We start from the raw sequence: 115,343 nt of genomic DNA on the forward strand, positions 1-115,343 counted from the left end.
TTTCCCGATACCGCTGTTGTATCGGGGAAGGCCGACAACGCGGCCTGGCGGCGGCTGAGCGGAGCCGCAGCCGAGCATGGACTTGCAGGACAGGGCCTAGCGCACGAGCCCTACCGTGGACTCGTGTTCGAAATCCTGACCGGCACCGGGCTCGCCGCCTCCTCCGGTCTCAACGCCTACATCCCGCTGCTGACGCTCGGGCTGCTCTCGCGGTTCACCGACACCGTGACGCTGCCGGCCGGCTGGCAGTGGCTCGACGGCGGCTGGGCGCTGGTGATCCTGGCCGTGCTGCTGGCCGTCGAGATGGTCGCCGACAAGGTGCCGATCGTCGACTCGATCAACGACGTCGTGCAGACCGTCGTGCGTCCCACCGCGGGTGGGCTCGCGTTCGGCGCGACCACGACGTCGGACGCGGTGACGGTGAGCGACCCGGGCAGCTTCTTCTCCGGGGGAGCATGGGTGCCGGTCGCCGTCGGTGTGGTGCTGGCGTTGGTCGTGCACGCCGGCAAGGCCACCGCGCGGCCGGCGGTGAACGCCGCGAGCGGCGGGTTCGCGGCCCCGGTCGTCAGCACGCTCGAGGACGCCGCCGCGCTCGGGATGTCCCTGCTCGCGCTCCTCGCGCCGATCCTGGTCGTCGTCGCGCTGGCCGCGATGATCGCGTTCTTCTGGTGGGCTTTCCGGACGGTGCGTGCACGGCGTCGCCGAAAAGCCGAGCGTTTTCACTCTCAGACTTCACTTAGGTAACATTTCGCCCTACCTCATTCCTCCAGGTGTAGCCCGGAGCAGAGGAGTCATGTCACGGTCGAACTTCGGGGTACGACCGTCCTGGGGGGCTTGATGGAGATCGACATCATCAGCGTGCCGTTCAGCGCCACCGGTAGAGCCGGCGGCGCGGCGGCCGGACCGGCGGCTGTGCACGCCCAAGGACTCATCGGACGCATCCGGGAAGCGTTGCCGAGCGGCTGGACGCCGTTCGAGACCTCGCCGGTCACGGGCGGCGAGCGGTCGCTGATCCGCAGTTCCGACACCGGCCTGCTGAACGAGGGCGCGCTGGCCGCGATGATCGACGGGGTCGCCGACGCGGTCTCGGCCAGCCACACCGACGGTCACTTCCCGCTGTTGCTCGGCGGCGACAACCCGATCCTGCTCGGCGGGCTGGTCGCCACCGGCCACCGCCCGGCGGGCCCGGCCGGGCTGCTGGTGCTGTCCGGGCGTGAGTGCGCCTGGCCGCCGGACAAGTCACCGACCGGGCTGGCGTCGGACTGCACGCTCGGGCTGGCGCTGCTCGCGCAGACCAACGCGGTGCTCTCCAACGGTCTCTCCCGACGGTTGCCGCTGGTGCCGCCGGGTGCGGTCGCCGTGCTCGGCACCCGGGACGCCGCCGAGCTCAGCGCGGCCGGCATCCCCTCGCTGTCGGGCAGCATCCTGGTCAAGTCGGACACCGATCTCGACGTCGCCGGCGCGTCCGGGCCGGTGCTCGCGCGTCACGTGGCCGAGGCGGTCGAGCACGTCTCACGCACCACCGACGGCTGGTGGCTGCACGTCGACCTCAGCGTGCTCTCCGACCAGGCGCTGCCCGACCCCGGGCGCCCGCTGGCCGGCGGCCTCTCCTGGGAGCAGCTCACCACGATGACCCGCGCCGCGCTGGGCACGCCCGGCCTGGTCGGATGGAGCGTCACCGGGTACGACGCCGATCACGACCTGGAGCGCACCAGCGCGGCACGCCTCGCCGACCACCTGGTCGGCTCGGTGGGCGCGCTGCCGGTGAAGGCCGCCGCCCTCCCCCGCGGCTCGGCGCTCGACGCGCTCACGACACCGGGCTAGCGTGCAGCTCCTCGATCACGGTCACGATCTCGGCCATGATCTCGTTGAGGCCGTAGTCCTTCGGGGTGAACACCCGGGCGACCCCGGCGGTCTTGAGCATCTCGGCGTCGTCGGGCGGGATGATGCCGCCGACGATCACCGGCACGTCGTCGAGGCCGGCCTCGCGTAGGCCGTCGATCACGGTGGGCACCGCGAGCGCGTGCGCCCCGGAGAGGATCGACAGGCCGACGACGTGCACGTCCTCGGCGACCGCGGCCGCGACGATCTGCGCCGGCGTGAGCCGGATGCCCTGGTAGACGACTTCGAACCCGGCGTCGCGGGCCCGCACGGCGATCTGCTCGGCGCCGTTGGAGTGCCCGTCCAGGCCCGGCTTGCCGACGAGCATCCGCAGCGGTCCGCCCAGGCGCTCACCGGTGGAGCGCACCCGTTCGCGGATCGCGGTGAGCGCGTCGGCGGTCTCCCCGCCCGGGTTCGAGGCGGCCGCGGCGGAGACCCCGGTGGGCGCCCGGTACTCGCCGAACACGTCCCGGAGCACGTTCGCCCACTCGCCGGTCGTGACCCCGGCACGCACGCAGGCGATCGTCGGCTCCATCAGGTTCGTGCCGTTCTTGGCCGCGTCGGCGAGCGCGGCCAGCGTGGCGTCGACGGCGCTCTGGTCGCGCCCGGCCTTCCAGGCGGCCAGTTTCTCGCGCGCGGCCTGTTCGACCCCGGCGTCGACGGTGAAGATGGCCTTCTCGGCGCCGGTCAGTGGGCTCGGCTCGGTCTCGGTGAATTTGTTGACGCCGATGATCGTGTCCTCGCCGGCCTCCACCCGGGCCCGCCGCTCGGCCAGCGAGCGCACCAGCTCGCCCTTCATGTAGCCGGACTCGATCGCCGCGACCGCACCGCCGATCTCCTGCACGCGGGCGATCTCGGCGCGCGCGCCGTCCAGAATCGACGCGACCTTCGCCTCGACGACTCCGGAGCCGTCGAAGATGTCGTCGTACTCGAGCAGGTCGCTCTCGAACGCGAGCACCTGCTGCATGCGCAGCGCCCACTGCTGGTCCCAGGGGCGCGGCAGGCCGAGCGCCTCGTTCCAGGCCGGCAGCTGCACGGCGCGGGCCCGCGCGTTGCGCGAGAGCGTCACCCCGAGCATCTCCAGCACGATCCGCTGGACGTTGTTCTCCGGCTGCGCCTCGGTCAGGCCGAGCGAGTTGACCTGGACGCCGTAGCGGAACCGGCGGTGCTTCGGGTTCTCCACCCCGTAGCGCTCACGCGTGATCTCGTCCCAGAGCTGGGCGAACGCGCGGAGCTTGCACATCTCCTCGACGAACCGCATGCCGGCGTTGACGAAGAACGAGATGCGCGCGACGACGTCGCCCATCCGTTCCTGCGGCACCTGACCGGCGTCGCGCACCGCGTCGAGCACGGCGATCGCGGTGGACATCGCGTACGCGACCTCCTGCACCGGCGTCGCACCGGCTTCCTGCAGGTGGTACGAGCAGATGTTGATCGGGTTCCACTTCGGCAGGTGCACGACCGTGTGGGCGATCATGTCGGTGATCAGCCGCAGGCTGGGCCCCGGCGGGAACACGTACGTGCCCCGGCTCAGGTACTCCTTGATGATGTCGTTCTGGGTGGTGCCGGTGAGGTCTTCGAGCTCGGCCCCCTGTTCCAGGGCGACCGCCTCGTAGAGCGCGAGCAACCACATCGCGGTCGCGTTGATCGTCATCGACGTGTTCATCTTCTCGAGCGGGATGCCGTCGAAAAGTTCGCGGGCGTCGCCGAGGTGCGAGATCGGCACGCCAACCTTGCCCACCTCGCCCCGGGCCAGTTCGTGGTCGGGGTCGTAGCCGGTCTGCGTCGGCAGGTCGAACGCCACCGACAGGCCGGTCTGACCCTTGGCCAGGTTGCGCCGGTACAGCGCGTTGGACGCGGCCGCCGAGGAGTGCCCGGCGTAGGTCCGCATCACCCACGGGCGGTCTCGATCCGGCGAGGACGGGTACGGCATCGGGCACCTCCGGCGTCGGTGCCGCGAATTTTACTGACGAGTAACCGATGGCCCGCCATGGCGCGCGCCACAGATTCGCTGGTGAATCGAATCAGGCCCGGATCGACTCGCGGGTCCCCTCGGCGCGCAGGATGCGGCTGAGACCGAGCGCGCCGAGCAGCCGTGCGACCCGGGGCGGGACGTTCCGCAGGAGCAGCTCCCGGCCCGCGCTCTTCGCCCGGCGCTCGACCCCGAGCACCATGGCCAGCCCGATCGCGTCGACGTTCTGGACGCTCGCCAGGTCGAGGACCAGCGGGCCGGTGCCGGTTCGGATCGCCTCGTCCAGCTGACCACGCAGCCCGCCGACTGTCGCCGCATCGAGCCGCGGTCCGGCGACGACCAGCTGGTTCATCCGGCGTCCCCCTCCGCAAACCGGCTGCACTAACAGCGCATCACGCTGCATTATCCATTAACGGGCAGCAATTACGGCAAGCAGGGCATAGGACATCAGCTCCACCAAACGGTGGAAGCCGGGGAAGTGCCGACGCATTCGGCGTCGTCAGCCTGGACGGCGGGTGGCACACTGGGACCGTGACGGGGTTCGTGGCCGTGCTCTTCGCCTTCGTAGTGGTGGCGTTCCTGGTCCTGATGCTGCGGTGGACGTACGGAACGGGCAAGGTCTCCGGCCCCGCGCCGGACGGGAAGAGCTCTGACTACGGCCTGCTCCACGAAGTGGCGGTCGCCGCCTCGGCCGGTGAGGCCAATGCGTTGCGTGCCGTGCTCTCCGACGCCAACATCCGCTCCACCACCAGCGACGCCGGACGCGGGCGCGTCCGGGTGCTGGTGTTCGCGGCGGACCTGCCGAAGGCACGGGCCCTGGTCGGGCCCGGCGCCTAGAACTCTTCGTCCTCCACCGTGACGCGCTCGATCGTCGCGCCGAGGCCCCGCATCTGGCTCAGGAAGTCGGGGTAGCCCCGGTCGATGTGGAACGCGTCGGCCACCTCGGTGACGCCGTCGGCACGCAGACCCGCGATGACCAGGCCGACACCGGCACGGATGTCGGTGGCCCGCACCGGAGCACCGGACAGCCAGTCCTTCCCGCGGACGACCGCGTGGTGGCCGTCGGTGCGGACGTCGGCCCCGAGGCGGAGCATCTCGTTGATGAACATGAAGCGCGCGTCGAACACGTTCTCGGTGACCATCGACGGACCGTCGGCCACCGCGCCGAGCGTGATCGCCATCGGCAGCATGTCGGTGGCGAAGCCGGGGTAGGGCAGCGTCACGATGTCGACCGCGCGCGGCCGCCGCTCCATCCGGACGCGGAAGCCCTCGGCCGGCTCCATCGGGTCGAGGAAGTCGATCTGGGCGCCGGCCTGGTTGAGCTTGTCGAGCGCGATCTCCAGGTGACGCGGCTCGCCCTGCCGCACCGTGATGTCGCCCTGGGTGATCGCGGCCGCGAACGCCCAGGTGCCGGAGACGATGCGGTCGGGCACCGTGCGGTGGGTGACCGGCCGCAGCTCCTCGACGCCCTCGACCTCGAGCGTCGACGTGCCGGCGCCGTGGATCTCGGCGCCCATCTCGGTGAGCATCGAGCAGATGTCGACGATGTCGGGCTCGCGGGCCGCGTTGTCGATCACCGTCGTGCCCTTGGCCAGCACCGCGGCCATCAGGATGTTCTCGGTGGCGCCGACGCTCGGGAAGTCGAGCCAGATGCGCGCGCCGTGCAGCCGGGACGCCCGGGCCACCACGAAGCCGTGCTCGCTGGTGATCTCCGCGCCCATCCGCTCCAGGCCGGCGATGTGGTAGTCGAGCCCACGCGATCCGATGGCATCGCCGCCGGGGTGCGGCACCCGTACCTCGCCCCGCCGGGCCAGCAGCGGGCCCAGGACGTTGATCGACGCCCGCATCCGGCGGACGAGGTTGTAGTCGGCCTCGGTGAGCGGCTGCGCCGGTACGTCGATCGTCAGCGTCTCGCCTTCGAGCACCGCCTCGCAGCCGAGGCGACGCAGCACCTCGCTCATGATCGTCACGTCGAGGATGCGGGGGACGTTCGTGAGCACCGTGCGGCCCTCGACGAGCAATGACGCCGCCATCAGCTTCAGGACGCTGTTCTTGGCACCACTGACCGTGACCTCGCCAACCAGCGGGGTCCCACCTGTCACACGAAATAGCTCCACCGGGCCATCCTACGGGCCTCCGGGGAGTGCTCTGCGTCATGTCCACAACGGTCTGACCATCCGGTGGATAACCTCGGGGAATGGCCGTGCACCTGACCCGTATCTATACCAAAACCGGTGATTCCGGTACGACTAACCTCGGCGACATGAGTCGCGTCCCCAAGACGCACCCGCGGATCGGAGCGTACGCGGACGTCAACGAGGCGAACGCGGTCATCGGTGTGGCGCTCGCTCTCGGTCAACTCACCGAGGAAGTCGCCGACGTGCTGCGCGCGGCTCAGAACGACCTGTTCGACGTGGGCGCCGATCTCGCGACGCCGGTCGCTCCCGAACCGAAGTACCCGCCGCTGCGGGTCACCGAGGCTCAGGTCGAGCGCCTCGAGGGCTGGTGCGACGAGTTCAACGCTCGACTGCCCAAACTCGACAGTTTCATCCTGCCGGGCGGAACGCCGGGAGCTGCCCTGCTCCACCAGGCGACGACCGTCGTCCGGCGGGCCGAGCGCTCGACCTGGACGCTGCTCGAGGCCGAGCCGGGCACTACGCATCCACTGCCGGCCAAGTACCTGAACCGGTTGAGCGACCTGCTGTTCATCCTGTCGCGCATCGCGAACGAGGGCCAGGACGTCCTCTGGAGGCCGGGCGCTAGCGCGTAGGGAACGAACCGGGGGCGGCGGACTCCAACCAGCTCAGGAAGCCGGTGAGCGCGCTGCCGCTCATCGCCAGCTCGACCGGGCCGCTGCGGTCGGTGCATTCGAGCACCACCGAGCCGGTCATCAACGCGAGCGTCTCCTGCTCGCTCGGGTCGCGCCGTCCGACCACCACCAGCTCCCGGCGGGTCAGGACGCGGCGCGGCCACGGGGACACACTGAACAACCGGTACCAGCGCAGCTGGTCACCGTTGAACCGGGCGAGCCCGAGGGCCCACCCGCGTCCGAGGCGGGCCCGGTACAGACGCACCGACAGCTCCACCGCTCCGCTGCGTGCGATGAGCACCCGGCGGATGAACAACACGGCCAGCAGGCCGAAGCCCAGAACGAACAGGAGCGCGACGCCTTCGAGCACAGTCGTCATTCGCCGTGCTCCCCCGCGCCCCTGGGCCTCAGTACTGCCCGGCGGGAGCACCCTCGGGGGTGCTCACGGTCTCGGCCAGAACCGACACACCGTCCGAGGTGACCGACAGGAAGCCACCGTGCACCGTCCAGCGGTGCTCGCCGTCGCCGGCGCGCACGCGCACCTCGCCCGGGTCGACCAGCTCACCGAGCAGCGGCGTGTGCCCCGGCATGATCGCCAGTTCGCCCTCGGTGGTGCGGGCGATCAGGATCGACGCCTCGCCCGACCAGATCTTCTCTTCGACGGACACGACCTCGACGTGCAGCTCCGCCACGGCAGACTCCTCGTTTGGTTCGGATGCGGGTCCCGGGCCAAACGGCCCGGGACCCGCGGTAAGACTTGGGGACAGCTCACTCCTTGGCGAGCTCGGCCGCCTTCTTCTCCACGTCGTCGATGCCGCCGCACATGAAGAACGCCTGCTCCGGGTACTTGTCCAGGTCACCGGCGGCGATCGCCTTGAACGCCTCGATGGTGTCCTTGATCGGCACCGTCGAGCCGGGGATGCCGGTGAACTGCTCCGCCGCGTAGGTGTTCTGCGACAGGAACCGCTCGATCCGACGGGCGCGACCGACGAGGAGCTTGTCCTCCTCGGAGAGCTCGTCGATACCGAGGATCGCGATGATGTCCTGGAGCTCCTTGTACCGCTGGAGGATCTCCTTGGTACGGGCGGCCACCCGGTAGTGCTCCTCGCCGACGTACCGCGCGTCGAGGATCCGGGAGGTGGAGTCCAGCGGGTCGATCGCCGGGTAGATGCCCTTGTCGGAGATCGCGCGGGACAGCGTGGTGGTCGCGTCGAGGTGCGCGAACACCGTGTGGGGCGCCGGGTCGGTGATGTCGTCGGCGGGGACGTAGATCGCCTGCATCGAGGTGATCGAGTGACCGCGCGTCGACGTGATGCGCTCCTGCAGCTGGCCCATCTCGTCGGCCAGGGTGGGCTGGTAACCCACCGCGGACGGCATGCGGCCGAGCAGCGTCGACACCTCGGAACCGGCCTGCGTGAACCGGAAGATGTTGTCGACGAAGAGCAGCACGTCCTGGTTCTGGACGTCGCGGAAGTACTCCGCCATGGTGAGCGCGGCCAGCGCGACACGAAGACGCGTGCCCGGCGGCTCGTCCATCTGGCCGAAGACCAGCGCGGTCTTCTCCAGCACGCCGCTCTCGTCCATCTCCAGGATCAGGTCGTTGCCCTCGCGGGTGCGCTCACCCACGCCGGCGAAGACCGAGACGCCACCGAAGTTGTTGGCGACACGGATGATCATCTCCTGGATGAGCACCGTCTTGCCCACGCCGGCGCCGCCGAACAGGCCGATCTTTCCACCACGCACGTACGGCGTGAGCAGGTCGATCGCCTTCAGACCGGTCTCGAAGATCTCGGTCTTGCTCTCGAGCTGGTCGAAGGCGGGCGGGTCACGGTGGATCGGCCAGCGCTCGGTGACCTCGAGCGTCTCGCCCTCGGCCAGGTTCAGCACCTCGCCGAGCGCGTTGAACACGCGGCCCTTGGTGATGTCGCCGACCGGAACGCTGATCGGCGCGCCGGTGTCGATGACCTCGGCGCCCCGGACCAGGCCGTCGGTGGGCTGCATCGAGATCGTCCGGACCACGTTGTCACCCAGGTGCTGGGCGACCTCGAGGGTCAGGGTCTTCGCGATGCTCTCCACGTCGACCTTCACGTGCAGGGCGTTGTTGAGGTCGGGGATCGCGTTCTTGGGGAACTCGACGTCGACAACGGGGCCGCGCACGCTTACGACGCGGCCGCTGGCGGCCTCGGACTGCGTCCCGGCCGTGTTCTCAACAGTGGTGGCAGTCATCAGTCGTCACTTCCTGCAGTGGCGAGAGCGTTGGAGCCACCAACGATCTCACTGATCTCCTGGGTGATCTGGGCCTGGCGTGCCGCGTTGGCTTCGCGGCTGAGGCTCTTGACGAGTTCGCCGGCGTTGTCACTCGCCGACTTCATCGCCTGCCGGCGCGACGCCGACTCCGAGGCCGCGGACTCCAGCAGAGCCGCGTAGATGCGGGTGTTCAGGTACTTCGGCAGCAGCGCGGAGAGCAACTGCTCGGGCTCCGGCTCGAACTCGTAGATCGGGCGCGGCCCCTCGGGGTGCGCCTCCTCCGAGACGTCCATCGGCGCGAACCGGTGCGCGACCGGGCGCTGGGTGATCATCGACACCAGGTCGGTCGAGACCAGGTGCAGTTCGTCCACCCCGTGGACGCCGTCCAGGCCGGGCCCGTCCAGCGTGTCGTCGGCGCCGGCCAGGAAGGTCTGCACGAGGAACTCGCCGACCTCCTTGGCGTCGTCGTAGTCCGGCGACTCCGAGAAGCCCGTCCAGGACCGCTCGATGTGCCGGTTGCGGAACCGGAAGTACGCCGCGCCCTTACGGCCGATCACGTACAGGACCGGCTCCTGGCCCTCCGACTGCACCTGAGCGATGAGCTGCTCGGCCCGGCGGATCACGTTGGCGTTGTAACCGCCGGCGAGACCACGGTCGGACGTGATGAGCAGGATCCCCACCCGCTTGACGTGCTCACGAGCATTGAGAAGCGGGTGGTCGATCGACGAGGAGTTCGTCGCGAGCGCGGTGAGCACCCGGGTGATCGCCTCGGCGTAGGGGCGCGACGCCTCGACCCGGGCGCGCGCCTTCGCGATCCGCGAAGTGGCGATCAGCTCCTGCGCCTTGGTGATCTTCTTGGTCTGCTGAACCGACTTGATCCGGCGTCGCAGCACCCGAAGCGAGGCGGGCACGGATCAGCCCTCCTGGTCGGTGTGTCGGGTGACGCTCTCGGCCGAGTCCTCGTCCTTCGCCTCGATGACCTGGTCGCTGCTCGCGCCGACCTCGAACTGCTGCTTGAACTCGGTGATCGCGTCGGTCAGCGACTGCGCGGTGTCGTCCTCGAGCTTGCCCGTGGACTCGATCGTGGAGAAGATGTCCGACTTGTTGCGACGGATGAAGTCGAGGAACTCCGTCTCGAACCGGCGGATGTCGGCGACCGGGATGTCGTCGAGCTGACCGGTGGTACCGGCCCACACCGAGACGACCTGCTCCGGGACCGAGAACGGCGAGTACTGGGGCTGCTTGAGCAGCTCGACCAGACGCGACCCGCGCTCCAGCTGGTTGCGCGACGCCCGGTCCAGGTCGGAACCGAAGGCCGAGAAGGCCTCGAGCTCGCGGTACTGGGCCAGGTCGAGGCGGAGACGACCGGCGACCGAACGCATCGCGCGGACCTGCGCCGAACCACCGACGCGCGACACCGAGGTACCGACGTTGATGGCCGGACGCACACCGGCGTTGAACAGGTCGGTCTCGAGGAAGACCTGGCCGTCGGTGATCGAGATGACGTTCGTCGGGATGAAGGCCGAGATGTCGTTGGCCTTCGTCTCGATGATCGGCAGACCGGTCATCGAGCCGCCGCCGAGCTCGTCGGAGAGCTTCGCGCAACGCTCGAGCAGCCGCGAGTGCAGGTAGAAGACGTCACCCGGGTAGGCCTCACGGCCCGGCGGGCGGCGCAGCAGCAGCGACACGGCGCGGTAGGCCTCGGCCTGCTTGGTCAGGTCGTCGAAGATGATCAGGACGTGCTGGCCCTGGTACATCCAGTGCTGACCGATGGCCGAGCCGGTGTAGGGCGCGATGTACTTGAAGCCGGCCGGGTCGGACGCCGGAGCCGCGACGATCGTCGTGTACTCCATCGCGCCGGCCTCTTCGAGGGCGCCGCGCACCGAAGCGATCGTCGAGCCCTTCTGGCCGACCGCGACGTAGATGCACTTGACCTGCTTCTTCGGGTCGCCGCTCTCCCAGTTGGCCTTCTGGTTGATGATCGTGTCGATCGCCACCGCGGTCTTGCCGGTCTGGCGGTCACCGATGATCAGCTGCCGCTGGCCCCGGCCGATCGCGGTCATCGCGTCGATGGCCTTGATGCCGGTCTGCAGCGGCTCCTTCACGGGCTGGCGCTGGACCACCGTGGGGGCCTGCAGCTCCAGGATCCGGCGGCCTTCGGCCTGGATCTCGCCCTTGCCGTCGATCGGGTTGCCCAGCGGGTCGACGACCCGGCCGAGGAAGCCGTCACCGACCGGCGCGGACAGGATCTGCCCGGTGCGGCGGACCGTCTGGCCCTCCTCGATACCCGCGAAGTCGCCGAGGATGATGACACCGAGCTCGCGGGGCTCGAGGTTGAGCGCCATCCCGAGGGTGCCGTCCTCGAACTGCAGCAGCTCGTTGGTCATCGTCGAGGGGAGGCCCTCGACGTGGGCGATGCCGTCGCCGGTATCGGCGACCACACCGACCTCCTCGCGGGAGACCTCGGGTGAATAGGAAGAGACGTAACGCTCGATCGCGCCGCGGATCTCCTCGGAGGAGATGGTCAGCTCGGCCATCTGATAGTTCCTCGATCTCGTCTTGTGGTCAGCGACTGAGCTGACCGAGCCTGCACGTCTGTTTTGGGCCGTTGGTTACGCGATGTCAGTGCGCGAGCGCGCCGCGCGCCTGTTCCAGCCGGCGAGCGACACTTCCGTCGTACAGGTCGTCGCCGACCCGGACCGTCACTCCACCCAGCAGCGAGGGGTCCACCTCGACCTTCAAGGAGACCGATCGCCCGTAGATCGCGGCCAGACGCGCAACCAGCCGCTCCTCCTGAGCAGGAGTCAACGGTGCGGCTGCTGTCACATACGCTATCTCGCGGTCGCGTCGAGCGGCCGTCAGCTCGACGAGACGCTGCAGCGACGCGTCGAACCCGCGTCCGCCGATGCCGTGGACGGCACTCGCGACCAGCCGGACGGTGACCGGGTTCGCGTGGCCCTCCAGCAGCCCCGTCGCCAGCTCCGTCCGCTGCTCGACCGGCGCCGTGGCGTCGGCGAGCAACTGCCCGAGCCGCGGGGTGCCGTCGACGATGCGCGCGAACCGGAACAGCTGGTCCTCGACGTCGGCCAGCGAGTCGGTGGCCTCCGCCTCGGCCAGCTCGGCGTCGACCGCCAGCAGCTCCACGGCGTCGACCAGGTCGTTGGCCTTCGACCAGCGGGCCGCGACCGCGGCCCGCAGCACGGTGGCCGCACCCGAGCCGACCCGCTGACCCACCAGCGCGTCGAGCAGACCCGTGCGGGCCTCGTCGGGCTTGGTGGAGTCGGCCAGCGCGCGCCGCAGCCCGGGCTCGCGCCCGAGCAGGACGGCGACCGCACGCAGGTCAGCGGCGAGCGCCACCCGGTCGGCGCCGGCCGGTGCCGGAGCACCGGCGGTGCCGGCCGGACGGGAACCCGCCGGGTAGGCACCGCCCGACGGCGTCCCGGCCGCCGGAGCGGCTCCGCCCCGGGTGATCTCGGCCAGCTGCGACCGGATCGCGGCCAGGGACTCCCGGCTAGCGCCCTGCATCAGCGCCGCCCTCCGGTAGTGGTGTCGAGCTCGTCGAGGAAGCGCTCGACCGTGCCGGTGCGCCGGGCCTCGTCGGCCAGCGACTCACCGACGATGCGACCGGCCAGGTCGACCGCGACACGGCCGATGTCGGCGCGGATCTCGGTCACCAGGCGCTGCCGCTCGGCGGCCAGCTGCTCTTCGCCCCGCTCGACGATCCGAGCGGCCTGCTCCTGGGCCTCGGCCCGCATCTCCTCGATGATGCGCGCACCCTCGGCGCGCGCCTCCTCGCGGATGCGGCCGGCCTCGCCCCGTGCGTCGGCCAGCTGCGCCCGGTACTGCTCGAGCGCGGCCTTGGCCTCGGCCTGGGCCTCTTCGGCCCGCTTGATCCCGCCTTCGATCGCTTCCGATCGCTCCGCGTAGGTCTTCTCGAAGAGGGGGTAGACCTTCTTCGCGAGGAACCAGAAGAGCAATGCGAAAGCGACGAGTCCGACGATGAGTTCGGACGTGTGCGGGAGGAGCGGATTTACCTCGCCGTCCTCGGACGCGAGGAGAGTCGTCACGATCTCCGTCGTCGCAGACATGGTCGTCAGAGCGCGAACGCGAGACCGATACCGATGATGGCGAGCGCCTCAGCCAGGGCGAAGCCCAGGATCGCGATGCCCTGGAGCGTGCCACGGGCCTCCGGCTGGCGGGCCACACCGGCGATGTAGGCGGCGAAGATCAGGCCGATACCGACGCCCGGGCCGATGGCGGCCAGGCCGTAGCCGACCATGTTCAGGTTGCCTTCCATGCTGCGTTCCCTTTCTCGATGGGTGAATGGCCGCCGCTGCGGGGTGGGTGCGCGGCGAGCGGGAGATTCAGGTCAGTGCTCGGCTTCCATGGCGCCCGCGATGTACAGCGCCGACAGCAGCGCGAACACGTAGGCCTGCAGGATCTGGATGAAGCCTTCGAAGAAGGTCAGGACGATCCCGCCGAGGAAGCCGACCGGGCTCAGGAACGGCAGCGCCCCGGTGCCCTCGGTGAGCATGTACTCGCCACCGAGGATGCAGAGAAGCAGCACCAGGTGGCCGGCGAACATGTTCATCGAAAGACGGAGGGCGAGCGTGAACGGCCGGATGATGAACGTGGAGAAGAACTCCAGCGGCGCGAGCAGGAAGTAGATCGGCCACGGCACCCCGGGTGGGAAGCACATGTTCTTGAAATAGCCGACGAAGCCCTGCCGACGGATGCCCACGGCGTTGTAGATGATCCAGGAGATCACCGCGAGGAACGCGGGAATCGCGATCTTCGACGAGGCCGGGAACTGCAGCACCGGAATGATGCCGGAGATGTTCAGCACCAGGATGAAGAAGAACACCGTGACGATGTACGGAACGAACTTCTTGCCGTGCTTGGTGCCGATCGAGTCGAGGACGACGCTGTTGCGGATCGCCCCGTAGGCCTGCTCACCGGCGAACTGCAGCTTGCCGGGGACGAGCTTCGGGTTGCGGGCGGCGGCGTAGAAGAACGCGGCGACCGCGATCGTGCCGAGCACGATGATCAACATCGGCTTCGTGAAGAACGTGCCCTCGCCGAAAAGCGGCGGGAACTCGAAGTCACCGGGGCCCGGCGCTTCGAATCCTGGCCCGGCGGCAAGGAGCTGGTTGCTCACGGCTTCTCCTCCTCGGCGGTGGTGTCTGACGACGGCGGCCCTGACGGTCGCTGAGCGCTTTGCTTACTGGGCTGAGCCGAGGCGCGTGGCAGATCAGGCTGGGCAGGGGGCATCGAGATCGATGACCCGGATTGCGGCCTACCGTACCGGATGTATGTCAGCCAGATTCCGAGCACCCCCCCGATGATGAATCCGACTCCGACGAGTGCGGGAATGTCCAGCCAACGCGCCGCCGCCCACCCGATGAGGCCCCATATCGTGACGCCGGAAATGAGGTAGCTCACCACGTGCCACGGGTCGACCGTGGGCACCGCGGAGGCATCCTGCCAGCGCTTACGCTCGCTCTCGGCGGCGTCACTCTCCGGCACGTCAGGGTTGACTTCGGGTGATCGTTTGTCGTGGTCGGCATCGGCCATCATCGGCCACCTCCCACTGTTCGAGTAGCGGACGAATTAGTGACGTCCGAACTCGTCGTTGTTGTTTCTTTAGTGTTCACGTCCGGCGACTCGCCGTCGATTACCTCGGAGGTCGTATTGACGGCGGCGGCGGCGAGATGACGCCGCAGCGCCATCGCATTCCACACCAACGCACCGACGATCACGACGAGACCGAGCGCTCGGGCGTCCAACCAGGGTTGGTCTTTGAGCGCGACCAGAGCCACCAGTAGCAGGACTACCCGGAACAAGTAGTTGATGCCGAGTACGAGATAGGCGATACCCGGCGCGAGTTGCGCGTCGACCAGGAAGGGCAGCCGGCCCGAGGCCAGAAAAGCGGCGACCAGACCCGACCCGACGGCCGCACCGGCCAATGCTTCGGTGCCGCCGAGAACGAATGCCCCGCCGAGCACTACGACGACGCCGGCGAGGGCGAGGAAAAGCGGCGATGTGCGGGACATGAGGCGGCTCCGGTCGGCGCGGCGCTTCGGTGCGCCGAGTTCGTCGGTCGGGGTCGTCAGGCGGCGTTCAGCGGGCCAAATCGCGTATCTGACTAGCTCGTGAAACGTATCACGAACGCTCGTACCGTGTTTTCGCGGGGGGCGTGCGGGCACGCCGAAGGACCACCCTTCCGAGTGGCTCGGGCCACCGTACTCCCCCCGCGCCACCGGAGTGGGGCGACTACCGCCCGGCGAGCCGGTCCGCGAGCACGGTGACCGCGTCGTCGATCTGGTCGGCCACCGCGGTGAAGTACTCGGGCGCGCGCCCCCACGGGTCGGGCACCTCGTCGGAGTACCTGGCACCGTCGCGCCGCCGGTCGGCCGCGGCCACCAACGCCCGGCCGCGCGCCACCAGGTCACCGGTGGGCAGCTCGTCCTCCGGGACGGCCGCGGCCAGGCGGGCGAACTCACCGAGGACGAACGTGTGCGGCGCCGCGGCCGGGTCCAGGTCGGTGACGAACTCGACCTGCTCGATCGTCGCGGTGAGCGCGAGGTCCATCTGCTCGGCGAGCATCGCGGTCGTCAGCATCCGGGCGCTGAACCCCGCCGGGTCTCCCCCGCGGGCCAGCACCTCCTCGGCCGACTGGTGGTGCATCGCCTCACCCTCGTGCCACGCGCCGGTGCCGGCGCCGTGCACGACGACGAGATCGCCGTCGCTCAGCCGCTCGTCGAGGCGCAGCCGCAACAGCCGTTCGGCCATGGGCGAGCGACAGATGTTGCCCATGCAGATCATCAGGACGGAGAAGCTCATGCCTCGGCCGTCACCGGCTCTTCGTGCGGACCACGGCCGTCCTGATCGAGCAGGTCGGGCACGACCTCGCGCAGCGTCGCCAGATCGAGCGCACCCTGACGCAGCACGCGCGGCACCTCGCCGGTGACGTCGACGATCGTCGACGCGACCGGGTCGCCGCACGAACCGGCCTCCAGGTAGACCTCGACCAGCCAGCCCAGCTGATCGCGGGCCTCCTCGGCGGTGGTGGCCGGCGGCTGGCCGGAGACGTTGGCGCTCGACACCGCCATCGGCCCGGTGGCCTCCAGCACCTCGAGCGCGATCGGGTGCAGCGGCATCCGGACCGCGACCGTGCCGTCGGCGTCACCCAGGTCCCAGGCCAGCGACGACGCCTGCTCGACGACGATCGTCAACCCGCCCGGCCAGAACGCGTCGACCAGCTCGTGCACGGTCGGCGGGACCGCCATCACCAGGCCGTCGAGCGTGCGGCGGTTGCCGACCAGCACCGGCACCGGCATGTCGCGCCCGCGCTGTTTCGCGGTGAGCAGCGAGTCCACCGCGGTCGGCGTGAACGCGTCGGCGCCGATGCCGTACACGGTGTCGGTCGGCATCACGATCAGGTCACCGCGGCGCACGGCGTCGATCGCCGCGGCGATCCCGGCCGTGCGGTCGGCCGGGTCGGAGCACTGGTAGGTCCGGGTCACGTGGTCAGCTTACGGCGGCGCGCGGTGGTGAAGCGGGGACGGTCGGCGAGGTCGGAGTTGTCGACGACGTCGGTGAACGCCGGGTGGCGGCGGACCAGCGCCGGGAGCGACTCGCCCTGCACGTCGGCGTGCTCGATGCCCAGCACACCGCCGGGCCGGAGCAGCGCCGCGGCGCGCACCAGCAGCCGGCGGACGACGTCCAGGCCGTCCGGCCCGCCCCAGAGCGCGGCGGCCGGGTCGTGCTCGGCCACCTCGGGGCTCACCGTCGAACCGTCCGGCACGTACGGCGGGTTCGTCACGACGACGTCGACCGTGCCGTCGAGCTCGGCGAGCACGTCGGGCGAGGTGGCGTCGCCGTGGACCAGCGTGACCGGCCGGTCGCCGGCGGCGCGGCGGGTCTCGGCGTTGCGCCGGGCCCATGCCAGCGCCAGTTCCTCGCGTTCGACGCCGTACACCGTGGCGTCCGGGCACTCGTTCGCCACGGCCAGCGCGATCGCCCCCGAGCCGGTGCACAGGTCGACGACGACCGCGCCCGGTGCGTGGTCGACGGCCCAGCCGGCCAGCAGCTCGGTCTCCGGCCGGGGCACGAACACCCCGGGCCCGACCGCGAGCTCCAGGTGGCGGAAACCGGCCAGGCCGGTGAGGTGCTGGAGCGGCACCCGCCGGGCGCGTTCGGCGACGAGCTCGTCGAAGCGGGCCGCGGCGGCGCGGTCGAAGCTCGCCAGCAGCAGCCGACCCCGCGGGACGCCGAGCACGAACGCGGCGAGCTCCTCGGCGTCGAACCGCGGGGACGCCACCCCGGCGTCGGTCAGCCGGCGGACGGCGCCGGCCAGCGCCGGGCCCAGAGCGAGAGTGTCCACCGCAGAACCCTATGCCGTGTCGGCCGCCGCCTCGGCCGGTGCCCACCGGGGCACGGCCGCCGGGAACACCGTCCGCACCGCGTCGACGACGACCACCGACAGGCAGAGCGGAACGGCGAGCACGCTCCACAGCGTGCCGCCGAGCTGGTCGGGTACCGCGCTGAAGCAGAGCGCGGCGCCGAGCACCACCGCCCAGCGGCGTGCCCCGGCCCCGGCGCAGGCCGCGAGCAGGACGCCGCCCCACACCACGTACCAGGCGTGCATCACCGGGCCCGAACTCGCCAGCACAAGCAGCGCGGCGCCGACCAGCGCGCCGGCCTTGCGCCAGTTCGGTTCGGCCCCGGCCCGCCAGAGCAGCGCCGCGATCGTGACCGCACCGGCCGCCGCCACCACGGACCGGGCCAGCGCCAGCGTGTCGGTGTAGCTGGCGACGCCCCCGGTCACCAGGTACACCACCGAGCCGACCAGCGACGCCGGCGCCCAGTAGATGCGGACCCGACCGGGCACGTCCATCGCGCTGAGCCAGCCCCAGCCGTGCGGCACCAGCAGCGAGCAGCCGAGCACCACGACGCCGATCGTCACCGCGGCCGCGATCCGGCGACGCACCGGAACCGGCTGGCGTACGAGGTGGGCGAGCAGGTAGCCGATCAGCAGGATCCCGGGCAGCTTCACCGAGAACGCCAGCGCCGCGGCCAGCGCCGCCACCACGTACCAGCGCCGGCGCACGGCGTAGATCGTCACCGCCGCCAGCAGGCCGAGCAGGGCGTCGAGGTGCGCACCGCCGACCAGATGGACCACGACGAGCGGGTTCGCCGCGACGAGCGTCAGCGCGAGCGCCCGCTCCTCCGGGGGCGCCAGCCGCGTGACGAGCACCGCGACCGCGACGACCGCCAGCAGCACGAGCGCGCGTAACAGCAGCGCGACCAGGGAGGGGTGCCCGACCTCGGCCGCCGCGGTCAGGATGGCCAGCATGAGCGGCCCGTAGGGCGCCGGGGTGTCACGCCAGACCGGCGAGACCGCGTCCAGGACGTCGCCGGGGCCGAGCAGCGACGGACCGTACGCGTACGGGTCGAGACCCTGGCGCACCATCGTGCCTTGGGCGAAGTACGACCAGACGTCGAGGCTGAGCACCGGCGGCGCCACCAGCATCGGCGCGCACCAGCAGGCCGCGATCGTCGCGACCGTCCGCACGTCGACCGCGCGGGCCTCGGCGAGCCGGTACAGCCGGATGAACGCGAGCGCGAGCGCCGCCAGGCCGAACAACGCGCACACCGCCCAGCCCACCGGGCTGTGCGTGTCCGGACGCCAGAGCGAGAGCGGCCCGTCCGGCGGCGTCGCCCCGCCGGCCGTGCCCGCCCGCGTGACCCCGACCGCGATCGCGACGGACGCTGCCGTTCCACCCCACGTCAGCCTGGACAGCGTGTTCACGGGTACACCCAGTCAGACCCGTGAGCGTGCGAGGCGGCGTGCGGGTGGCCGCGCGGTGACGCGCGGGAAAAGAGTTACTCGTCGCCGGCCAGGCGAGCCGCGTTGTCGGCCTCGGTGAGCGCGTCGAGCACCCCGTCCAGGTCCCCGTCGAGCACCTGGTCGAGGTTGTAGGCCTTGTAGTTCACCCGGTGGTCGGAGATGCGGTTCTCCGGGAAGTTGTACGTGCGCACCCGCTCGGAGCGGTCGACCGTGCGCACCTGGGAGCGCCGGGCGTCGCTCGCGGCGGCGTCGGCGTCGGCCCGGGCGGCCGCCAGCAGCCGCGCGCGCAGGATGCGCAGCGCGGACTCCTTGTTCTGCAGCTGCGACTTCTCGTTCTGGCAGGAGACGACGATGCCGGTCGGGAGGTGCGTGATGCGCACCGCCGAGTCGGTCGTGTTCACGCTCTGCCCACCCGGGCCCGAGGACCGGTAGACGTCGATCCGCAGGTCGTTCGGGTCGACCGTGACGTCGACCTCCTCGGCCTCCGGCATCACCAGGACACCCGCGGCCGACGTGTGGATGCGCCCGGCCGACTCGGTGACCGGCACCCGCTGCACGCGGTGGACGCCGCCCTCGTACTTCAGCCGCGACCAGACGCCGCCGTCGGCGCTGGGGCGGCTCTTCACCGCGACCGAGACGTCCTTGTACCCGCCCAGGTCGGAGCCCGTGGCGTCGATGATCTCGGTCTTCCACCCCTCGCGCTCGGCGTAGCGCAGGTACATCCGGAGCAGGTCACCGGCGAACAGCGCGGACTCCTCGCCGCCCTCACCGGCCTTGACCTCCAGGATGACGTCCTTGCTGTCGTCCGGGTCGCGCGGCAGCAGCTGCTCGCGCAGTCTGGCGTCCAGCGCCGGGAGCCGTTCGGCCAGTTCCTCGGCCTCGGCGGCGAACGCCGGGTCGTCGGCGGCCAGTTCGCGGGCGGTCTCCAGGTCACCCTGCACCGCTTCGATCTCTCTGACGGTGGCCACGACCGGCCCCAGCTCGGCGTACCGGCGTCCGAGCTCACGCGCGCGCCCCTGGTCGGCGTGGACCGCCGGGTCGGCGAGTTGCTGCTCGAGCGAGGCGTACTCGTCGAGGATCGAGGTCAACCGGTCGGTGCGGGTGTCGGTCATGTCGGGCTCTTTCCGTGGCGGCGTCGGGGGCAAACACAAAGCGCCCGCCTGCCCTTTTCGGGCAGGCGGGCGCTTTCAGGTCGCTACTTGGCGGCCTGGCGCTTGCCGAAGCGACGCTCGAACCGAGCCACGCGGCCACCGGTGTCGAGGATCTTCTGCTTACCCGTGTAGAACGGGTGGCACTGCGAGCACACGTCGGCGTTGATCGTGCCGCCGGTGGCGGTGCTGCGCGTGGTGAACGTGCTCCCGCACGAGCAGACGACCTGCGTCTCGACATACTGCGGGTGGATATCGGGCTTCATGGTTCCTCTTCTCTCGTGGTCGCCGGGTCGCCGGCCTCCAGGCGGAGCGCAGCGTGAACCGGAACCGATGAGGTCCAGTGTGTCAGACGAATTGCCATCCCGAGAAACGCGCCCGGACCAGGCGGTCATTCCCGATCGGTGCGCCGACTCCGTAACCGGCTCCAGAAGCCTCCCCGACCCCGGTAGCGACGGCAGCCGCACAACGCGCAGTCGCTGCCCCGCCGGTAGTGGCGATGGGCGTCCTCGTTATGACCGCAATCACAGATCCGCTCGCGGTTCTCCACCACTCCCCCCTTCGCTGGAGGGGAGGTTACCCAGTCAGGGCGCGCGTCGCGCGTACGCCACCACCCAGTCGACCTGGAGATTCACGGTGGCCGGCGTGCTGGCGTCCGGGCAGCGCTGCCAGGTGTGACCGCAGTACCAGGCCTGGCTCTGCAGCGCGAGCGCCATCGGCTGGTCGGGCACCCGGTCGTCGTGGATCGTCGCCCAGACCTTCCCGTCCAACGTGTACGCGATCCGCCCCGGCGTCCACTCGACGCCGACGACGTGCCACTGGGTGAAGTCCGCCGCGGTGGAATTCTCGATCTGCGAGCCGCCGATCGCGTGCACGGTGCTGAACAACCGGTCCCGGCCGGCGCCGTTGTCCTCGGCGAAGTCGATCTCCGGCGGCCAACTGTCGTCGACCGGCCAGAGCAGGAACGCGTAGGCGATCCCGCGCCCCCGGTCGGCCCGGAACCGCACCTCGTACTTGCCGTAGGTCTGCTTGAGGCTGCGCCGGGTGGAGATGCCACCGGTGGCCCAGCGCTTGCGCGCCTTCTGGTACGCGCCGCGGATCGTGAGCACGCCGCCGGCGACCGTCACGTTGGCGGGGTCGAACCACCCGGCCGGGTCACCCGAGGGCTGGCCGTCGTAGGCCAGCCAGCGGTCGCTCAGGCGCGTACCGGCGAAGTCGTCGCTGAGCACCCGACGCCAGCCGGCCAGGTCACCCGTCGGCATCGCGCTCTCCCGGGACGGCACCGTGCCCGTTCCGCACGCCGCGAGCAGGGCACAGACCAGCGCCAGAACCACCCACCGCCCCATGACGAGAGCCTACCCATAACGGACAAAAACGCCGCAAGCCGACCCCGGGTGAGGTCGGCTTGCGGCGTTTCGGTGGTGCGTCAGTCGTTCGAGACCGTCGTCTTCTGCACCTGCATCAGGAACTCGATGTTGGTCGAGCTCTTGCGCAGCCGGTCGAGCAGCATCTCGATCGCCTGCTGCGGCTCGAGCGCGTGCAGCACCCGGCGCAGCTTGTGCACGATGACCATCTCCTCCGGCGCCAGCAGGATCTCCTCCTTGCGGGTGCCGGACGCGTCCACGTCGACCGCGGGGAAGACCCGCTTGTCGGCGATCTTGCGGTCGAGCTTGAGCTCGGCGTTACCCGTGCCCTTGAACTCCTCGAAGATGACCGTGTCCATGGTGGAACCGGTCTCCACCAGCGCGGTGGCGAGAATCGTCAGCGAACCGCCGTTCTCGATGTTGCGCGCCGCGCCGAGGAACCGCTTCGGCGGGTAGAGCGCCGTCGAGTCGACACCACCGGACAGGATCCGGCCCGACGCCGGGGCCGCCAGGTTGTAGGCACGGCCCAGACGGGTGATCGAGTCGAGCAGCACGACCACGTCGTGACCCAGCTCCACCAGGCGCTTCGCCCGCTCGATGGAGAGCTCGGCGACCGTGGTGTGGTCGGACGGCGGGCGGTCGAACGTCGAGGCGATGACCTCGCCCTTCACCGACCGCTGCATGTCGGTGACCTCTTCGGGCCGCTCGTCCACGAGCACGACCATCAGGTAGCACTCGGGGTTGTTCTTCGCGATCGCGTTCGCGATGGCCTGCAGCACCGAGGTCTTACCGGCCTTCGGCGGCGAGACGATCAGCGCGCGCTGGCCCTTTCCGATCGGCATGACCAGGTCGATGACCCGGGTGGTCATGATGTTCGGCTCGGTCTCCAGGCGCAGACGCTCCTGCGGGTAGAGCGGCGTCAGCTTGTGGAACTCCGGACGACGCCGCGCCTCCTCCGGCGGGACACCGTTGACGGTGTCGAGCCGCACCAGCGCGTTGTACTTGTCGCGGCGCTCGCCCTCGCGGGGCTGCCGGACGGCACCGGTGACCGCGTCACCGCGGCGCAGGCCGTTCTTGCGCACCTGCGACATCGAGACATAGACGTCGTTCGGGCCGGTCAGGTACCCCGACGTGCGGACGAACGCGTAGTTGTCGAGGATGTCGACGATGCCGGCGACCGGGATCAGGACGTCGTCGTCGGCCACCTGCGGCTGCTGCTCTTCGCTGCCGCCGAAGCGCTCGTTGCGCTCGGTGCGGCCGCTGCCACCGCGACGGTTGCGCTCGCGGAAGCGTCCGCGCCGACGCCGGCCGCCGCCCTCGCCGTCGTCGTCGCCGTCCTGGTCGGCGTTCTGGTTGCGGTCGTTCTGGTTGCGGTCGTTCCGGTCGTTCTGGTTCCGGTCGTTCTGGCCGCGGTCGTTCGAGTTCTGGTTGCGGTCGTTCTGGTTGCGGTCGCGGTTGCGCTGGTTGCGCTCACCGCGGTCGGAACGCTCGCCGCTGTCGTCGCCACCGCGGCCACCCTGGCGGTCGCCGTCGGCGGCCGGACGACGGTCGCCGCGGGAGCGCTCGCGACGCTCTCCGCCCTGGTTCTCGTCGCGGTCCGCGCGCTGGTTGTCGTCACGGTCACCGCGCTGGTTCTCGTCACGGTCGGCCCGCTCGGAACGCTCACCACGGTCGGACCGGTCGCCCCGCTCGGAACGGTCGCCCCGCTCGGAACGGTCGCCGCGGTCGCGGCGGCCGCGCTGGCCGTTGGTGTCCTCGCCGGCCGGCGCCTCGGCGGGGGCCTGACGCTCGGCGGGGGCCTGGCGCTCGACGGGGGCCGGCGGTGCGGTGTCGACCGGGACGGCCGGAGCGGACGCCTGCACCGGGGCGGACGCCTGCGGCTCCGCGGTGACGACCGGGGCGGCCGACGCGGCGGGCGCCTCGTTGGCGGGCGCACCGGCGGCGCGCGTCGCGGCCCGGCGACGGCGGGTGGGAGCGGCGGCGGCCACCGCGGGCTCCGCCTCCACCGGCAGCGCCGGCTGGGATTCGGCGGGCACGTCGGCGGCGGCGGCCCGGGGCGCGGGCACCGTCTTGCGAACCGAAGCGGGCTTCTCGGCCTTGGCCTTGGGGGCGGCGACCTCGGCGGCGGGCGCCCCGGTCTGCCGGGCTTCGATCAGCGCGACGAGCTCGCTCTTACGCATGCGGGCAGTGCCCGGAATGCCGAGTTCAGCAGCCATCCGCTGCAGCTCGGGGAGCAACTTTCCCGACAAACCCCCCGCCCGACGACGAGGCTTGGCCGCCGGGGCGTCGGCAGCGGCTGTCGGCGCCGGGTCCAGGGTGCCCGCCGCCGCAGAAGCGTCCTGCGACTGAGGGGCGATATCTGTGGTGTCGCTCAATGGGGGTCCTTCCCTGCGACGGGCGACGGCTGGATTAGCCGTACGGCCGGGTATGGAGCACCGGTCTCACGACCGGTCTTGAGACCACCCGCCAGCAGACGGATGGTTCCGGGGACAACCGCGCCTGACCACCTCTGAGGGTGCCGTGGTGGAGCGCTCTCTGGCTCGACCTCAGCGCCGGTTGCGGACTGGTGCCGCTCCCGCTGCTTCGGTTGGAGTTGCCGGCGGGAGCTCTGAAGAAGACACTCGGCCCGGCGTGATCGCGCGCCCGAGGGCGGCTGTGCTGCCTAGCAGCGTAGACGTCCAAGTCCACTCGCAGCAACACATCCCGCCACCGGCGTGTTCCCATCGGCGCCTGGGCGGCGTCGGGAAACTTCTGCGGGCTAAGTCACACCCACATCACTACTGGTCACGGCCCTGTCCTCGGATAGCCACCGCGCCGGCCGTCGAAACGTCCACCGCGGTCACCGCAAAGGTACCCGGACCGGCAGTCTTCATCGCAATCGCCTCCACGTCGTTGGTGGAGGGGGTCGGCGCGAACGCCAGCACGGTCGGGCCGGCGCCGCTGACGACGGCCGGGATGCCCTCGGCACGCAACGCGTCGACCAACTCGAGGCTCACCGGCATGGACGGACGGCGGTAGTCCTGGTGCAGCCAGTCGCGGGTGGCCGGCAGCAGCAGCTCCGGAGCCGCGGTCAACGCCCTGACCAGCAGCGCGGCCCGGCCCGCGTTCGCGGCGGCCGCCGCGTGCGGCACCTCGGCCGGGAGCAGGCCACGGCTCGCCGCGGTGTACCCACGCGTCGTCGGGACGCAGATCACCGGGCGCACGCCGGCCGCCGGTTCCATCCGGGTCGCGTGCGCGCGGCCGGTCTCCTCGTCCGTCCACGCGATCGTGACGCCGCCCAGCAGGCAGGGTGCGACGTTGTCGGGATGGCCCTCGATCTCGGCCGCCAGTGCGAGCGCGGCCGCGTCGTCCAGGAGCTCGGTGCCGTTCTCGACCAGACCGCGTGCCGCCACGATGCCGCCGACCACCGCGGCCGACGACGAGCCCATCCCCCGCGCCTGCGGGATCCGGTTCACGCACCGTAGTCGCAGACCCGGCGGCTGGCCGCCGAGCCGGTCGAACGCGGCCCGCGCCGCGCGCACCAGGAGGTGCTGCTCGTCGCGCGGCAGGTCTTCCACGCCCTCGCCGGCCAGCTCGACGGTGAGCCCGCTCCCGACGACCGCCAGCTCGATCTCGTCGTGCCAGCTCAGCGCCGCTCCGAGTGCGTCGTAACCCGGCCCGATGTTCGCCGTCGTAGCCGGCGGCCGAACGACCACCGGCGACGAAACGAACGTCACGCGAGGCCCAGCTCGGCGGCCGCGACGGCGGCGTCGACCGGGACGGTGCGGGGCGCCGGAGCACCCGAGATGGCCCAGTCGGGGTCCTTCAGCCCGTTGCCGGTGACCGTGCAGACGACCCGCTGGCCGCGCTCCAACGTGCCCGCCTCGGACGCGGCGAGCAGGCCGGCCACCGACGCCGCGGACGCGGGCTCGACGAACACCGCCTCGGAGCGCGCGAGCAGCCGGTACGCCGCCAGGATCTGACGGTCGGTGACGGCCTCGATGTTGCCGCCGGACTCGTCCCGTGCCGCGACGGCCTTCGTCCAGGACGCCGGGTTGCCGATCCGGATCGCGGTCGCGATCGTCGACGGCTCGCGCACGACCTCTCCGGACACCAGCGGCGCCGCCCCGGCGGCCTGGAAGCCGCGCATGACCGGCCGCTTCGACGCCCAGCCGTGCGCGTGCGCCTGCACGTACCCGCGCCAGTAGGCGGTGATGTTGCCGGCGTTGCCGACCGGCAGGAAGTGCGCGTCGGGGGCGTCACCGAGCGCGTCGACGATCTCGAACGACGCGGTCTTCTGCCCCTCGAGCCGGAACTCGTTGGTGGAGTTGACCAGGCTGACCGGGTACTCCAGCGCGAGCTTGGACGCCAGCTGCAGGCAGTCGTCGAAGTTGCCGTCGACCTGCAGCAGCTTCGCGCCGTAGACCAGCGCCTGCGCCATCTTGCCGAGCGCGATCTTGCCCTGCGGCACGAGCACCGCGCAGACCAGGCCGGCGCGCGCCGCGTAGGCCGCCGCCGACGCCGACGTGTTGCCGGTGGACGCGCAGATCACCGCTTTGGCGCCCTCTTCGACGGCCTTGGTGATCGCCATCGTCATGCCGCGGTCCTTGAACGAACCGGTCGGGTTCGCGCCCTCGATCTTGAGGAAGACCTCGCACCCGGTGCGGTCGGAGAGGACCGGGGCCGGGAAGAGCGGCGTCCCACCTTCACGCAGCGTGATCACCGGTGTGTCGTCGGAGACCGGCAGGAACTCCCGGTACTCCTCGATGATGCCGCGCCAGGCCGGTCTCGACCCGCTCCTGGTGGTTCCGGCCGGAATCACTTGAACTCTCCCCCTTCGACCCGCATGACGCTGACGACGTTCCGGACGATCGGCAGGTCACGCAGCGCGTCCACGGTGGCCGCGAGCGCGGCGTCGGTGGCGGTGTGCGTCACGATCACGAGCGTCGCGTCGTCGCCACGCCCCTCCTGCCGGACCGTGGAGATGCTCACGTCGTGGCCGGCGAACGCGGCCGCCACCTCGGAGAGCACACCCGCCTTGTCCGCGACGTCGAGCGAGATGTGGTACCGGGTCAGCGCCTCGGCGACCGTGCGGATACGCAGGTCGGCATAGGGCGACTCGGCGGTGGTGCGGGCGCCGGCCAGCCGGTTGCGGGCCACCGCGACCAGGTCGCCCACCACGGCGCTGGCGGTCGGCGCGCCACCGGCACCCCGCCCGTAGAACATGAGCTGACCAGCGGCGTCGGCCTCGACGAACACCGCGTTGAACGCGTCGCCGACCGACGAGAGCGGGTGGGTGCGGGGCAGCATCGCCGGGTGCACCCGGACGCTCACCGACTCCCCGCCGTCCGCGTCGACGTGCCGCTCGGCGATGCAGAGCAGCTTCACCGTCGAGCCCATCGCCTTGGCGCTGGCCACGTCGGCGGCCGTGACCTCGGTGATGCCCTCGCGGTACACGTCGGCCGCGGTGACCCGGGTGTGGAAGGCCAGCGACGCCAGGATCGCGGCCTTCGCCCCGGCGTCGAACCCCTCCACGTCCGCGGTCGGGTCGGCCTCGGCGTAGCCCAGCTCGGTGGCCTCGTCGAGCGCCTCGTTGAAGCCGGCGCCGGTGGCGTCCATCTGGGAGAGGATGTAGTTCGTCGTGCCGTTGACGATGCCGGTCACGCGGGTGATGCGGTCGCCGTGCAGCGACTCGCGCAGCGGGCGGATGATCGGGATCGCGGCGGCGACCGCGGCCTCGTAGTAGAGGTCGGCTCCCCCGACCGCGGCGGCTTCCTGGAGCGTCGCGCCGTCCTCGGCCAGCAGCGCCTTGTTCGCGCTCACCACCGACTTCCCGGCCTTCAACGCGTCGACCAGCCAGCTGCGCGCCGGCTCGATGCCGCCGACGACCTCGACGACCAGGTCGACGTCCTCGCGCACCGCCAGCCCGTGGGCGTCGGTGGTGAACAGCGCGGGGTCGATGCCCAGGTCACCGCGATCGCGGCCACTGCGGCGCACGGCGATGCCGGCGATCTCCAGCGGCGCGCCGATGCGGGCACGCAGATCGTCCGACTGGGTCAGCAGTAGACGGACGACCTCACGGCCGACCGTGCCGCAGCCGAGAATCGCGACCTTCAACGGGCGCTTGGCCGGCTCCTTGCTCATCCGACGTCCAGCCGCATGAGGTCGTCCTCCGTCTCCCGGCGGACCAGGACCGTCGAGGTCCGGTCCGCCACCGCGACCACGGGCGGGCGCGGTGTGTGGTTGTAGTTACTCGCCATGCTCCGGCAGTACGCGCCGGTGGCGGCGACGGCCAGCAGATCACCGGGCACCGTGTCGGAGGGTAGCCAGACGTCCTTCACGACGACGTCGCCGCTCTCGCAGTGCCGCCCGACGACGCGGGCCAGCATCGGCGGCGCGTCGCTGGCGCGCGAGGCCAGCACGCACGTGTACTCGGCGTCGTAGAGCGCCGTGCGCAGGTTGTCGCTCATCCCGCCGTCGACGCTCACGTAGGTGCGGGTGCCGCTGCCGGTCTCGACCGGCTTGACCGTGCCCACCTCGTAGAGCGTGACGCCGGTCGGGCCGACGATCGCGCGGCCGGGCTCCACCGCCAGCCGCGGCACCGGGAGACCGGCGTTCGTGCACTCGGTCTCGACGATGCGACGCAGCTCCTTCGCGACCGCGCCGACGTCGAGCGGGGTGTCGCCGCCCACGTAGGCGATGCCGAGGCCGCCACCGAGGTCCAGCTCGGGCAGCTCGACGCCGTGCTCGTCGCGGATCTGCCGGAGCAGCCCGACGAGCCGGTGCGCGGACACCTCGAAGCCGGACGTGTCGAAGATCTGCGAGCCGATGTGGCTGTGCAGCCCGACCAGCTCCAGGCCGGGCTGACGCAGGACACGCGCCACCGCCTCGGCGGCCTCCCCGCCGGACAGCGAGAACCCGAACTTCTGGTCCTCGTGGGCGGTGGCGATGTACTCGTGCGTGTGGGCCTCGACGCCGACCGTGACGCGGATGAGGACCTTGACCGTCTTCCCCGCCCGCTGGGCCTCGGCGGCGAGCCGGACGATCTCGACGTAGGAGTCGAGCACGACCCGCCCGACGTTCTCGTCGACCGCCCGCTTCAGCTCCGCGCGCGACTTGTTGTTGCCGTGCAGCGCGATCTTCTCCGGCGGGAAACCGGCCTTCAGCGCGACGGTGAGCTCTCCCCCGGTGCAGACGTCCAGGTGGAGGCCCTCCTCGTCGACCCAGCGGGCCACCCCGCGGCTGAGGAACGCCTTGCCGGCGTAGAACACGTCCCCGCCGGCGAACGCCTCCGCGTACCCGCGGGCGCGGGCGCGGAAGTCACCCTCGTCGAGCACGATCGCCGGGGTGCCGTGCTCGGCCGCGAGGTCGCGGACGTCGATGCCACCGAGGTGCAGGACGCCGTTCTCGCGGGTGGCCGAGCGCGGCCAGATCGTCGGGTCGAGCTCGTTGAGGTCGGTGGCCGGGCCGCCCAGGTGCGCGGCGGGCAGCACCTCGGCGTGCCGGGGCCCGGCCGGATGCGCTCTCACATCCGCTCCGGGGCGGTGACACCGAGCAGGCCGAGACCGTTGGCGACGACCGTGCGGGTGGCCACGTTGAGCCAAAGCCGGGTGCGGTTGAGGTCGGTGATCTCCTCGTCTCCCTTCGGGATCACCCGGCACTCGTCGTACCAGCGGTGATAGGTGGCCGCGAGAGACTCCAGGTAGTGCGCGACCCGATGCGGCTCGCGCAGCTCGGCGGCCCCGGCGACGACGCGCGGGAACTCCCCCAGAGCGCCGAGCAACGCGGATTCGCGCTCGTGGGTGAGCAGCTCGGGCTTGAACGCATTGTCGTCGAGCACGATGCCGACGTCTTTCGCATTTCTGACGACCGCGGCCGTCCGGGCGGCGACGTACTGCACGTAGAACACCGGGTTGTCGTTGGTGCGCCGGGCCCAGAGGTTCAGGTCGATGTCGATCGTCTGATTGACGCTGGAGCGCGCCAGGACGTACCGCGACGCGTCGACGCCGATCGCGTCGACCAGCTCGGCCATCGTCACGACCGTGCCCGCGCGCTTGGACATCCGGACCGGCTGCCCGTCCTTGACCAGGTTGACCAGCTGCCCGATCAGCACCTGGATGTTGTGGTCCGGGTCGTCGCCGGCGCAGGCCGCGAGCGCCCGGAGCCGCTGGACGTACCCCGCGTGGTCGGCGCCGAGCATGTAGATGCACACCTCGAAGCCGCGAGCGCGCTTGTCGAGGTAGTACGCGGCGTCGCCGGCGATGTACGCCGCCTCGCCGTTGCTCTTGATGATCGGACGGTCCTTGTCGTCACCGAAGTCGGTGGTACGCAGCCAGACCGCGCCGTCCTTCTCGTAGATGTGACCATGTTCACGCAGCGTGGCCACGGCCCGGTCGACGGCACCGGACTCGAACAGTGAGTTCTCGTGGAAGTACACGTCGAAGTCGACGCCGAAGTCGTGCAGGCTGCGCTTCACCTCGTCGAACATGAGGGCGACGCCGGTCTCCCGGAACACTTCCTGGGGATTCGCGTCGGACAGCGCGTTCGGGTTGATCTGCAGCACCTCGGCCGCGATCTCCGCGATGTAGTCGCCGCCGTACCCGTCCTCGGGCGTCGGCTCGTTGCGGGCGGCCGCGAGGAGCGACCGGGCGAACCGGTCGATCTGCGCGCCGTGGTCGTTGAAGTAGTACTCGCGGGTGACCTCGGCGCCGGACGCCTCGAGCAGCCGGGCCAGCGAGTCACCGACCGCGGCCCAGCGGACCCCGCCGATATGCACCGGTCCGGTGGGGTTCGCCGAGACGAATTCGAGGTTGATGCGTGTCTTCTCGAGCGTGTTCGTGCGGCCGTAGCTCTGGCCGGCGGTCACGATCGTGCGGGCCAGCTCGCCCTGCGCCGCGGCGTCGAGCGTGATGTTGAGGAAACCGGGGCCGGCGACGTCGGTGGACTTGATGCCGTTCGTGCTCTCGAGCGCCTCGGCCAACCACCCCGCCAGGTCGCGCGGTGCGGCGCCGGCACGCTTCGCCACCTGCAGCGCGATGTTCGTGGCGTAGTCGCCGTGCTCCGGGTTTCGCGGTCGCTCCACCGCCACCGTGTCGGGCAGGACCGCGGAATCGAGTCCGCGCTCGGCGAAGACCGCGCGTACCGCGGTGAGGATCGCGGCTGAAAGGGCATCGGGAGTCACTACGTCATGCTATCGAGCGTCGTAGGACAGCCCCGCCCGCTACCGTGGGGGCGAGCGCACGCGTGGCCCGAGGGGTCGAGCGCGCGGAACGAGGCGTGGCCGATGATCGTTGATCGGTCGAGTTTCGGTGAGCATCCTCCCTGAGGCTTCGTTGGTAGAGCGAGCCCGCGCACGGAAGTCATGAAAGGTCCCATGCCGTCCAACAGCACGCAGCGCAGGTCCGGTTCCGGCAAGCGGCCGCAGCGCGGCAACTCCGGTAAGTCGCCCGCACCGAAGACCGAGCCCACGGCCACCGCTGCCGACGACGACGCCATCGACGAGGTGGCCGCTGAATCGTCGACCGATGAAACGAGTGCCTCGACGCCCGCGAAGGCGACGCCCGCCAAGGCGAGTGCTTCGAGCGCCGGGGCTTCGAAGGCGACCGGGGCGGCGCGGACGGCGAAGGCCGGAACCAAAGCCGGGGCCAAGGCCGGGTCCAAGGCCGCGCCGGGGCGGGGTGGGTCCGGCGGCGGTAAGGGGCCGGGCGGCAAGGGCCCTGGCAAGGGTCCGGCCGGCAAGGGCGGCGGCCGCGGCCGGCAGCCGGTGAAGGTCAAGAGCACCGGGCTGCCCTGGGGGAACATCGTCCTGGGCGGCATCGTCGGCATCGTCGCGCTGAGCATCATCGGCTACGGCGTGTGGTACTCGTGGGACGCCAGCAAGCCGTTCGGCGAGCGCCGCTCGCAGCAGATCGAGGGTGTGGAGAACTACCGCGCCAAGGACGTCAAGTGGCTCACCCAGAACCACGTGACCGGCAAGGTGAAGTACCAGACCAGCCCGCCGGTCGGCGGCAACCACAACGGCTCGTGGGAGAACTGCCAGGGCGACGTCTACGCCAAGCAGATCCCGAGCGAGCACGCGGTGCACAGCCTCGAGCACGGCGCGGTGTGGGTGACGTACAACCCCGACCTGCCGCAGGCGCAGATCGACGAGCTGGCCAAGAAGGTCAAGGGCAAGGACTACATGCTGATGAGCCCGTACCCCGGGCTCGACAAGCCGATCTCCCTGCAGGCCTGGGGCTTCCAGCTCAAGGTCGACAACGCGAGCGACAAGCGGATCGACGAGTTCATCACCCAGTACCGGCTGAACGCGAGCGTCGAGTCCGGCGCCGTCTGCTCCAACGGCGTCACCGTGACCGGTGACACGCCGCAGGAGAACGGCGACGCCGACATGAACCAGAACACCGGTAGCTGAATCGGAGCGCTGTGGCTCAGGGGAACCGGTTCGCGAGCGCGCGTCGTCGGCTCGACGAGCTCGAGGCAGACGGCCCGTCGGAGCAGCCCTCCGACGGGGGTCCCGCCTCTGCGGGTGACCTCGCTCCGGGCGAGGAGTTCGCTGGTGCCGCCGACGGGGCGGCGCCGCGGGCCGGGCGGAAGACGCGGATCTTCCGGGCCGTGATGGCCGGCATCCTGGTGCTGGCCGTCGGGTTCGGCATCGGCGTCTGGGTGGGTTCACCGCACCGCCCGGCCGACGACTCCGCCGACGCGGGCTTCACCCGCGACATGCTCACCCACCACGCCCAGGCCGTGACGATGGCCTCGCTGGAGTACCGCGTCACCGACGACGCCAACCTCCGGCAGCTCTCGATCGACATCACGCTCACCCAGCAGGCGCAGATCGGGCTGATGATCGGCTGGCTGCGCAACTGGGACCTGAACCCCACCACCACGCAGCCCCAGATGGCCTGGATGCCGGACGGCGGCCGAGCCCTGATCGTCGACGGGCGGATGCCGGGCATGGCCAGCGACGCCCAGCTCCAGCAGCTGCGCACCCTCACCGGCACGGCCCGCGATCAGCTGTTCATCACGCTGATGATCGCTCACCACCTGGGCGGTATCCACATGGCCGACGCCGCTCTGGAGCAGGCGAAGGACGACCAGGTGCTGTACCTGGCGAACCAGATCAAGCAGTCGCAGCAGTCGGAGATCGACGCGTTGCAGCAGGAGCAGAAGCGTTTGAGCGGCGCGAAATGAGCTGGACCCCACCGGACGGCTCCCAGCCTCCGCCCACCGCTTCGGACCCGACCGCTCCTCGGAGCTCGCCGCCCGCGGGGAGCGAAGCCGCGGTGAGCCCGGTGCCCGCGGGGAGCGACGCTGCTGGTGGCTCGGTGGCGGCCGAGGACGAGTCGTCGGTTGGGAACAGCGGGGCCTCGAGCGGTTCGGGGTCCGCGGACAGTGAGGGTCCCGTCAGTTCGGTACCGGCCAGCAGCGACGGCGCAGAGGGTCGGCCGCCCGCGTCCCGGCAGGCGCCGGGCGTCGCGGGCCAGCACGCGCCGCCTGGATACCCGCCTCCGGCGGGGTACTCGGCGGCCGGGGTGCAGCCGGGGTATCCCGCGCATCCGGCTTCCGGGGCGCAGGCCGGGTATCCCCCGCCGGTTCCTGGGCCGCCGCCGGGGTATCCGCCGGCGGGATATCCCGCGCCAGGTGTTCCCGGAGGCCCGCCCGCGCCGGGCTACCCGAGCTACGGCTATCCGGGCGTCCCCGCACCCCGGCGGACCAACGGCAAGCTGATCGCCGGCATCGTCGTCGGCGTCGTCGTCGTGCTGGTGCTCTGCGGCGGCCTGGCCGTCGGCGGCCTCTTCCTGGCCCGCAACAGCACGAACGACACCGCCACGGCCACCGCCGCGATCGACGGCGTCGTCGACTACCGCGCCAGCAACCCCGGCATGCTCACCCAGCAACACGTCACCGGCGACGTCACCTACCCGGTCTCCCCACCGGTCGGCGGCAACCACGCCTCCCAGTGGCAGAACTGCCAGGGCGACGTCTACCCGGCCCCGGTCGGCAACCCGAACGCCGTCCACAGCCTCGAACACGGCGCGGTCTGGATCACCTACCGCCCCGACCTCCCCGCCGACCAGATCGACACCTTGGCCGCGAAGGTCAAGGGCACCGACTACACGCTGATGAGCCCCTTCCCCGGCCTCGACCAGCCCATCTCCCTGCAGGCCTGGGGCTACCAACTCAAGCTCGACAACGCCGACGACCAGCGAATCGACGACTTCCTCGAGAAGTACCGCATCGAGGCGTCGATCGAGCCCGGAGCCACCTGCGGCAACGGCACCACAGCCACCCGCTGAGCCCGGCCCGATGCACAACCTCGTCGCAACGACTGCTAGGCTTTAGCCGTTCCTGAGCCCCCGTAGCTCAGGGGATAGAGCACCGCCCTCCGGAGGCGGGGGCGCAGGTTCGAATCCTGCCGGGGGCACACACAAGTGGCGGACATCGCCACAACGGCTGGGGGCGGCACGGTCCCGGCGAAGTGGACCACCACTCGGCGTCACGGCCCGCAGGCGGGCGACTGCCCTTGACCGCCTCCGGGCGGAGGGTTGTTCACCGGTGTCCTGGACCGGGCTTCGGGCGGGCTGACCCGCGGTGAACAAAGCCTGCTCCGCGGCGCCGCCGAGGCTGACTGCGCGCTCTGCGGATCTCGCTATCCGGCGTCGCTGCTCCGCGCCGCGCACATCAAACGCCGCGCGGTGTGTTCCGACGACGAGCGACGGGACCTAGCGAACATCGCCATGCTGGCCGGCGTCATGGGCTGCGACGCGCTCTTCGAACTCGGCTACCTCACCGTCGACAGCGCCGGCACGATCCAAGTAGCGGCGAGCGCTACCGGCGCTCTACGCACCCAGCTGGACGCGTTGGCCGGCCGCGCAGTCCCGGCCCACAGACCCTCCAGCGCGGACTACTTCGCCTGGCACCGCGCCACCATCTTCGACCCAGGAAAAGCGCAACAAGATGCTGAGCGCGGCCGTTAAGTGCGTTCGTTCCCGCTGGCTCGTCGGCTTCGTCGATGTCATCGGGGATGGCGGGGTGCACGCCGTACTGCTCGATACGGCGGTCCGTCCCGGGCATCGGCGTCGTGGCGTCGGAGCCCGATTGGTCAGCGAAGCGGCGACCGCAGCCGCTCGGCTGGGCTGCCACTGGCGGCACGTCGACTACGAGCCGCACCTCGCGACGTTCTACGAGCAGGCCTGGGAGATGCGTCCGACTTCGGCGGCCCGGCTGCGTCGGTGACGGCGATAGCGCATCACGAAGCTGACTGCGGCACGAGCGAGTGTTCGCACGCGAACGTTCCCGCCGTCGTGCCGCCGATCGAGCGTGCCCGGCTTTCCCGCGAAGCTAGTGGCACAGCAGGAACACACACACTTTCTTCTTGGAGGCTGGACGACATGAGCGGCTGCTACGACTACAACGAGTGCAACGACTACTCCTACGAGGAGTGCAAGCCGCGCCGTCGCCGCCACCACAAGAAGCGCTACAACGACTGCTGGGACTACAACCCCTGCAGCTGACACCAGCACACCGAGGGCCGGGAAGCGTCATGCTTCCCGGCCCTCGCCGGTGCCGACGACAAGTTCCCGGGCTGACGACGGCCGTATCTCGCGCCGAGGTAAGGCCGGGAAGCCGTCGTAGACCCGAAAACTCGCGGTCCCACCGGGGCTGAACGTCCGCTCATCGGCATGAGCGAGCACCCTGCCCGCTCTCACCCGGTCACGACCTGATCCGGGGTCGGGGTCAGGAGCTGGAACAGCAGGTGCTCCTGCCAGCGTCCTTCGATGTGCAGGTAGGACGGAGCCGTGCCGTACTCAGTGAACCCGACCCGGCGCAACACCCGATGGGAGCGCTCGTTGCGCACGAGCGTCTCGGCCTGCATCCGGTGGAGCCGCAGGTCGCCGAAGGCGACGGCGACCGCGTCACGCAACGCCGCCGTGGCCAGGCCGCGTCCCTGCGCGTTCTCCGCCAGCCAGTAGCCGACGCTGCACGACTGGAACGCGCCCCGGATGATCGACTGCACGGTGATCGCGCCGACGATCACCTCGCGGTCCTGGATGAGCAGGGGCACGCTGGAGCCGGCCGCCTGCTGTTCCAGCGCGTCCGCGACCGCGGCACGTTGGCCCTCCGCGGTGAAGTAGCGGTCCGGACGGTTCGGCCACCACGGGGCGAGGAACCGACGATTCGCCGCCAGCACGGCGGCCAGCTCCGAGGCGTCCTCGATCTGCAGGCGACGCGTTACCGACACTCCGCTCAGCGTGCCAGAACCGCGGCTCAGCGGGCGGGTGTGGTCGCCAGGCGGGCGTCGACGATCGTCAGTAGCCACGGCGGTACCGCGGTCAGGTGTTCGCGGAACGCGTCCAGGTCGTCGGCGCACGGTGTGAGGAGCTCCGCGCAGTACGACGCCGCGTCGTGGCGTTCGTCGTCGCGGGGGTCGTCGGCGTCGGCGTACCAGACCGAGCCGGCGTCCGTGCCGGTCAGCCGGAGGGCCAGGACGCCGCCCTGGACGTAGCCGATCGGCAGGAAGTCGTCGGTGAACCGGTCGGGGAACCAGTGCCGGGCGTAGAGCAGGTCCTGGTGCCGGTCGGTGGTCCCCACGCCGAACAACGGCTGGTCGACGACGAAGCCGTGGCCGGGATGGACGCCGGGGGTGGTGGGCGCGGAGCCGGTGCGGGCGGAGAGGAGGCGGCGCAGCGCGTCCGGTAGCGGGCGTCCGAGCCGCTCGACGACGGCGGCCCAGGCGTCGTCGGCCAGCGGGGCCGGGACGTCGAACGGGACCGGCACCGGATGCTCGACGCGGACTCCGCGGAGCGACCGGTCGATCGGCAGCGTCGAGACGCCACCGATCGAGCGGAACGCACCGTGCGCCGCGGCGGGCACCAGCGCCACCCGGCGCGTGCCGAACAGGTGCGTCCACACCCAGCCCGCCGGCGTCGACGGGGCGTAGACCGACCGGTCGCGGCCGAACTGGAGCTCGTTGGCGGTCAGCACGTCGGCGATGCGCACCTCGTCGACGGTGAGCCCGGGCTCCGGGGGCGGCAGGTCGACGACCGCGCTCGCCAGCAGGTCCCACTGCGGCAGCCCGGCCAGGTCGTAGACCACGCCGCCGCGGTGGCGGATACGCAGGACCGGCGAGTCGAACGGACGGATGCGTGCCGCCCACGCGCTGCCCGGAAGTCGTCGCACCGGAGGCAGATCGGACGACATGACCGGAGAGTAGGACATGGCCACTAGGTTGGTCCCAGCGCCGGTTCTTCGTCGAGCGGCGCGGAGAAGGCCAACGACCGGAAGGACAACGGTGCAGCGGTTCCCCAGCGAGGTCGAGACCGTCCTCCGCGAGGCCGGCTGGAGCGACGGCCGCCAGGTGCACGACGTCGTCGAGGAGACCATCCGTACGGTGACCGAGCGCACCGCCGCGAACGGCGCACGGCACCTCGCGTTCCCGGCCGCCGAACAGGCGCTGCTGGAGTTCGGCGCGCTCTACGTCGACCAGGACGGGCCCGGTGTCGCGCTGCGCCGCCGACCGTTCGCTATCGACCCGGCGATGGTGCCGCCCTGCGCCGCGACCCTGCAGGCCTTCGGCCGGGCACTCGGCGTCGCCCTCTTCCCGCTCGGCATCGAAGGCGACGACGACGCGGTGCTGGCGATCGACGAGCAGGGCCGGGTCTTCTCGCTCGACGACGGCGGCGAATGGTTCCTCGGCGAGGACGTGCCCGCCGCGCTGACCACACTGGTCACCGGAGTGCAGCCGCCGCGCGTCGGTGACGACGGCACCTGGAGCACCGAATCGGACGAGGCGGAACCCCGGTAGCCACTTCGGGCAGCGCTGCCCGGCGGTACGGTGCATCGGGGGAACACAACGGGGAGCATTATGTCCACGCTGGAAGCGCCGCGCGTCCGTGCGGTCGCTCAAGTGGGCGCACGGCGGCCGGCGGAACAGAAGCCGGCCACGTTACGCCGCCGACGTCGGCCGGGTCATCTGGGTCCGGTCCACGTCCTACAGATCGTCGCGCTGGAATCGGCGCTCGTGCTCGCGGTTCTCGGCTGGCGGGCGTCCGGCTGGCCCCGCCCGGTGCTGTACGGGTTCGCGGTCGTCCTGCCGCTGCTGGTCTTCGCCCGCTTCCGCGGCCGATGGCTGCTCGAACAACTCGTGCTGCGGTCCCGCTTCCGCCGACGTCGGGCCACCGCCCATCCGTCCGTACGCGACCGTCGGCTGACCGCCCTGCGTGACCTCGCCCCGGACCTCACGGTCGAGACGGTGGACGCGGTCGGCGGCACCCGGCTCGGGGTGGGGCGCGACGCCGGGGGCTGGTTCGCGGTCGTCGCGCTCACCCCGCCACGCGGGCTGCGCGGGCCGGCCCAGGACCTGCCGCCGTTCGACCTGCTGGCCCGCTCGCTCGCCGACGCCGAACAACCCGGCACCGTCGTCCAGGTGCTCGTGCACACGACGCCGGGCAACTCGGCCGGGGTCAGCGGGCCGTGCGTCGAGTCGTACCAGGAGTTGGTGCGCCCGTTCGGCGGTACCGCCGCCGTGCGTCCGGTGAGCGTCGGTGACCAGTCGTGCTGGGTGGCGGTCCGGATCGAGGCCCGCGCCGTCGCCGAGGTGGCGATCGAGACCCCGGAAGCGATCGGCGAGGTGCCCGCGGTGCTCGGCGCGCTGGTCCGGCGGGTGGGCAACGTGCTGAAGCGCAACGGGTTCGGCTACCGCGCGCTCGACGGCGACGGGCTGCTCGACGCGCTCGTCCACTCGCTCGCCGTCGAGGTGACACCGGCCGGGACCGACCGCCGGACCGCGCAGGAGACGTGGCGCGGCTGGAGCGCCGCCGGGCTGGAGCACCGCAGTTTCTGGATCCGGTCGTGGCCCAAGCTCGACGCCGCCGCGGGGTTCCTCGCCGAGCTGTACCAGTCGCCGGCGGTGATGACCAGCTTGAGCGTCACGATGGTGCCCGGGCCGACCGGGGCGGAGATCCGGTGTCTGGCCCGGGTCGTCGACAGCCCGGAGGCGATCGGCGCGGCCGCCGACGGGCTGCGTTCGGCCGCCCGTGCGGTGCGGGCGCACGTGTTCCCGCTGGACGGAGAGCAGTCACCGGCGGCGTACGCGACCGCCCCGACGGCGGTGGGGCCGGCATGAGTCAACCCGAGTCCGGTGAGCGTAGGTCCCCGGTTCCGCCGGAGAGCCCGGTGACGCCGGCGGCGCCGGTGCCGCCGCATCCGCAGCCGGCCGGGCCGGGCGGTACCCCGACGTGGGGGACGGCTCCGCCCGGTGGGGTCGGCCAGGTGTCCGGGCCTCCCGGGGCGGGTGCGCCTCATCTCGCCTCGCGGCCGGTGTCCGCCCCCGGGTACCCGCCGCCGGGTTACGCACCCCCGTCCGGCGGTGCGGTGCCGCCGGGGAGCGTGCCCCGGCCCGGCCAGATCGCCCCTCCGTCGCAGAGCGGGTATCCGGCGCCGGGCGGCTATCCGGCGCAGAGCGGGTATCCCGCGCAGGCCGGGTACCCGGTGCAGGCGCCGCCGGGACAGCCGGGTTCGGTGCGCCCTCCGGCCGGCTATCCGGGAGCCACGGGGCCCACCGGCTACCCGGCCGCCGCCCAAGCCGCCCCACCCCAAGCCGTGCCGGCCCGCCCGACCACCGCGCCCTCGTACCCCACGGCCCATCCCACCGCAGGTTCGGGCGCGGCCATCGGCGCACCCTCCCCCGGCACCGCCTTTCCCAGCGCGCCGGCGGCCGGCACACCCGCGACCGGCACACCCGCGCCTGGGCTACCAGCGCCCGGCACGCCGGTCCCCACCGTGCCCGGCGCAGCCGCGACACCCCCGGCGGGAGCCACCGCCCCCGGCGGCGTCACCGCACAACCCGGCGTACTGGCCCCCTCCGAAGCGGCGGCCCGCTCGGCCGCGGTCGCCGCCGCCACCGCCGCCGCGGCACCGCAGCGCCTCACCGCCGCCGTCCCCAGCGCCCCACCCGACCCGCCGGACTCCCCCTCCGGCACCGTCTACAGTGCCCCGGTCGCCCCGGCCGGCCGGCGCCGTCGCGGCCGCTGGCTGGGGCTCCTGCCCCGGCTCGCGGTCGGGGCGCACGTGGCCAACGCCCCGGCACTGCGCCTGCTCTCGCCGTCGACCAGCGCGGCCGGGCTCGTCCTCGGTTACGACGCCGACAACACGGTCGCCACCGCGCGCCTGTTCCAGCCCGAGCCGACCCGGATGGTGCTGGTCGGCGGGCTCTGGGCGGCCCGCATCCTGGTGTTCCGCACGCTCGCGCTCGGCGCCACCGTCACGGTGCTCACCGCGCGTCCGGACGCGTGGAACGGCTTCGGGCGGTGGGCGGCCGGCTCCGACGACCGGGTGCGCGTCGCACCGCTCGACACCCCGTTCCACGCGACGTCGTCGTCGTTGGCGCCCGCGCTCGTCGTGCAGGACGGGAACGCGCTCGGGGGCACCGTGCGCGGCACGCTGGGGCCGTGGCAGGCCCAGCTCTCGGTGGTGCCGCAGCTCACCGCGTACGCGTTCCCGGCGATCCGGGAAGCCGGCCTGGTCGCCGTGCAGCGGCTGACCATGGACGAGGTGACCGCGGCCACGCCGTTGCTCCGGCTGAATCGGGAGTCCGCGGCCCTGGTCAGCGCCCTGCAGGACGACATGCTGGCGCTGTTCGACGACGGCGGCTCGCGCTACGTCTGGACGCAGCTCACCCGCATCGAGCGCGAGCAGTTCGGCAGCCCGCACCGCACGGACGCCGCCGCCCCCACGCGGTGACGTTCCCGCCCGCAGCGGCCGCCGATCGGAGCGGCCGCTGCGGGCGCGGTCAGCCGGCTCCGGGCAGCGCGGCCCGCTCCTCCGGCCGGTAGCCCTTCTCGTTCGTGCCGGTGGCCAGCACGCCGCCGCCCGGGGTCTCCGGCGCGAAGACGTCCTCGTCACGCACCGGTTGGACGTCGAGCGGCGTCTCCGCGGTGGGAACCGGCTCGACACCGTGCACGCGTGCGACGAGGTCGGCACGCACCAGCGGCCGCTCGTCCTGGTTCGTCGCACCCGGGTCGCGCGACGCGCCCCGGAGCGCGTCCGGAACCCCGACCGCACTGAACGGGGCTTTCCCGGCCAGCGGCCGATTGAGCACCGGGTTCGACGGCCTGGTCAGCGACGTGAGCCGCAGCGGATCCGACAGACCGCCCGGCAGCCGCCTCGCGCCCCCCGGCGTCCGCGACCCCGGCTGACCCGGCGTTCCCGGACGGCCGGGCTGCGGCCGGTCGAGCACCGGCCGGGTCGCACCCGGCGGCAGGGTGCCCGAGCCGGGACGCCCACCGGGCACTCCCGGTTGCTGGGTGCGCCCGTTGAGCACCGACGGCGTCGCCGGCGCGCGCCGCCCGGCGAACGGTGAGGCCGGCAACCCGGGAGTACCCGGTCGCTGCGCGGACCCGCCCGGCGCGTTCGGGCGCCGCTGCGCGCCGGGCATCGACGGCAGGCCGGGCTGGTTCGTCCGGCGTCCACCGGGTGCTCCCGGCAGCCCCGGCTGGTTGGGCTGACGCCGCTGCCCGCCGGGCATCGACGGCAGGTTCGGCTGATTCGGCCGGGCCCCGCCGAGCACCGGCTGGTTGGGCCGGCGCAGCGCTCCGCGCCCGGGCATCGTCGGCAAGTTGGGCTGGTTGGGGACGCCGGGCTTCAGCACGCCTTTCGCCAGCGCCGGCGGCAGCGCCCCGGGCGGGGCCACCGGCGGTGCGACCGGAGGGGTCGGAAGCTTCGGCGGCAACACCTTCGCCGCCGGTGGGGTCACCACCGGCGGAATCGGCGGTGTGACGGTCGGCGTCAGCGTGGGAGGAACGATCGTGACCGGCGGCGCCGGTGGAGCGGGTGGAGTCACCACCGGCGGCGGCGCCGGTGGCACCGGCCCGATCGGGGTGGTCGGCGGTGGGGGCGGCGCCGGGTTCCCGACGTCCGCCGGTTTCCCCGGACCGACGCCGGGGGTGAACGGCTTGGCCGGTGGCGGCGGCGTGGGCTTGCCCGCGCCCGGCGGCGGGGCGCCCGGTGTACCCGGGGTCATCGGGAGGCTGCCGACCGAGGGCGTGCCCGGCTGGTTGCCGATGTCCTTGAACTTGTACAGCGGCGCCACCACCGCGTTCGTCGGCCCCTCGTAGATGCCGGGCGTGGTGCCGGCCATCGCGTTGTAGGCGTCCCAGTAGGCGTCGCCCATCGCGCGCTCGATGACCTGCGCCTGGTAGGTGTACTTCTCGGTCATCGCCGCGAGTTTCCGGATGTAGTCGGCCTGCTGCGGCTTGCCTTCGAGATCCTCGAGGTTCTCGATCTTGTTCCGCGCCTTCACGGCGTCCTCGAGGCCCTTGGCTTCGGCGTCGAACTCGTTCAGCAGCGCGGTGATGCGTCCCTGTTCACGCTGCATGTCGACGGTCAGCTGGGCCAGGATGTTCGCGGTGAGGAACGCCGCCTGGTACCAGTCGCTCGCCGACTTCATCGCCGCGCCCGGCCCCATGGCCATGAACACCTCGGCGCCCGGCGACTTCCAGAAGCCCTGCGCCTGGGTGCCGCGCCGGTTGACCTCCATCACCACCTCGTGCAGCGACGACGCGATCGTCGACCAGTAGTTGGCCAGGTCGTGAACGGGGCCGGTCTTCTGGCCCATCATCCGGGTGTAGATGGCCTCGACGCTGGATCCGTCGGCGCCGGTGCGACCGAGGTAGTCCTCCTTGTGCTGGTAGTCGTAGGCGGCCTGGCCCCGCTGGGTGGGGTTCCCGGTGGGGTTCCAGGTCTGGTCGTACTCCTGCAGATGGGGCACGACCGACTGCGACGTGTCGTACTCGGTGGGGTTCTCGCCCATCCGCCGGCCCTGCCGGCGGAGCTCGTCGAGACGAGTGTTCTCCGCCGAGTCGTAGCCGAACCACGGTGGTTGGGGCTTGTCAGGCATGTGTCGACTCCGCGGTGGTCAGAACGAGGGCACGCCGTGCTGGTAGCCCTTGGTCCAGTTGACGTCGGACGTCCCGGGGAACGTCTCCACCGCTTCCTGGACCGGGCCTCGCTCCTCCGGTACCGGCGGGGTGTAGGTCGGCTTCTCCACGTGCACCTCGATCTTGGTGGTCGGGGCGTCCTTGCCCTCGCCGACCCTCACCTCCTTCGTGATGGTCTTCGAGCCGTCGTCCGCGGTGACGGTCCTGGTGGTCGTGGTCACGTCGGCCGCGCGCACCGTCTTGCCCCGCTCGTCGACCCTCGTGCCTCCCGCGCGGACCTCGACCACGGTGCTGGGGGCCACCCGGCCGGCCTTGTCGGCCGTGTAGGTCGTGGTCGTGGTGCTCACCAGCGCGCCGGTCGGTGACGTGATCGTGGTGACCGACCGCGGGACCCCGTTGACCGTCTCGGTGCGCACCATCCGGGTGGAGCGGTCCGGGTACATCGTCAGCACGCCGCCACCGACCGAAATGGACTGACCGCCCGGTGCGTCGGCCTCGGCGTCGGTGCCGGTGGCCTGCTCGCCGGTGACCCGCTGGTCGAGCATCGTCGTGTCGCCGACGCCCCCGGGGAGGCCCGGCGGCTGCTTGGCCGTCGGGTCGGCGAACGCGTACCCCATGAGGTTCAGCTTCTCGGCCGACTCCCAGTCCTGCGTCCCGTAGGTGTAGGCGCAGACGTTCGCGGCCTGCCCGATCGCGCTGAGCCCCAACTCCAGGTCGTCGAGCAGCCGGTCGAAGGCCGCCTTCTGCTTCGCGATGCCGGCCATCATGACCTTGCCCTCGGCGAAGAACCCGGCCGAGCTCGCGTCTTCGAGCCCGGCGAACGCGGCGCTCGCGGTCTGATCCATGGGCGCCAGCTGCAGTTTCGCCGGCATGACCGCCGGCGCCGAGTACGTGATCATCTCGAGCGCCCAGTCGCCGAGCTTCTTCGCGCTGACCGATAAATCGTCGCCGGCCATACCGACCTCCCGTCTGTCCCGCTCCGGCCCCGCGATGTGCGCGGCCCCCGTGTGGAGCAACAGATCCACCGTGAGCCTAGATGCTCCGTGTTACGCCCGAGAATCATTCCGCCGGAAGATGGGCCAGCTGCACGAGCTGGTTCCCGCCGCGCCGGGTCACCAGCCAGGCGCGGCCCGGCGGGAGCGGCTGGGGCCGGAGGGTGCCGAAGAGCGCGCCCTCCTCCCGCTGTCCGGACATCATCAGGCCCGGTGACGCCAGCTCCCGGATGCGGCCGACGAACGGGTCGTACATCGCCCGCGACGCGCCGCCGATCCGCCGGGTCAGGACGACGTGCAGCCCGATGTCCCGGCCCTGCGCCAGGTACTCCAGCAGCGGCAGCAGCGGGCTGGTCGCGGCGGAGGCGACCAGGTCGTAGTCGTCGATCAGCAGGTAGAGGTCCGGCCCGGTCCACCAGCTGCGGTTGCGCAGCTGGTCGGGGGTGACGTCCGGCCCGGGCAGCCGGCTCTTCATCACGCTGACGACCTGCTGCACGACGTCGGTGGTGACGGCCGCGGACGTGCCGTACCCGATCAGGTGGTCGCCGCTGATCGCGCCGAGCAGGCTGCGCCGGTAGTCGAGCACGATGATCCGGGCCTCGGCCGGCGTGTACTTCTCGGTCACCGACCGGGCCAGGCAGCGCAGGAACGTGCTCTTGCCCGATTCGACGTCCCCGAAGAGCAGCAGGTGCGGCTCGGCGTCGAAGTCCAGCCGGACCGGCTGCAGGTCCGCCTCGGCGATGCCGATCGCCAGCCCGCGCTCGGGATCGGATCCGGCCGGGGGCAGCGCGTGGTACGGCAGGAGCGGCGGGAGCAACCGGACGGCCGGCGCCGCCGCTCCCGGCCACTCGTTGCGGATCCGCTGGACCAGCTTGGCCACCCCGTCGCTGACGTTCGACGGGTCGGTCGAGGAGTCGATCCGCGGCAGGCCGGTGAGGAAGTGCATCGCGTCCGGCGTGAGACCCCGTCCGGTGGCGTCCTTGGGGACGTTGAGCGCGGCCCGCCGGTTGATCTCGGAGTCCGACGGGTCACCGAGCCGGAGCTCGAGCTTGGCGCCGAACGTGTCGCGCACCGCCGGGCGCAACTCCATCCAGCGGCCGACCGAGGCCACCAGGTGGATGCCGTGACCGAGCCCGCGCTGGGCCAGCTCGGTGACGACCGGCTCCAGGTCCTCGAACTCCGACCGCAGCGTGCTCCACCCGTCCACGACCAGGAACACGTCACCGAACAGATCGTCGGCGAAGCGGCCTTCGCGCTTCAACCGCCGGTAGGTGGCCATGCCGTCGACCCCGTGCGCGGCGAACGTGCGCTCCCGGATGGCCAGCAGCGTGTGCATCTCGGCGATCGTCCGCCGCACCTGGTCGACGTCGCGCCGGGACGCGACCCCGCCGACGTGGGGCAGGTCGCGCAGCCCGGTCAGGCCGCCGCCGCCGAAGTCCAGGCCGTAGAACTGCACCTCACGAGGGGTGTGGGTGAGCGCGAGACCGGCGACGAGCGTCCGGAGCAGGGTGCTCTTGCCCGACTGCGGTGCGCCGGCGACGACGACGTTGCCCGCCGCTCCGCTCAGGTCGACCTCGAGCAGGTCACGGCGCTGCTCGAACGGCCGGTCGATCAGGCCGGCGACACCGCGGAGCGCGCCGCGCCACTCGCCCGCGGCCACGGTGAGCCCGCGAGCGGGGTCGGTGACCAGCGGCGGCAGGAGCTGGTCGAGCGTCGGCGGCTCCTCCAGCGGAGGGAGCCACACCTGGTGAGCCGGTGCGCCGCGGCCGGCGAGCCGGTCGACGAGCACCCGCAGCAGCGTCTCGCCCTGCGGCGTGTCCTCGGTCTCGGTCACCACCTCGGGTTCCGGGTCGAGCTGAGCCGGCCCGGCCTGGTAGCGGCTCGTGTAGGCCTGCACCGGGTCGGTCATCCGGGTGCGCGACGACCGGGTGCGGTCCTCTCCGCGCTGGTACCGGCCGGACACGTAGGCGGCCCGGAACCGGATCAACCCGTCGGTGCCCGCCTTGATGTACCCGTTGCCCGGCGAACGGGGCAGCTCGTACGCGTCCGGGACGCCGAGCACGGCGCGGCTCTCCATCGAGGAGAACGTCCGCAGGCCGATCCGGTAGGAGAGGTGCGAGTCCAGGCCACGCAGGCGGCCTTCCTCCAGCCGCTGCGACGCCAGCAGCAGGTGGACGCCGAGCGACCGCCCGACCCGGCCGATCTGGACGAACATGTCGATGAAGTCGGGCTTCGCGGTGAGCAGCTCGCTGAACTCGTCACAGATGATGAGCAGGCTGGGCAGCGGCGCGAGCGGTACGCCGCTCGCGCGGGCCCGTTCGTAGTCGCGCTGCGAGTCGTACTTGCCGGCCGAGCGCAGCAGCTCCTGCCGCCGGATCAGCTCGCCCGAGATCGCGTCCTGCATGCGGTCGACCAGCGCGAGCTCGTCGGAGAGGTTGGTGATCACCGCGCTGGTGTGCGGCAGCCGGTCGAGCTGGGTGAACGTCGCGCCACCCTTGAAGTCGACGAGGACGAAGTTGAGCGTCTCGGACGAGTGCGTCGCCGCGAGCGCGAGCACCAGCGTCCGCAGCAGTTCGCTCTTGCCCGAGCCGGTCGCGCCCACCAGCAGGCCGTGCGGCCCCATGCCGTCCTGCGCCGACTCCTTGAGGTCCAGCTCGATCGGGCGGCCGTCGGGGTTGAGGCCGATCGGCACCCGCAGCCGGTCCCGGTTCGGGCGGGCCGTCCAGGCCCGCTCGACGTCGAAGTCGAAGGGATCGCCGAGTCCGAGCAGCTCCGCGAGGCCGAGCTCGCCGACGAGCGGCGTCTCCGCCACCGAGGCCGCGGAGAGCCGCAGCGGGGCCAGTTCGCGCACCAGGGCGCCGGTCTCGATCGGGCCGAGTCCGTCGGCCGGGCCGATCGGCGAGGAGCCGTCCATGGTCGTGCTGGAGAGCGTGCCGTCGGCGTCGATGTCCAGCACGATCGTCGACGCGTCGAGGATGCGCGGCGGCGGGTTGCCGATGTCGACGATCGTGACGCCCTCGACGCCGCCCTCGGCCATCAGGTGGTCCGAGCCGGCCGTCTCCCCGCCGTCGAGGACGACGACCAGGTGCGCGCCGTGCGACGCCGCCAGGCTCGGGTTGAACCGGGGCCGGTGCGCGAGGACGTCGTCGAGCATCGCCTCCAGCGCGGTCACCGACGGCGTCACCAGCCGGACCGGCCCGACCGCGTCGGTCCGCTTCGGGTGCAGGGCGTGCGGGAGCCACTTGGCCCACTCCCACTGCTCCCGGCGGTCCTCGGCGACGCACAGCGCGACCAGCGCCTCGTCGGGGGCGTGGAACGTCGCCACCTGCGCGACGAGCGCGCGCACCATGCCGCGCACGCGCTCCTCGTCGCCGCGGACGTAGACGTGGGAGAAGCCGCGCAGCGCCATCGCGACCGGCAGGTCGGGGACGACCGAGTACGTGGTGACGAAACGACGCAGCGCGCTGGCGCAGAGCGGCTCCAGGTCGTCGACCGGCTGGGTCTCCGGCGGAATGAGCGGCGTGGCGATCTCCTGCGCGCCGCGTCCGATCCGGACCACGCCGAAGTCACCGTCGGAGGACCGCCGCTCCCAGAGCCGGGCCGACTGCGCCGTGGACCAGAGCGCGTCCGGATCGGGGTGGCGGTAGAACATCGCCTCCTGCTGTTGCCGGATCGTGATCCGGACCGCCGCCCGTAACTGGCTGAGCCGGCGCAGGTACTGCCGACGCGCGGCGACCATCTCCCGTTTGCTCTGGCCACCGCCCTGGTTGGCCAGCTGCGCGGCGATCATGCCGAGGATCGAGATGCCGTAGAGACCGCCGGCCACGTAGGCCAGCGCCCCACCGCGCCCGCTGCCGACCATCAGGCCCATCGCCGCCGCACCGGCGCCCATCGGCATGATCATCATGACCCGCTGCCAGCCCTGGTTGTTGGGCTGCGGCGCCTCCGGCGGCGGCTCGAGGACCACCTCGCCGACCGGCAGGTCCGGCGCCGGTTGACGCGGGGGACGCTTCACGATCACGGTCGCCACGCGATGTCCTCTCTCGCAGCCGATCGGCTCGGCAGCTTCCGCACAGAGTGCACAATAGCCACCACCGTGATCGGGGCGCGCCGCATGCAACGGCTGCTACGTTGGCCCCGTTCGCCACGCCATCCGTTCTGCGCCGGAGGTACCACAGCGTGACGGTCCCCCTCGGAACCGCGCTGGCTCGGGTCACGATCAGCACCCCGAAACGCCGGATCGACGTCGCGTTACCCGAAGACCTCGCGGTCGCCGAGTTGCTGCCGAGCCTGCTGGCGCACGCCGGCGAGAGCGCGGCCGACGACGGCGAGCGTCACGGTGGCTGGGTGCTGCACACCGCCACCGGCACCCGGTTGGCGAGCGACCGCAACCTGGCCGGTCAGGGCGTCCGTGACGGGGACGTGCTGCACCTGGTGCCGGGCCGCTCGGAGTGGCCGGAACTGGAGTACGACGACGTCGTCGAGGCGATCGCGAGCGGCGCGCGACGGCACGGGCGCTCGTGGGGCGGCCCGGCGACGCGCCGGGCGGCGCTGGCCGTCGGGGCGAGCGCGCTGTCGCTCGGCGTCGTCGGCGTGGCCGCGTCCGGTCCGCCGTGGCAGTTGCCCGGCGGGCTCGCGCTCGGTGTCGCGCTGCTGCTCGCCGTCGTCGGCACGGTGCTGGCCCGGGCCGCGGGCGACGCGCTGGCCGGCGTCGCGGTCGCCGCCCCCGGCCTGTTGTACGCGTTCCTCGGCGGTGCGGTGCTGGCCGCGCCCGGCGGCTCGCAGCTGTCCGATCTCGGCGCTCCCGACCTCCTGCTCGGCTCGGTGACGCTCGCGGCCACCGGCCTGATCGGCTACTTCGGCGTCGGGGCCAGGGGGCGTGCGTTCGTCGCCGGCATCGCCGCCGGGCTGCTCGGCCTGATCGGCGGCCTCCTCGGGGTGCTCACCGGAATGTCGACGGCCGGCGTGGCCGCGATCGTGCTGACGATCGGCATCACGCTGCTGCCCGGCTACCCGCTGCTCTCGATGCGGATCGGCAAGCTGCCGATGCCCGCGCTGCCCCAGCGCACCGAGGAACTGCTGCGCGACGACCCGGTGCCCCGGCGCTCGGAGGTGTTCGCGGCCGTCGCCCGGGCCGACGAGGTGCTCACCGGTCTGCTGCTCGCGGTCGGGGTCGTCACCGTCGTCTGCGTCGGTGTCCTGCTCGGTTCGGCCGACGGCGGTTCGGCGCCGGCCCTGGTCGTGATCGCGTCGCTGGCGCTGCTGCTGCGCGGACGGCTCTTCCCGACGCCGCGCCAGCGCCTGCCGCTGCTGATCGGCGGCTGCGTCGGCCTCGCGCTGCTGTTCGCCGGCTTGGCCCTCTCCGGCGCGATGCTGCTGACGCTGCCGCTCGCCCTGCTGGTCGGCGCCGCCGTGCTCGGCGCGGGCCTGCTCTACAGCCGGCGCACCCCGTCGCCCTACATCGGTCGGTTCGCCGACATCCTCGACGTGCTGCTGCTGGTGTCGCTGCTGCCGGTGGCCTGCACGCTGACCGGGTTCTACGGCTACGTGCAGGGGCTGTTCGCCTCGCTGGGGCGGTGAGCCGGCGTGGCCTCACGCAAGGACCAGCTGCACTCCTACCAGTTCATGCTGCAGCGGGCGATCTCCGCGCTGATCATGCGGGAGACCGACCCGGCGCAGTCCCCGCTGCGCCGCGGCGTCGGGGCGGCGTTCATCGGCGTGATGGTGACGGTCATCGTCGCCGCCGCGTTCGGCATCTACGGGCTGCTGACCAAGACCGGTAGCAACCGGTGGCAGTTCGACAACGCGGTCGTCGTCGAGAAGGAGACCGGCGCGACGTTCGTCTACCTGGGCGGTGGCCTGACGCCGACGGTCAACCTGGCGAGCGCGCTGCTGATCTCCGGGCAGGGCGCGTCGAAGACGTTCACGGTGCCGCGCAACTCGCTCACCGACGTGCCGCGCGGCCGGCCGGTGGGCATCGTCGGGGCGCCCTCGTCACTCCCGGACACCAAGCACCTGCTCACCGGGGCCTGGGCCGCCTGCCGCCTGCCCGCGGAGGACGCCGCCGGGCAGGCGACCGTGGCCACCGCGCTGCTGGTCGGTCGGGTGGCCGCCGGTGGGACACCGGTCGGCGACCGCAGCCTCTACGTGCGTGGCCGCACCGCCGAGGGTGAGCCGGCCGAGTACCTGGTGTGGCACGGTCACCGCTACCGGCTCACCGCCCCGAAAGCGGTGGCGGCGCTGTTCACCAGCGGGACGTCCCCGGTCGACGTCGGCAGCGCCTGGCTGAACACGCTCCCGGAGGGTGACCCGATCGGCCGGATCGCGGTCCCGAAGGCCGGCGACCCGTCCACCAAGGTGCCCCGGCGGACCGTCGGCGACGTCGGCGTCGACCGGCGGGACGGGAGCGAGACGTTCTACCTGGTGGCCGACGACGGGCTGGCCCGGCTCACCCCGCTGCAGATGGACCTGCTCAAGTCCGAGCGTGCGGTGACGCCGGTCGAGATCCCGCCGAGCGAGATCGCCGCGGTGCCGGTGAGCAAACGGCTCGCCTCGACCTCGCCGACCGCGCAGCGCGCCCCCGAGCGCCGGCCCACCCCACTCGAGGTGCCGGCCGAGGGCAGCGTCTGCGCGACGTTCGACGCCGCCGGTGACGTCGCGCCGTCGCTCGCGGTGTCGTCCGGCGAGGGCGCGGACACCGGCGCGATCGTCACCGCGAAACAGACCACCGACGGCGCGATGCTGGCCGACCGGGTGAGCGTGCCGCCGGGCCGGGCCGCGGTCGTGCGTGACCGGGAGAGCGGGACGTACTCCCTGGTGACCGACCAGGGCAAGCGGTTCCCGGTCGAGTCGGGCGACGCGTTGGCGGCCCTCGGTTACACCGACGCGGACGCGGTCTCGATGCCCCGGGCGCTCCTCGGCCGGATCCCGACCGGGCCGGCGCTCACCCGCGCGGACGCCGTCACACCGGTCGGATGAGGGACGAGCGGCGCGAAAGATGATCCACGAGTTGCCGAAGTTGTCTACGTTAAGTACGGCGGCGGCCGATGCGGTGGCGGCCGCCTCCCCAATGGAGCGACATTCGCTCGAACATGGAGAGAGGTGATTTCGCAATGGCTCTGCAAGCTCAATCCAGCTCGATGCAGAACGCTGCGAAGAAGGCGGAGAACGTCGGCGAAGGCATCGCGGCCAACCTGGCGAACCTGCTGATGACGATCGAGACGACCGGTGCCGCCTCGATGCGTGGCGACTCGGGCAAGGCGCTGCAGGCAGCGGCTCCGCAGATCGACGCGAACCTGAAGAAGATCCTCAACGCGCTGAACACGATCGCCTCGCACGTCTCCCAAGGTGCGGTGGAGTACTCGGGGCAGGACGGACAGGCCGCGTCGGAGCTCAACAACCTCACGTCGGCCTTCGACATCAACAGCCCCATCATCAGCGCGTTGAACGGCCGCTGAGCCGACGGAGAGGAGCACACCATGCCGCTCGAAGCAGATGACATCTTCTACGAATTCGAAGGTGTCCAGCTGGTCTCCGAGGCGATCGCCTCGTTCTGCAAGCAGATGGACACGAACCTCGCCGAGGTCGACGCCGCGTTCGCGAGCATGACCTGGGAGAGCCCGGACAGCAAGGCGCTGTTCGAGCAGTGCAAGACCCAGTGGCACCAGGGTGCCGACGGGCTGCGCAACGTGCTGCAGACCCAGCTCGCCCCGAAGGTGGGGCAGGCCGGTATCGACATGCACGAGCTCGACAAGAAGGTCGGCGCCCGCTTCCTGGCGTAACACCTCGACGAGACGGCCCCGGTGCGGTGCACCGGGGCCGTCTCGGGTGCGGAGCGTCAGCGGCGGTCCTCGAACAGCTGGCGCGGCGGCTCCGGCACGTCGTCCTCCGGGTGTTCCTCCGGGCGCGGAGCGATCCCCGGCCGCCAGCGGCGCCGGCGCCCGAGCGGCAGCGCGATCGCGAACGCGAGGCCGAGCACCGCGACCACCCCCACGGCGGCCGCCACCGCGGCCTCGATCGCCGTGCTGCGGTCCCGGGCCGCCCGTGCGGCCGCGTCGGGCGCGACCGTGGCCAGGTCGGACGGGACCGCGACCGGCCTACCGGTCGCCATGATCTCCGAGACCGCCTGCGCCGGGCTCACTACGCCGTGCCCGGCGCTCGCGGACATCGGCGCCGCGGTGGCGAGCAGGCGCTTCACGACCTCGGTCGCGGGCATCGACGGCCACCGGCTCCGGACCAGCGCCGCGGCGCCGGCCACGTACGCGGTGGCGTACGCACTGCCGTCGACCTGCGCGAGCCCGCCGCCGGTCTGGGTGGAGAGCATCGCGTCGCCGGGCGCGACGAGATCGACCACGCCGGTGCCGCCCAGCGTCTCCGTCACCCCGCCGAGCGTTCCGACGACGTCGATCGGGCCGACGCCGAGCACGTCGTCGTACGCCGCCGGGTAGGGGGTGACCGGCCCGTCCGGCGACGGCGGTCCGTCACCGACGGAGGCGACGACCACGATGTCGGCGGCGACGGCCGAGGCCACCGCGGACTTCACCTCGGGGTCGTCGACGTAGGTGACGACCGGCACGACGAGCACGTCGGGCTTCGCCTCGGTGGCGGCCCGGATCGCGTCGGCGAGCGTCCCGGGGGTGCCGGCCGTGCGGTCGTTCTCCCCCTCGGCCGGCGTGATCACCTCGCCGGTGGCGACCCGGTAGGGCACGATCGTCGCCTTCGGCGCCAGGCCGTGGAAGCCGATGTCGGTCACCTGGGCGGCGGCGATCACCCCCGCGACCCGCGTCCCGAAGCCCTGGCAGTCGGTCGAGGGCGACGACGTGTCGCCCGGCAGGAGATCCTCGCCGCCGGACACCCGGCCACGCAGCTGCGGGTGCTCGCCGTCCACCCCGGAGGCGAGCACCGCGACCCGGACCCCGGACCCGGACGCCACCGGCCAGAGCGTCTCCGGTTCGAGGCGCTGCTGCGGCCAGGGCACGCCGGGAAGCGGCTTGCCGGACTCGGCGCACTGGTCCGCGGCGGCCGCCGGCGCGCCCGGTGCCAGCAGCGCGGCCAGCACCGCCACCGCCGCCAGGACGCGCGTCCTCATGCGCCGGTGGCGGCGAGCAGATCGTCGATCGTCAGCGTCTGCAGGTCCTGGCGGGTGGGTACCCGGCCCAGCTTGCGCAGCCGGCCGGACTGCGCCTTGCGCATGCCCTCGAGCAGCTTGCGGGCCTCCCGGGCGTTGCCGAAGTTCGGCCCCCGGTCGATGCCGGCGAAGTACTCGTAGAGCGCGTCCCCGAGCCCCGGCTCCAGCTCGTAGTCGTCGGCGCGGGCGATGCGCTCGCTGATCAGCGTCAACTCGGCCGGGGCGTAGTTGGCGAACTCCATCGTCTTCGCGAACCGGGACGCCAGGCCGGAGTTCGTGTCGAGGAACGCGGTCATCTCGGTGGTGTAACCGGCGACGATCACCGCGAGCCGGTCACGGTGGTCCTCCATCAGCTTCACCAGCATGTCGATGGCTTCCTGGCCGAAGTCGGCGCCGCCGCCGCTGGACCGGGAGAGCGTGTACGCCTCGTCGATGAACAGCACGCCACCCATGGCCTCGTCGACGACGGCCGCCGTCTTCTCGGCGGTGTGGCCGATGTACTGGCCCACCAGGTCGCGGCGGGAGACTTCCTTGAACGTGCCGTCGGGCAGCACACCGAGGCTCTTGAGCAGCTGCCCGTAGAGGCGGGCGACGGTGGTCTTACCGGTACCGGGTGCGCCGGTGAAGATCAGGTGGTGGCTGACCGCGCCGACCGACAGCCCGGCGTCGCGCCGCCACGCGTTCACCTGCATCTCGTCGATGAGCGCGCGCACTTCGGATTTGACCCCGTCGAGGCCGACCATCGCGTCGAGCTTCTCGAGCAGCGTGTCGACCTCGGCCTGGCGGGCCTCCGCCGCGTCGTCGCGAGCACCGGCGCCCGGCTCCCGGTTCGCGCTGATCGTGGGGTTCGCGCCCGGCTCGACCTCGATCTCGGGAGTGGCGGTGGCCTCGAACTCGCAGGCCTCGATCGTGCCGCCGCAGCCGGTGCCGATCAGGATGCCGACGCCGCCGGTGTGATGGATCCGGCAGGAGCGGACCGTCGGCTTGCTGTCGTAGACCGCGGCCAGCCCGACGTCGCCGGTGCGGGCGATCTCGCAGCGGTCCAGCGTGGGACGCCCGGACTGGTAGACGTACACACCGCGGTAGCCGGTGCCGGTGACCGTGGTGTTGACGATCGTCGGGTCGGCGCCCAGCCGGACGATGATGCCGTCGTCGGTGACGTCGGAGATGGTGCACCCGTCGATGCGGCCGGTCGCGTCGGAGAACACGATGCCGTGCTGGCCGGCGGTGACCGTGCAGTTCTCCGCGGCCACGTCGGCGCCGTCCTCCGCGGTCAGCGCGGCGCCGTAACCGGCGGCCAGGCGGCAGTCGGAGAGCTCGAGCCGGCCGCCGGACGCCCGCACGGCCGGCCCGTCGGACGAGCGCAGCACGAGCCCCCGCACGGTGACCGTGGCGTTGCGGGCCTCCAGCGCCGGGCGGCCCAGGCCGGTGGCGTCGATCGTCACCTCCCCCGCGTCGTCGAGAGCGGTGAGCGTGATCGTCGTGTCCCGGAGGGACACCGCCGACGCGTACTCACCCGCGTCGAGCGAGATCGTTTCCCCGGGCTCGACGACCTCCAGTGCGTCGGCGAGCGTGGGTAACGCTCCCGGACGGCGGGAGGAGACGAGAAGTGTGCGCGCCATGGCTCCGTCTGATTCTCGGGTGTGGCCGGTGAGCACCGTATCCGATGATGTCGATGCTCTGGTTAGGCTTCCGCCCGGAACATCCGGCTGTCGAGAGGGCGCGCGGTGAGTGAATCGGCGAACGGCGCGAGCCCGTGGCAGCCGGCGAACGAGACCGAGCTGCTGATGCACCACGCGCTGCTGCGCCAGCACACCCAGCGGTACTTCCAGCTCGTCGCGGGCGCCACGCTCTACCTGCCGGCGACCACCGAACCCGACCGGCGGCTGCTCACCCGGGAGCGCGACGGGCGCACCCAGCTGCTCGCGTTCACGTCGGCCGAGGGCGTCGCGCGGGTGATCGGCCGGCAGGCCGACACCGTGCTGCGCGTCGACTACCCGCTGCTGGTCCGGGACTGGCCGGACGAGGCGTGGTGGCTGGCGCTCGACCCGGGCCTGCCGATCGAGGCGGTGCTGCCGGTGACCGCCGTCGCGTCGATCGCGGCCGGTGAACTCGACGTGGTCTCCCCCGCCCCGCCCGAGCTGCTCGTCCTGCCCGGCGGCGACCTGGACGACGCACCCGCCGGCGAGTGGGAGGAGCAGCTGGCCACGGCGATGGCCACCCGCAACAGCGCGCTCATCCTCGACCTGCTCGTCGTCGCCGACGTGCTGCTGCCGACGCTGCGCCCGGTCTCCGAGCCGGTGTTCGACGACCCGTACTTCCCGTGGGCCGCGATGCCGCTGGTGCCGGAACTGCCGGTCGACGGTCCCGCGATCGGCGTGTTCACCTCGGAACAACGGCTCGCCGACGCGACGCTCGGCGGATCGGTGCCGACCGCGCGCTCGTCGCTGCTCGAGCTGGCCGCGGCGTGGCCGGACGCGGAGTACACGATGCTGGTCAACCCGCACACGTCGCTCGAGGTGCAGGTGTCCGGGGAGCAGGTGGCCCGGCTCGCCGAGTGGGCGGAGATCTCCGCGCTCTACTACGAGCGCGTGCCGAGCTGACGGTTACAGTCGTTCCCGTGCCGACCGCGCATCCGCGGCCCCCGCTGGCCCGTACCAGCGACGAGGCCCACGTGTACCTGGACCTCCACCCCTGCGTGTGCGGCGAGCGCGAGTTCCCGCGCTCGCTCGCGATCGTCCAGCTCGACGACGGGGACACGCTGGGCAGCCGGTACGACGGCCGGTGCCCGGCCTGCGGCCGGTACCGCGAGTACGTGTTCCGCCTACCGCCCGACGTGCTGCTGCCGCCGCCCGGCGAGGTGCGCTACGGCGACGGGACACCATCCGAACTGCTCGATCCGGGCGAGTGGCTCTGGGTCGCCGACCGGTACGCCGGATCCGTGCCCGCCGACGCGTCCGGTCTGGACCCGGCCGCCCGGCGGCAGGTGCGGGCCACGATCTCGGCGGCGGCCGCCGCGATGGACGAGGTACTCGCGTTCCTCCCCGACGACGCGGACGCCGTGCCCGCCGAGGCGATGCGCACCGACCTGGGGCGACTGGTCTACGCGGACGAGCCGTACCGCTTCGACCGGGAGCGGCTCGAGGTGGTGCGGAACACCTACCGCGACCTGCTGGCCGCGGCGTCGTAGTCCACTGTGACGATTTGAGCCCCACGGTACGGTCGGGTTGTTTACCGTGACAACACGGTCATCATCGTTCCCAGCCGCAGCGCGGTGGCGGGGAAGGTAGTGAAACACGGGGAGAGTTGAGTTAGGTGGTAGAGATTCCGCGCGGCGACCAGACCGACTGGTCCGCGATCTCGTCGATGGCAAAGGACCTGCAGGCCGCGGTCCGCAACGCCGAGCGGACCCAACGCGAGGCGCTCGCGCTGACCGGCACGGCCTGGTCACCGGACGGCCTGATCAAGGCCGTGGTGGGCCCCCGCGGACACCTGCTCGAACTCGACGTCGATGCCCGGGTGTACCGCAACCCGAACTCCAAAGCGCTGTCGGCCGCGATCGTGGCCACGGTCCGCGCGGCCACGGACGACGTCATGTCCCAGAGCGCCGAGATCCTCGAGCGCACCTTGCCCGCGGACCTGCGTGAGCGGGCGCCAGGCAAGTGGAACGCCTGGAAGCTCGGCCGCATGCACGACGCGGACGTACGGGAAACGCTGAAACGGGAGGAAGCCGATGGGTTGGGTTGATGCCGGCGACACCGATGAACTGGCCCACAAGGGCGGCCGGCTCGACGGCGCGGTCGTCGACAACGGAGGGAAGGCGGCGGCCGCGGTGGCACGGCTGCGTGAGCTCGAGGCGCAGCGCCTGGCCGGTGGAGACGTGCTGGAAGCCCTGAACCTCAACTACTTCAAGCCGACCGAGATCGGCACGTCGTTCAACCAGGCGGTCAGCGACCAGATCGACGATCTGGTCAAGGACGCCGAGAACATGGGCACCAACGTCATCAGCGCGGCCGTCGACTACAAGCTGCAGGACACGAACGCCGCCGCGGACGTCCGCCAGGCCACCGCGAACATCCACACCTGACTGATCACCGACATCGGGCCGCCGCCACGCGGCGGCCCGACGTCGGTCCGCGCCACGATCGAACGGGGAGGGACACCCGATGGCGGGGACCTTCCCGGAGGCCCTGGACGATCTGCTCAACTGCTTCCGCGAGTTCGAGGAGTGGTTACCGGACATCCTCGGCGAAGTACTGAAGCTGATCGTCGAGATCCCCGACGCCGATCACGACAAGATGTTCGAGATCGCGACGGCACGCGCCCAGCTGACCGAGGTTCTCGCCACCTACCAGGAGCAGGTCGGCAACACCGGCGTCGACATCCTCAAACAGTGGAGCGGCGACGACGCCGGCGGCGCCGCGGGCTTCAAGGCCAAGTACGAGCGCCACATGAAGATCTCCGACGCGGCGCTCGCGGGCAACGCCGACCTGGCCGAACTCATGGCCTCGGCCGCGAGCAACGTCATCGTCGCCAAGGTCTCGGCGCTGTTCGACCTGTTCGATCTGGCGATGGCGGCGTTCGCGGTGATCATGGCCGCGGTCACGCTCGTCGGAGGGCCGGCCGTGGCGACCCTTCCGGTGGCCTACGCGACGGCCCGGTCCGGCATCACGAAAGCCGCGAAAGAACTCTTCGAGAAGATCGCCAAGGAAGGCGCGGAGAAGGAGTTCCGCAACGTCGGCGAGATCCTCGGGGACGCCGGAAAGTCGCTGAACCCGTTCATCCCGCGGACGGGCAGCCCGCCGATCGTCAACTTCACCAAGGACGTCGGGAAGTACCTCACCGACCGGGCCGCCCGGAAAGCGGCGAAGGAGGCGGCGGAGAAGGCCGCGAAGGAAGCGGGCGAGGAACTCGGGAAGAAGGCGGCCAAGGAGGCCGCTCAGAAGGCCGCGAAAGAAGCGGGCGAGAAGTCGTCGTGGTTCGCCCGCGGCGTCGACAAGATGGGTGGCCGGCTGGCCGGTGAGAACGCGGCCCGGGCCGCCCGGAAAGCCACCGGCGGCGGCAAGATCGACCGTTTCGTCGACATCAACCGCATCGCCCGTGACGCCGCGGACGGCAAGGCCGCACGCGTCGCCGCGATCAGCGCCCGCGAAGCAGAACAGAAGGTGGCGCAACAGGCCCGAGAGGCCGCCGAGAAGGCGTTCAAGGACCTGAAAGGGACCGACAAGGCCAAGGCGTTCGCCAGCGAGGTGGGCAAAGCCGGGCTGGAGTCGGCCGGGAAGAACGCGGTCGAAGCGCTCAAGGAAGTCGGCACCGGCAAGGTCGTCGCGGCGAAAGTGGAACAGGACGCGCGCGCGGAAGCCGAGCTGGAGAGCAACTGGGGTCAGGCCCTCAACCCGTTCGGCAATGAGTACGGGCGCATGAACGTGGTGTCCGTGGTGGCCGAGGAGGCGGCGGCCGGGTTCATCAAGGAGGCCACGCCCGGCGCCGGGGACTCCGCGATCGGCGGCAGCCTCAAGGAGGGCTTCGCTGCCGCGGCCGCGTCGGTCGGCACGTATCTCCTGGACGACCCGAAGAGCATCACCGACTGGGCCGTGGGTGACGGTGGCGGCCTGGAGAACGCGGCCAGCGAGGCGCTGTCGGAGCTGACCGGAAAGCCGCGGGAGTCGTTCGCGAACATCCAGTCGGAGATCGAGTCGAGCCTCAAGTGGGAGGCGGCGACGGCGGAGGCGAACGCGTCACCGGTTGCGGGTGCGACGACGGTGGATGCCGGGACGACGTCGACGATGCCGTCGTCGCTGGGTATGGACGGTGGGTCGCCGGCTGGAGCTTCGAATGCGGGGGCTTCGAATGCGGGGGCTTCGGGGCAGGGCGGGTCGCAGGGTGGGAACTCGGGCCGTTCGGGGGGTGGGGGCGGGTCGGCGGGAGGTTCTTCGTCCGGGAGTTCTTCTTCGGGGGGTTCTTCCTCCGGGGGTTCCTCTTCCGGGGGTTCTTCGGCGGGGGGCTCGTCATCGGGTGGGTCGTCGTCGGCCGGGTCCTCGGGGGGGTCCTCTTCCGGGGAGTCTTCGGCGGGCAGCTCGTCGGCGTCGGACGGTTCTTCCGCTGGTGGCTCGGCGTCCTCCGACAGTGCGTCGTCGTCCGGTGAGTCCTCGTCCTCGAAGGATTCGTCTGCGGCGGCGAGCCCGACATCCGCAGATTCGTCGGCAGGAGCGTCAACCCCGACCGGCGGAGATGCCGCCCCAGCAGCAGACGCGCCTTCGGTTGCCGCGGAGGCGCCCCCCGTCGCTGCGGAGGCGGGCCCGGTTGTTGCGGAGGCGGGCCCGGGCGCTGCGGAGGCGGGCCCGGTCGCTGCGGAGGCGGGCCCGGTTGCTGCGGAGGCGGGCCCGGTTGCTGCGGAGGCGGGCCCGGCGACCGCGGAGTCACCGGCCGCGGCCGATTCGGGCGGTCAGCAGTTCGCCACCGACCAACCGACCACCGACACGGGCACGTCCAGCGACTCGGCCGCCAAGTTCGATGTCAGCACCTCCGACAGCGCCCCGACGGAGGCCGCTCCCCCACTCGACTCGAGCCCGTCAACCGACGCCGCTTCCTTCACGGACACCGCATCCTCCGCGGACACGCAGGCCTCCGCGGACACGCAAGTCTCGGCTGATACGCAGTCTTCGACCGAGACACCGTCCCTTGAAGCCCAGTCAGCGACCGACAGCACGACCTTCGCCGGCACGGACACGCTCGCCGGCCCCGAAGCCGATACCGCCGCTACCGACCAGTCGTCACCGATCGACTCGACACCGTCCCCGGATGCCACGAACTCGCAGGCACCGGATGTCGCGGTCACCGATCAGTCGTCACCGTTCGACTCCGGGCCGACCGACGCTCGCGACACCACGCCCCCCACCGACGCGCCGCTCTCGGACAACGCCACCGGCTCGCAGGACACGATCAGCTCCAGCGAACCCGTCCAGGACACGGCGGGCTCGCAGGACACGATCAGCCCGGGCGCATCGGTCAACTCGCAGGACGCGATCAGCTCGCCGGACCCGATCGGCTCCGGTGACGCGATCGGCTCGGGTGACAGTGCGCCGGGATTCACGGGGGGTGAGCCGGTCGAGCTGGGCGTGGGGACGCAGGATGCTTCGCCGACTCTGCGGACGCCTGATGTTCGACCCCCGGTCGTGGGCGCGGAGACGTCCGACGTTTCGTTGCCCTCGGCGCAGCCACCCACCACCCCGCCGGCCCGGCCGCCCGCGCTCACTCCGCCCGATCTCACCCACCCTCCCCGGACGCCCGAGGAGCACCGGCACCGCGAGCTGCTCGCCGGCTTCCTGACCCCGGCGTCTCTCCAGGCCAGGGTCGCCACGGAACAAGCGGCCGCGGTCGACCTGCTGCTCGCCACCGGTGCCGCCGAACCCGTCCCGGACGGCCGCTTCGGCCCGACCCGCCGCTCCGACGACCGCCCGGTCGACACCGCCGAGACCGACCCCACCGACACGGACACCGATCCCGACCACACCGATCCCGACCACACCGATCCCGACCACACCGACCCCACCAGCCTCGACCCCACCACCCTCGACCCCACCACCCTCGCCGCGGACGAACCCGCACCGCGCGACACCACACCGCGCGACACCACACCGCGCGACACCACACCGCGCGACACCACACCGCGCGACACCACACCGCGCGACACCGCGCCGGCCGACGAGGTCTCGCTCGATGCTCAGCCGCTCGGCGCCCGCCCAGTCGACACCCGCCGGACCGACGGGACCCTCCCTGCCGACACACGTCCGACCGAAGACCCGTCGCTGGTAGAGAGCACCGCACCGTCCGACGAGACCCGCCCGACCGACGCCACCCGCCCGACCCACGCCACCTCCTCGAACGAGGACACCTCCTCGAACGAGGACACCCACTCGAACGAGGACTCGCGCTCGGGCGAAGAGGCGCCGCTTGATCTCGCGCCGGGCGGGACTCGGGAACCGGCGTCGGAGCCGAGTTCGGCGGAGGGCAGGACCAGGTCCGGCGCACCCGTCGCGGCGAAGGCCGAGCTCGTCGACTCGGGCGAACTGACCGTGCACCATCCGGACGCCATTCGTGACGATCCAGCGGTGCTCGCCGAGCCGGCTGCAGTGGACGAGTTCACCGAGGCGGCGCAGGAGCATTTCGCTGAGCTCGCTGGGCGCCCGGTCCCGGGTCGGATCCCGTCGGCTCGGGCGGTGGCGCGGTGGTCTCGCAGCCTCTCCCGGAATCATCGAGAGATCTCCGTCGCCACGGCTCGGCAGCGGGAGTTGGCCGACAGCATTGCCGCGCTGGGCGATCCGAAGGGCTACCAACTGCGTCGGCGCTGGCGGCGTTACCGGCTGTTGGTGCGGCTCCGTCGGGCGTTCCTGCACGGCTCCGTTCTCGAGGACAGCGTTCGCCGGCTCCGCGGGAAGATCACCGACGGGATCGACACCGGGCGGATCGACCCGGCTACGGCCGAGGCGCTGCAGCCGCTGCTCGATGCCACCGCGCCCATCCCGGCCGCGGACGAAGCGACCACCGAGGCCGTCGATCCCCGGATCGAGCAGGAGATCATCGACGACCTCTACCCGCCGGCACCGCCGGTGGCCGATGCGCTCGAGGACTTGCCACCGCCGCCCCTCGACCCCACCGACACCCAGGCCTCCGCCGACGACGAGCTCGCCCGCACGACCCACGCCCCCGAGCGCCGCGGGTTCGCCCCCGTCACCGCGACTCGATCCGGTACGTCGGCCGACTACGACCTCGCCGCCCTGCACGGCACCCCCGACCGCGACTTCCGGGTCGAGCCCGACCCGGCCGAGGCCACGCCCCCACCAGCCGAGCCGAACCCGACCGTCACCAACCCGACCGACGCCAGCCCCAGCGAGACCGTCCCCACCGAGACCGTCCCCACCCAGACCAACCCCAACCAGACCAACCCCGCCGAAACCAGCGACACACCGGGTCACCCCGACGACACCAACCGGCTCGATCCCGCAGCCATCCGGGCCAACCCGGCGCTGCTCGCCGACCCGGACGTCGTCGCCGCGTTGAAGCGGACTTCGGCCCGCTACTTCGCCGGCCGGGCCAGCGCACGCGCACGGGCTCGCAGTGCCTTCGAGACCCTCGCCGGGCGCAAGCACGACCTGGCCGCGGTGCACGAGGAGATCCGCGATCTCGAGACCGAGCTGCGTACGCTGCGCGACGAGGAGATGCCCCGGCTGGAGGACGTCGAGCTGGAAGCCGGCGAGCGCGCCGGTGAGGTCGGCGACATCGACGTCGTGATGGCACGCTCGGCCGACCAGTGGGCGGCGGCCTACGAGGAGGCCCGGAGGAACGCCGAGCACTGGGCCCGAGCACTGGCTCAGGCGCTGAACCGGACGCGCCCGCGTCCCGCCGACGAGGTCAGCGCCGGCCCGGCCCGGCGCCTGGCCTGGCGCGCGCAACAGGAGGCGCTCTGGCTGAGCGTCGCCCAGCGTTTCGCGGCCGCGGCTCTCCTGGGCCGCGTCTACGCCGCCCGGCACGCGGACGCCGTGACGCTCGACGCCGCGGACCAGGCCACGGAAGCGGTCGCCCAGGCCGAGCTGGTCGTCGACGACCTGAACGCGCGCCTCGAGGCGGCCCGGTACCGCGCCGCGCTGGTCAACGACGCGATCAGCTTCCTCGAACTCAGCCTCGCCCCGGGCCGGCCGGTCACCTCGACGATCTGGCGAGCGCAGAACGCCGACCCGACGGACGATCCGATGACCGTCGACGACGTCGTGGCCGCCGATGGCGTCGATCCCGCTGTCGCCGCCCAGGTCTACACGGACCTGCCCCGCACCGACGATCCGCACAGCGGCCATCTGACCCCGCAGCGCGTCCACCAGTTCCTGCTGGTCGCGGCGTTGCTCGTCGACGGCCGCATTCCGCTCCGTCCACGGACCGGGCCGTGGTTCTTCCGTGTGAACGCGTTCGGCCAGGCTCTCGACCCGGCCCGGCGGGTCAACTGCACCGACGCCCGGCGCGCGGAGTTCTGGACGCACTTCGGCGTCCCGCTGGTGGCCGCGCCGACCGTGCGCACCGACTACGTCGACGGGAACCCGGACGACGTCCGGCACCCCGGCGGCCGACGCCACACCGACGAGGCGATGACCGGTGCGCGGTACCAGGAGGTCGTCCCGTTCCAGGACGGCACCGGCCCCGACTCCGCCGAGGCGGCCCAGGCGCTGCGGAACGGCGAGACGCGGATCCGGGAGGCTCTCCTGGCCGCCGGTGACGGCGCGTTCGCGATGCTCAGCCCGGCGTGGCGCACCGGTGGGGGCCACGCCTGGTCCGCGGTCAACGAGGACGGCCGAATCGTCTACCGCGACGCCCAGAACGGCATCCACACCGAGACGTTCCCGTTCGAACCGGCCGAGGTCCGCTACCTGGACATGCTGCTCGTCGACGCGGACCGACAGCCGGTGCCGGTCGACGGGCTGCCGCTCTCCTACTTCAGCGACCAGTCCCAGCCGCTCCCGCCCGGCTACGAACGGCTCCCCGGCTCCTGGCCGAGCGCGCCGGCCGACCCGAGGATCGGCGCTCCGCGCGACGCCGCGGCGAACGGCCCGCTGGACCGGAGCATCCTCGATCATCCGCTGGTGCGCGCCGACCCCGCGCTCAAGGAGAACCTCCGGCGGATCGTCGAGCAGCACATCGACGCCAACCGCGCCGAGCTGCAACCCCTGCGCGACCGGCTCGACGTGCAGCAGAGCCAGCTCAGCGGCTTGGAACGCGGTCTCGACGGGCTCCGGGGCACCAGGTCCGACGACGAGAGCCGCCGGCTCCGGTCGGAGCTGGAGTCGGCGCGGAACGCCCACTCGGACGCCCGCGCCGCGCTGACCCACGCCACCGAGACCGTCGCGCGGTACCGCCTCCAGGCCGCTGAGCTGCGTGCGTCAGCCGACACGACGGCCGACACGACGGCCGACGCGATGCGCCGTCGGGTCGCCGAACTCGACGCGTCGCTCGCGGAGTGGGAGGACGCCGAGCGGCGATCCGCGCGTGCCACCGACGAGGCCGCGCAGCACCTCGAGAGCGTCCAGTCGGCGTTCCGGCGGCACTTCCCCGGCGTCCTCGAGACCACTGAGGCCATCACCGTGGCGACGGAGGCGGCCGACGCCACGCGGGCGATGCTGGCGGGCGATTCCGGGCACCGGTTCCTCACCGCACTCGACCCGGAGACGCTCCGCTCGGACCTGTCCGGTCTCACCGATCCGGTCGTCCGCGAAGAGTTGGAGCTGATCACCGAGAAGTACTTCGCGAGCCTGGCGACGGCCGACGAGCGGCTGCGCGCGTTGGCCGACCAGCAGCAGGAGCTGGGGCGGCACGAGGCCACGGCCCGCTTCTGGGTCGACGAACTACCCGAGCTCACCGCCGCGTTGGACGAGGCGCGTGAGCGTCTGCGCGCGGCGAACGTCGAACAGGACCAGGCGGAGTCGGCGGCGGCCGGCGCGCGCGGCGACGCTCAGCGCGGGCGCGAAGAGGAGCAGCGCTACCGCCGGTTGGCGAAGTGGTCCAGGGTGATCAGCGCCTGGGTCGTGTCGACGCTCACGTTCCGCGCCCAGGCGGCGGAGGCCGCGGCCGCCGACGCGGACCGGGCGGCCCACCGCCACGACGGCGAGGCCACCGCCGCGCAGGAGGCGGTCGCCGCCGTCCGGAGGAGCATCGACGAGCTCGTCGGCCGGATCACCGAGGCCCGTCTGCTGATCGGGCGCCACACCGACGAGCACCGTGCCGTCCTCGACCGCATCCGGGATCTCGAAGCCGAGATCACGAAGATGGCGGTCGCCGCTCCCGCGTCCCGCTCGCCCCGGGCTCCGGTCACCGTCGACGACATCGCCCTCGCCGACGGCGTCGACCCGGCACTCCGGCAGCGCGCGTACGACACCCTGTACGGCCCGGCCGGCGTGCTTCCGCCGCGGTCGGCCCAGCTCCTCCACGTCGGAGCCTCGGTGGACGACAGCGGTCGGTTGCCGGTGCACGCGCGGCCGGGCCCGGCGGCCGCCGCCCCGGGCGCGGCGCAGGTCGCGGACTGGTGGCGGTGGAACGGTGTCCACGCGGTCGCACCGCGCACGCCGGCCGACGGCCGGGCCGCGGTGGAACAGGCCACCGGCGGTCGCTTCCAGGAGCTCCTCCCGGCGCGTGACCGGCCCGGGGCGGCGCTCCGACAGGCCGAGCAGCGGATCCGCGACACGCTCGGCGCCGTCGGCCCGGACGCCTACGTCTTCCTCCGCGCGCAGCAGCCCGCCGGTGACGAGCAGGCGTGGAGCGCGGTCGAGGTCGAGGGTCGCGTCTGGTACCGCGAGATGCGGAGCGGTGCGGAGACCGATGTCTTCCCGTTCGGGCCCGACACCTGGTTCCTCGACGTGCTCGTCACCGGCGGGGTCTCGCCGGTGGTCGTCGACGATCTCCCGCTCTCCCCCGACCGCGACCCCTCGGCGGTCTTCGCCGACCTCGCCGGGGACCGGGAACAGCTGCGTGTCCTGCTCGACCTGCTGGGCGACCAGCGGCGTGACCTCGCGACGATGCAGCGTGATCTGCACGCGATCACCGCCGGGTTGGCGTCGCTGGAGAACGAGCTGCCCGGGCTCCGCGAACGCATGGACGCCGCGATCGAGCGCGTCGGCGCCGCCGAGAGGTCCGTCGACGAGCTGGAGGCCCTGCTCTCCGGGATGGAGACCGCGGACGCGGACGTCAGGGCCCGTGCCGCCGGTGCCCTCCGCCGGGCCCAGGCGCTCGTCGACGCCGCGGTGGACGCGACGGCGGAGGTCGTCCGGGCCGAGGAGATCACCGACGCGCTCTCCGGCCGGCAGGACGAGGTGCTGGAACACGCGGTGGCGACGAGCCGGGCGATCCGCGAAACCGAGCGCAGGCTCTCCGCGCTCACCACCCGCCCACCGGGCCCCGAGCCGTCCGGAGGTCCCCCACCGCCCGAGGCTCCGCCGACCGAGGCCTCCCCGACCGAGGCCTCCCCGACCGAGGCCCCGCCGACCGAGGCCGCGATCCGGCCCGCGGCGACGAGTGCTCCCGACGAGATCGTCGTCGACGCCGGTGTCCTCCGGGCGAGCCCCGCGCTGCTCGCCGACCTCGCCGCGCTCGCCGGGCCGGAACCGGAGGCCGCGCAGTACTTCCTCGACCTGGCCGCCGACCTCGACCGGATGGCCACGGCCCGGGACACGCTGACGCAGCAGCGACGCGACCTCACCGCGCTGCAGCGCTGGGCCCGGGACATCGCCCGGGCGCTGCACCGGCGCGAGAACGACCCCGAGAGGCTGCAGGCGCGGCTCGACGACCTGGAGACGCGGATCGCGGAAGCGCAAGCCGTGGTCGAGACCCTCCGCGAACGGATCGAAGCGCAACTCGATCGGCTGCACGCCGCCCAGGCCGCGTCGGACCAGGCCGGTGACGAGCTCAAACGGGCGCGCCGCCGCGGGCGGTCGCGGGTGGCCCGCGAACTGCGGCAGGCGATCTTCCGCCACGACCTGACGATCAGCGACGCGACGGATCAGGTCCTCGCGCTCCACAGTCGCTTCCAGGAGACCAGGTCGCTGGTGGCCGCGGCCGAGGCGGAGCAGCAGCAGCTGTTCGACGCCCTGGACTTCGCCGAGTACCTCTCGGCCGAGGAGGCCAACGCGCTCGACGAGGGCTCCCAGCTCCAGGCCGCCGCCCAGGCGACGGAACAGCAGCTCGACGCCCTCGCCGGGAACGACCAGCGGGTCTCCCCCGAGCAGCCGGACCAGGCCGTGCTCGACCCGGCGCTGCTCCGGCAGCCGGGCGTGCTCGCGCACCCGGCCGTCACCGCGATGCTCCACGACGTCAGCAACCGGTACTTCGCGGACGTGCGGACGCGGCGACGGCACCGGGCCGTGCTCGACGAACTCGCCGACCGTGCGGCGGCGCTCGCGACCCTCGATCTGAACCTCCAGCGGCTCGAGCAGTCCTCGGAGGACGTCGTCACCCTGCGCGCCGCCGTCCGCGCCGCGGAGGCGACGGTCCGGGCGGCGCACGCCGAGTACCGGAGCGCGACGCAGGTCGCCGACCAGTTCCGGGACACCGCCGGGACGCTCACCCGCGAGGCCGCCCGGCTGCGCGTCCCGGATCCGCGCGCGGCTCACGACCTGCACACGCGGGCGGTCCGGCTGCGCGACGTCGCCGACGCCTGGGAGCGCGGCGTCACCACGGACCGCGCCGTCGACGCGGTGCGGGAACGGACCGGGCCGCTGACCGAGGAGCTCCGCGTCCTGGTCGAGCGCGTCGACGCCGTGCGGGCCACCGCGACGGCGACCGGAGCGCTGCTCGGCCCGACGCCGACCGGCACCGCGGACAGCGTCACCCGCGCGTTGCAGACCGTCCTGGACACGGCCGAGACCGCGATGACCGCCGCGGTCGCCCACCTGGACCAGGCGAGACGTGCCACGGCGCGGTTCACGCTCGCCGCACCGGCGGACCGGCTCGACCCGGTCGTCGAGGCGTGGACCCGGATCAGCGACGACGCCGCCGCCACCGTCGACCGCGCCGCCCGCCGGCTCGCCGAAGCCCGGGCGGCCGTCCAGGAGCACCGCAGCGTCCCGGCCGAGCCGACAGCGTCCGTCGCGCGCGACGACGACCACGGGGCGCCGGGAATCCAGCCGGGCCCGTCCTGGCAGGATCCGGACGGCAACCCGACCGGTCGACCGCTGACCATCGGCGACGTGCTCGCCGCGCCCACGGCGGACCTCGACGCGGTGACGCCGATCCTCGAGCACCTGCTCGGCCCGCAGGATCCGCGCTCCGGGCAGGAGTTCCCGCCGCTGGCGCAGTACCTGCTCCTCGTCGGCGCGGCCGCGGGGCCGGGCGGCACGATCCCGGTGCACTCGATCACCCCGCCGGCCCTCGCCCTGCTCAACCCCGGGCTCGCGCTCGACCCGGCGCGCCGCGTCAACTGCGTGATCGCCCAGCTGGCGGCGTCGCTCACGTGGAGCGGCGTTCCGATGGTCGCCGGGCCGGCCCTGCGTGTCGACGCCGGCGACCCGGACGCGCGCTCCATGGTCGAGCGGCTCACCGGTGCCCGGCTCCAGGAGCTCGTGCCGTTCGGCTCGTCGTCGGACGACGCACTGCGAGAAGGCGAGCGACGCTTCACCGAGACGCTGCTCGCGGCCGGCCCCGGTGCCCAGGGTTTCCTCTACCCGGCCTGGCGCGACGGCGGTGGGCACGCCTGGAACGCGTTCAACGACGGCGGACGCGTCGTCTACGTCAACGGGCAGACCGGGGAGCAGACCGAGGCGTTCCCGTTCACCGCCGCGCAGCTCGGCTTCCTGGACGGGTTCGTCCTCGACGCCGGCCGCGCCCCCGTGGCGATCGAGGGATCACCGCGGTCGTTCTTCGGCGACCACCGACTGCCCGTCCCCGACGCCTACCGCTCCGTCCTCGACGCCGCTCCGGCGGCATCGACCCCGGCGCCCGGTTCCACCGTCGACACCAGGCTGGGCTCCGAGCCCGGAGCTCCGGTCGACGTCGACGCGCTGCTCGACGACCCCGGCGCGACGCTCGACGACCCCGAGCTGCCCGCCGCCCTGCACCGGACCGCCGCGGCCCAACTCGCCGGGCTGCCGGTCGACGAACGGGTCGTCCCGGAGACCGCCGCGTACCTCGACGACACGGTCCGGACGATCCTCTCGGCGATCCAGGACCAGCAGCGACTCGCGCGTGAGGCCGCTGAGCGGGCCGCCCGGCACACGATCCGCCAGGGTGAGCGCCAGGCCGAGCTCAGCGACGATCCCCTCGAGAACGACGGCATCATGCTGAACGCCGTGGGCCGCGAGCAACGGGCCGTCGCACGGGCGCGCCGCGACGAGACCACGGCCGGGACACGCATCGCGGAGTTGCGGGCCAGGCTCCGCGAGTTGCTCGCGGTGCCCGCCGATCCACCGTCGGCCGGGTCCGGGTCGGCGGATCCGCGCGTCGCGCTCGACCAGCTGCTCGACGCCTTCGCCCGATTCGACGCCCAGCCGGGCGTCGCCGCACGCCACCGCGACGAGTTCACGGCGGTGGCCTCGCAGCTCTCGGAGCTGCGACCGCGCCTGGAGGACGCCCGGCGGGCCGACGACGAGCAGACGGCTCGGATCGCTCGGTTGACCGCGGAGCACCGGAGCGCCCACGAGGCGGCGGACGCGGCGCGGGAGACGGCGGACGAGCGCGGCCGCACCGCCGACCAGCACCGCCGCTGGGCCGAGAACGCCCGGCGGGCGGCGAGGCACGCCATCGAGGAAGCCGCCGCGATCCGGTCGCTCCGCCCGACGCGGGCCGGTCGGCTGACCACCGCCGCCGACGTCTACCAGACGGTGGCCCGGTCGGACGAACAGGCCTGGGCCACCACCCGGGCGGCGGAGCTCCGGGCCCTGATCGCCGCGGCCGGGGAGAACCGCCGGGCCGCGCGGGTGGTGACGGACCTGATCACCGAGCACGGGTCGCGCCGGCTCCACCAGGTCGGGCCGGCGAACCCGAGCGCCCACGATCGACGCCTGGTGCCGGCGCTCACCCGCCTCCAGCAGGCCCTCGCCCACGAGGGGCATCCGGCGATCGCCGAGCTGGTCGTCGTCGCGCGGGCCGCGCTCGACGAACTGGCGTCCGATCTGCGGTCGGCGCCCGCGGACGGCCCCGACACCCCGGTGCCCGCGGAAATCGTCCGGATGGCGGACGAGGCGCGCGTCCGGACGGCCACGAGCGACGAGGCACTCGCGACGGCGGCACGCGACTTCGATCCGTCCCGCTGGGAGTCGCACCAGCAGGAGCTGCGTCAGGTCAGGGCGCTCGTCACCGAGGCGCTTCGCGAGGCCGGACCCCTGGTGCTGCCTCCGGCCGCCGACGAACCAGGGAGCGCCCCCGAGCCGTCGCTCGACGACCTGCTCGACGCCGTCGCCCGGTACGAGACGCGGCGCGAGGAGCCCGGCCTCGACAAATTCGCGGTGCTGACGCCGGCGGTGGAGACGCTCCGATCCCTGCCGCGGGAGACGGGGACGACCGGCGACACGCGACTGACGCTGGTCACCGCACTGGCCGCGCAGTACCAGGTCGCGCTGGACCGGGCCGAGCAGGCCCAGCGGGACGCCGAGGAACGTCAGCGCGAGATCAGCGACGAACACGATCCCTGGATCGCGCACCTCGACCAGCTCGTGGCCCAGCGGCGTCAGGACGCCAGGGCGGCGGGGGACCCGGCCACGGCCCGGACGCGGCACGAGGAGTCGAGGACGCTGGCGCGTCTGCTGACTCAGGCCAGGGACGAGCGCACCCGGGCCGTGGAGGCCGCGCGCGGCGCCGCGGACACCGCCGCCGCCGAAGCCGCCACGCTCGCCGACGTCGCGTCGACCTTGATCTCCGGGCTCACGCCCGAGGTCCGGGAGGCCCTCGAGGACGCGAGCGCGAGCGGCGAGGGAGGCGAACCGCTCGAGCTGCGTAACGTCGTCGCCGAGCCGGCGGCGTGGGACGCGGTTCCCGTGGTCCGGACCCTGCTCCGGGAACTCCGGAGCACCCAGGACCAACTGACCCAGCTCGACGCCCGGCTCGCCACGGTCGCCCGCGAGCGGCAGGAGGCGCTCGAACGGCGTGCGGAGCAGGAGCGTCACCGCGACGCCGCGTTCGACCGGTTCGAGCAGGTCAGCGAGGAACTGGCCGGCCTGGTCGAACGGAGCCCCGAGGACGCCGACTTCCTCCGATCGCTCCGCCGGGAGTCGTGGCAGCACCGGCTGCGCCTGGACTTCGCCGAAGCCCGCCACTTCCAGCGGCTCGGGCGAACCATGCGTGACCAGACCGACAAGGCGCGCCGGGCCGTCGAGACGCTGCGGCGTGAACTCGCCGCCGCCGACGACGCCGTCGCGCGGGAGAACCAGGTCCTCGACGCTCTGGACCTCGCCGAGGCCGACCACCGGCGCGAGGCCGAGGACGCCCGCCGGCACCTCGCCGCCCTGATCGCCCGGCTCGACCAGCACCTCCAGCCCCCCGAACAGCCGGCCGACGACCCCGCCGGGCCGCTTCCGGCGCTCGACCGGCTCCAGCGCGAGCCCACCGCCGCGCTGGGCGACGCGACGTACCTCGCCGCGGTGCACGACGCCGCCCGGCGCCCGGTGCCGGACGCGGCCAGCCGCGAAACCCGGCTGCGTCAGCTCTTCGACCTCGCCGAAACGCTCGGCCGGCAGCTCGACGCGGCACAGCGGCCGATGTCCGAGATGCCGGCGGTCCGCGAACAGGAGGTCGTCCTCGAGGACGCGGCCGGGGAACTGGCCCGCGCCGCGCTCGCCGCGAGCGAGACCGCCGCGGAGGTGGATCGGCTCGACGGCCTGATCGCGGCACTGCGCTCGGCCGCCGGCTCGGACCAGGCGCCGCCGCGGGAGCGGATCGTGACGCTGCGCGGGGAACAGCTGACGGCGCGGACGGCCGCCACCGAGGCGGCCGAGGTCCACGAGCGAGCCGCCCAGCAGCTGCGCGAGGCGCGCGAGTACCGCGACCGGCTGCTGCGTACCGCGCAGGAGAGCGCCGCCGCCGCGGTGGACCAGGCGCGCCAGCGGCTCGACCAGCTGCTGTCCGAGCTCTTCCCGGAGTACGCCGGCTTCACCCCGTCACCGGAGGCCACCGCCGGGGCCGCCGCGCCGCACGAGCAGGCTCCACGAACCGACGAGGACCTGCGTCGCGACGCGACGGAGGTCGCCACCCGGATCAGCCGGCTCGACGCGCTCGCCCGCGAGTCCGCACGGCAGGCGGCGGACACCGCGGCCACGGCGGCCGAGCTCCAGGCCACGATCGACGAGGCGGAGTCCCGCAACGAGGAGAACGACGGCGCCATCCGCGCGCTGAGCAGCGCGACGAACCGGGTGGCGGAGCTCCTCCGGAGCGAACGGGCCGCCCGGGCGGAGATCGAGGAGCTGCAGCCCCGGCTCGATCGGCTCCGCCGCCTGCTGTTCCCCGGCTCGGCCGCCGCCGCCCCGCTCGGCGGCGCCCCGACGGCGGGACCCGACCTGGCCTGGCTCCGTGGCCCCGACGTCGTCGCGGCGCTGGTCACGTCGGTCGAGCGGCACTTCGACGAGCTCCGCACCGGACACGAGGGGCTGTCCGCCGTCGTGGACGTGGTGGAGCTCCTGCGGCAGTCGCTCGCGGCGCTGCGCGACGAGCTGCGTCCGCTGCAGGCGTCCCTGCGCAGCGCGGACGTGGCGCTGGGCGCGCAGCGGTCGGCGGTGAGCGCCGCGGTCACCGAGACCGAGAGCGCGCTGCAGACGGCGTGGGAGACCGCGGACCGGTTGGGTGACGCGGTGGCGCAGCGTAACGCGGCCGGCGAGCGCATGCGTGCGCTCCGCGTGCGGGCCGAGGAAGCGTACGAGTCAGCCGCCCGCGCGAACTACGATCCGTCGCTTCTGGCCGCGGCGTACGCGCTGAGCATGACCGCGCTCGACGTCCACCTGCGTGGGCGGACGGACGCCGACGACCACAGCGACGCGCTCCGTGCGCTCTTCGCTCGCTCGCTCGCCTCGGCGACCGCAGGCAGCGCGGCGGTTCACAGCCTGCTGACCGCGCAGGCCACCCGCGACGCACTGTCCGACCGCGCCCGGGCCACCGCGGACAAGATCATCGCGATCGAGGCGGCGCTCAACCGCGTCGACCGGTTCCTCGGCCGCTCGCCGCTCGCCGACACGACCGTCGAGGACACGCCGCCCCCGGCCGCTCGGGACGGTCACCTGCTCGGTCGGGCCGCGACGGACCGCACGCCGGCCGAACGCCGGGCGCTCGCGGACGACCCGGCCACCGCGACGGCCCTGGAGAGCACACGGACCCGGTACCTGAATCAGCGGCTCGTCGTCTCGCGGACCGCCGAGTACATGCGTGTCCACATCGTCGCGCTCGTCGACGAACTCCGCCGGATCGACGAGGCCGCCGCCCGGGCCACCGACGACGTCGTGCGCGCCGAGGAGCTCGTCGCCGAGTACCGGCGAGACCACCAGGACACCTCGCCCCCGGTCGGGGATGCGCTGATCGGGACCATCGAGCGTGCCGAGGCCGCTCGCGATCGCATCCTCGAGGACCGGGAGCTGGCCGAGGACGAGCTGAACTGGTTCCGCGGTGCGTTGTCGCCGACCGCGCACACCGACCCGGATCTGATGGCCGTGCCCGTCAACTGGGGCGAGCTGCACGGGGGCGCGGCCGCGCCGGCGTGGATGCACCTCGGCCTGGAGCTGGCGCTGGCCGACGCGGACGGCGCGATCCCCACCCGGCCGGCGATCGACGAACGCTGGCTGCGGTGGGTCGATGCCGTCGCCCGGCCGTTCGACCTCACGCGCCGGCTCGACGACGGGGCCAGGGCCCGATGGGCGGCGCTGCGGACGCTGTCCGGACAGCCGCAGGTGGCGGCGGGCACGGCCGTGCTCCTCGACCCGACGACGCTGCGGTTCCGTGCGCTCGGCGACTCGCGCGCCGACGACGAGACCCGGACCGGCGGTCGCTTCCAGGAACTCCTGCCCTTCCAACACACCCGCACCGCGGGCTCGCCGGAGGCCGAGCAGGCGCTGCGGAACGCCGAACAGCGGGTCGTCGGGGCACTCCGCGCGGCCGGCGACGGCGCGGTCGCGCTGATCGACGCGGCCCGGCGGGACCGCACCGGCACGGCGGCCTGGGCGGCGATCAACGAGGGCGGCCGGATCCGCTACCTGAACGCGCAGGAGGTCGGCTCCGGAAACCCGTGGCTGACCGACGACTTCCCGTTCGACGCCGACCGGACCCTCTTCCTCGACCTGCTCGTCGTCGGCCCGGACGGGGAGCCGGTGCCCGTCGACGGGGCGCCGCTCTCCGCGTTCAGCGACCGGACCCGCCCGCTGCCCGCCGGCTACGTCGCCGCCACCGCCGCCGCGCCGCCGGCTTCCCACCCACCCGACTCGCTGGTGCCCCTGGATCCGGGCCGGCTGCTCGCCGACCCGGTCGGCGCCCTCTCCGACCAGGCCGTGGTCACCGTGCTGTCCGAAGCGCTCGGCCAGGTCTACCCCGATCGGCGCGACGCGGATCAGGCCCTGCGTGCCCTGCTCGACGAGGCGGGCGCGATCCGGGCCGAGGCGTCGTCCACGAGCACGAGTACCGGCGTCATCACCGACGCCGAGCGCCTGGTCACCGGCTTGACCGCACAGCATGCCGAGGCCGCGACCAGGGCGACCGCCGCGGACGAGGTCGCCACCCGGTGGGAACAGGAGGCTCGGGACACCCGCGCGGCCGTCGCGGAGGCCGAACAGGAACTCCGCGCGGCGGCCACGGCGGCCACCGCCGTGGAGCGCCGGGACATCCGCGGTCACCACGCGGTCCGATCGCGGTACAAGGAGGCCGCCGACCGGCTGGAGCTGGCGCGGCAGCGGGCCGGGCGCAACGAGTCCCAGCTGGCCGCGGCCCGCGCGGCGGCGACTCAGCGCACCTCGGCCCGCGATCTGCTCGCCGAGCAGCTGGCCGACGCCCGCTCCGCGCTCGACACGGTCCGGGGCCTCGCCCGGAACGTCGCGACCGCGCGGCTCGAAGCGCTGCGGCACGAGCTCACCCGCCTCACCGACACGGTCGAGGCCACCCGAGCCGTCGGCGCCGGCACCACGGACGGGGCCACCGCGGACGGAACCGCGCCGTCCGCGCCGGTGGATCCGGAGCTGCTGCGCACGGACCCCTGGGCCGCGCTGAACGACCAGGCGTTCGTCACCCACCTGTTCGACCACGCCGAACGTTTCCTCACCGGACGGTACGACGAACGCGTGGCGCTGACGCAATGGCTCGGCCGCGCGCGAACCGACCTCGAACAGATCACCCGTCTCGAACGATCGGCCGCCGAGGCGGCGGCCCAGGCCGCCACGGTTACGCGCGACGCCGGAGCGCAGCTCGACTCGGCCACGCAGCAGCGGAACGACGCCGTCCGCAAGCAGGCCGAGATCGACCTCGCGCGCCGGGGCTGGCGACGGCTCGTGGGCCACAAGCGCCGGGACTCGGCTGCGGCGGCCCGTGACCTCGAGGCGGCGGCGGCACAGCTGGACCAGGAACTCGCGCGGCAACCGGCCGAGGAGGAGCGGGCACAGGGCCTCCGGCACGGTGCGCTGGAGCTGCAAGCGGAGATCACGCGGTTGCGGGCCGGCGTCGACCTGCTGGTACGTGCGCTCTCCCCGGAGACCTACGGCGACCCCGGCCTCGGCGACGCACCGACGAACTGGGGGCGGATCAACACCGCGGCCGACGCGGACGACCCGCTCACCCGGCCGATGACCGAGTTCCCCACCGACTTCGCCGACGCACCGGTAGCCGGGGCCGCCGAGCGTCCACGCCCGAGCACGCTGGCGACGAACCATCGGGTGCCGACGATCGGCGAACAGCTGCGGCTGCTCGTCGCTCTCGTCGCGGCCGGCAAGCACCCACCGGACCTGGGCCGCTGGGTGTCACTGGGGAACGGCTCCGGCGCGGTGGACCCGGGTCGGCGGGACAACTGCATGGCCGCGTCCCGGGCGTTCACCTCCATCTGGTCCGGGGTGTACGAGGTCGCACCGGCCACCCACGTCTCCGCCACGCTCGACGAGAACGGCCTCGACGTCGCCTACCCGGGCGAGGACCGCTCGGTCAACGAGCAGTACTACGGCGGTCGGTACCAGGAGTTCGTGCCCTTCGGGGCCACCGAGGCCGACGTCCGGGACGGGATCGAGCGGATCGCCGACGCGCTCCGGCAGTCCGGTGACCGCGCCAACGCCAAACTCATCGTGCTCTGGCCGGACGGTGGCACCCACGCGTTCGACGCGGTGAACCAGAACGGCCGCGTCTACTGGGTCGACCTGCAGACCGGCACCTTCAGCACGGACTTCCCGTACCCCGCCGAGCAGGTCCGCTACCTGGACGTGATGCTGCTCGATCCGCAGAGCCGGCCCGCGGCGGTCGACGGGCAGCCGCTCTCCTACCGGACGACGACGTCCCTGCCGGTCCCCGAGGCGTACGCCGACGTGGCCACGCTGGAGTCGTCCACCCCTCCGCCGGGTCAGGACGTGCCGACGTTGGTGCGCGGCGAGTCGGCCGACGCGAGCCGCCGACCTGCTCTGCGCGACCCGCGTGTCCCGGCCACCGCCCGGTTGGCGCAGGTCACCGACGCCCTGCTCGCCGATCTCGGCTTCCAGGCCGAGATCCGGCGATCGCTGGACGGCTACTACGCGCGGCTGGTCGCGACCACGGCGCCGGTCCACGACCACGTGAAGGCGATGAGTTCGCTCTCCGACGAGATCGACCGCCTCGACGTCAGCGCCGAGGACGCGCTGGCGGCGATCTCGTACAAGGACCGCCGTCTCGTCGGCCTCGGCACCGCGCACCAGGAGGCCCTGGACCGGGCGGCGGCTTCCGAGGAGGCCGCCCGGGCCCGACGCGAGCAGGCCCGCACGCTGATGGCCACCAGCCGAAGCCGCCGGACCGCCGCGGACGAGCTCGCCGCACAGGCCGCGGACGCCTGGCTGCCCGGCACGGCCCATCGGCTGGAAGCCCGGAGCCGCCGCCTCGCCGACGAGGCCGCCGTCTACCGGAGTCGCGCCACTGAGCTGCGCTTCTCCGCACTACGCTCGGACCACCTCGCGCTGGTGCAGCGGGAGCGGGCCGCCGCGATCGACGCCGCGATCGACGGCGTCCGCGCGGACCGGCTCGACGACTACGCGCGAGCCGCCGAGGCCCCGATCCGGGCGGACGAGCTCCGGGTGGAACTCGACCGCCTCGAACGCGCGCTGCTCCCCGACCGGTTCCAGGACGACGACCTCGCGGACATCCGGGCGGATCCGAACCGGACCGACTGGGGACGGATGAACCTCCCCGGTCTCGACGAGCCGCTCTGGCACCCGGTCGTCCGTCACCCGAACGAGCGCACCGAAGCCATTCCCGCGACGCTCGTCGAGGAGATCGCGCTCCGGATCGAACTGTTCGAGGCGACCGGCGAGCAGGCACCCGTGAACCCGTCGGTGCTCGACGGCAACTGGGTGTTCCGGGGGAACGGGCACGGGTACGCCGACAGCGGACGGCGGGAGAACTGCGTCTACACGGTTCTCTCGTTCTGGAACACGCTGCGGGGACGGCCGGAGGTCGCGCCGAGGCTGACCCGCGAGGGTTTCACCAGGTACGACGTCAACGCGCCGATCCAGCCGTTCGCCGACCCCGTCATCCAGGACCTCGAAAGCCGGTTCGGCGGCCGGCTGCAGGAAGTGGTGCCGTTCCTGGACGGTGTGCTGCCCGGCACCGCGCAGGCCGAAGCGGCGCTGGACACCGCGGTGGAGCGGATCAGCTCAGCGCTCCGGGCCGCCGGCGAGAACTCGATCGCTTTCCTCAACCACGCCTACCGGGACAGCAGCGTCGGGCACTCCTGGGCGGCCGTGCACCAGAACGGCCGCATCCTCTTCGTCGACCCCCAGACCGGAGCGGTCAGCGAGAACCTGCACTTCCGGGCGGCCATCGGGTTCCTGGACATGATGGTCCTCGACGCCGACGACCGCCCGTATCCGGTGGACGGGCTGCCCTTCTCCCCGTTCAGCATCGGTGACCCTCCCCCCGGCTACGCGCTCGCCGCCGCCACCGCGGGCCCACCGTCGGAGAAGCCGGATCGGTTCCGGGCCGGCTTCCCGCTCCCCGCCCGAGGGTCGGCGGGCACGCGGACCGAAACGTCGGACGAAGTGCGGGGGTACTTCGCGAACAGCGAGCGCCTCACGCACCTTCGTGACGTCGTCGCCGGGCTCCGGGCGATCGGCGACCGCATCACCTACCTGGAGACGAAACCGGGGGCCGACGCCCTGGCGGATGCGCGCCGCGCTTACCGGGACATCGCCGCGTCGCACGGGTTCGACCCGGACGCTCCGATCGACGGGAACTCCGACACCGGCCGCCTGATGCGCCCGCAGGACCCGGTCGCGCACGTCAGCCGAGCACCGGGCGCACCCGACCGGGCGCCGGTGGAGGCGACGCGCGGGACGTACCACCGTCCACCGCTCCGGGCGCACCTGCGGGCGGTCGAGGCCGCCGTGCCGATGAAGGACGGCGAGTTCGAGCGGCACTTCTCGCTCGTCGACCACCCGGACGTGGTTCCGCGGATCAACCCGGGGCACTGGGTCGACGCGACGTTCCGCGCGAACTGCGTCGACGCGGTCATGTCGTTCGTCGACACCTGGGTGCACGGCCGGCCCCGGGTCGCGGCGCCACTGGCCCGGGACGTCTTCTCCGACGACTTCGGCCACTACGACCTCGACGAGATCAGAGTTCACGGGATCCAGCGGATCCAGGACTGGCTGGGGACCCGGCTCCGGACCGTTCTGGCCCACGGACCGATCGACACCGCCGACTCGACGAGCAGCCTCCGATACGTCGCCGACACCGTGCTCCGCGGCGGCCACGGAACGACCGCGGTCGTCGCGCTGGAGTGGAACGTCGGTGCCCACCTGATCTCGGTGGTGAACGACCACGGCACGGTCCGCTGGGTCGACCCGCAGACCGGCCAGGTGGACACCGAACCGCTGTACCGGGCGGATCAGGTGGCCGGGTTGAGCATGATCCTGCTCGCGCCGGACGGGGCGACCGTCGAGGTGCCCGACCTGCCGTTCGCCGAGGCCCTGCCCGAACCGGCCGGCGTTCCCGCGCCGGCCGACGTTCCCGCGCCGGTCGACGCCGCGGATCTCCTCGACACGCTGACCGATCCGGCCGCCCGGCGGAACTTCGTCGTCGCGAACCGGCAGTACTACGCGGAGCGCGCGGCACTGCGGCTGAGCGACTGGGACTACTACACCTTCGCGGCACGCGTCCAGCCGGAGATCGAACGGCTGTCCGCTGCCCTCGACGCGGCGACCGCCGGGGACTCCGAGGCCCGTGACGCGGTCGAACGGGCGACCGGCGCCGCGCGGGACGCCGCGGTGGCCGCACACGACGCGGCCGTGGCCGACGCCCGCGCCGGAGGACAGCGGGCCGAAGCGTCCGACGGCGCGACCGCCGGCGACCAGGCTGCGGCCTACCGCCTCGGCGGCCGGGCGCGGCGGGCCGACGACCTCGCGCGGCTCACCGAGGGCATCGCCGAGCGCGCGCTGACCGAGGTGGAGCCGGCGATCCGGAGCGCCGCCGACGCCGCGGAGCGGGCCGCGGACGGCGCGTCCGATCAGCCGACGACGACGCCCACCGCCCTCCGCGCGCGAATCGACCAGCTCGTCGAGGCGCTGGAGTTCGTCCGCAAGTCGCTCTTCCCGTCGGCGGAGGCCGTGCGGCTACCGGTGCGGCCCGACGCCGAACCGGCCTGGCGCACCGATCCGGAAGCCGTACGGCAGCGCGAGGCCGAAGCGTCCGCGTACTACGACGCCGCCGGCCGGATCGAGCGGTTGCACGACGTCTTCCGGGAAGCCCGTGACCTCAAGCGACGGTTGACGAACGCCGAACGTCGACTGAACCACGCGCACGACGCCGACGCGGCCCGAGCCGCGGTCGACGCGGCCCGGCGCGCCTACGAGGACGCGACCGAACCCCACGTCGACGCGCTGCGCGAGGCCTACACGGCGCTGTTCCCGGACGCCGCGCCGCCGACCGATCTGCGGGCCGCCGACCTCATCGACCGGATCGACGTCGACGCCGACTTCGGCGAGCTGGTGCGGCCCGAGGACCGGTTCGCCCAGTACCTGCGGACGCCACGCACCGACGGCCGCATCCCCGCCGCGCTGCTGTCCCTGTTCGGTCCGCACGGCTACCGTCCGCCGCTGCGTCAGCAGGATCGGGCGATCAAGGAGGCGCTGCGCACCCCGGACGGCGGGTACCGCAAACACCGCCCGGTCGCCGACGACGGGTCCCCCGACTTCGTCGACTGGGTGCCCCTCATCAACCCAGCCTGGCGGCACGACGCGTACTCCCGGCTGAACTGCGCCGACGCGGTACGCAAGTTCCTCGACATCTGGGACGGCCGGGAGCCCTCGGTCGCCGCGCCCAGCTCACGCAACACGATCGTCACCCGGTCCGGCGCGGAGTCGACGGCGTCGTACGACCGCACCTGGCAGAACGTCGACGAGGCGTGGTACGGACGGAAGCTCCAGCCCGTCACCACGGTTGCCGACGGGACGGACAAGGCCGCGCACGAGGCGGCGATCAAGGCGGGCGTGCGCACGATCACCGACGCGGTGCAAGCGGAGGGGCCCGGCGCGAGCGCGTACGTCGCGCTCTCCTGGACCCAGGGTGGCGCCGGGCACGTGTGGGCCGTCGTCAACCAGGGCGGAACCATCAAGTGGGTCGATCCCCAGATCGGCCGGGTCGGCGGCGCGCCGTTCAACCGCCTGTCGAGCATCAACGGGCTCCAGATGATCCTGCGCGACGCGAACGGGGTCGCGAAGCCCGCACCGGGGTTGCCCGACCCGCACACCGACGGGGCCCCCGCGTCCCGCGGCGCCGCACGCGGTGGCCCGAGCGCCGCCGCCGTCCCGGTCGACCGGATCCGGGCGCTGCACCGGGGAACCATCTCGCGCAACCCGCGCACCCGGGAGCGGGCCGTGCAGCAGCTAGACGAGTTGCTGCGTGCCGAGGACCTCGTCGCACCACGCATCGACCCGGTCACCGGCGACCCGGCCGGCGGCTCGCCCGACTTCGCCGCCCGGGTGACGCAGCTCCCGCCGGACGTCCGGGCGATCGTCGAGGACCGGACGCACGACCGTCCGGCGCAGCGCGACGCCGCACTGGGCGCGCGGGCCAGGGCGGTCCGGCAGGCGGCGCTGGACCAGGCGCGCACCGGCCGGGACGCGGCGACGCTCGACCACGAACGCGCCCGGCTGACCGCCGCGCGACACCTGCTCGACGCGCGGCTGGCGGCCCTCGCCGCCGGGCAACCGGACCCCGGACCGGGCACGTCGACGTCGCCGCTCGCGCTGGCGCAGCAGGCCCGGTCGGTGGCCGCGGCGTTCACCGGACCGGGCACGCCGTTCACCGACGTCCTCGTCGACCCGGCCGGGACCGTGCGGTTGACCGGCGACGAGGGCGAGTTCCGGGTGCGGATCGAGACCGGAACCGCGACCGGGCCGGTGCGGCTCACCGTGCTGCCCGACGGTCCGACCCGGACCGTCGACGGGGCCACGGTCGCCGACGACGTCCAGCGGGCGCTGCGCGACGCGGTCGCCTGGCGCGCGTCCGGGAACGTGCTCGCCCGGGGTGCCGCCGCCGGGCCGATCGACCCGGACGCGTTCACGAACCGGGACCGCCGGCGCCTGGCCGCGATCGAGCAGACGCTCGACCTCCTCGACCGGGCCGCCAACCGGCCCGCCGAGGCGGGTCGCCTGCGAGCCAGGGCACGGGCCCAGATCGCCGAGGCCGGGCTGGCTCCGGCGTCGGACGAACCGCGGCCGGGCGCGGATCTGGACCCGGACGTCGCCGGGTGGCCGCGTCGGCGGGCGGCGATCGACAGCGGCCTGGCCACGCGGATCGCCGCGCTCGACCCGCAGCCGGACGTCGGGCTCGCGGCGCGGACGCAGCGACTCGCGGTGCTGGGTGAGCTCGGGCGTCGCCAGCAGGAAGGGGCCGCCGCGCGGGCCGAGCAGTACCTGCGCGAGCTACGGAACGACGTCGCGCAGGAGCGGGACGCGGTACGGCGGCGCGAACAGGCGCTGGCGGTGGCACTGGGGACCGGGCCGACGATCGCTCCGCCGACGCTGCGCCCCGCCGCACCCGGCGCGACCGCGCCCACCGCCGGCCCGGCCGCGGCGACGAGCACCACTGCCCCGCGCCTACGCCCCGCTACCCCGAACGCGACCACCCCGAACGCGACCACCCCACCACCGACCGGCCCCGCCCCAGCGGGCAGCCCCGCAATGCCCGGCAGCCCCGCCGCATCCGGGGGAACCGCCGTACCCGGCGGACCCACCGTCCCGGGCGGGCCCGCGGGCACCGGCGGGTTGGCGGGTCCCGGTGGAGCGGCGGGTCCCGGTGGAGCGGCGGGTCCCGGTGGGCCTTCCGGGCCCGGGGGTCCTGCCGTGCCCGGTGGGTTGGCCGGGCCCGGTGGACCGGGCGGGCCGCCGCCGCCCGGTGGAGGTGACCCGAACAGTGCCTCCCACCCGGACGGCCCCCTCTTCGGCACCGACCCCTCGGAGAACCTCCGCAACGCGGCCTGGATCGCCGAGATCGCCGGGGTAGCGAGCGTCACCTCCGCCGGCCAACGCGGCCTGTTCGTGGTCACCACACCCGACGGCAGGCGACTGCCGCTCGTACTCTCCGAGTCCACCGACGTCGACCCGGGCACGGTTCGCGGGGCCTGGGTCCGCCCCGATCCGAGCCGGCCGCCCGTCCTCGGCCTCGCGCGCCCACCACGCGGACGGCGCGTCGACGTCCAGATCGAACTGGCCGCCCAGATCGCCGCGTACGTCGCGGTCAGCTCCGGAACCGCGGGCCCGACGAACCTCCTCGGCGCCGGCCCGGCCGGCCCGGAGCTGCGTGCCGACAACCCGGCCCCCGCGTTCTCGGCGGCCGACCACCAGGCGCTGGCCCGGGTCCGCGGTGCCGCCCGCGCCGCCGACGAGGCGCATCCGGTGCGGCGGGGCGCGGCCAGGGCGCGTTTCCACCGGTCCCTGCTGGACGCGGCGCTGCTGCCGCCCGACCCGGCCACCGGCGCGCACGACCACACCCCGCCCCGCCTGGCCGCCGCGGTGCGCGCCGGCCTGCTGGACCCGCCGCACCTCGACGCGATCGCCGCCGAGGCCGGGACACCGCGCACGCCGGTCACCCGCCGGGTCGAGGAGGCCGTGGCCCGCGCGGTGACGTCGTTCGGCGGCACCGCACACCCCCGCGGCGGCGCACTCGTCGACCTCGTCCCCCCGGGCTTCGCCGGACTCACCGCGCAGGTCGTGGTCGGTCCGCCCGGGGGTCCGCCGACCACCGTCACGTTCGCCGCGGGTGTGCTGCGGGTGACCGTCGCCGCCGACGCCGACCCGACCGCGGCGGCCGTCGACGCCGCGACGCAGATCGCCGAAACGATCGGGTCGACCCTGGTCGCGACGTCCACGTCACTCGGCAGCCGGCCCACCACGGCGACGCCGGTCTTCGGCAACCACCCGTTGCCGCCGGGCACCGACCGGTCGGACTTCGGGGTCGGCGACTACGTGACCCGCGCCCGGCTGACCGAGCTGATCGAGACGGCCCGGACCGGTGCCCGCGCGGAACGCCGGGAGGCGCTGGCCGAGCTCACCCGTACCGCCGAGCGTCTCGGTCTGCGTTCGGGCGCCCCCGACGCGGTCCGCCGCCGCGCGCTGCTCTCACCGGGGGCCGGCCCGGCCGCGGCGCCCGGCTCGCTCTCGCCGGTGACCGCGCCGACCACCGGCGGAACCGACGTCGCCGCGGCGTTGGCCGAGCTGATCGACGGCCGCCGGCCCGCTGCCGACCCGGACGCGGTCGTGCGCTCGCTGTTGGTCGGCGGGGACCGCACGACCGGGGAGGTGCGTGGTCTCGCCGCCGCGCTCGGCGTGCACAGCGCACGGATCGACCGGTCCGAACCGGAGATCCTCGTGCTCACGCCGGAGGAGGGTGACGCGCCCCAGCGGATCCGCCTTCGTTTCGACGCGGTGCCGAGCGGCGCGGTGGCGGTGGCGGACGCCGCGACCGGGGCCGTGGTGATCGACCACCGGGCCGCACCGACCGACGCGGCGATCGGGCTCGCCGGAGCCGTCGCCGAGCTGCGCGCGACCCGGGCCGGAGTGCCGGTCGGTTCACCCGTTCTCCGCACCGGCGTGGACGCGGCGCGGATCACCGAGGACGACCTCGTCGTCGCCGACCACCGGAGCCGGGCCGAGCTCAGCATGGCCCGGGCGCAGCAGACGGTCCGCGGCCGGTCGGTTCCGGCTACCGAGGCGCTGCACGCGTACGCCCGCGTCGCGGGTGTGCTGGCCGAGGGCGGTCGCCCACCGGCCCGGTCGGCGGCGGAGATCGCCGCCCGGCGCGGTGAGCGTGACCAGCTCGTGCGTCGCCGGTCCGCGCTGGACGCGGCGACCGAACGCGCGCTGGCCGCCGTCGGCGACGCGGAGCCGGCCGGCCTGACCAGGGCCCGCCGTCAGATCGAGGACGTCGCCCGCCGACACGCCATCGACGGTGCCGTGGCGCGGACGGTCCGGCACGGCGTCGACGAGCTGTCGTTGCGGGTCGGCGGCCAGGTGAGCACGATCACCGTCCGGACCGGTGACCGGGTGCCCGGCGACGACCCGGGGTCACCCGCGCGGATCCGGCCCGCCACCGCGACGTCGGGCCCGCTGGTGACCGTCTTCCCGAACGCCGACCCCCTCGCGCTCGGCCGGGCGGTCGCGCGGGCCACCGCCGTCGAGATGGCCCGGCTGGCGGGACTGCCCCCGGGCATCACCGTCGACGACGTCGCGGCCGCGGCCGAGCTGGTCGAGCTCGGCCGGCAGGCGTCCGATCCGGACCTCGGAGGCCACCGGCGGCGAGGGGCCGCGCGGGCGGCGGCCCGGCTGCGCGCCGAGTCGCGTCTCGACCCGGCCGCCCCCGGCGGCGAGCGCCACTACGCGCGGCTCCGTGATGCGGGTCTGATCAGCGACGACGACCACCGGCGCCTCGTTACGCTGCTCGACCAGGAGGTCGTCCGCCTGCGCCGGGAGACCATGGAGCGGATGGTGCGGGCGGCCACCGACGCGGGTGCGACAGCGGTGGAGCCCATCGGGCACGGCGCCGCCCGCGTCACGCTTCCCGGCGGCGACCAGGTCACGATCGAAGTGGCGATCGACCGGAACGCGCCCGAGGTCCGGGTGCCCGAGCACGACGTGCTGACCGTCACGCGCAGTCGCCCACCGACCTACGTCGACGAGACGGAGGCGCACACGCTGTCGCTCGCGACCGAGGTCGCCCGGCACGTCGCCCAGCGCCGTGGCCTGTCCGAGGACACCGTGGCGCTGCGTCCCGGCGCGCCGTCCGGGCCGGTGCGTCCGGAGGACCACGGCGTGCGCGACGCGATCGGGATCGCCCGTCTGCGACGGCTGCTCACCGACACCCCGCAGATCGCGCGACCGCTCATCGAGGAACTCGGCCTCGGGCACGACACGATCGGGGCGTACGAGCGCCGGGCGTCGCTCCCCGCCGATCTGCGGGCGCTCCTCGAGACCCACGACGGCGCTTTCGGCACCCATCGCGCGGTGACGACCGGGCTGCAGGCCGCCGAGGACGCCCTGAAGCGGGCGAACCCCTCCATCACGATGCCGCGCACGCCCGAGGAGGCGGCGAAGTTCCGGGCGGCCACCATTCAGGTCGAGCGGCTCGCCGACCGGCCCAACGTGCTCCGGGTAACCATTCCCGACGTTCCCCGCCCCGGCGGCCGGACGGAGTCCGTGGTGGCCGAGGTCGCCATCTACCGCGACCCGAGCGACGCCGCGGACCTGGCCGTCTTCCCGCCCGACGCGCGGCCGCGCCCCGTGGGCGAGCCGCAGAACTTCGCCGTCGTCCTCGCGCCGGGCGCGTCCACCACCGCCATCAACCTGGCGGTGGCTACCGAGGTGACCCGCTGGGTGCGGGGCCAGGTCACGCCTCCGCGTCCCCGCAGCAAGAACTACGACCGGCTGACCCTGCCCCTCGATCCCCGCGCCTGGCGCCCCCGCCACTACGCCCAGATCGCGACGCTCCGGGTACTGCTGGACAAGCTCGCGGCCGCCCAGCGGTGGCGGGTCCGGGCAGTGCCCTACGAGTCCGTCATCCGCTCCCAGATCCGGGAGGTGTCGCGGGCCCTCGAGCTCGACCGCGGTGTCGCGCGATCGACCTCCCGGTTGACCACCCTGGTCGAGGAGGGGCAGCTCACCGCCGAGCACGCCCGGCTCATGCGCAAGGTCGACCGGCCGAGCAAGCGTCGGTGGGTCCTGCGCCGGGACGACCGCGGTACCCAGAAGATGCTCGAACGCATCGGCAACGCCCTGGTCAAGGCGGGCGACCTGCCCAGCGTCGACGAGGTGGCCTGGAAGCCGGCCCCGTGGGCCGCCAAGGAGGACCTCACCGGGACCTACCTGGTCGCGCTCGCGAACGGCCGCACCATCGAGCTCGAGCTGATCGGCGGTGCGCTGGTCGAGACCGAATCGACCGACCAGCCCGCCGAGCCGACCGGCCGCCTGGCCACGATCGTCGTCAACCAGCGCCGCCCGTCGAACATCCGCCCGGGCGAGTGGATGCGCTGGCTGCTGACGCCGTCGGCCGAGCGCGGAGCCCCACCGCGGCACACCAAGAAGGAATGGGAACGCGAAACCGAGATCAGCGCGATCCGCCAGCTGGTGGCGCTGGCCGTCCGGCAACCCCCCGCGGGCAAGTCCGCGGCCGAGGTCGCGGCGAACCGCCCCACCGACCGCGTCCTGCACCGGGGTACGCCGAACGCCGACACCGACGCGGTGACGCCGGAGGACGAGATCGAGCTCGGGGTGTTCAGCACCAGGGTCCGGATGCTCAGTGACGCCTGGGACGACGCCAGGTACGCGACCTGGCGAGCCGGTGTCACCCCGTTCGTCGCCGGCCGGCGGGTCGCCAAACTGAGCGCCGTGGTCCGGGCCGAGGCCCGCCGACTGGGTCTCGAGGCGGGGGCACCCGGCGTCACCGGCCTGCGCGCGCACCTCACCGAGGCGGTCCGGCGGGAACTCGACCGACTCGACGGCGGCCGCGGGACCCGAGCCCCGGAAGCGGTCAAGGAGCACGCCGTGCGGACGCTGGACACGGTGGCCCGCCTGGGCGGGTTCCGGGTGGAGAAACCGGGGCCCGACCTGTTCCGCTTCACCGACCCGCGCACCGGTAGCTCGAAGGACTTCCGGCTCGGTTCCGCCGACCACGGTGGGCTCGGCACCGGAGTCGTCGACGTGGAGATGGCGGGCGACCAGTCCCTCATGCTGGTCTTCTCGCCGTGGCTCGACGACGCCCAGGTCGAGCAGGCGCTCGCTCGGCGGCTCGGCGAACTGATGGCCGACGACCCGGACGAGGCGACGAACGCCGGCCGGACGCTCGAGGTCGCCGTTCTGGTCGACCAGCTCCGGCGCACGGACCCACCGGCCGACCCGGAGACCGTCCGGGACCGCCTGGACCGGGTGGTCGGCTGGCTCGGGCTGGATCGCGACGTGCCCGGCGTCGACGCCCGCCGGGAGGCGATGTTCCGCGGACATCCGGACGTGCTCACCCAGTTGGCGAACGCCGACGGCCTGGGCGCGTACCCGGCCACGGACTTCCCGGCCCTCGCGTCGGAGCTGGCGGCGCTGGCCCCCGCCGCCGGGCTCGTCGTCGCCCGCGACGGCAGTGATCCCCGGCGGATCGAGGTCCGGCTGCCCGGACGGGCCGGCGGAACGGCGAACCTGCTCCTGGTGGTCGACCAGGCCGGGCCCGGCCGGGTGGCCCGCGGCGATCTCGCGGCCGGGGAGTTCCACGTCGACACCCGGAGCAAGGGCGTGGCCAGGCAGGCCGCCATGGTGCGTGAACTCGCCCGCGTCGCCGCCGAGCTGGAGGGCAACTCCCCGGTGGGCGCTCCACCGCGCCTCGTGCCGGGACCGCTCGACGCCGACGTCCGTCCGGCGGACCTGACCCCGGACGACTGGGCCATCGCGGCCGAGGGGCGGTTCCTCGCCCGCGCGTACCGGGCGACCTCGGAGCGCACCGACCAGGCCACCCGGACGTTCATCCGGCGTCGCATCGACGCGCTGGCCCAGGCCATCGGCGCGCTGCCGGACGAGCCGGGCGGCCGGCACCGCATCGCCGCGATTCCGGCCGAGTTCGGAACACTGCTGGCGAACCTGCAGTACGGGGAGAGCACCGACGAACGGGCGCTGGTCGCCGAGAGCGCGCTCACCCGGCTGGCCGAGCGGCTGGGGGTCACGGTCAGCCGCGTCAGCCGCGGACCGGCGGACGTGGGCCGGGTCACCGAGAAGCCGGCCCCGCGCTACCTCGTCACGCTGCCCGACGGTTCGACGATCCGGCTGCGCGTGTTCGTCGACTCGCTCGGCAAGGGTGTGGTGGCCAAGTCGGCCCGCGAGGATGACACCGGGACGGAGACGGTGTGGACGGTGGACGTCTCCGAGAAACACTCGGCGGCCGAGATCGACGCGGCGGCCACCCGGGTGCTCGCCGACGTCCTCCGCACCCAGATCGCCGCGGCCGGGCCCGCGGCGCCCGGCTTCCACCTGGGAACCCCGGAGGCCGACGCGCAGCAGCTGGCCGGTGTGCAGAGCGGTGGACGACCGCGGGCGGAGCTGCTCGCCGCGCTCGAGGAACTCCGGGTCCTCGACCGGATCGCGAACCCGTCCGACGGCGACGACCGCCCGTCCGCTCGTGCGCAGCGACGCGCCCGCCGGGCCGCCCACGATCTGCTCGTCCGGATCGGCATCGCCGTCGGGGCCGACGACCCGCACGGGCTGCGCAGCCGGATTCCGGCCGGCTACCACGACCTCGTCGCACGCCACGACGGCAGCCGGGCGCCCGACCAGGCCGAGGCGCTGGCCGCCGTGCGGCGCGCGGTCGAGGACGCCGCGCGCTTCCGGACGCACGACTACCGCGCCGGCACCGAGGTGGTGCCGGGTGCGAGCGACGACGTGCTGACCGTCCGCTTCGAGACGGGCCAGGAGATCGAACTGCAGGTCGTCACCGTTCCGCCGCCGGGCGTGGACGCGCTCCGGCCCGGAGAGGCGGCCGTCGCCTTCGATCGCCCGACCGGCTCCGGGCTGCCCGCCCTCCGGGGTCTGCTCGTGTCGCCGACCGCGACGGCCGACGCCATCGCGGTGGAGGCGGCGGCGCAGGCCGCGGACCTCCTGCACGCGATCGATCCACCCGTCGATCCACCGCACGCCGACCCGTCGACGGTCGCGCGGCTGCGCGTCCTGCTCGAACGGCGGAGTCATCTGCGTGCCCGGGCCCGGCACCGAGCCGGGGTACCGGTGGCGCCGGGCGCGCCGAGGCGGCCGGTGCTGCGTCCGCAGAGCGGGCGTCGGGACGAGTCCCGGCTGCGCCTGCTGCTGGCCCGGGACGGATACGTCGCCGACCATCCCGCGGTGACCGCCAACCGGGCCGGGCTACCTCCGACGCTGCGCGCGGAGCTGGAGGCCCGCGACCGGACGGCGAAGACGGCGAGCGACCGGCGGGTCCGCCGGGCCGTGACGGCCGGACCGGGCCGCCTCGCCGCGGCCGCCGGGGCACACCGGGTCACCGTCGACGACGCCCCCACCGGGCGGCAGCGGGTCACCGTGGTGGTCAAGGCCGACGACGGGGTGGACGACCACCTCACCTTCGAGGTCGCCGCTGCGCCCCTGGAGCCCGGTGTGAGCAGCCGTCCGGATCCGAACGACCAGACCGTCCTGCTGCTGTCGGACACCGCCCACCCGCATCGTCTGCGGGCCGCGCTGGCTCGGGAGGTCGCCCGCCGGGTCGCCGAATCCGCCTCGGTGAGCACGTCCACCGCGGCGGCCTCCACGCTCTGGGAGCCCGGCCCGGACGGGGATCCGGTCATCACCCCGGCGGGGCACGGCGAGATCGCCTACCTGCACACGGTCGCGCGTCTCTCCGGTAAGCGCAGCGCGGAGTTCGAGGAGACGCTGGCCCGGCTGGGCCTGCACCCGACGCAACCGGACGCGGTCGAGAACGCACGCGCTCTCGACGCCGCGTTGACGAAGAAGTCCCGACGAGGCCTCGCGAAGCTCGACGACCCGTGGTCACGCTCACTGCGCAACCAGGACGGGCTCGGGACACCGCCAGCGGTTCCGTCGATGGGCTGGTACGTCCTCAAGGCCGCGCTCGGCGGATCGGGCATCGGGTTCGCCGGAGCCAGCCTCGCGGCGCAGCTCAGCGGCCGCACGGGGACGGCGGGCCTGACCCTGGCGCTCGCGGCCGTGACGTCATTCGCCGGTGGGCTGGGCGAATGGCGGTTGATCCGCGCCACCCAGCACAACGCGGAGGTCAAGGCGATCGCCGCACGGAAGAAGGCGGCCGCGGCGGACCGCGAGCGGCTCGACGGCTACCGGAGTCTCCTCGACGACATCAACCAGCGGCTCGGGCCGCTGAGCACGGTGAGCCCACCGGCGACGCCCCCGTCCGGCGAAGTCTTCGGGGATCGTCTGCTGGACCCCAACGCGATCCCGGTTCCGCCCCGCCCGGCACAGAGCGCTTTGTTGACGGCCCGGCTGCTGCTGCGCAAGTTCGCCGTCACGCCGCTGGTGTCCGCGGGCATCGGCGCCTGGATGGTGGTGGAGGCCGGTGTCGCGGTCTCGCCCTGGATCATCGGTGCCGGCGTCGTCGCGGGCGTCGGCACCGCGGTGGGCGACTGGCTGCGCCGACGCAAGGAGGAAGAGGAGGCGAACCGCGACTCCGACCGGCAACGCGACCGGGAGTACGAGCGCAGTCGCCACGTCGCGGCGGAGGAGCAGCGCATCCTCGACGAGTTGCGGTTCAAGGCGGGTCTCCTCCTCAAGGAGCGGGAGCAACTCGCTCAACAGGCCGGCGTGCGCGACTCCGACCCGCCGCCGAGCAGGCTGCCGGTGGTCGGCGCGACACCGGCGCCGGACGGGGGCCGGGTGCGGTGGTCCTGGCAGCGGGAGATGCCCGGGCACCTCCCCCACCTGATCAAGTCGGCGTCCACCGTCGGACTCGGCGCCGGAGCCGCCGCGCTCGGAACGGTGGTGGCCGGCAAACTGCTCGGCATCCCGATCTCCTGGGACGTCGTCGAGGTGGGCCTGTACGGCGGGGCCGCGGGCACGGTCATCGGCGGCTCGTCCGAGTCGCGCATGATGTACCACGCCGACCAGCGCAAGGCGCGCAAGGAGCGGGACCAGGCGAACCTCACCCTGCGGGCCAAGGTCCGGCGTCTGGAACAGCTGGAGGCGATCGTCACCGACCTCCGGCACGCCCAGTGGCTGGGCAAGCAGATCGGTGAGGGCTGGCAGGAGCCGCTGTTCGACCAGGAGATGCTGCCCCGCATCGAACCCGACCAGGTTCCCGTCAAACCCGTCCCCAAGCTGACGTTCCGGCAGTTCGTCAACCGCGAGTACTTCGAGGCCTACGGCTGGCCGGGGTACGTCTACCTGGGGGCGAGCATGGTGCTCGGCGTGGGGAGCAAGTTCGTCCTGCCGTCCCTCTACATCGCACCCGGAGCCGCGACGCCGGGCACGCCGGCACCGGGAACGCCGGCACATGGCGGACCGGTGGTACCCCCGGGAGCGGTGCCACCTCCCGGGCCGGTACTACCGCAGCCAGGACCGGTGCTACCGCAGCCAGGACCGGTGCTACCGCAGCCGGGACCGGTGGTGCCGCCGCTCGGACCGGTGGTCCCACCGGCACCGGTGCCGGGCGCTCAAGGAGCGAGCCAGGGCGCCCTGATGCAGCAGGGCTTCGCCAGCCAATCGGCCCGCGGCGCCGTCACCGCGATCACCGGCAGCTGGAGCGACCGCTACGCCGACACCCACGCCGACTACCGGGCCACCGCACGCAAGGAACCGTACGAGCGGCGGGAGGCGGAGGTCGACGCGGCGATCGTCGCGGCCGAGCGCAACATCGCCGCCACGCTCCTGGACCTGGACAGGGAGCAGGAGGCGCTGGAGCGGGTGATGGCGCGGCGACAGGCCGGCGGTTCGGGCCCGAACCCGCTCGCGGGCCCGACGGCCAATCCCTGACCTGGGCTAGGGAGCGACGTCCAGGTAGGCGACGCCGGCCTCGAGGAGGTCGCGGATCGCGTGGAAGCACCGCGCGGTCAGGAACTCGGCCGGGTCGGTCAGCGTCGGGTCGGTGACGCCGAGACCGCGGTACTGCTCGGCCTGCGCCACCAGCGTCTCCCAGAGCGTCGGCCACTGCCCGGCCGTGCGCCAGAGCACCGAGCTGTCCAGGCCGGACCGGGCCGCCCACCGCCCGGGCACACCGTAGGTGAAGACGCGCGCTCCGTCCTCGGGCGTGCCGAGGCCGTGCAGCAGCGGGAACACCCGGTAGGTCCGGGCGAACTCCGCGGCCTGCACGGTGCCCGGACGGACCTCGAGCACGACGGCGCGGCCGATCAGGTCGTCGAGGTGGGTGGCGGCGTCGGCGATTCCCTCGTCGGCGGCCGCCGCGGCCACCGCGTCGCGCGTCCACAGGCGCTTGGGGTCCGCGCCGCGGACGATTCCCCACACCCGCGCCCCGGCGGCGGCCAGCCGATGGTCGGTCGCCCCGACCCGGACGAGGTGGGTGACGAACGAACCGTCGTCGGGGCGGTGGAACGGGCCGCCGTCGTGCCCGACCGCGAAGAGCCAGCCCGCGGCCCCCGGATGCCCGGGATCGGTCTTCCAGCGCGGCACCGGCACCGTCGGCGAGTCGGGCCGGTCCGGGAACCAGGGCAGTTCGAGCACCTCGTCCGGGTCCTGCGCCCCGGCCGGATCGGCCGGCTCCGCCGCGGGCAACGGCGGTGCGGACGCGCCGACCAGGTTCGCGGACGCCGCCGGCTGGAGAGCGGCGGTCCACCCGGCCACGGACACCGCCGCCAGCCGCACGGCCTGCTCCACCAGCGCGTCCGGCGACGCCGACGCCTCCGTCGCCTCGGTCGCCTCGCACAGCTCGGCCAGCGACCGGCTCGCGGCGGCCCAGCGCCACATCCCGTAGACGAGCGGCCCGAGCTCCGCCCACGATCCGGACAGCCCCGTCCAGCGTCCGGCCCGTTCGTCCGGCAGCCCGACGCGGAAACGCCCGGCCCCGGCGCCCGGGGTGTTGCCGAGGCCGTGGAGGAGCGGCTCGAGGCGGTACCGCGCGACGAATCCGGCGTTCTGGTCCGGCCCGGCCGGCAACTCGGCCAGCAGGCCGCGCCGGTGCAGCCGCGACACCACTTCGGACGGTTCCGGCTGGTCGTCGTGGGCGAGCAGCCAGGTGGCATGCTCGTCGTCGTCGAGCGGCACCGTCCGCGTCCCCAGCCGCACGAGGTGCGTCGCCTGCTCGCCGTGCAGCGTCCCGTGGTAGTGCCCGACCGGGATCAGCAGCGGTCCGCTCATCCCCACGGCCCCGGCGACGGGCGGTGGTCGAGGTAGGCGGCGCCGTGGGAGACGAGCGTCTGCAGCGCACCGAGCACGAAGGACAACACCTGGTCCGGGTCGGTCTCGGACGCATCGAGGGAGCCGGTGTCGCGCGCCGCCTCGGCCAGCGCCTCGCACGCCGACCAGAGATCGGGCCACAGGTGGGCCCACTCCCAGACCTCGAGCACCCGCGGCCGGGCCCGCAGCGCCACCGTGAGCCCGGGGATGCCGATGCCGTCGAGTTCCTCGCCGTCCGCGCGGCCGAGCCCGATCAGCAGCGGCCGCACGCGGTGGTAGCCGGCGAACTCCCTGGCCTCGTCGGTGCCGGGCGTCACCTCCACGACCAGGCCCCGGTCGAGCAGGCCGTCGAGGATCGGTTCCGCGTCCTCGACCCCGACGCCGGTGGCCGCGTCGATCACCGCGGACCGGTCCCACCGGCCCTCGTGGTCCGGCAGGCCGTGCGCGAATCCCCACACGTCGAGCGTGCCGTCGTCGTCGAGCGGAATCGGCTCCCAACCCATCCGGACGACGTGATGGCCGGACGGGTGGACCACCCCCTGGTAGTGGCCGACCGGAAGCACGATTGTGTTCATCGGCCTCGATCGTAGGGCGGGTGGCCACTCTGGCTACAGTGGGCACCATGGCGGCTTTAGATCGCACCGGTGCCGAGGAACGAGCCCAGCAGTGGGTCGAGTCGGTGGCGCCGGGCGCCGAGGCCGTCCTCCACGAGTTCGATCTCGGCTGGGTGATCTCCGCCCGGTTCCCTCCGACCGTCGCGTATCCCCTCGGGCTCCCGAGCATGGTGCTCGACCGCGAGTCCGGCGAGCTGGTCGTCGGTGGCACGATCCCGCCGGAGGACATCGCCGAGGCGTACCGGCGCGGTTTCCGCCCGCCGGAGCCGCCGGACGGGCCCGGGCCCCGGATGTTCCCGTCGACGATGAGCAAGCTGACGATCGCCGAGCGGTCCTGGGTCGCGCGTAGCCGCCGGTCGGACACCGATCGCATCCTGCACCCGATCGTCTCGACGTTCTTCGACGCGATGCCGCCGGAGTACAAGGAGCGCGGCGTCGAGCGCTCGGCCGAGGCCGCGGTGTTCTCCGAGATGCTCATCGCCGAGGAGATCGCGCGGGCCGAGGCCGGCCGCCCGCGGCTGACCCTGGAGGACGCGCGTGAGCTGGTGCGGGGCGCCCGGCTGGAGACCTTCCGCATCCGCGAGGACGACGACCCGGCCACCGGTACGGCGCACCGCTCCGCGTTGCCGGTGCTGCTGTTCCTGGATTTCCTGGGGTTGAGCCCGGCGGCGGCCGAACCGTCCCGTTAGGCGACGCGGTCCAGGTAGGCCGCGTTCGGGCCGAGCAGGCCGTGCAGCGACCGCAGCGTTCCCTCGAGCACCCGCTCCGGGGTCTCCCGCGCCACGTCGCCGGTGGCCTCGCAGGCGATCCAGAGGTTCGCCTGCAGATGGCCCCAGAGGTACAGGTGCGCGAGCGCGGCGCCGAGCCGGGCGAGCGGCTGCCCCGGCAGCCCCACCTCGTACGTGTCCGGTTCGTCGGGGAGGTTGCCCAGGCCGAGCATCAGCGGTTCGAGCTGATGGGTGCGCGCGAACGCGAACGCCTCCGGCGTGCCCGGCGCGATCGAGGCCACCAACCCGTCCTCGATCAACCCGGCCAGCGCGCCGCCCGGATCCGCTGTGCCGGCCGCGGCGTCGAGCACCTCGTCCGGGCCCCAGAGCTCGTCCTCCACCCGGTCCGGCGTCCCGTGCGTCAACGCCCAGAGGAAGAACCGCTCGTCCGCGAGCCGGATGACGTCGGGGCCGACACGCACCCGGTGAACCGGCTCGCCGGTGGCCGGATCGACCGCCACGCCGAGCGAGTGGCCGATCGGCAGCAGCATTCGGTCACTCACGGAGCGAAACGATAGCGGACCGTCCGCTCGGCGCCGGAATGCCTCCGCGGCCCGCGCACGGTAGCGTGAAAACCGATTCGTCGAGAAGGGCCCGGGCGAGAGGGATATCCGGCGCGATGAGCAGCGGTGACCGACCTCCGGCCGGGCTCGACGTCTTCTCCTCCGACCCGGAGGTCGGCGCCGACCTGGCGAAGGTCGACTGGGACGCCACCCCGCTCGGCCCGCCGAAGAGCTGGCCGCAGAGCCTGCGCACCGCGGTCAACATCCTGCTCCCGTCCCGGTTCCCGATGTGGATGGCCTGGGGCCCCGAGCTCACGTTCTTCTGCAACGCCGCCTATCGGCGCGACACGCTGGGGCGCAAGTACCCCTGGGCGCTCGGCCGCAACTCGAGCGAGGTCTGGCGGGAGATCTGGGACGACATCGGGCCCCGGATCCGCACCGTGCTCGACACCGGCAAAGCCACCTGGGACGAGGGCCTCCTGCTGTTCCTGGAGCGCTCGGGGTTCCCGGAGGAGACGTACCACACGTTCTCCTACAGCCCGCTCCGCGACGACGACCAGGCGCTCGTCGGCATGCTCTGCGTGGTCAGCGAGGACACCGAGCGCGTCATCGGCGCCCGGCGCATGTCGACGCTGCGCGACCTCGGCTCCGACCCGAGCGTCGTGCGCACCGAACGCGAGACGCTGACGTTCGTCGCCGACCAGCTCCGCCGCAATCTGCGCGACCTGCCGTTCACCGCGATCTACCTGTACGACCGGGACGGCACCGCGGAGCTCGCCGCCACGTCGGGCATCGAGGCCGGCCACCCGGCCGCGCCGCGCACGCTCTCCGACGGCGGGCCCTGGCCGCTCGACCCGACCCGGCAGGAACCGACCCTCGTCGACGTGGACAGCGGGTTCTCCGCGGCGCTGCCGCGCGGCGACTGGCCGTTGCCGCCGACCAAAGTCCTGCTGGTGCCGCTGCTGCGGCCGGGCGGCACGTCCTACGGGGTCCTGGTGGCCGCGCTCAACCGCTACCGCGACCCGGACGACACGTCCTACCGCTCGTTCGTCGAGCTGACCGCCACCCACGTGGCCAACGGCATCGCGAGCGCACGCAGCTACCAGGCCCAGGAGCGCCGGGCCGAGGAGCTGGCCGAGCTCGACCGGGCGAAGACCGCGTTCTTCTCCAACATCAGCCACGAGTTCCGCACGCCGCTGACGCTCATCACCGGTCCGGTGCAGGAGCTGCGTGACCGGCTGCCCGCCGACGACCAGCGCTCCCGCGACGACGTCGAGATGATCCACCGCAACAGCCTGCGGCTGGCGAAGCTGGTCAACACGCTGCTCGACTTCTCACGCATCGAGGCCGGCCGGATGGAGGCCCGGTTCGAGCCGGTCGACCTCGCGCTGTTCACCGCCGAGCTGGCCAGCGTCTTCCGGGCGGCGGTGGAGCGCGCCGGCCTCACCTTCGAGGTCGACTGTCCCCCGCTCGGCCGGCCCGTCCACGTCGACCGGGGCATGTGGGAGAAGGTCGTCCTCAACCTGCTCAGCAACGCGCTGAAGTTCACGTTCGACGGCACCATCCGGGTCTCGGTGGACCAGGGCACCGACGGCCCGGTGGTGCGGGTCAGCGACACCGGGATCGGCGTTCCGGCGGCGGAGATCCCGCGGCTGTTCGAACGTTTCCACCGCATCCCGGTGCCGCGCTCGCGCTCGAACGAGGGCAGCGGCATCGGCCTCGCGCTGGTGCGTGAGCTCGTCGAGCTGCACGGCGGCGAGATCGACGCGGAGAGCGAGCCGGACCGCGGCACGACGTTCACGATCCGCCTGCGGTTCGGCTCCGGGCACCTGCCGGCCGACCAGGTCACGTCGGGCACCGACGTCGAGCTGCCGGCCAGCACCGCCGAGCCGTTCGTCCAGGAGGCCCTGCGGTGGCTTCCCGACGACTCCGCCGACGACGGCGACCCGTCGGTCATCCGGCCGCTGACCGCGGGTGACGCTCCCCGCGCCCGGGTGCTGGTCGCCGACGACAACGCCGACATGCGCGACTACCTGCAGCGGCTGCTGCGTGGCCGCTACGACGTCACGACGGTCGTCGACGGCACCGCCGCACTGGGCTTCGCCCGCGCGCACACCCCGGATCTGATCGTCAGCGACGTCATGATGCCCGGCCTGGACGGCCTGGAGCTGGTCGCCGCGCTCCGGGCCGACACCCGCACCGCCGGTATCCCGATCCTGCTGCTCTCGGCGCGGGCCGGGCAGGAGGCCGCGGTCGAGGGGCTCTCCGCGGGCGCGGACGACTACCTGGTCAAGCCGTTCGCGGCGCAGGAGCTGCTGGCCCGGGTACGCACGATCGTCGACCTGGCGAACCTCCGCGACCATCACGCCCAGTGGCGGGCGGCGCTCGTCGACTCCCTCCAGGAGGGGTTCTTCGTCGCCGACGGGAACGGCGCGGTCGTCGAGGTGAACGCGGCGTTCACCGACATCCTCGGGTACCCGGCCGAGGACCTGCCGTTCCCGGCGCCCCAGCCCTGGTGGCCGGACGCACGGGCCGACCCGGCCGCGCACGAACAGGTCGTCGAGGCCCACCGCCGGGTGGTGGACGGCCCGTACGGCGACTTCACCGTCCCACTGCAGCACCGCGACGGTCACCGGCTCTGGGCCGCCGTGTCGATCAACTTCGTCGACGACGGGCGGAGCGCGAAGATGATCGTCGGCACGATCCGCGACGTCACCGCCGAGCACCGGGCCGCCCAGCGTGACACCGCGCTGAACGCGATGAACGAGCGGCTCGGCGCGGCACGCACCGTGCCCGAGGTGTTGCAGGCCGGGGTCGACCAGCTGCGTCGGCAGTGGCGGGCCAAGGCGGTGTTCGCCCGCGGCTCCGGGGTGGCCGCGCGGTCCGGCTCCGGCGACGAACCGACCGGCCACCTCGACGTCGGTCCGGCCGCTGTCCGGATCGACGGTGACCCCGGCCGCCCGTCCGGAGCCGCCACGACCGTCGACTCGGCGCTCGGCCCGGTCGCGCTCCGGCTCGTGCTCGACCCGGCCCGCGGTTTCGAGCCCGAGGACCACGCGTTGCTGGTGCTGCTGAGCGGGTCGCTGGCCCAGGCGCTGCAGCGCGCGTACGCGTTCGACCAGCAGCGCGCGGTCGCCGAGGCGCTCCAGCGCTCGATTCTCGGGCCGGCGGTGCTGCCCGGCGGGTTCGCGGTGCGTTACCAGCCGGCCGGGCGTCCGCTCGAGGTCGGCGGGGACTGGTACGACGCGGTCGACCTGCCGGACGGACGGATCGGCATCATGGTCGGCGACTGCGTCGGCCGTGGGCTGGCCGCCGCCACGGTGATGGGGCAGCTGCGCAGCGCCGGGCGCGCGTTGCTGCTCCAGGAGACCGGTCCGGCGGCGGTGCTCACCGCGCTGGACAAGTTCGCCCGGCTGCTGCCGGGGGCCGCGTGCACCACCGCGTTCTGCGGCATCCTCGACGCCGACACCGGCCGGCTCGTCTACAGCAGCGCCGGTCACCCGCCGGGCATCGTGACCCATCCCGACGGGAGCACCGAACTGCTCGAAGCCGGGCGCGGGACGCCGCTGGGCCTGCGGCGCGAGAACGGGCGCACCGACGCCACGATCGTGCTGCCGGGCCGGGCGGTGCTGCTGCTCTACACCGACGGGCTGGTCGAGCGACGGCGCGCGTCGATCGACGTCGGTATCCAGCACGCCGCCGGCACCGTCCGGGACCACCGCGCGCTGCCGGTGGAGGACCTGGCCGACCAGGTGATGGACGAGCTGGCCGGTCGGGACGGCACGGCCGACGACGTGGCCCTGCTGCTCTACCGTCACCCGGCGCCGCTCGACGTGTCGTTCGAGGCCCGCGGGAACGAGCTGGCCGGGGTGCGCTCCACGTTCCGGGAGTGGCTCGGGCGCACCGGTCTGCGCCCCACCGAGGCCCAGAACGTTCTGGTCGCGGCCGGTGAAGCGTGCGCCAACGCCGTCGAACACGGCTACCGTGGCGCCGGCGGACGCGTCCGGCTGGTCGCCAGGACACTGGGCGACGATCTGCGCGTTACCGTGTCCGACACGGGTAGCTGGAAGGACACCACGGGCACTCCGCACCGCGGTCACGGCCTCCACCTGATCCGCTCGCTGATGGCCGACGTCACCCTGCACACCGGCGCGACCGGCACCACCGTAGAAATGGCCACGAGGATCGTCACATGACTGCCCCCCTGCGCATCACCACCGGCGTCACCGAGGACGGCCGGGCCCGGCTCACCGCCACCGGTGAGATCGACCTGAGCAACGCCACCGACTTCCGGGACCGGTTGGCGTCCGAGGTGACCCCGGACGGCAGCCGCCTCCTCGTCGACCTGACCGGCGTCGCCTACCTCGACAGCGCGGCGCTCGCGGCCCTGTTCGTGCACGCGGACCGGATCGAAGTGCACATCGCGCCGCTCAACGAGTACCTGCTGACCGTGTGCGGCCTCACGCAGCTGACCGACGTGCACGTGGTCCGGCCGGAAGAGTCCGACTCCCGCTCATGAGCCGGGTTCAGCGTTCGTTCGTGGAGAAGCACGCGATCGCGGAGTTCTGGGGTGGGCCGGCGGAGGCGCTGGCGCGGCTGCGGATCGAGGGGCCACCGGAGACGCTGCCCTCGGTGCTGCCGGTGACCGACCTGGCCGTGGCGTCGGTCGCCGCGGCGGGGCTGGCGGCCGGTGAGCTGCTCGCCGCGCGTGGCGGTGGGGTGCGCGAGTGCGTGGTGGACCGGCGTGCGGTCGCGACCGCGTTCACCAGCGAGCGCCACCTGCGTCTCGACGGGGCCGAGGTCGGCGGCTGGGCGCCGCTGTCCGGGTTCTTCCGGACGCGCGACGGCTGGGTGCGGACGCACGCGAACTATCCGCACCACGAGGAGCGGCTGCTCACCGCCCTCGGCCTGCCGCCCGGCTCCGACCGCGCCGAGGTGGCCGCCGAACTCGCCCGGCGCGACGCCGCCGACGTCGAGGACGTGGTCGTCGCCGCCGGTGGACTGGCCCTCGCCGTGCGCTCCCCCGACGAGTGGGCCGGCTCACCGGCCGGCCGGGCCGCGTCCACCGGCCCTCTGGTGGACGTCGACCACGCACCCGGCGGGGTGCCGGCCCGCCGCGACGGCAACGGGCGCGACCGGCGCGACGGCAACGGGCCGGCGGCCGGGGTGCGGGTGCTCGACCTGACCCGGGTGATCGCCGGGCCGGTGGCCACCCGAACGCTGGCCTACCTGGGCGCGGACGTGCTCCGGGTCGATCCGCCCGGCCTGCCGGAGCTGACCGCGGCGCACCTCGACACCGGTGTGGGCAAACGCTCGACGCTCCTCGACCTCCGCTCGCCAGGGGACCGCCGCACGTTCGACGAACTCCTGGCCGGTGCCGACGTCGTGGTGACCGGGTACCGGTCCGCCGCCGTGAACGCGCTCGGGCTGGACGCGGACCGGCTGCGTGCCGCGCGTCCGGGGCTGGTGGTCGCCGGCCTCACCGCCTGGGGCACGGCCGGGCCCTGGCGGGCGCGCCGCGGCTTCGACAGCCTGGTGCAGGCCGCGACCGGCGTCGCCACGCTCACCGCGGACGCCGCGGGGCGACCCGGCGTGCTGCCCGCGCAGGCCCTCGACCACGCCACCGGTTACCTGCTGGCCGCCGCGATCCTCCGCGCGCTCGCCCGGCCGGCCACCGGCGCCACGATCCGCGTCTCGCTGGCACGCACCGCCGCGTGGCTGCTGAACGCACCGCGCCCGCGGTCCACCGGGACCGAGCCGGAGCGGAGCGACGCGTGGCTGGCGGAGCTGCCCAGCTCGTACGGCGTCGTGCGCCACGCGGTGCCGCCGTTCCACCTCGACGGCCGGCCCCGGGACTGGACGACCGGCCCGGTCGCCTGGGGCACCAGCGAACCTCGCTGGCTCTAGGGCCGCACGTGGATCACCGCGTGCTCGCCGGTGAGGCGCCAGGGTTTGCCGGTCGCGTCCAGGTGGGTGACGATCTCCTCGGTGAGCCCGACGGCGACGTCGCACTTGAGCGTGCGCAGGGCCGCCAGCGGGCTCGGGAAGTGCTCGGTGAGTTCCGCGAACGACGCGGTGGGGTGCCAGTGCCGGTCCCCCACCAGGCGCCGGTAGTTCAGGTCGCCCTTGGAGATCGTGAGCGAGGCGGCGGCGAACCGGGAGCGCAGGTCGGTGGGCAGCGCCGGGTACGTGAGCGGGCCGCAGAAGAACTCGTGCGCGTCGATCTCCAGCCGGCCGTCGCGCAGTGCGCCGTCCAGCCGCTCACCGACGGCGGCGGCCCGGCCGGGTGCGGTGCATAGCCGGGTGAGCGCCGCGAGCACGTCGGCCGTGGTGGCGTCGGACACGTAGTGCGGGTGTGGCTTGACGTGCAGCACGACGGCGGTCGCCAGCCCGGCGGCGAGCAGGTGATCGATCAGGACCAGGTCGGGCAGCAGTTCCCGGCCGGAGTTGTCGGCGATCAGGTGCACCTCACCGGCGGGCCGGTCGTGCACCAGCGCACGCAGCTGCTCGCGGTCGTCGGCGATCAGGCCACCGGTCTCCTGGCCGGCGGTCGGCCCGGCCTGAAAGCTCAGGTCGGCGCGGTTGCCCCACAGCGACGAGAGCACCAGCGCGTCCCAGCCCGGCTCCTGGTCGAGCGCGGCGAGCTCGTCGTCGACCGCCGCACCGGCCAGCTCGCCGGATTTCGTGGGCGCGTACGGGTCGATGCCGCGCCACGGGCCGGGCACGAAGTAGTCGACCGCGTCGAGGATGCGGCGGTAGAAGTAGCTCTCCGCCCAGAGGAACGGGGTCTCGCCCCACGGCAGGCCGCGGTACTCCGGACGCCACCAGGGCCACGGCTCGTGCCGCAGCGCGTCGACGTCGGGGGCGGTGATCGTGCCGGTCGTCGATTCGGCGAGCAGTTCGTCGAGCGCCGCACGCTGGGACGCCGGGCGCGGCACCGCGGTGGCCACCCGCTCGACGAGCACCGGGTGACGGTCGTGGAACACGCTCCACGGGAACGACGAGGGATCGCTGCTGTCGATCTCCGGTGCGAGCATCTCGGTCACGCGACAAACGTAAGCCACGTACAGCCCGCCCCGGCGCGCGGCTTCGCAGCGCCGGGGCGGGCAGCCGGTGTCACTTCTCGATGCGGCGCACCAGGGCCCAGGCGCTGGGCAGCACGATCGCGGCCAGCGCGACCTTCACGGCGTCGCCGATCAGGAACGGCGTCAGGCCGAGCTCGAGCGCCTTCGAGAAGCTGACGTCGATCGACGCCATCAGCCACGGCACGCCGATCGCGTAGACGGCGAGGTTGCCGGCCACCATCAGCGGCACCGCACGCAGCGGGGTGCGGTCGGCGCCCCGCCGGGCCAGCGCACCGACGACGGCGGCAGCCAGCACGTAGCCGAGGATGTACCCGAACGAGGGCATCGACCAGCCGGACGCCCCCTCGGAGAACCACGGGACGCCCGCCATGCCGGCGAGCAGGTACACGAGCATGCCCAGCACACCGCGTGCCGGACCGAGCGCGGCCACCGAGAGCAGTACGGCGAACGTGCCGCCGGTGATCGGGACCGGGGTGAAGGGGAGCGGAATCGCGATCTGGGCGGCGAGCCCGACGAAGAGTGCCGAACCGCCGACCAGAGCGGCGTCCCGAACGATGCCACCGGGGATGACGTCGGCGAGGACGCGGGGGGACCGGGTGACGCTGAGCGTGGACATGAGCCTCCTCCTGAGAACTACCTGTCAGGAGGCTATTTACTCAGTTATCCCGGGTTCCAGGGCGTTCCGCGACGAACGTCACGTCTGTTGATTTGGAGGAAACCTCCAACGATGTTCGTCAGTGGCTACTGATGGTGATCAGCTTCGCGGCCACCTCGTCCGCGCCGAGCGGCTTGGAGAACAGATACCCCTGGCCCTTCCGGTAACCCAGCGCGACCAGCTCCGCCGCCTGCTCCTCGGTCTCGACGCCCTCGGCGACGGTGCCCAGATGCAGCGTCTGGCTGAGCCGGACGACGGCCTCGGCGATCGCCGCCCGCTGCGGAGTGCCGTCCAGGCGGCTCACGAACGAGCGGTCGAGCTTGAGGATGTCGACGGGCATCTGGGTGAGGTACTGCAGCGACGAGTACCCGGTGCCGAAGTCGTCGATCGCGATCCGGATACCGGCCTCGCTCAACCGGCTCAGCGCGGGGATCGCGAGGTCGGGGTCGACGAGCGCGCTCTCGGTCACCTCCAGCACCAGATGTTCGGCGTCCAGGCCGGCGGTGGCGATCGTCTCCAGCACGATGTCGACGACGCGGGGCTGGTCGAGGTCGCGCGCCGACAGGTTGACCGACACCGAGAACCGCTTGTCGTCCGGGACCGACTGCTGCCACTCGGCGACCTGGCGGCAGGCGTGGCCGAGCACCCAGCGCCCCAGCTCGTGGATGATGCCGGTCCGCTCGGCGATCGGCACGAACTCGGCCGGTGACACCGGGCCGCGGGTGGGGTGCGTCCAGCGCATCAGCGCCTCGAATCCCCATAGCGAGCGGTCCTCCAGCAGCACGATCGGCTGGTAGACGACGGAGAGCCCCCGTCCGGTCGCGAGCGCCACCCGCAGATCGTCCTCCAGCGCCGCGGCGGCGATCTCGGCCTCGGTGCGGCCGTCGGGCGCTCCGGGACCGTACCCGGTGGTGTAGGACGACCAGCGGTTGCGGCCCTCCCGTTTGGCCCGGTACATCGCGTGGTCGGCCCGCCGGATCAGCTCGACCGCACCGGCTTCGTCGTCCGCGAGCGCGATCCCGATGCTGGCGCCCACCCGCACCTCGGCCTGCGGCAGACGCAGCGGGGCGCGGAGCGCGCGCAGCATCCGCTCGGCGACCGCGACCGCGTCGCTCTCCCTGGTGATCCCGCCGAGCACGACGACGAACTCGTCCCCGCCGATGCGCGCCACGGTGTCCACGCCGAGCACGTTGCGCTCGAGCAGGCGCGCGACGGTCACCAGCAGGGCGTCGCCGCATTCGTGGCCGTAGGTGTCGTTCACCGGCTTGAAGCCGTCCAGGTCGATGAGCAGCACCGCGACCGTCGGCGCGCCCTCGTCGCCGGCGGCGGCCATCGTGGCCGCGCGCAGCAGCAGCGCCTCGTCGAGCGCCCGGTTGAGTTCGACGCGGTTGGCCAGGCCGGTCAGCGCGTCGTGGGAGGCGTCGAACTCGAGCAGGTCGTGGTAGGCGCGGCGCTCGTGCACGTCCCGGCAGTTGAGCACGACACCGGCGATCTCCGGGTCGTCGAGCAGGTTGTGGGCGGTGAGCTCGTGCCAGCGCTGCGTGCCGTCGGCGTGCCAGAGACGCAGCTCGGCCCGGTGGTCGGCGGACGGCCGGCGCACCACGCCGTCGAGGAAGGCCACGAACGGCTCCCGGTCGACCGGGTCGACGATCGCGTCCGCCGGCCCGCCGAGCAGGTCGGCCGGGCGGTGCCCGAGGCGCAGCTCAGCGGCTTCGGACACGTAGGTGAACAGGTTCGCGGAGTCCACGACCGTGATGACGTCGCTGGTGTTCTGCACCAGGGCCCGGAACCACCGCTCGCTGCGCCGGGCGGCCGCCTGCGAGCCGGAGAGCGCCCGCTCGTTCTGCTCCCGCTGCTCCAGCGCCGTGCCGTACACCCGGATCGCGAGCACGACGACCAGCAGGATCAGCGCGCAGAGGACGTCGGACTGCGGCGCGCCGAAGTAGTCGGCGACCAGGCCGAGCCGGATCGCGAGCGCCCCCAGCGCCGTCGCGACGCACGAGTAGACGACGGCCGGGCGCCAGACCCGCGCGCCGCTCCAGCGCATGTGCAGCGTCGCCGCCATGATCTCGCCGATCATCATCACCGGGCCCCAGCCGGTGATGAACGCGCCGACGCCGAAGAACACCACCATGTGCAGGAACATCCGCATGCCGACGCGCCGGCGCAGATCCCCGCCGGAGAGCCACCGCTGGACGCTCGTCAGGTTGCTGAGCAGGAGCGGCGCGGTGAGCGCGAGCAGCACCGGTGTCGGGTGGCCGCCGTACCAGCCGAGCTCGTTGACGACCGCGACGATCGAGGCCAGGACGACGATCTCGCTGAGTTCACGCCGGAACTGCGCGCGGCGGGACGTCATCGGACCGGCCTTCCTTTCCGCGCGGCTCGGACGCCGCCTGACGCCCCATCGGCACGGCGCGCGGCAACCTGTGGGATCGGCCAGGCCGGGTGGGGTGCGCGGCGGCGACGTTCGGAGAAAACGCCAGTAGCCGCCGGTCACCGCCAGTGATGTGATGATCAGCGGAAACGGTCCGACACTTCCACCGTCGGAGGTGCCCGAGTACGAGGCCCGAGGACTGCACGTGGACCTGAACACGATCGACGAGGTGGCCGGCGCGCTCGACGCCGGCGCCTGGCGACCCGGTGACGGCTGGCTCGCCGGTGGTACCTACCTGTTCTCCGAGCCGCAGCCCCACCTGCGCCGGCTCCGCGACCTCACCACGCTCGGCTGGCCGTCGCTCACCGAGACACCCGACGGCCTGCTGATCGCCGCGACCTGCACGATCGCCGAGCTCGACCGGTACGGTCCACCGCTGTTCGGCCGGTGCTGCGACGCTTTCCTGGCCAGCTTCAAGATCCAGCACGTGGCCACGGTCGGTGGCAACCTGTGCGCCGCGCTGCCGGCCGGGCCGATGACGTCGCTGACCGCCGCGCTCGACGGGTCGTGCACGGTCGAGTCGCTGAGCGGGGAACGTCGCCTGGTTCCGGTCGTCGACTTCGTCACCGGTGACGGCACCACCGACCTGCGGCCGGCTGAGTTCCTCCGCTCGGTGTTCCTGCCGGCCTCGGCGTTGACGGCGCGCTCGGCGTTCCGCCGGGGCTCGCTGCACACGCTGGGCCGCTCGGCCGCGCTGGTGATCGGCCGGGTCGACGCCGACGGCACGTTCGTCCTCACGATCACCGCCTCCACCCGGCGGCCGGTGCAGCTCCGCTTCGCGACGGTCCCGTCCGCGGCCGAGCTGCGGGCGAGGATTCCCGAGGACCGCTGGCTCGACGACGTCCACGGGCGGCCCGCCTGGCGTCGGCACCTGACGCTGCGTTACGCCGACGAGATCCGCGACGAGCTGGCGGCGGGCTCGTGATCGTCAACGGCGTCCGCCACGACCGGGAACCGCGGCCCGGTCAGTGCCTCCGGACGCACCTGCGCGACCTCGGGCACTTCGGCGTCAAGAAGGGGTGCGACGCCGGCGACTGCGGGGCCTGCACGGTGCACGTCGACGGCTCCCCGGTGCACAGCTGCGTGTACCCGGCGGTGCGCGCGTCCGACAAAGCGGTCACGACGATCGAGGGGCTGGCCGACGGGGACGACCTGCACCCGGTCCAGCAGCGGTTCCTGGACGCGCAGGGCTTCCAGTGCGGGTTCTGCACGGCCGGGTTCGTGATGACCGCCGCCGCGCTGGACGACCGGCAGCGCGACGACCTCCCGCGGGCGTTCAAGGGCAACCTCTGCCGCTGCACCGGCTACCGCGCGATCGAGGACGCGGTGCACGGCGTCCGGCACGCCGACGAGGCGGGCGTCGGCGGCAACGCGCCCGCCCCGGCCGGGCCGCTCGTGGTCACCGGGGCGGCCCGCTACACGTTCGACGTCGACGTGCCCGACCTGCTGCACCTGCGGGTGCTGCGCTCCCCGCACGCGCACGCGCGGATCGTGCGCATCGACACCTCGGCGGCGCTGGCCGTCCCCGGTGTGCACACGGTGCTCACCCACGAGGACGCCCCGGCGAAGCTCTTCTCCACCGGGCGCCACGAACGTGACCAGGACGATCCGCTCGACACCCGGGTACTCGACGACGTGGTGCGCTTCCGCGGCCAGCGGGTGGCCGCGGTGGTGGCCGAGTCCGAGGGCGCCGCCGAGGAGGCCTGCCGCCGGATCGTCGTCGAGTACGACGTCCTCGACGCGGTTCTCGACGCCGAGGAGGCGCTGCGTCCGGGCGCGCCGGTGCTCCACCCCGGCAAGGGGCCCGGCGACGGCATCGCCCGCGCGGAAGCCAACGTCGCCGGTGAGGTGCACGGCGAGATCGGCGACGTCGAGGCCGCGCTGGCCGCCGCCGACGCGACGTGGACCGGAACGTTCCGCACCCAGCGGGTGCAGCACGCGAGCCTGGAGACCCACGGTTCGGTGGCCTGGTTCGACCGCGCCGGACGGCTGGTCGTGCGCTCGAGCAGCCAGGTGCCGTTCCTGACCCGGCGGGCGCTCTGCACGCTCTTCGACCTGCCGCTCGACCGGGTGCGTGTGCTCACCGGCCGGGTCGGCGGCGGCTTCGGCGGCAAGCAGGAGATGCTCGCCGAGGACCTGGTGGCACTGGCCGCGCTCACCACGAGACGCCCGGTCAAGTACGAGTACACGCGCTCGGAGCAGTTCGAGGGCGCGACGACACGGCACCCGTTCACGACCCGGATCCGGCTCGGCGCCACGAGCGACGGAACGCTCACCGCGCTGGACCTGCGGATCGTGTCGAACACCGGCGCGTACGGCAACCACGGACCGGGCGTGCTGTTCCACGCGTGCGGCGAGTCGATGGCCGTGTACCGGTGCGCCAACAAGAAGGTCGAGGGTTACGCGGCCTACACGAACACGGTGCCGTCGGGTGCGTTCCGCGGGTACGGCCTCGGGCAGGTGCTGTTCGCGGTCGAGTCGGCGATGGACGAGCTGGCGCGCGAGCTCGGTCTCGACCCGGTCGAGTTCCGGGCCCGCAACGTGATCCGGGCCGGTGATCCGCTGGTGACGCCGGCCGGGCACGAGGCCGACCTGACCGTGGCCAGCTACGGCCTCGACCAGTGCCTCGACGTCGTACGCACGGCCCGGGCGTCCCGCCCGGACGCGGTCGGCGAGGGCTGGCTCGTCGGCGAGGGCACCGCGGTCGCGATGATCGCCACCACGCCACCGAACGGCCACTACGCCGACGCGACGCTCACGCTGCTCGCGGACGGGCGCTACGACCTCGCGGTGGGCACGGCCGAGTTCGGCAACGGCAGCACGACCGTGTTCGCGCAGATCGCCGCGGACGTGCTGGGCACGAGCACCGACCGGGTGACGATCCGGCAGTCCGACACCGACGTGGTCGGGCACGACACCGGGGCGTTCGGCTCCACCGGCACCACCGTGACCGGCAACGCCGTCCTCTCCGCCGCCCGCGCCCTCCGGGAACGGCTGCTGGCCGCCGCGGGTGGGGGTACCCGGCTGGACGCCGACGCGGTCGTCGTCGGTACCACCCGGGTCACGTTGAAGGATCTGGCCGAGACCGCGGGAAGCACCCGGCTCACCGCGCACGGGCACTTCGGGGGGACACCCCGGTCGGTGGCGTTCAACGTGCAGTGGTTCCGGGTCGCGGTGGACCCGGGCACCGGCGAGATCCGGATCCTGCGCAGCGTCCACGCCGCCGACGCGGGCACGGTGATGAATCCCATGCAGTGCCGGGGCCAGATCGAGGGCGGCATCGCGCAGGCCCTCGGCGCCGCGCTGTTCGAGGAGGTCCGGATCGACGCGGACGGAGCCGTCACCAACCCGACGCTGCGCACTTACCACCTCCCGACGTTCGCCGACGTGCCTCGCACCGACGTCCACTTCGTGACCGGCGTCCACGACCCGGTCGGTCCGCTCGGTGCCAAGTCGATGAGCGAGAGCCCGTTCAACCCGGTGGCGCCCGCGCTCGCGAACGCGGTCCGGGACGCGACCGGGGTGCGGTTCACCGCGCTCCCGCTGGCACGCGACGTCGTGTGGCAAACCCTCACCGAGGGCACCGGGGCGCGGTGAGAAAGCTGTAACCAGGCCCGCCGCGACCGCGTCACGTCGACGAAACCGCCGCTTCCCAGACTCGGGACGTGTCCGAACGCGTCAGAACCGTGTGCTCCTACTGCGGCGTCGGCTGCGGCATCGTGCTGGAGATCGGCCGGGACGCCGACGGGCGGCGGCGCGCGCTCACCGCGTCCGGGGACCGGGACCACCCGGCGAACCGGGGCCGGCTCTGCACCAAGGGAGCCACCAGCGCGGACCTGCTGTCGGCCGGAGGCCGGCTGAGCACCGCACACACCCGGCCGGACCGGCAGGCGGCGCTGGTACCCACCCCGGTCGACGAGGCGATCCGCGCGACCGGTCAGCGACTCCGGCGCATCCTCGACGAGCACGGCCCGGACGCGATCGCGCTCTACGTCTCCGGCCAGATGTCGCTGGAGGCGCAGTACCTGGCCACCAAACTGGCCAAGGGGTACCTGCGCACGAACCAGATCGAGTCGAACTCCCGGCTCTGCATGGCCAGCGCCGCGAGCGGTTACAAACTCTCGCTCGGCGCCGACGGGCCGCCCGGGTCCTACGCCGACTTCGACGAGGCCGACGTGTTCCTGGTGATCGGCTCGAACATGGCCGACTGCCATCCGATCCTGTTCCTGCGCATGCTCGACCGGCTCAAGCAGGGCGCCAAGCTCATCGTCGTCGACCCGCGCCGCACCGCCACGGCCGCCAAAGCCGACCTGTTCCTGCAGGTCGAGCCGGGTACCGACCTGGCGCTGCTGAACGGGCTGCTGCACCTGCTGCCGGTGGACGAGCAGTTCGTCGCCGACCACACCGAGGGCTGGGAGGCGATGCCGGCGCTGCTGCGTGACTATCCCCCGGCCCGGGTCGCCGAGATCACCGGCGTACCGGAGGAGTCGCTGCGCGAGGCGGCCCGGCTGATCGCCGGCGCCGGTGGCCGGTGGGTGAGCTGCTGGACGATGGGGCTCAACCAGAGCACGCACGGCACCTGGAACACGAACGCGCTGGTCAACCTGCACCTCGCGACCGGTGCGATCGGCCGCCCCGGAGCCGGTCCGTTCTCGCTGACCGGCCAGCCGAACGCGATGGGCGGCCGCGAGATGGGGTACATGGGCCCCGGTCTGCCCGGCCAGCGCTCGGTGCTGTCCGCCGCCGATCGCGCGTTCGTCGAGAAACGGTGGGGCCTGTCGCCGGGGACGATCCCGGCCGGGGGCGGCGCGGGCACCGTCGACCTCTTCCGGCGGATGGCCGAGGGTGAGGTCCGCGCCGCCTGGATCATCTGCACCAACCCGGTGGCGTCGGTCGCGAACCGCCGCACGGTGATCGAGGGCCTGGAGGCCGCGGAGTTCGTCGTCACCCAGGACGTGTTCGCGGACACCGAGACGAACGCGTACGCCGACGTGGTGCTCCCGGCGGCGATGTGGGCCGAGGCGGACGGCGTGATGGTGAACTCCGAGCGGAACCTGACGCTCGCGCCGCAGGCCGTCGACGCGCCCGGGGAAGCGCTGCCGGACTGGCTGCTGATCGCCCGGATCGCGACCGAGATGGGCTTCGCGGGCTTCGGCCACACGTCCGCGGCCGAGGTGTTCGCGGAGCTGACCGCGTTCGCGAACCCGGTGACCGGCTACGACCTGAGCGGAGTGTCGCACGCGCGCCTGCGGAGCGGGCCGGTGCAGTGGCCGGCCCCGGCCGGCGACCCGGCCGACCGGCACCCACGCCGGTACCTGACCGACGAGGCGCGGCTGGTGTTCCCCACCGCGAGCGGGCGGGCCGCGTTCTACCCCCGGCCCCACGTGCCACCGGCCGAGCTGCCCGACGACGACTTCCCGTTCGTGCTCAACACCGGGCGGTTGGCGCACCAGTGGCACACGATGACGAAGACCGGGAAAATCGACAAGCTGCGCAAGCTGAACCCCGAGCCGTTCGTCGAGATCCACCCATCGGACGCGGCCGCGCTCGGGATCGCCGACGCCGACCGGATCGAGGTGGCGTCCCGGCGCGGGCGCGCGGTGCTGCCCGCGGTGATCACCGACCGGGTGCGGCCGGGCACGTGCTTCGCGCCGTTCCACTGGAACGACGTGTTCGGCGAGTACCTGAGCGTCAACGCCGTCACCAACGACGCGGTGGATCCGATCTCGTTCCAGCCCGAGTTCAAGGTGTGCGCGGTGTCGCTGACGGTGGTGGCGACTCCGGACACCCTGTTCGACCTGGGGGACGTGCGGCCGCCCGTGCTCTCGGAGTCCGAACGGCGGTACCTGGCCGGGTTCATGGCCGGGCTGCGGATGTCGCCTCCGGCCGGCGGCCAGGTGCCGGTGCTGCCGGACGGCTCGCTGTTCGCGCCGGAGAACGCGCTGTGGATCAACGGGGCGCTGGCCGGTGCGTACTCCCGGGCTCCGGTCGCTCCGTCGCCGGCTCGGTCGTTGATGGTTCTCTGGGCTTCGCAGACCGGTAACGCGGAGGAGTTCGCGGTGTCGGTGGCGTCGCGGTTGTCGGAGTCCGGCCGGACGGTCACGGTGTTCGAGATGGCGGACTGTTCGCCCGAGGTGCTGCACCGCGCATCGGAGGCGTTGTTCGTGACCAGCACCTACGGCGACGGGGACGCGCCGGACAACGGCGGGGCGTTCTGGGAGGCGCTGGCGGCACCGGACGCTCCCCGGCTGGACGGTCTGCGCTACGCGGTGCTGGCGTTCGGGGACTCCAGCTACGACGACTTCTGCGGCCACGGCCGCCGCCTCGATTCCCGGCTGGCCGAGCTGGGCGCCGAACGCCTGGTCGACCGGGTCGACTGCGAACCCGACTACGAACCAGCCGCCACGTCCTGGGCCGACGCCGTCCTCACCGCCCTGACCGCCCCGGGCGGCCCCGGCGGCACGGGTGATCCCGGCGGCCCGGGCGGGCCAGGCGGACCAGGCGGCGCGGGCTTCGCCGGCGGCGCGGGCTTCGCCGACGGCGCGGGCTTCGCCGACGGCGCGGGCGGTTCCGGCCGCGCGGGCGGTTCCGGCCGCGCGGGCGGTTCCGGCCGCGCGGGCGGTTCCGGCCGCGCGGGCGGTTCCGGCCGCGCGGGCGGTTCCGGCGGGGCCGGCGGCGCGGGCGGTGGTGGCCGGGCGGGGGGTGTGCGGCCCACCAAGGCGGCGCCGTTCGGGGCGCGGCTGGTCGCCGATCGCCTGCTGAGCGAACCCGGCGCGGTCCGGGAGGTACGCGAGTTCACGTTCGCCGCCGACGGCCTGGAGTACGACGTCGGCGACGCACTCGGGGTGTGGCCGGTGAACTGCCCCGACCTCGTCGACGAGTGGCTCACCACGACCGGCCTCGACCCCGCCACCCCGGTCACCGTGGCCGGCAAGGACCTCGACTTCGCCGACGCGCTGCGCCACCACCTCGAGATCGCCGCGATCACCCCGAAGCTGCTGCGCTTCGTCCTCGACCGGACCCAGAACCGGGAACTCGGCAAACTCCTCCGCCCGGAGAACAAGGGCGAGCTGGCCCGCTGGACCTGGGGCCGCCAGGCCGTCGACGTGCTCGCGGCCCACCCCGTGGACGCCGCGGCCCAGGAGTGGGCCGACGCCCTGCCGGCGCTGCAGCCGCGCCTCTACTCGATCTCGTCGAGCCCGCTGGAAGAGCCGAGCGCGATCCGCACGACCGTGTCCGTGGTGCGCTTCCCCAACGAGGCCGGACACCAGCGCAAGGGGGTGTGTTCGACCTTCCTCGCCGATGCGCCCCCGAACACGACGGTACCGGTTTTTGTGCAGCGTTCGGCGCACTTCAAGCCTCCGGCCGACCCGGCGGCCGCGGCCGTCATGGTGGGCCCCGGCACCGGCGTCTCGCCGTTCGTCGGGTTCCTGCAGGACCGCCGGGCCCGGGGCGCGACCGGCGCCAACTGGCTGTTCTTCGGGGCACCGCGGGAGGCCACCGACCACTACTACGCCGACGAGCTGGCCCGGTTGCGTAACGACGGCACGCTGACCCGCCTGGACCTGGCGTTCTCCCGCGACCAACGGACGAAGATCTACGTGCAGGACCGGATGCGTGAGCACGGTGCCGCGCTCTGGGCCTGGCTGCGTGACGGCGCGTCCTTCTACGTCTGCGGCGACGCCAGGCGCATGGCCAAGGACGTCGACGCGGCCCTGCGTGACGTGGTCGCCACCCACGGCGGCCTCTCCCCCGACGAGGCCGCCGCGTACGTCAAGCAACTGGCAGCGGACCGGCGGTACGTGCGCGACGTGTACTGACCTCGGCGGCGGCCAGCCACGCGGCGGCGAGCACGCCGAGCGTCGACGCGCCGATCAGCCACCAGAACGCCTGGTGGAACGCCGGCTCGGCGCCGTCGGGCAGCCCGTTGGCGACCACGACCGCGAAGAGCGCGCCGCCCAGCGCGCCACCGACCCGGTTCACGATGTTGACCTGCGCCGCCGCGTCGGGCAGCTGCGCCGGGGTGACCGCCGCGAACGCCGCCGAGACCGCCGGGGTCAGCGCGCCGGCCAGACCCGCTCCGCGGACGAACAGCAACCCCTGCACGAGCCACTCCCCGGCGTCGAGGGGCAGCAGTGCGAACGGAACCGTGGACGCGACCGTCACCAGGCTGCCGGCCAGGCTGACCCAGCCACCGCCGATGCGGTCGGAGAGCCGCCCGGCCAGCGGGAGCGCGATCACGGTGCCCAGGCTCATCGAGAGCAGGAGCAGGCCGGTCTCCAGCGGGTCGGCGCCGCGGCCGAGCTGAAACCACAGCGGGTAGAGCAGGCCGGCGCCGAACAGCGCCGCGCCGGCGAAGGCCCCGGTGGCGACGGCGGCCCGGTAGGCCCGGTTGCCGAACAGCCGCAGGTCGAGGATCGGGGTGGCGAACCGCCTAGAGTGCACGCCGTAAAGCAGGAGCGCGGCCGCCCCGGCACCGAGCACGGCCAGCTGACCGGGCTGACGCGTCTCCCCGAACCGGGTGCACCCGTACACGACGAGCGGCAACCCGACGCTGAGCAGCGCGAGCCCGACGACGTCGAGCCGGCCCGGGTCGGTGCGGGCGCCCCGGGGCACGTGGCGCAGCCCCAGCCACCCGCCGACGATGCCGACCGGCACGTTGATCAGGAACAGCCAGGGCCACGACCACGCGTCGATCACCGCGCCGCCGACGACCGGTCCGAGCGCGGGTGCCAGCGTCACCGCGACGCCGAGCGTCGCCATCACCCGGCCGAGCCGCGCCGGTCCGACGGCCTGGCCGATCACGGTCTGACCGGCGGGAATGAGCATGCCCGCGGCCAGGCCCTGGAGTACCCGCAGGCCGATGAGCCAGCCGATCGTCGGCGCGAACGCGCAGGCCGCGGACGCGAGCGTGAACGCGGCCGCGCAGGCCAGCCAGAGCCGGCCGACCCCCACCCGGCGCCCGAGCCAGCCGCAGATCGGCAGCGACGCGGCGAACGCGACGAGGTAGCCGGTGGCGACCCACTGGGCGGCGCCGAGCGTGGTGTCGAGCTCGTGGGTGATCGTGTCCAGGCCGACGTTGACCACCGACGCGTCGAGGCCGGTGAGGAACGCGCAGGACGCGATGATCGCGCAGACCCGCCAGACGGGCCACGGAATGGGGTCGGACACCGGGGGCTCCTCCCGATCAGGATGTAAAGTAATCGTTTTACTTTACCCAGGGCCCCGTCGTCTAGGCTCGCGTCCATGACTGCGCCCGGGCGTCTGCAGGCCGAGAAGCGCGACGCGATCACCCGCGCCGCCCGGATCGTGTTCGGGCGCGACGGGTACGCGCGGGCGGCGATCGACGCGATCGCCACCGAGGCCGGCGTCTCCACGCGCACGCTCTACAAGCACTTCGCCAGCAAGGACGTGCTGTTCGCGTCGGTGCTCGAGGCGAGCGCGACGCAGGTCGCGGACGGGTTCCTGGCGCTGCTGCGCGACGTGCCGGGGGCCGGGAGCGCGGACGACGTGCCCCGGGAGCTGCGCGCGGTGGGCCACGCGCTGGTCCGGCAGGCGATCGACCACCCGGAGCACTTCGCGATGGTGCGCCAGATCCTCGCCGAGTCCACGCACTTCCCCGAGCCGGTGATCACCGCCTGGCAGGAGGCCGGGCCACGCCGGGTGGAGCGCGAGGTGGCGCGGCGGCTCGTCGCGCTGGACGAGCGCGGCCTGCTCGCGCTGCCCGCGGTCGATCGCGCGGTGCTGCACTTCCTGGCGCTGACGACGATCGAGGCGAGCCCGCGGCCGATGAAGCCGGCCGGACATCTGGGGCCAGAGCGCACCGAGGAGGCGGTCACCGCCGCCGTCGAGGTCTTCCTCACCGGCTATACGGTTTCCCCATGCCGATCGGACCCGTCGACAACTCGCTGATCCCCCGGTACGCCGGCCCACCCACGTTCGCCCAGCTCCCACGCGTCGACCAGGTGGCCGGCGCGGACGTCGCGGTGCTCGGCGTCCCGTTCGACTCCGGGGTCAGCTACCGGCCCGGCGCGCGGTTCGGGCCCGCGCACATCCGCGCGGCCAGCAAGCTCCTGCGCCCGTACAACCCGGCGCTGGACGTCGCCCCGTTCGCGGTCCAGCAGGTCGTCGACGCCGGTGACCTGGCCGTCAACCCGTTCGACATCGGCGAGGCGGTGGCCACGATCGAGGCCGCCGCACGCACCTACCGGAACACCAAGCTGCTGACGCTCGGCGGCGACCACACGATCGCGCTCCCGCTGCTGCGCGCCGTCCACGCGACGCACGGTCCGATCGGGGTCGTGCACTTCGACGCGCACCTGGACACGTGGGACACGTACTTCGGCGAGCCCACCACGCACGGCACGCCGTTCCGCCGCGCGTCGGAGGAGGGCCTGCTCGACCGCGAGCGGTGCCTGCACGTCGGTATCCGCGGGCCGCTCTACGCCGCCGAGGACCTCACCGCGGACGGCGTGCTCGGCTTCCAGGTGATCCGGGCCGACGACTACGAGACGGGCGGCGTCGCGGACGTCGTCGCCCGGATGCGCCGCCGGCTCGGGGACGGGCCGGTCTACGTGTCGGTCGACATCGACGTCCTCGACCCGGCCCACGCACCGGGCACCGGCACCCCGGAGGCCGGCGGGCTGACCAGCCGGGAGCTGCTCAACACGCTGCGCGGCCTGGTGGGGCTCGACGTGATCGGCGCGGACGTGGTCGAGGTGGCCCCGGCGTACGACCACGCCGAGATCACCGGCGTCGCCGCGTCCCACGTCGCGTTCGAGCTCCTGTCGGTTCTCGCACGGAACACCACGGGATACCGTCCGTAATAGGGTTTTTGTCGTTTTTGTTCTAGCCTGATCCCATGCTCGTGCGTCCACCGACCGATCTTTCGGCTCCGCTCGTCCACGTCGGGCGCCAGGGGATCTACGACCAGACCGGCGACGTGGTGGCCTACGAGCTGTCGTTCCGCGACG

At 73.1% G+C, this 115,343-nt stretch carries 73 protein-coding genes and 1 tRNA gene (1 of these 74 running past the window's edge); 33 read left to right on the forward strand and 41 right to left on the reverse strand.

Going from position 1 to position 115,343, the window contains the following annotated elements:
* Positions 1 to 123 precede the first annotated feature (123 nt).
* Entirely contained in the window at positions 124 to 744 is a 621-nt protein-coding gene (locus tag ABD437_RS40495; RefSeq protein ID WP_344654303.1) for a DUF4126 domain-containing protein, read from the forward strand.
* A 93-nt stretch (positions 745 to 837) separates the two neighbouring features.
* Entirely contained in the window at positions 838 to 1,824 is a 987-nt protein-coding gene (locus ABD437_RS40500; RefSeq protein WP_344654304.1) for an arginase family protein, read from the forward strand.
* Here ABD437_RS40500 and ABD437_RS40505 read toward each other — a convergent pair.
* Together ABD437_RS40505 and ABD437_RS40510 are read right to left on the reverse strand one after the other, a co-directional pair.
* On the reverse strand, positions 1,808 to 3,814 hold the full coding sequence (locus tag ABD437_RS40505) for a protein meaA (RefSeq protein ID WP_344654305.1): 2,007 nt from the start codon (positions 3,812 to 3,814) through the stop codon (positions 1,808 to 1,810). The genes ABD437_RS40500 and ABD437_RS40505 overlap by 17 nt on opposite strands.
* Positions 3,815 to 3,905: 91 nt before the next feature.
* Positions 3,906 to 4,205 carry an STAS domain-containing protein gene (locus tag ABD437_RS40510; protein ID WP_344654306.1) on the reverse strand — a complete coding sequence of 100 codons (300 nt, stop codon included), beginning with the start codon at positions 4,203 to 4,205 and terminating at the stop codon, positions 3,906 to 3,908.
* A 179-nt stretch (positions 4,206 to 4,384) separates the two neighbouring features.
* Between ABD437_RS40510 and ABD437_RS40515 the strand changes: the two genes are divergently transcribed.
* Entirely contained in the window at positions 4,385 to 4,690 is a 306-nt protein-coding gene (locus tag ABD437_RS40515) for a hypothetical protein (protein ID WP_344654307.1), read from the forward strand.
* Here ABD437_RS40515 and murA read toward each other — a convergent pair.
* Positions 4,687 to 5,970 (reverse strand): UDP-N-acetylglucosamine 1-carboxyvinyltransferase, encoded by a 1,284-nt coding sequence (gene murA / locus ABD437_RS40520; protein ID WP_344654308.1) that lies wholly within the window; start codon positions 5,968 to 5,970, stop codon positions 4,687 to 4,689. The genes ABD437_RS40515 and murA overlap by 4 nt on opposite strands.
* Positions 5,971 to 6,050: 80 nt before the next feature.
* Here murA and ABD437_RS40525 point away from each other — a divergent pair, with 80 nt between their 5' ends.
* Complete coding sequence (locus ABD437_RS40525) at positions 6,051 to 6,623, forward strand: cob(I)yrinic acid a,c-diamide adenosyltransferase (RefSeq protein WP_344654309.1); 573 nt, start codon at positions 6,051 to 6,053, stop codon at positions 6,621 to 6,623.
* On the opposite strand, the gene ABD437_RS40530 is transcribed toward ABD437_RS40525, so the two are convergent.
* From ABD437_RS40530 to argS, 24 genes are all read right to left on the reverse strand, one after another.
* Positions 6,613 to 7,041: a DUF2550 domain-containing protein gene (locus ABD437_RS40530; RefSeq protein WP_344654310.1), complete on the reverse strand. Its 429-nt coding sequence runs from the start codon at positions 7,039 to 7,041 to the stop codon at positions 6,613 to 6,615. The genes ABD437_RS40525 and ABD437_RS40530 overlap by 11 nt on opposite strands.
* Before the next feature lie 28 nt (positions 7,042 to 7,069).
* Positions 7,070 to 7,354: a F0F1 ATP synthase subunit epsilon gene (locus tag ABD437_RS40535; protein ID WP_344654311.1), complete on the reverse strand. Its 285-nt coding sequence runs from the start codon at positions 7,352 to 7,354 to the stop codon at positions 7,070 to 7,072.
* A 76-nt stretch (positions 7,355 to 7,430) separates the two neighbouring features.
* The gene (gene atpD, locus ABD437_RS40540) at positions 7,431 to 8,888 is read right to left on the reverse strand and encodes a F0F1 ATP synthase subunit beta (protein ID WP_344654312.1); all 1,458 of its coding nucleotides are present in this window, start codon (positions 8,886 to 8,888) and stop codon (positions 7,431 to 7,433) included.
* Positions 8,888 to 9,820 (reverse strand): F0F1 ATP synthase subunit gamma, encoded by a 933-nt coding sequence (locus tag ABD437_RS40545; RefSeq protein ID WP_344654313.1) that lies wholly within the window; start codon positions 9,818 to 9,820, stop codon positions 8,888 to 8,890. The genes atpD and ABD437_RS40545 overlap by 1 nt, the downstream gene beginning before the upstream one ends.
* Positions 9,821 to 9,823: 3 nt before the next feature.
* Positions 9,824 to 11,446, reverse strand: a complete 1,623-nt coding sequence (gene atpA / locus ABD437_RS40550) for a F0F1 ATP synthase subunit alpha (RefSeq protein ID WP_344654314.1) — start codon at positions 11,444 to 11,446, stop codon at positions 9,824 to 9,826.
* A gap of 85 nt (positions 11,447 to 11,531) precedes the next feature.
* Entirely contained in the window at positions 11,532 to 12,434 is a 903-nt protein-coding gene (locus ABD437_RS40555) for a F0F1 ATP synthase subunit delta (RefSeq protein ID WP_344654315.1), read from the reverse strand.
* Positions 12,434 to 12,997 (reverse strand): F0F1 ATP synthase subunit B, encoded by a 564-nt coding sequence (locus ABD437_RS40560; protein WP_344654316.1) that lies wholly within the window; start codon positions 12,995 to 12,997, stop codon positions 12,434 to 12,436. Before ABD437_RS40560 ends, ABD437_RS40555 begins: the two co-directional genes overlap by 1 nt.
* A 5-nt stretch (positions 12,998 to 13,002) precedes the next feature.
* Positions 13,003 to 13,206, reverse strand: coding sequence for an ATP synthase F0 subunit C (gene atpE / locus ABD437_RS40565; RefSeq protein WP_035857252.1), 204 nt, complete (start codon positions 13,204 to 13,206; stop codon positions 13,003 to 13,005).
* A 72-nt stretch (positions 13,207 to 13,278) separates the two neighbouring features.
* Complete coding sequence (gene atpB / locus ABD437_RS40570) at positions 13,279 to 14,067, reverse strand: F0F1 ATP synthase subunit A (protein WP_344654317.1); 789 nt, start codon at positions 14,065 to 14,067, stop codon at positions 13,279 to 13,281.
* The gene (locus ABD437_RS40575) at positions 14,064 to 14,483 is read right to left on the reverse strand and encodes an AtpZ/AtpI family protein (protein WP_344654318.1); all 420 of its coding nucleotides are present in this window, start codon (positions 14,481 to 14,483) and stop codon (positions 14,064 to 14,066) included. Before ABD437_RS40575 ends, atpB begins: the two co-directional genes overlap by 4 nt.
* On the reverse strand, positions 14,483 to 14,962 hold the full coding sequence (locus ABD437_RS40580; RefSeq protein WP_344654319.1) for a hypothetical protein: 480 nt from the start codon (positions 14,960 to 14,962) through the stop codon (positions 14,483 to 14,485). The genes ABD437_RS40575 and ABD437_RS40580 overlap by 1 nt, the downstream gene beginning before the upstream one ends.
* A 220-nt stretch (positions 14,963 to 15,182) precedes the next feature.
* Entirely contained in the window at positions 15,183 to 15,752 is a 570-nt protein-coding gene (locus tag ABD437_RS40585; RefSeq protein ID WP_344654320.1) for an arsenate reductase/protein-tyrosine-phosphatase family protein, read from the reverse strand.
* Positions 15,749 to 16,435: an L-threonylcarbamoyladenylate synthase gene (locus ABD437_RS40590; RefSeq protein WP_344654321.1), complete on the reverse strand. Its 687-nt coding sequence runs from the start codon at positions 16,433 to 16,435 to the stop codon at positions 15,749 to 15,751. The genes ABD437_RS40585 and ABD437_RS40590 overlap by 4 nt, the downstream gene beginning before the upstream one ends.
* On the reverse strand, positions 16,432 to 17,295 hold the full coding sequence (prmC, locus tag ABD437_RS40595) for a peptide chain release factor N(5)-glutamine methyltransferase (protein WP_344654322.1): 864 nt from the start codon (positions 17,293 to 17,295) through the stop codon (positions 16,432 to 16,434). The genes ABD437_RS40590 and prmC overlap by 4 nt, the downstream gene beginning before the upstream one ends.
* A 9-nt stretch (positions 17,296 to 17,304) precedes the next feature.
* The gene (gene mptB / locus ABD437_RS40600; protein ID WP_344654323.1) at positions 17,305 to 18,723 is read right to left on the reverse strand and encodes a polyprenol phosphomannose-dependent alpha 1,6 mannosyltransferase MptB; all 1,419 of its coding nucleotides are present in this window, start codon (positions 18,721 to 18,723) and stop codon (positions 17,305 to 17,307) included.
* A gap of 74 nt (positions 18,724 to 18,797) precedes the next feature.
* Positions 18,798 to 19,874 (reverse strand): peptide chain release factor 1, encoded by a 1,077-nt coding sequence (gene prfA / locus ABD437_RS40605; protein ID WP_344654324.1) that lies wholly within the window; start codon positions 19,872 to 19,874, stop codon positions 18,798 to 18,800.
* A gap of 83 nt (positions 19,875 to 19,957) precedes the next feature.
* A complete protein-coding gene (gene rpmE, locus ABD437_RS40610; RefSeq protein ID WP_344654325.1) occupies positions 19,958 to 20,176 on the reverse strand; it encodes a 50S ribosomal protein L31 in 219 nt (72 codons plus the stop codon).
* Between the two features lie 318 nt (positions 20,177 to 20,494).
* Positions 20,495 to 21,256 carry a glycoside hydrolase family 16 protein gene (locus tag ABD437_RS40615; protein WP_344654326.1) on the reverse strand — a complete coding sequence of 254 codons (762 nt, stop codon included), beginning with the start codon at positions 21,254 to 21,256 and terminating at the stop codon, positions 20,495 to 20,497.
* A gap of 80 nt (positions 21,257 to 21,336) precedes the next feature.
* Positions 21,337 to 23,649, reverse strand: a complete 2,313-nt coding sequence (gene rho / locus ABD437_RS40620) for a transcription termination factor Rho (RefSeq protein ID WP_425558365.1) — start codon at positions 23,647 to 23,649, stop codon at positions 21,337 to 21,339.
* Positions 23,650 to 24,051: 402 nt separating this feature from the next.
* A complete protein-coding gene (gene thrB, locus ABD437_RS40625) occupies positions 24,052 to 24,990 on the reverse strand; it encodes a homoserine kinase (RefSeq protein ID WP_344654327.1) in 939 nt (312 codons plus the stop codon).
* Positions 24,987 to 26,072, reverse strand: a complete 1,086-nt coding sequence (thrC, locus tag ABD437_RS40630) for a threonine synthase (protein ID WP_344654726.1) — start codon at positions 26,070 to 26,072, stop codon at positions 24,987 to 24,989. The genes thrB and thrC overlap by 4 nt, the downstream gene beginning before the upstream one ends.
* Positions 26,072 to 27,370 carry a homoserine dehydrogenase gene (locus tag ABD437_RS40635; protein WP_344654727.1) on the reverse strand — a complete coding sequence of 433 codons (1,299 nt, stop codon included), beginning with the start codon at positions 27,368 to 27,370 and terminating at the stop codon, positions 26,072 to 26,074. The genes thrC and ABD437_RS40635 overlap by 1 nt, the downstream gene beginning before the upstream one ends.
* Before the next feature lie 23 nt (positions 27,371 to 27,393).
* On the reverse strand, positions 27,394 to 28,782 hold the full coding sequence (lysA, locus tag ABD437_RS40640) for a diaminopimelate decarboxylase (protein ID WP_344654328.1): 1,389 nt from the start codon (positions 28,780 to 28,782) through the stop codon (positions 27,394 to 27,396).
* Positions 28,779 to 30,434, reverse strand: coding sequence for an arginine--tRNA ligase (argS, locus tag ABD437_RS40645; RefSeq protein WP_344654329.1), 1,656 nt, complete (start codon positions 30,432 to 30,434; stop codon positions 28,779 to 28,781). Before argS ends, lysA begins: the two co-directional genes overlap by 4 nt.
* Before the next feature lie 192 nt (positions 30,435 to 30,626).
* Here argS and ABD437_RS40650 point away from each other — a divergent pair, with 192 nt between their 5' ends.
* The 7 genes from ABD437_RS40650 to ABD437_RS40680 all read left to right on the forward strand — a co-directional run bounded on the left by ABD437_RS40650 (position 30,627) and on the right by ABD437_RS40680 (position 34,767).
* The gene (locus ABD437_RS40650; protein ID WP_344654330.1) at positions 30,627 to 31,664 is read left to right on the forward strand and encodes a thioredoxin-like domain-containing protein; all 1,038 of its coding nucleotides are present in this window, start codon (positions 30,627 to 30,629) and stop codon (positions 31,662 to 31,664) included.
* 11 nt (positions 31,665 to 31,675) lie between these two features.
* Positions 31,676 to 32,443: a DUF305 domain-containing protein gene (locus ABD437_RS40655; protein WP_344654331.1), complete on the forward strand. Its 768-nt coding sequence runs from the start codon at positions 31,676 to 31,678 to the stop codon at positions 32,441 to 32,443.
* A gap of 341 nt (positions 32,444 to 32,784) precedes the next feature.
* Positions 32,785 to 33,549, forward strand: coding sequence for a thioredoxin-like domain-containing protein (locus tag ABD437_RS40660; protein ID WP_344654332.1), 765 nt, complete (start codon positions 32,785 to 32,787; stop codon positions 33,547 to 33,549).
* Between the two features lie 56 nt (positions 33,550 to 33,605).
* A tRNA-Arg gene (locus tag ABD437_RS40665) sits at positions 33,606 to 33,677 on the forward strand.
* Between the two features lie 121 nt (positions 33,678 to 33,798).
* Entirely contained in the window at positions 33,799 to 34,230 is a 432-nt protein-coding gene (locus ABD437_RS40670) for an HNH endonuclease family protein (RefSeq protein WP_344654333.1), read from the forward strand.
* On the forward strand, positions 34,211 to 34,489 hold the full coding sequence (locus ABD437_RS40675; RefSeq protein WP_344654334.1) for a GNAT family N-acetyltransferase: 279 nt from the start codon (positions 34,211 to 34,213) through the stop codon (positions 34,487 to 34,489). Before ABD437_RS40670 ends, ABD437_RS40675 begins: the two co-directional genes overlap by 20 nt.
* A 155-nt stretch (positions 34,490 to 34,644) precedes the next feature.
* Entirely contained in the window at positions 34,645 to 34,767 is a 123-nt protein-coding gene (locus ABD437_RS40680; protein WP_344648934.1) for a hypothetical protein, read from the forward strand.
* Positions 34,768 to 34,958: 191 nt separating this feature from the next.
* Here ABD437_RS40680 and ABD437_RS40685 read toward each other — a convergent pair whose 3' ends face one another.
* Together ABD437_RS40685 and ABD437_RS40690 are read right to left on the reverse strand one after the other, a co-directional pair.
* Positions 34,959 to 35,495 (reverse strand): GNAT family N-acetyltransferase, encoded by a 537-nt coding sequence (locus ABD437_RS40685; protein WP_344654335.1) that lies wholly within the window; start codon positions 35,493 to 35,495, stop codon positions 34,959 to 34,961.
* 26 nt (positions 35,496 to 35,521) lie between these two features.
* Positions 35,522 to 36,454, reverse strand: coding sequence for an HNH endonuclease (locus tag ABD437_RS40690; protein ID WP_344654336.1), 933 nt, complete (start codon positions 36,452 to 36,454; stop codon positions 35,522 to 35,524).
* Positions 36,455 to 36,545: 91 nt separating this feature from the next.
* Between ABD437_RS40690 and ABD437_RS40695 the strand changes: the two genes are divergently transcribed.
* From ABD437_RS40695 to ABD437_RS40705, 3 genes are all read left to right on the forward strand, one after another.
* Positions 36,546 to 37,058 carry an SUKH-3 domain-containing protein gene (locus ABD437_RS40695; RefSeq protein ID WP_344654337.1) on the forward strand — a complete coding sequence of 171 codons (513 nt, stop codon included), beginning with the start codon at positions 36,546 to 36,548 and terminating at the stop codon, positions 37,056 to 37,058.
* Positions 37,059 to 37,160: 102 nt separating this feature from the next.
* On the forward strand, positions 37,161 to 38,378 hold the full coding sequence (locus tag ABD437_RS40700) for a type VII secretion protein EccE (RefSeq protein WP_344654338.1): 1,218 nt from the start codon (positions 37,161 to 37,163) through the stop codon (positions 38,376 to 38,378).
* 194 nt (positions 38,379 to 38,572) lie between these two features.
* On the forward strand, positions 38,573 to 39,994 hold the full coding sequence (locus tag ABD437_RS40705) for a hypothetical protein (protein ID WP_344654339.1): 1,422 nt from the start codon (positions 38,573 to 38,575) through the stop codon (positions 39,992 to 39,994).
* A gap of 49 nt (positions 39,995 to 40,043) precedes the next feature.
* On the opposite strand, the gene ABD437_RS40710 is transcribed toward ABD437_RS40705, so the two are convergent.
* The 3 genes from ABD437_RS40710 to eccCa form a co-directional block, all read right to left on the reverse strand.
* A complete protein-coding gene (locus ABD437_RS40710) occupies positions 40,044 to 42,149 on the reverse strand; it encodes a hypothetical protein (protein ID WP_344654340.1) in 2,106 nt (701 codons plus the stop codon).
* An 18-nt stretch (positions 42,150 to 42,167) separates the two neighbouring features.
* Positions 42,168 to 43,145: a hypothetical protein gene (locus tag ABD437_RS40715; protein ID WP_344654341.1), complete on the reverse strand. Its 978-nt coding sequence runs from the start codon at positions 43,143 to 43,145 to the stop codon at positions 42,168 to 42,170.
* Between the two features lie 103 nt (positions 43,146 to 43,248).
* A complete protein-coding gene (gene eccCa, locus ABD437_RS40720) occupies positions 43,249 to 47,211 on the reverse strand; it encodes a type VII secretion protein EccCa (RefSeq protein ID WP_344654342.1) in 3,963 nt (1,320 codons plus the stop codon).
* Between the two features lie 149 nt (positions 47,212 to 47,360).
* Between eccCa and eccD the strand changes: the two genes are divergently transcribed.
* The 4 genes from eccD to ABD437_RS40740 all read left to right on the forward strand — a co-directional run bounded on the left by eccD (position 47,361) and on the right by ABD437_RS40740 (position 50,962).
* Positions 47,361 to 48,761, forward strand: coding sequence for a type VII secretion integral membrane protein EccD (gene eccD / locus ABD437_RS40725; protein WP_344654343.1), 1,401 nt, complete (start codon positions 47,361 to 47,363; stop codon positions 48,759 to 48,761).
* 6 nt (positions 48,762 to 48,767) lie between these two features.
* Positions 48,768 to 50,159: a type VII secretion protein EccB gene (gene eccB, locus ABD437_RS40730; RefSeq protein ID WP_344654344.1), complete on the forward strand. Its 1,392-nt coding sequence runs from the start codon at positions 48,768 to 48,770 to the stop codon at positions 50,157 to 50,159.
* A 134-nt stretch (positions 50,160 to 50,293) separates the two neighbouring features.
* On the forward strand, positions 50,294 to 50,638 hold the full coding sequence (locus ABD437_RS40735; RefSeq protein WP_344654345.1) for a WXG100 family type VII secretion target: 345 nt from the start codon (positions 50,294 to 50,296) through the stop codon (positions 50,636 to 50,638).
* A gap of 21 nt (positions 50,639 to 50,659) precedes the next feature.
* Positions 50,660 to 50,962, forward strand: coding sequence for a WXG100 family type VII secretion target (locus tag ABD437_RS40740; protein WP_344654346.1), 303 nt, complete (start codon positions 50,660 to 50,662; stop codon positions 50,960 to 50,962).
* A gap of 56 nt (positions 50,963 to 51,018) precedes the next feature.
* Here the strand turns inward: ABD437_RS40740 and ABD437_RS40745 are convergent, their stop codons facing one another.
* Positions 51,019 to 52,269: a S8 family serine peptidase gene (locus tag ABD437_RS40745; RefSeq protein ID WP_344654347.1), complete on the reverse strand. Its 1,251-nt coding sequence runs from the start codon at positions 52,267 to 52,269 to the stop codon at positions 51,019 to 51,021.
* Positions 52,266 to 53,930 (reverse strand): right-handed parallel beta-helix repeat-containing protein, encoded by a 1,665-nt coding sequence (locus ABD437_RS40750; protein WP_344654348.1) that lies wholly within the window; start codon positions 53,928 to 53,930, stop codon positions 52,266 to 52,268. Before ABD437_RS40750 ends, ABD437_RS40745 begins: the two co-directional genes overlap by 4 nt.
* Before the next feature lie 105 nt (positions 53,931 to 54,035).
* On the opposite strand from ABD437_RS40750, the gene ABD437_RS40755 reads away from it, so the two are divergent.
* The 5 genes from ABD437_RS40755 (at position 54,036) to ABD437_RS40775 (ending at position 90,935) form a co-directional block, all read left to right on the forward strand.
* Positions 54,036 to 54,911: an SseB family protein gene (locus ABD437_RS40755; RefSeq protein ID WP_344654349.1), complete on the forward strand. Its 876-nt coding sequence runs from the start codon at positions 54,036 to 54,038 to the stop codon at positions 54,909 to 54,911.
* 17 nt (positions 54,912 to 54,928) lie between these two features.
* Positions 54,929 to 55,498 carry a hypothetical protein gene (locus tag ABD437_RS40760; protein WP_344654350.1) on the forward strand — a complete coding sequence of 190 codons (570 nt, stop codon included), beginning with the start codon at positions 54,929 to 54,931 and terminating at the stop codon, positions 55,496 to 55,498.
* Between the two features lie 125 nt (positions 55,499 to 55,623).
* Entirely contained in the window at positions 55,624 to 56,055 is a 432-nt protein-coding gene (locus tag ABD437_RS40765; protein ID WP_344654351.1) for a YbaB/EbfC family nucleoid-associated protein, read from the forward strand.
* The gene (locus ABD437_RS40770) at positions 56,042 to 56,395 is read left to right on the forward strand and encodes a hypothetical protein (protein ID WP_344654352.1); all 354 of its coding nucleotides are present in this window, start codon (positions 56,042 to 56,044) and stop codon (positions 56,393 to 56,395) included. Before ABD437_RS40765 ends, ABD437_RS40770 begins: the two co-directional genes overlap by 14 nt.
* A gap of 79 nt (positions 56,396 to 56,474) precedes the next feature.
* Positions 56,475 to 90,935, forward strand: coding sequence for a toxin glutamine deamidase domain-containing protein (locus tag ABD437_RS40775; RefSeq protein WP_344654353.1), 34,461 nt, complete (start codon positions 56,475 to 56,477; stop codon positions 90,933 to 90,935).
* A gap of 6 nt (positions 90,936 to 90,941) precedes the next feature.
* Here the strand turns inward: ABD437_RS40775 and ABD437_RS40780 are convergent, their stop codons facing one another.
* Together ABD437_RS40780 and ABD437_RS40785 are read right to left on the reverse strand one after the other, a co-directional pair.
* A complete protein-coding gene (locus ABD437_RS40780; RefSeq protein WP_344654354.1) occupies positions 90,942 to 92,273 on the reverse strand; it encodes a hypothetical protein in 1,332 nt (443 codons plus the stop codon).
* Positions 92,270 to 92,887, reverse strand: coding sequence for a hypothetical protein (locus tag ABD437_RS40785; protein ID WP_344654355.1), 618 nt, complete (start codon positions 92,885 to 92,887; stop codon positions 92,270 to 92,272). The genes ABD437_RS40780 and ABD437_RS40785 overlap by 4 nt, the downstream gene beginning before the upstream one ends.
* 47 nt (positions 92,888 to 92,934) lie before the next feature.
* Between ABD437_RS40785 and ABD437_RS40790 the strand changes: the two genes are divergently transcribed.
* Positions 92,935 to 93,615, forward strand: a complete 681-nt coding sequence (locus ABD437_RS40790; RefSeq protein ID WP_344654356.1) for a YwqJ-related putative deaminase — start codon at positions 92,935 to 92,937, stop codon at positions 93,613 to 93,615.
* On the opposite strand, the gene ABD437_RS40795 is transcribed toward ABD437_RS40790, so the two are convergent.
* Positions 93,612 to 94,196 (reverse strand): hypothetical protein, encoded by a 585-nt coding sequence (locus tag ABD437_RS40795; protein ID WP_344654357.1) that lies wholly within the window; start codon positions 94,194 to 94,196, stop codon positions 93,612 to 93,614. The genes ABD437_RS40790 and ABD437_RS40795 overlap by 4 nt on opposite strands.
* Before the next feature lie 116 nt (positions 94,197 to 94,312).
* Between ABD437_RS40795 and ABD437_RS40800 the strand changes: the two genes are divergently transcribed.
* Genes ABD437_RS40800 through ABD437_RS40810 form a run of 3 tightly spaced genes read left to right on the forward strand, consistent with a single transcriptional unit; the run spans position 94,313 to position 100,103 of the window.
* Positions 94,313 to 98,392, forward strand: coding sequence for a SpoIIE family protein phosphatase (locus ABD437_RS40800; RefSeq protein WP_344654358.1), 4,080 nt, complete (start codon positions 94,313 to 94,315; stop codon positions 98,390 to 98,392).
* Positions 98,389 to 98,715: an STAS domain-containing protein gene (locus ABD437_RS40805; protein WP_344654359.1), complete on the forward strand. Its 327-nt coding sequence runs from the start codon at positions 98,389 to 98,391 to the stop codon at positions 98,713 to 98,715. Before ABD437_RS40800 ends, ABD437_RS40805 begins: the two co-directional genes overlap by 4 nt.
* Positions 98,712 to 100,103: a CoA transferase gene (locus tag ABD437_RS40810; RefSeq protein WP_344654360.1), complete on the forward strand. Its 1,392-nt coding sequence runs from the start codon at positions 98,712 to 98,714 to the stop codon at positions 100,101 to 100,103. The genes ABD437_RS40805 and ABD437_RS40810 overlap by 4 nt, the downstream gene beginning before the upstream one ends.
* Here ABD437_RS40810 and ABD437_RS40815 read toward each other — a convergent pair.
* The 3 genes from ABD437_RS40815 to ABD437_RS40825 form a co-directional block, all read right to left on the reverse strand.
* A complete protein-coding gene (locus ABD437_RS40815; RefSeq protein ID WP_344654728.1) occupies positions 100,100 to 101,233 on the reverse strand; it encodes a damage-control phosphatase ARMT1 family protein in 1,134 nt (377 codons plus the stop codon). The two genes, ABD437_RS40810 and ABD437_RS40815, sit on opposite strands and share 4 nt — an antisense overlap.
* Positions 101,234 to 101,312: 79 nt before the next feature.
* Positions 101,313 to 101,897, reverse strand: coding sequence for a biotin transporter BioY (locus tag ABD437_RS40820; protein WP_344654361.1), 585 nt, complete (start codon positions 101,895 to 101,897; stop codon positions 101,313 to 101,315).
* Between the two features lie 118 nt (positions 101,898 to 102,015).
* Positions 102,016 to 104,292, reverse strand: coding sequence for a putative bifunctional diguanylate cyclase/phosphodiesterase (locus ABD437_RS40825; RefSeq protein WP_344654362.1), 2,277 nt, complete (start codon positions 104,290 to 104,292; stop codon positions 102,016 to 102,018).
* Between the two features lie 223 nt (positions 104,293 to 104,515).
* Here ABD437_RS40825 and ABD437_RS40830 point away from each other — a divergent pair, with 223 nt between their 5' ends.
* From ABD437_RS40830 to ABD437_RS40840, 3 genes are all read left to right on the forward strand, one after another.
* Entirely contained in the window at positions 104,516 to 105,295 is a 780-nt protein-coding gene (locus tag ABD437_RS40830) for an FAD binding domain-containing protein (protein ID WP_344654729.1), read from the forward strand.
* Positions 105,292 to 107,967: a molybdopterin-dependent oxidoreductase gene (locus ABD437_RS40835; RefSeq protein WP_344654363.1), complete on the forward strand. Its 2,676-nt coding sequence runs from the start codon at positions 105,292 to 105,294 to the stop codon at positions 107,965 to 107,967. Before ABD437_RS40830 ends, ABD437_RS40835 begins: the two co-directional genes overlap by 4 nt.
* Positions 107,968 to 108,035: 68 nt before the next feature.
* On the forward strand, positions 108,036 to 112,190 hold the full coding sequence (locus ABD437_RS40840) for a bifunctional nitrate reductase/sulfite reductase flavoprotein subunit alpha (RefSeq protein ID WP_344654364.1): 4,155 nt from the start codon (positions 108,036 to 108,038) through the stop codon (positions 112,188 to 112,190).
* On the opposite strand, the gene ABD437_RS40845 is transcribed toward ABD437_RS40840, so the two are convergent.
* A complete protein-coding gene (locus ABD437_RS40845; RefSeq protein ID WP_344654365.1) occupies positions 112,144 to 113,541 on the reverse strand; it encodes a DHA2 family efflux MFS transporter permease subunit in 1,398 nt (465 codons plus the stop codon). The two genes, ABD437_RS40840 and ABD437_RS40845, sit on opposite strands and share 47 nt — an antisense overlap.
* Positions 113,542 to 113,616: 75 nt before the next feature.
* Here ABD437_RS40845 and ABD437_RS40850 point away from each other — a divergent pair, with 75 nt between their 5' ends.
* The 3 genes in view from ABD437_RS40850 to ABD437_RS40860 are tightly spaced (at most 35 nt apart) and all read left to right on the forward strand, a layout consistent with a single transcriptional unit that may run on beyond the window.
* Positions 113,617 to 114,282 carry a TetR/AcrR family transcriptional regulator gene (locus ABD437_RS40850; protein WP_344654366.1) on the forward strand — a complete coding sequence of 222 codons (666 nt, stop codon included), beginning with the start codon at positions 113,617 to 113,619 and terminating at the stop codon, positions 114,280 to 114,282.
* Complete coding sequence (speB, locus tag ABD437_RS40855; protein ID WP_344654367.1) at positions 114,252 to 115,196, forward strand: agmatinase; 945 nt, start codon at positions 114,252 to 114,254, stop codon at positions 115,194 to 115,196. The genes ABD437_RS40850 and speB overlap by 31 nt, the downstream gene beginning before the upstream one ends.
* A gap of 35 nt (positions 115,197 to 115,231) precedes the next feature.
* Positions 115,232 to 115,343, forward strand: the 5' end (the start) of a protein-coding gene (locus ABD437_RS40860; RefSeq protein ID WP_344654368.1) for an EAL and HDOD domain-containing protein. 1,157 nt of this gene lie beyond the right edge of the window; 112 of the gene's 1,269 nt are visible here — the first part of the coding sequence; its start codon is at positions 115,232 to 115,234; its stop codon lies off the right edge, out of view.

The organism is Cryptosporangium japonicum, from assembly GCF_039524755.1.
GTDB classification, from domain to species: Bacteria; Actinomycetota; Actinomycetes; order Mycobacteriales; family Cryptosporangiaceae; genus Cryptosporangium; species Cryptosporangium japonicum.

Excerpts from the sequence above, each read along its gene's own strand:
- ABD437_RS40500 (WP_344654304.1), top strand. The coding sequence starts at position 838 with ATGGAGATCGACATCATCAGCGTGCCGTTCAGCGCCACCGGTAGAGCC.
- ABD437_RS40505 (WP_344654305.1), bottom strand. The coding sequence starts at position 3,814 with ATGCCGTACCCGTCCTCGCCGGATCGAGACCGCCCGTGGGTGATGCGG.
- ABD437_RS40510 (WP_344654306.1), bottom strand. The coding sequence starts at position 4,205 with ATGAACCAGCTGGTCGTCGCCGGACCGCGGCTCGATGCGGCGACAGTC.
- ABD437_RS40525 (WP_344654309.1), top strand. The coding sequence starts at position 6,051 with ATGGCCGTGCACCTGACCCGTATCTATACCAAAACCGGTGATTCCGGT.
- ABD437_RS40530 (WP_344654310.1), bottom strand. The coding sequence starts at position 7,041 with ATGACGACTGTGCTCGAAGGCGTCGCGCTCCTGTTCGTTCTGGGCTTC.
- atpD (WP_344654312.1), bottom strand. The coding sequence starts at position 8,888 with ATGACTGCCACCACTGTTGAGAACACGGCCGGGACGCAGTCCGAGGCC.
- atpA (WP_344654314.1), bottom strand. The coding sequence starts at position 11,446 with ATGGCCGAGCTGACCATCTCCTCCGAGGAGATCCGCGGCGCGATCGAG.
- ABD437_RS40555 (WP_344654315.1), bottom strand. The coding sequence starts at position 12,434 with ATGCAGGGCGCTAGCCGGGAGTCCCTGGCCGCGATCCGGTCGCAGCTG.
- ABD437_RS40560 (WP_344654316.1), bottom strand. The coding sequence starts at position 12,997 with ATGTCTGCGACGACGGAGATCGTGACGACTCTCCTCGCGTCCGAGGAC.
- atpE (WP_035857252.1), bottom strand. The coding sequence starts at position 13,206 with ATGGAAGGCAACCTGAACATGGTCGGCTACGGCCTGGCCGCCATCGGC.
- ABD437_RS40575 (WP_344654318.1), bottom strand. The coding sequence starts at position 14,483 with ATGGCCGATGCCGACCACGACAAACGATCACCCGAAGTCAACCCTGAC.
- ABD437_RS40580 (WP_344654319.1), bottom strand. The coding sequence starts at position 14,962 with ATGTCCCGCACATCGCCGCTTTTCCTCGCCCTCGCCGGCGTCGTCGTA.
- ABD437_RS40585 (WP_344654320.1), bottom strand. The coding sequence starts at position 15,752 with ATGAGCTTCTCCGTCCTGATGATCTGCATGGGCAACATCTGTCGCTCG.
- prfA (WP_344654324.1), bottom strand. The coding sequence starts at position 19,874 with ATGACCGACACCCGCACCGACCGGTTGACCTCGATCCTCGACGAGTAC.
- rpmE (WP_344654325.1), bottom strand. The coding sequence starts at position 20,176 with ATGAAGCCCGATATCCACCCGCAGTATGTCGAGACGCAGGTCGTCTGC.
- ABD437_RS40615 (WP_344654326.1), bottom strand. The coding sequence starts at position 21,256 with ATGGGGCGGTGGGTGGTTCTGGCGCTGGTCTGTGCCCTGCTCGCGGCG.
- ABD437_RS40650 (WP_344654330.1), top strand. The coding sequence starts at position 30,627 with ATGCCGTCCAACAGCACGCAGCGCAGGTCCGGTTCCGGCAAGCGGCCG.
- ABD437_RS40675 (WP_344654334.1), top strand. The coding sequence starts at position 34,211 with ATGCTGAGCGCGGCCGTTAAGTGCGTTCGTTCCCGCTGGCTCGTCGGC.
- ABD437_RS40680 (WP_344648934.1), top strand. The coding sequence starts at position 34,645 with ATGAGCGGCTGCTACGACTACAACGAGTGCAACGACTACTCCTACGAG.
- ABD437_RS40690 (WP_344654336.1), bottom strand. The coding sequence starts at position 36,454 with ATGTCGTCCGATCTGCCTCCGGTGCGACGACTTCCGGGCAGCGCGTGG.
- ABD437_RS40710 (WP_344654340.1), bottom strand. The coding sequence starts at position 42,149 with ATGCCTGACAAGCCCCAACCACCGTGGTTCGGCTACGACTCGGCGGAG.
- ABD437_RS40715 (WP_344654341.1), bottom strand. The coding sequence starts at position 43,145 with ATGGCCGGCGACGATTTATCGGTCAGCGCGAAGAAGCTCGGCGACTGG.
- ABD437_RS40735 (WP_344654345.1), top strand. The coding sequence starts at position 50,294 with ATGGCTCTGCAAGCTCAATCCAGCTCGATGCAGAACGCTGCGAAGAAG.
- ABD437_RS40740 (WP_344654346.1), top strand. The coding sequence starts at position 50,660 with ATGCCGCTCGAAGCAGATGACATCTTCTACGAATTCGAAGGTGTCCAG.
- ABD437_RS40745 (WP_344654347.1), bottom strand. The coding sequence starts at position 52,269 with ATGAGGACGCGCGTCCTGGCGGCGGTGGCGGTGCTGGCCGCGCTGCTG.
- ABD437_RS40750 (WP_344654348.1), bottom strand. The coding sequence starts at position 53,930 with ATGGCGCGCACACTTCTCGTCTCCTCCCGCCGTCCGGGAGCGTTACCC.
- ABD437_RS40770 (WP_344654352.1), top strand. The coding sequence starts at position 56,042 with ATGGGTTGGGTTGATGCCGGCGACACCGATGAACTGGCCCACAAGGGC.
- ABD437_RS40775 (WP_344654353.1), top strand. The coding sequence starts at position 56,475 with ATGGCGGGGACCTTCCCGGAGGCCCTGGACGATCTGCTCAACTGCTTC.
- ABD437_RS40780 (WP_344654354.1), bottom strand. The coding sequence starts at position 92,273 with ATGAGCGGACCGCTGCTGATCCCGGTCGGGCACTACCACGGGACGCTG.
- ABD437_RS40785 (WP_344654355.1), bottom strand. The coding sequence starts at position 92,887 with ATGAACACAATCGTGCTTCCGGTCGGCCACTACCAGGGGGTGGTCCAC.
- ABD437_RS40790 (WP_344654356.1), top strand. The coding sequence starts at position 92,935 with ATGGCGGCTTTAGATCGCACCGGTGCCGAGGAACGAGCCCAGCAGTGG.
- ABD437_RS40800 (WP_344654358.1), top strand. The coding sequence starts at position 94,313 with ATGAGCAGCGGTGACCGACCTCCGGCCGGGCTCGACGTCTTCTCCTCC.
- ABD437_RS40805 (WP_344654359.1), top strand. The coding sequence starts at position 98,389 with ATGACTGCCCCCCTGCGCATCACCACCGGCGTCACCGAGGACGGCCGG.
- ABD437_RS40810 (WP_344654360.1), top strand. The coding sequence starts at position 98,712 with ATGAGCCGGGTTCAGCGTTCGTTCGTGGAGAAGCACGCGATCGCGGAG.
- ABD437_RS40815 (WP_344654728.1), bottom strand. The coding sequence starts at position 101,233 with ATGCTCGCACCGGAGATCGACAGCAGCGATCCCTCGTCGTTCCCGTGG.
- ABD437_RS40820 (WP_344654361.1), bottom strand. The coding sequence starts at position 101,897 with ATGTCCACGCTCAGCGTCACCCGGTCCCCCCGCGTCCTCGCCGACGTC.
- ABD437_RS40825 (WP_344654362.1), bottom strand. The coding sequence starts at position 104,292 with ATGACGTCCCGCCGCGCGCAGTTCCGGCGTGAACTCAGCGAGATCGTC.
- ABD437_RS40850 (WP_344654366.1), top strand. The coding sequence starts at position 113,617 with ATGACTGCGCCCGGGCGTCTGCAGGCCGAGAAGCGCGACGCGATCACC.
- speB (WP_344654367.1), top strand. The coding sequence starts at position 114,252 with ATGCCGATCGGACCCGTCGACAACTCGCTGATCCCCCGGTACGCCGGC.